The 115,343-nt window shown below is 72.9% G+C and carries 60 protein-coding genes, 1 pseudogene and 1 riboswitch (2 of these 62 only partly in view); of the genes and pseudogenes, 35 read left to right on the forward strand and 26 right to left on the reverse strand.

Going from position 1 to position 115,343, the window contains the following annotated elements; all coding sequences use genetic code 11:
- The 3 genes from K7472_RS14345 to K7472_RS14355 form a co-directional block, all read right to left on the reverse strand.
- Positions 1 to 333 carry the beginning of an ABC-2 membrane transporter-related protein gene (locus K7472_RS14345; RefSeq protein ID WP_222977860.1) on the reverse strand. The gene continues 660 nt to the left of window position 1, outside the view, so the window shows 333 of its 993 coding nt (coding positions 1-333); its start codon is at positions 331 to 333; the stop codon falls past the left edge of the window.
- A complete protein-coding gene (locus K7472_RS14350; protein WP_308013911.1) occupies positions 330 to 1,304 on the reverse strand; it encodes an ABC transporter ATP-binding protein in 975 nt (324 codons plus the stop codon). The genes K7472_RS14345 and K7472_RS14350 overlap by 4 nt, the downstream gene beginning before the upstream one ends.
- 134 nt (positions 1,305 to 1,438) lie before the next feature.
- Entirely contained in the window at positions 1,439 to 2,527 is a 1,089-nt protein-coding gene (locus K7472_RS14355) for a carboxylate-amine ligase (protein WP_222977862.1), read from the reverse strand.
- Between the two features lie 286 nt (positions 2,528 to 2,813).
- Here K7472_RS14355 and K7472_RS14360 point away from each other — a divergent pair, with 286 nt between their 5' ends.
- From K7472_RS14360 to K7472_RS14370, 3 genes are all read left to right on the forward strand, one after another.
- Positions 2,814 to 3,077: a DUF5133 domain-containing protein gene (locus K7472_RS14360; protein ID WP_222978046.1), complete on the forward strand. Its 264-nt coding sequence runs from the start codon at positions 2,814 to 2,816 to the stop codon at positions 3,075 to 3,077.
- Between the two features lie 113 nt (positions 3,078 to 3,190).
- The gene (locus K7472_RS14365; protein ID WP_308013912.1) at positions 3,191 to 3,874 is read left to right on the forward strand and encodes a response regulator transcription factor; all 684 of its coding nucleotides are present in this window, start codon (positions 3,191 to 3,193) and stop codon (positions 3,872 to 3,874) included.
- A 52-nt stretch (positions 3,875 to 3,926) separates the two neighbouring features.
- Positions 3,927 to 5,309 (forward strand): sensor histidine kinase, encoded by a 1,383-nt coding sequence (locus K7472_RS14370; RefSeq protein ID WP_222977870.1) that lies wholly within the window; start codon positions 3,927 to 3,929, stop codon positions 5,307 to 5,309.
- 26 nt (positions 5,310 to 5,335) lie between these two features.
- On the opposite strand, the pseudogene K7472_RS14375 reads toward K7472_RS14370, so the two are convergent.
- The 4 genes and pseudogenes from K7472_RS14375 to rph form a co-directional block, all read right to left on the reverse strand.
- A pseudogene (locus K7472_RS14375) lies at positions 5,336 to 5,464 on the reverse strand (VIT1/CCC1 transporter family protein); the annotation flags it as partial.
- Positions 5,465 to 5,481: 17 nt separating this feature from the next.
- On the reverse strand, positions 5,482 to 5,970 hold the full coding sequence (locus K7472_RS14380; RefSeq protein ID WP_222977872.1) for a hypothetical protein: 489 nt from the start codon (positions 5,968 to 5,970) through the stop codon (positions 5,482 to 5,484).
- A gap of 145 nt (positions 5,971 to 6,115) precedes the next feature.
- Positions 6,116 to 6,244, reverse strand: coding sequence for a hypothetical protein (locus K7472_RS33240; protein WP_289678993.1), 129 nt, complete (start codon positions 6,242 to 6,244; stop codon positions 6,116 to 6,118).
- Positions 6,245 to 6,414: 170 nt separating this feature from the next.
- Complete coding sequence (rph, locus tag K7472_RS14385) at positions 6,415 to 9,081, reverse strand: rifamycin-inactivating phosphotransferase (RefSeq protein ID WP_222977874.1); 2,667 nt, start codon at positions 9,079 to 9,081, stop codon at positions 6,415 to 6,417.
- 500 nt (positions 9,082 to 9,581) lie between these two features.
- On the opposite strand from rph, the gene K7472_RS14390 reads away from it, so the two are divergent.
- The 5 genes from K7472_RS14390 to K7472_RS14410 all read left to right on the forward strand — a co-directional run bounded on the left by K7472_RS14390 (position 9,582) and on the right by K7472_RS14410 (position 13,789).
- Positions 9,582 to 10,145 (forward strand): dihydrofolate reductase family protein, encoded by a 564-nt coding sequence (locus tag K7472_RS14390; protein ID WP_222977875.1) that lies wholly within the window; start codon positions 9,582 to 9,584, stop codon positions 10,143 to 10,145.
- A 133-nt stretch (positions 10,146 to 10,278) separates the two neighbouring features.
- Positions 10,279 to 10,719 (forward strand): MarR family winged helix-turn-helix transcriptional regulator, encoded by a 441-nt coding sequence (locus tag K7472_RS14395; protein WP_222977876.1) that lies wholly within the window; start codon positions 10,279 to 10,281, stop codon positions 10,717 to 10,719.
- A gap of 29 nt (positions 10,720 to 10,748) precedes the next feature.
- A complete protein-coding gene (locus K7472_RS14400) occupies positions 10,749 to 12,506 on the forward strand; it encodes an MFS transporter (protein WP_222977877.1) in 1,758 nt (585 codons plus the stop codon).
- 78 nt (positions 12,507 to 12,584) lie between these two features.
- A complete protein-coding gene (locus K7472_RS14405; protein ID WP_222977878.1) occupies positions 12,585 to 13,151 on the forward strand; it encodes a cysteine hydrolase family protein in 567 nt (188 codons plus the stop codon).
- A complete protein-coding gene (locus tag K7472_RS14410) occupies positions 13,148 to 13,789 on the forward strand; it encodes a YbhB/YbcL family Raf kinase inhibitor-like protein (protein WP_222977879.1) in 642 nt (213 codons plus the stop codon). The genes K7472_RS14405 and K7472_RS14410 overlap by 4 nt, the downstream gene beginning before the upstream one ends.
- 109 nt (positions 13,790 to 13,898) lie before the next feature.
- Here the strand turns inward: K7472_RS14410 and K7472_RS14415 are convergent, their stop codons facing one another.
- The gene (locus K7472_RS14415; protein WP_222977880.1) at positions 13,899 to 14,489 is read right to left on the reverse strand and encodes a TetR/AcrR family transcriptional regulator; all 591 of its coding nucleotides are present in this window, start codon (positions 14,487 to 14,489) and stop codon (positions 13,899 to 13,901) included.
- Positions 14,490 to 14,658: 169 nt separating this feature from the next.
- On the opposite strand from K7472_RS14415, the gene K7472_RS14420 reads away from it, so the two are divergent.
- Positions 14,659 to 15,573, forward strand: coding sequence for an alpha/beta fold hydrolase (locus K7472_RS14420; RefSeq protein WP_222977881.1), 915 nt, complete (start codon positions 14,659 to 14,661; stop codon positions 15,571 to 15,573).
- Positions 15,574 to 15,589: 16 nt separating this feature from the next.
- On the opposite strand, the gene K7472_RS14425 is transcribed toward K7472_RS14420, so the two are convergent.
- From K7472_RS14425 to K7472_RS14445, 5 genes are all read right to left on the reverse strand, one after another.
- Positions 15,590 to 16,729: an FAD-dependent oxidoreductase gene (locus K7472_RS14425; protein ID WP_222977882.1), complete on the reverse strand. Its 1,140-nt coding sequence runs from the start codon at positions 16,727 to 16,729 to the stop codon at positions 15,590 to 15,592.
- A 116-nt stretch (positions 16,730 to 16,845) separates the two neighbouring features.
- Positions 16,846 to 17,541 carry a TetR/AcrR family transcriptional regulator gene (locus K7472_RS14430; protein WP_222977885.1) on the reverse strand — a complete coding sequence of 232 codons (696 nt, stop codon included), beginning with the start codon at positions 17,539 to 17,541 and terminating at the stop codon, positions 16,846 to 16,848.
- A 102-nt stretch (positions 17,542 to 17,643) separates the two neighbouring features.
- A complete protein-coding gene (locus K7472_RS14435) occupies positions 17,644 to 18,261 on the reverse strand; it encodes a helix-turn-helix transcriptional regulator (protein ID WP_222977887.1) in 618 nt (205 codons plus the stop codon).
- Between the two features lie 254 nt (positions 18,262 to 18,515).
- Positions 18,516 to 19,124 carry a helix-turn-helix transcriptional regulator gene (locus K7472_RS14440; RefSeq protein WP_308013913.1) on the reverse strand — a complete coding sequence of 203 codons (609 nt, stop codon included), beginning with the start codon at positions 19,122 to 19,124 and terminating at the stop codon, positions 18,516 to 18,518.
- A 459-nt stretch (positions 19,125 to 19,583) separates the two neighbouring features.
- A complete protein-coding gene (locus K7472_RS14445; RefSeq protein ID WP_222977891.1) occupies positions 19,584 to 22,499 on the reverse strand; it encodes an AAA family ATPase in 2,916 nt (971 codons plus the stop codon).
- 163 nt (positions 22,500 to 22,662) lie between these two features.
- Between K7472_RS14445 and K7472_RS14450 the strand changes: the two genes are divergently transcribed.
- The 15 genes from K7472_RS14450 (at position 22,663) to K7472_RS14520 (ending at position 87,736) form a co-directional block, all read left to right on the forward strand.
- A complete protein-coding gene (locus K7472_RS14450) occupies positions 22,663 to 25,512 on the forward strand; it encodes an AAA family ATPase (RefSeq protein ID WP_308013914.1) in 2,850 nt (949 codons plus the stop codon).
- A 183-nt stretch (positions 25,513 to 25,695) separates the two neighbouring features.
- Positions 25,696 to 29,667: a type VII secretion protein EccCa gene (gene eccCa, locus K7472_RS14455; protein ID WP_222977895.1), complete on the forward strand. Its 3,972-nt coding sequence runs from the start codon at positions 25,696 to 25,698 to the stop codon at positions 29,665 to 29,667.
- 45 nt (positions 29,668 to 29,712) lie between these two features.
- Positions 29,713 to 31,119 (forward strand): type VII secretion integral membrane protein EccD, encoded by a 1,407-nt coding sequence (gene eccD / locus K7472_RS14460; RefSeq protein ID WP_222977897.1) that lies wholly within the window; start codon positions 29,713 to 29,715, stop codon positions 31,117 to 31,119.
- A gap of 10 nt (positions 31,120 to 31,129) precedes the next feature.
- Positions 31,130 to 32,458: a type VII secretion protein EccB gene (gene eccB, locus K7472_RS14465; protein ID WP_222977899.1), complete on the forward strand. Its 1,329-nt coding sequence runs from the start codon at positions 31,130 to 31,132 to the stop codon at positions 32,456 to 32,458.
- Positions 32,455 to 35,283, forward strand: a complete 2,829-nt coding sequence (locus tag K7472_RS14470; protein ID WP_308013915.1) for a hypothetical protein — start codon at positions 32,455 to 32,457, stop codon at positions 35,281 to 35,283. The genes eccB and K7472_RS14470 overlap by 4 nt, the downstream gene beginning before the upstream one ends.
- Positions 35,280 to 38,666 carry a right-handed parallel beta-helix repeat-containing protein gene (locus tag K7472_RS14475; RefSeq protein ID WP_222977901.1) on the forward strand — a complete coding sequence of 1,129 codons (3,387 nt, stop codon included), beginning with the start codon at positions 35,280 to 35,282 and terminating at the stop codon, positions 38,664 to 38,666. Before K7472_RS14470 ends, K7472_RS14475 begins: the two co-directional genes overlap by 4 nt.
- A 77-nt stretch (positions 38,667 to 38,743) precedes the next feature.
- Positions 38,744 to 39,076, forward strand: coding sequence for a WXG100 family type VII secretion target (locus K7472_RS14480; protein WP_222977903.1), 333 nt, complete (start codon positions 38,744 to 38,746; stop codon positions 39,074 to 39,076).
- Between the two features lie 116 nt (positions 39,077 to 39,192).
- Positions 39,193 to 39,483 carry a WXG100 family type VII secretion target gene (locus tag K7472_RS14485; RefSeq protein ID WP_222977906.1) on the forward strand — a complete coding sequence of 97 codons (291 nt, stop codon included), beginning with the start codon at positions 39,193 to 39,195 and terminating at the stop codon, positions 39,481 to 39,483.
- A 6-nt stretch (positions 39,484 to 39,489) separates the two neighbouring features.
- Positions 39,490 to 40,134: a hypothetical protein gene (locus tag K7472_RS14490; RefSeq protein ID WP_222977908.1), complete on the forward strand. Its 645-nt coding sequence runs from the start codon at positions 39,490 to 39,492 to the stop codon at positions 40,132 to 40,134.
- Between the two features lie 247 nt (positions 40,135 to 40,381).
- A complete protein-coding gene (locus K7472_RS14495) occupies positions 40,382 to 41,878 on the forward strand; it encodes a WXG100 family type VII secretion target (RefSeq protein ID WP_222977910.1) in 1,497 nt (498 codons plus the stop codon).
- A 78-nt stretch (positions 41,879 to 41,956) separates the two neighbouring features.
- Complete coding sequence (locus tag K7472_RS14500) at positions 41,957 to 44,878, forward strand: WXG100 family type VII secretion target (RefSeq protein WP_222977912.1); 2,922 nt, start codon at positions 41,957 to 41,959, stop codon at positions 44,876 to 44,878.
- A gap of 158 nt (positions 44,879 to 45,036) precedes the next feature.
- Positions 45,037 to 45,480 (forward strand): YbaB/EbfC family nucleoid-associated protein, encoded by a 444-nt coding sequence (locus K7472_RS14505; RefSeq protein ID WP_222977914.1) that lies wholly within the window; start codon positions 45,037 to 45,039, stop codon positions 45,478 to 45,480.
- Positions 45,473 to 45,850, forward strand: coding sequence for a hypothetical protein (locus K7472_RS14510; RefSeq protein WP_222977915.1), 378 nt, complete (start codon positions 45,473 to 45,475; stop codon positions 45,848 to 45,850). The genes K7472_RS14505 and K7472_RS14510 overlap by 8 nt, the downstream gene beginning before the upstream one ends.
- Before the next feature lie 56 nt (positions 45,851 to 45,906).
- Positions 45,907 to 46,716, forward strand: coding sequence for a type VII secretion system-associated protein (locus K7472_RS14515; RefSeq protein WP_222977916.1), 810 nt, complete (start codon positions 45,907 to 45,909; stop codon positions 46,714 to 46,716).
- Between the two features lie 160 nt (positions 46,717 to 46,876).
- On the forward strand, positions 46,877 to 87,736 hold the full coding sequence (locus tag K7472_RS14520) for a scabin-related ADP-ribosyltransferase (RefSeq protein WP_222977917.1): 40,860 nt from the start codon (positions 46,877 to 46,879) through the stop codon (positions 87,734 to 87,736).
- A gap of 81 nt (positions 87,737 to 87,817) precedes the next feature.
- Here the strand turns inward: K7472_RS14520 and K7472_RS14525 are convergent, their stop codons facing one another.
- Entirely contained in the window at positions 87,818 to 90,136 is a 2,319-nt protein-coding gene (locus tag K7472_RS14525; protein ID WP_222977918.1) for a tetratricopeptide repeat protein, read from the reverse strand.
- 314 nt (positions 90,137 to 90,450) lie between these two features.
- On the opposite strand from K7472_RS14525, the gene K7472_RS33445 reads away from it, so the two are divergent.
- Positions 90,451 to 91,158, forward strand: a complete 708-nt coding sequence (locus K7472_RS33445; protein WP_308013916.1) for a helix-turn-helix transcriptional regulator — start codon at positions 90,451 to 90,453, stop codon at positions 91,156 to 91,158.
- A 519-nt stretch (positions 91,159 to 91,677) separates the two neighbouring features.
- On the opposite strand, the gene K7472_RS14535 is transcribed toward K7472_RS33445, so the two are convergent.
- The 3 genes from K7472_RS14535 to K7472_RS14545 form a co-directional block, all read right to left on the reverse strand.
- On the reverse strand, positions 91,678 to 92,469 hold the full coding sequence (locus tag K7472_RS14535; RefSeq protein ID WP_222977920.1) for an alpha/beta fold hydrolase: 792 nt from the start codon (positions 92,467 to 92,469) through the stop codon (positions 91,678 to 91,680).
- A 90-nt stretch (positions 92,470 to 92,559) separates the two neighbouring features.
- Complete coding sequence (locus K7472_RS14540; protein WP_222977922.1) at positions 92,560 to 93,468, reverse strand: NADP-dependent oxidoreductase; 909 nt, start codon at positions 93,466 to 93,468, stop codon at positions 92,560 to 92,562.
- A 123-nt stretch (positions 93,469 to 93,591) separates the two neighbouring features.
- Positions 93,592 to 94,662 carry an alkene reductase gene (locus K7472_RS14545; protein WP_222977924.1) on the reverse strand — a complete coding sequence of 357 codons (1,071 nt, stop codon included), beginning with the start codon at positions 94,660 to 94,662 and terminating at the stop codon, positions 93,592 to 93,594.
- Positions 94,663 to 94,913: 251 nt separating this feature from the next.
- Here K7472_RS14545 and K7472_RS14550 point away from each other — a divergent pair, with 251 nt between their 5' ends.
- The gene (locus K7472_RS14550) at positions 94,914 to 95,483 is read left to right on the forward strand and encodes a MarR family winged helix-turn-helix transcriptional regulator (protein WP_222977926.1); all 570 of its coding nucleotides are present in this window, start codon (positions 94,914 to 94,916) and stop codon (positions 95,481 to 95,483) included.
- 67 nt (positions 95,484 to 95,550) lie between these two features.
- On the opposite strand, the gene K7472_RS14555 is transcribed toward K7472_RS14550, so the two are convergent.
- Positions 95,551 to 96,552 (reverse strand): GlxA family transcriptional regulator, encoded by a 1,002-nt coding sequence (locus K7472_RS14555; RefSeq protein WP_222977927.1) that lies wholly within the window; start codon positions 96,550 to 96,552, stop codon positions 95,551 to 95,553.
- Positions 96,553 to 96,623: 71 nt separating this feature from the next.
- On the opposite strand from K7472_RS14555, the gene K7472_RS14560 reads away from it, so the two are divergent.
- The 7 genes from K7472_RS14560 to K7472_RS14590 all read left to right on the forward strand — a co-directional run bounded on the left by K7472_RS14560 (position 96,624) and on the right by K7472_RS14590 (position 103,637).
- Entirely contained in the window at positions 96,624 to 97,298 is a 675-nt protein-coding gene (locus K7472_RS14560) for an HD domain-containing protein (RefSeq protein ID WP_222977928.1), read from the forward strand.
- A 78-nt stretch (positions 97,299 to 97,376) separates the two neighbouring features.
- Positions 97,377 to 97,799: a RidA family protein gene (locus tag K7472_RS14565; RefSeq protein ID WP_222977930.1), complete on the forward strand. Its 423-nt coding sequence runs from the start codon at positions 97,377 to 97,379 to the stop codon at positions 97,797 to 97,799.
- A 227-nt stretch (positions 97,800 to 98,026) separates the two neighbouring features.
- Positions 98,027 to 99,028 carry a terpene synthase family protein gene (locus K7472_RS14570; protein WP_222977932.1) on the forward strand — a complete coding sequence of 334 codons (1,002 nt, stop codon included), beginning with the start codon at positions 98,027 to 98,029 and terminating at the stop codon, positions 99,026 to 99,028.
- Complete coding sequence (locus K7472_RS14575) at positions 99,009 to 100,394, forward strand: cytochrome P450 (RefSeq protein ID WP_222977933.1); 1,386 nt, start codon at positions 99,009 to 99,011, stop codon at positions 100,392 to 100,394. Before K7472_RS14570 ends, K7472_RS14575 begins: the two co-directional genes overlap by 20 nt.
- A gap of 119 nt (positions 100,395 to 100,513) precedes the next feature.
- Positions 100,514 to 101,746, forward strand: coding sequence for a WS/DGAT domain-containing protein (locus tag K7472_RS14580; RefSeq protein WP_222977934.1), 1,233 nt, complete (start codon positions 100,514 to 100,516; stop codon positions 101,744 to 101,746).
- A 94-nt stretch (positions 101,747 to 101,840) separates the two neighbouring features.
- A complete protein-coding gene (locus K7472_RS14585; RefSeq protein WP_222977935.1) occupies positions 101,841 to 102,071 on the forward strand; it encodes a hypothetical protein in 231 nt (76 codons plus the stop codon).
- Positions 102,072 to 102,080: 9 nt separating this feature from the next.
- Positions 102,081 to 103,637: an ABC1 kinase family protein gene (locus K7472_RS14590; RefSeq protein WP_222977937.1), complete on the forward strand. Its 1,557-nt coding sequence runs from the start codon at positions 102,081 to 102,083 to the stop codon at positions 103,635 to 103,637.
- A gap of 131 nt (positions 103,638 to 103,768) precedes the next feature.
- Here K7472_RS14590 and K7472_RS14595 read toward each other — a convergent pair whose 3' ends face one another.
- Positions 103,769 to 104,173 (reverse strand): hypothetical protein, encoded by a 405-nt coding sequence (locus tag K7472_RS14595; RefSeq protein ID WP_222977939.1) that lies wholly within the window; start codon positions 104,171 to 104,173, stop codon positions 103,769 to 103,771.
- Positions 104,174 to 104,401: 228 nt separating this feature from the next.
- A riboswitch (Fluoride riboswitch) is annotated at positions 104,402 to 104,480 on the forward strand.
- Between the two features lie 29 nt (positions 104,481 to 104,509).
- Between K7472_RS14595 and K7472_RS14600 the strand changes: the two genes are divergently transcribed.
- Positions 104,510 to 105,001 carry an NUDIX hydrolase gene (locus K7472_RS14600; protein WP_222977940.1) on the forward strand — a complete coding sequence of 164 codons (492 nt, stop codon included), beginning with the start codon at positions 104,510 to 104,512 and terminating at the stop codon, positions 104,999 to 105,001.
- 174 nt (positions 105,002 to 105,175) lie between these two features.
- Positions 105,176 to 105,682 (forward strand): inorganic diphosphatase, encoded by a 507-nt coding sequence (locus K7472_RS14605; protein WP_222977941.1) that lies wholly within the window; start codon positions 105,176 to 105,178, stop codon positions 105,680 to 105,682.
- A gap of 155 nt (positions 105,683 to 105,837) precedes the next feature.
- Here K7472_RS14605 and K7472_RS14610 read toward each other — a convergent pair whose 3' ends face one another.
- From K7472_RS14610 to K7472_RS14640, 7 genes are all read right to left on the reverse strand, one after another.
- On the reverse strand, positions 105,838 to 106,905 hold the full coding sequence (locus tag K7472_RS14610) for a LacI family DNA-binding transcriptional regulator (protein ID WP_222977942.1): 1,068 nt from the start codon (positions 106,903 to 106,905) through the stop codon (positions 105,838 to 105,840).
- 151 nt (positions 106,906 to 107,056) lie between these two features.
- A complete protein-coding gene (locus tag K7472_RS14615; RefSeq protein WP_222977943.1) occupies positions 107,057 to 109,126 on the reverse strand; it encodes a glycoside hydrolase family 2 protein in 2,070 nt (689 codons plus the stop codon).
- Between the two features lie 70 nt (positions 109,127 to 109,196).
- Complete coding sequence (locus K7472_RS14620; RefSeq protein ID WP_222977944.1) at positions 109,197 to 110,111, reverse strand: carbohydrate ABC transporter permease; 915 nt, start codon at positions 110,109 to 110,111, stop codon at positions 109,197 to 109,199.
- Complete coding sequence (locus tag K7472_RS14625) at positions 110,108 to 110,935, reverse strand: carbohydrate ABC transporter permease (protein WP_252395591.1); 828 nt, start codon at positions 110,933 to 110,935, stop codon at positions 110,108 to 110,110. The genes K7472_RS14620 and K7472_RS14625 overlap by 4 nt, the downstream gene beginning before the upstream one ends.
- 268 nt (positions 110,936 to 111,203) lie before the next feature.
- Complete coding sequence (locus tag K7472_RS14630; RefSeq protein ID WP_222977945.1) at positions 111,204 to 112,583, reverse strand: ABC transporter substrate-binding protein; 1,380 nt, start codon at positions 112,581 to 112,583, stop codon at positions 111,204 to 111,206.
- Positions 112,584 to 112,764: 181 nt separating this feature from the next.
- Positions 112,765 to 114,468: a sialidase family protein gene (locus K7472_RS14635; protein ID WP_222977946.1), complete on the reverse strand. Its 1,704-nt coding sequence runs from the start codon at positions 114,466 to 114,468 to the stop codon at positions 112,765 to 112,767.
- A gap of 595 nt (positions 114,469 to 115,063) precedes the next feature.
- Positions 115,064 to 115,343, reverse strand: the 3' portion of a protein-coding gene (locus K7472_RS14640; protein WP_222977948.1) for a hypothetical protein. 119 nt of this gene lie beyond the right edge of the window; the window shows 280 of its 399 coding nt (coding positions 120-399); its start codon lies beyond the right edge, outside the window — the gene reads right to left on this strand; the stop codon is at positions 115,064 to 115,066.

Genomic DNA, 115,343 nt, shown 5'->3' on the forward strand with positions numbered 1-115,343 from the left:
CTCCAGGTCGCCCGCGAGCAGCGGGGCGCCCACGAAGACGCCGAGCAGGATGGGGACCCCGAGGATGACGGACCCGACCTGGTTCAACCTGTCGAGCTGCGGCTGGAACCCCTGGGTCCAGTCGTCCGTCCGCGGATGCGGCCAGCCGAAGCGGTCGAGGTAGTGCATCATCCCGGCCCGCTGGTAGGCGATCCAGGCGACGCACACGACGGTGAGGCCGAGCATCGTCCAGAACGCCGCCCGATGCTGCCGCCACACCAGCCAGGTCAGGCCGCGCAGCCGCAGCAGGCGCGGGGAGCGGGTGGCCGCGGGGGTGCCGCTCAGTGTGGTCACGCCGCCACCGCCGTCGTGTCGTGGGCACCGGGGACCTGGGCGCTGCGGGTCAGCAGGGGCGGGGCCTCGGGGGAGCGCAGATAGGCGAGCACCAGTTCCTCCAGGTTCGGCGAGGCCGCCTCCCAGCCCTCGGCGAGCGGTCCTCCGGGCGCCGTGAGTGTTCCGTGAGGGCGCACGAGCGCCGTCAACCGGTAGCCGTCGGTGTGCGATTCGACGACGGTGTGGCAGCTCAGCTCGGAGCGGGCGGCCTCGTCGTTCCCGGCGACGGTGAGCACGCTGTGCGCCGCCCGCAGCGCGCCGACCTCACCGGCCAGACGCAGCCCGCCGGAGGAGACGACGAAGAGGTAGTCGCAGACGTTCTCCAGCTCGGAGAGGAGATGGGAGGAGATCAGCACGGTCGTGCCGCGTTCCGCGACCTCGGCCATCAGGACGCCCATCAGCTCGCGCCGCACCAGCGGGTCGAGGTCGGACATGGGCTCGTCGAGCAGGAGCAGGTCCGGGCGCTTGCCGAACGCCACCGCGAAGGCGACCCGGGTGCGCTGACCGCCCGACAGGGTGCCCACCTTCGCGGTCAACGGGATGTTCCCGGCCCGCACGATGTCCTCGGCCGCCGCCTGGTCCCACCCCGGGTTCAGCTCGCGGCCCAGGCGCAGCGTCTCCTCGACGGTCAGGCGGCGGAAGAGCGGCTTGTCCTGGGCGAGGAAGGCGGTGCGGTGGTTGGCCTCGGCCGACTCCGGTGGCGCGCCGAAGACGCGCAGCGTGCCGGCGGTCGGCTCCAGCAGGTTGGCCGTGATGCCGAGCAACGTGCTCTTGCCCGCCCCGTTGGGGCCGACCAGCCCGCAGATCCGTCCGGCCGGCAGCCGGAACGAGCAGTTGCGCAGCGCCCAGCCGCGCCGGTACTTCTTCCCCAGGCCGCGCGCCTCCAGCGCGGGCCCGTCGCCCGGGCCCGAGCGGCTCGTGCTGTCGTTCACCTGTACTCCTCTTTCCCCGGAGGCTCCCCGAAACCGGACGCGAGGGATCGGGCGCGCCGATGTCGCACGCCGGTATCGCGGTCCGGGTATTTCACTATAACATTAGTGGAATGAGGGTCAGGGGTCGGGAACGGTCAGCGCTCGCCGGTGCTCAGCAACCCCAGCAGCCCTTCCTTGCCGCCGGATGCCGCGGCTCGCCGCTGCCGCTGTTCCCCGGTGCCGTCGTCCAGCAGCCGTTCCACGCCCGCCGAGACCCGTTCCAGGTCGCCCGTGTCGTCGAGCGTCTTGCGCAGGTGGTCCATGAGCGAGGCGACGACCTCGGCGGCGGGGCGCGGTTCGCACGTGAGCGGATCGACCAGGTGGCCGTTGAGCCCGTGCCGTGCCGCCTGCCAGTTCGCCGCCGCCAGCAGTTCGTCCGGAACGAGCGGGCCCGCCGTCGCCCCGCTCTCCGCCTCGTTCAGCCCGGCCGTCACCAGCGCGCGCACCACACCGGCGAGCATCGCCGCGTCCTCGGGCCTCAACTGCACGTCCATCGCCCGCACTTCGACCGTCGGATAGCGCTCCGACGGGCGCGCCTGCCAGTACACCTGGCCGCGGTCGCGGATCACCCCGACGCGCAGCAACTGCTCGGTGCGGCGTTCGTAATCCTCGGGACCGTCGAACGCGGGCGGCGGACCGCTGACCGGCCACCGCCCGAAGACCACGGTGCGCCAACTGGCGAATCCGGTCTCCGCCCCGTCCCAGTAAGGGGAGTTCCCCGACATGGCCACCAGGACCGGCAGCCACCGCCGGATCCGGTTGAGCACCGCGATCGCCCGCGCGCGGTCCGGCACGCCGACGTGGACGTGCATGCCGTTGATCATCTGCTCGTCCACCAGCAGCGCCGCGTCCGCCAGCATCCTGCGGTACCGCGGCTGGTCCGTCACCGGCGCGGGCCCCAGGAACGGCGCCGCGCCACTGGCCGCCACGCGGCACCCCGTCTCCGCCGCGGCCGCGTGCAGCGCTCCTCGCAGGCGGCGCAGATGCCGCTCGACCTCGTCGAGGGTGTCGCAGACCGGGGTGGCCACCTCCACCTGCGCCTGCAACAGCTCCCGCTCCACCTCGCCGCGGGCGACGGCCCGCTGCCGCGCCGCCGCGGCCCGCACCTCCTCCCACCGCGAGACGGGATATCCGCTGTCCGCGTCCAGCAGCAGGTACTCCTCTTCCACACCGACGCTCACCATGTTCCGCGCGTACCCGCCGACCCGGCACGCCACGCCGCAGCGCGCGGCCGTCGCGGTGACCCCGCACCGCGCGGGCGACACCGACGCGGGAGGCGCGGCGGCCGGAACCACCCGCCACCGCACGTCCCAGGAGAAGCTGTGGCATACACCGGGCCGCGGCGGGCACAAGGACGACGAAGTCACTGCCGTGCCGGGCCACTTCCCCCCACGTACAGCTCGCCGTCACGGACTTCGCGAGACATCATCGGTCGGCCTGCCGACCACGTCCATGGCGGAAGGATCTGTTGTGCTGTTGCCGGCGGAGAAGGAACTGCGCACCGTACTGGCCCGCTTCGCCGAGGCCCGCTTCCGGCACGAGCTGGAGCCCACCGACGAGTCGGGCCGCGTCCTGGAGGACGTGTCCTACACGTTGTGCGTCATGACCGGGGCCCGCGCGGTGGATCAGGCGCTCGCCACGGCCGACGCCCTGCTGGAGCGGTTGCGGGCCGACCGGCACCACGGCACGCGAGCGGGCGAGGGCAAGCGCGCGGGCGAGATCCTGGCCGCCTGAGGCCCGCCGCCCACCGGTTCGCCCAGGGCCTCCGGTCCGTCTCCCCCCCCGGTGGCCCTGGGCTCCAGGCGCGTTTCGAAGACCCGTTCCCTGCTCGTACGTAGGATCGTCGCGTGGTGGATGGGCGGGATCGCAACGCGCTGCGGGTGCTGGTCGTCGAGGACGACGCCGGTATCGCCGACTCCTTGGTGCGTGGTCTCGACGGTGCGGGTTACGAGGCCCGGAGCGTGGGCAGCGGGCGTGCCGCCCTGGCCGCCGCCCCGCAGCCCGATGTCGTCCTGCTGGACCTGGGACTGCCCGACATCGACGGCGTCGAGGTGTGCCGGCTGCTGCGGCGGGGGTCCGATGTGGCGATCATCGTGGTGACGGCACGCGGCGAGGAGGGCGACCGGGTGGTGGCGCTCGACGAGGGGGCCGACGACTACCTGGTCAAGCCGTTCGGCCTGGCGGAACTGCTGGCGCGGGTGCGTGCCGTACTGCGCCGCACCCGGCCGCAGGAACCCGAAGTCCTCGTCCACGGGTCCCTCGCCGTCGACGTGCGGATGCACAAGGTGGAGTTCGGCGGCCGGGAGATCCCGTTGACGCCCAAGGAGTTCGACATCCTCCAGTGCCTCGCCGCCGACCCCGGACGCGTGGTGACCCGGCAGGAGATCCTCGAACGCGCCTGGGACGCCCACTGGTACGGGCCCACCAAGGTGCTCGACGTCCACATGGCGGCACTGCGGCGCAAACTCGGGTCCCCGCGGCTGATCGAGACGGTGTACGGACGCGGATTCCGGCTGGGGCCGGCCGAATGAGCGGCGGGCCCGGAGAGGACGACGGGCCGGGCGTCAGGCGCGTGACGGGTCCATGACCCGTCGCATCACGCTCAGTGTGCTGGCGCTCCTGACCCTGGTGCTGGTCCTCGCCGTGGTCCCGCTGGGAGTGTCGATGGCGCAGCGGGAACGGATGTCCTTCCGCGACGAGGTGGCCGGTGACGCGAGCACGATCTCCGCGGCGGCCGAGGAACACCTCTCCGACCACCACTCCGACGCGGAGGCCGCGCAGTTGGTGCGGGCGGCCGGGCGGCGCGGCGACTGCGCGACGGTGTACGACATCTCCGGGGCGGTGGTCCTCACCACCCGCTGCGCCGACGTGGCCGACGGCGACGGAGCCTCCCTGGTCCGCGCGGTCCTGCGGCATCCGGGCACCCGGGTGGTCGAGGACGACCAGTGGCTCACCACCGCCGTGCCCGTCGGGGAGACCGACGACACCGTGGGCGTCGCCGTCCTCAGCCGCTCCGCGGACCCGCTCGACGACCGCATCGACGACATGTGGCTGCGGCTGGGCCTGATCGCGACCGGAGGACTGGCAGCTGCTGTCGGGGTGTCGCTGCTGCTCGGCCGCTGGGTCGGCCGACCGGTCCACGCCGTCGCGGCGTCCGCCCGCAAGCTTGGCGAGGGCTCACTGGACGCCAGGGCGCCGCAGGTATCGGGGCCGCCCGAGGTCCGGCAGCTCGCGGCGGCCTTCAACACCATGGCCGCGCGCACCGAGGCGCTGGTACACGGCCACCGGGCCGTCGTCGCCGACGTCTCGCACCAGTTGCGCACCCCGCTCGCGGCGCTGCGCCTGCGGCTCGACCTCCTCGCCACCGGTGCCGACCGGGCGACCGCGGAGGAACTGGTCCGCGCGCAGGAGGAGATCGCCCGTCTGTCACGACTGGTCGACGGCCTGCTCGCGGTCGCACGCGCCGAGAACGCCTCCCCGAGGCCGGTACCGGTCAGGGCAGACGAGGTGGCGGCGGAACGAGTGCGGGCCTGGGAACCCGTCGCCCGCGAACGGGGCGTGACCCTCGTCGCGCGATGCGCCCCGCGGCTGTCCGCCTACCTCGGCCCCGGTGACCTGGAACAGGTGCTGGACAACCTGATCGCCAACAGCCTCGACGCCGTGCCGGCCGGGAGCACGGTGAGCGTCGACGGCACGCGCCGGCAGGACCGGGTCGTCCTGCGCGTCGTCGACGACGGGCCGGGCATGAGCGCGCAGGCGCGGGAGAGCGCGTTCCGGCGCTTCGGGAACCCACAGGCGACCGGGACCGGTCTGGGACTCGCCATCGTCCACCGTCTCGTCACCGCGGTCGGCGGCACCGCCGAGCTGCTCCCGACCCCGGGCGGCGGACTCACCGTGCGCCTCACCCTGCCCAGGCCGGACACGTCGTCGGCGAAGACGCGCGACGCGGACGCGGCGGCGCCGTGAGACGGGAGGCGCTTGCGGGCCCGGGGTCAGGCCCCGGCGGCGCCGAGCAGCGTGCCGACCGCGTAGGTCACGGCCATCGCCAGCGCACCGCCGCCCGCGTTGCGCAGGACCGCCTGTGCCACCGGCGCCTCGCCCAGCCGGGCGCTCGGCTCCCCGTGGCCGGGCCCGGGCGCTACTCCGGGCGGTTGAGGCGCTGCTGCTGGTAGGCGTCCCAGTCGCGGGGTGGGTACGTGGCCTCGGGGGCGGCCAGGCACACGTCGATCTCGATCGCCATGTCCCCGTCGAAGAAGTCGGCGACGTCCCGGATCAACTCCAGCGCCCGCACGGTCGCTTCACCCAGCGGGCGCGCCATCCGGTCGACGCCGGACGGGAAGCCCACCGGTTCGAAACGCGCCACCCGCACCGCCTGGTCGGCCCGTTCGTCCAGGCCGAAGGTGACGTACCCGGCGGCCAGGGCGACCCGCTTGAGCTGGTCGCGTACGCCGTCGGCCAGCTGTGCGATCCCGTACAGCGTCTGCACGGGACTTCCGGCGATGTGGTGCTCGTCCTGTGCCGGTTCCCCGTACAGTCGCTGAAGGCGCTTGCGTTCGCCCTCGAGCAGCGCGAGCGCCTCGTTCAGCACCCGGCCGACCTGGCCGAGTTCGGTGAGATCGTGAATCACCCGGTTCCCCTTCCGCCAACTGGCCCGGTTTCAGGATCGATTACGGGCCAATCGGGGTCTACAGCGCATATCCGGCCACTGTAGCCGCGCCTGACGGCCGGGGCACGCCCGTCCCGGGACGGGCCGGGACGGACGCGGGCGGGTCTCACTGATGACGGCTGTGCACCAGGAGGGGGAACGCCATCTCGGCGACCAGCCAGGCGCACGCCAGCGCGGCGACGGCCAGCAGGACCGCCGTGGTGCCCCTGATGCGGCGTCGGGCGAGCTTCCCCATGTTCTTCTCCGTCCCTCGAACCGGCCGAGCCGCGACGCCATGTGCGACGCGCCCGGGGAAGTCGATCACCCCCTCGCCTCCCCACGAGCACTCCGACCATGCCGACCGCCCGCCGGTCCGCCGGCCACGTTCACCCGGAAGCCGCGGGAGAGGGCCTCCGACGCGGTGACTCAGGGCAGGATCTCGACGTACCCGTCGCTCCCGTGCACACGAACGCGCTGCCCGTCCCGGATCAGCCGGGTGGCGCGCTCCACGCCCACGACGGCCGGCAGACCGTACTCACGGGCGATCACCGCGCCGTGGGTCATCAGGCCGCCCACCTCGGTCACCAGGCCCGCGATCCCCACGAACAGCGGCGACCAGCTGGGGTCCGTGAAGGGCGTCACCAGGATGTCGCCCGCCTCCAGGTCGGCGTCGGCCATGTCGAGGACGACGCGGGCCTTGCCCTCGACGGTCCCGGCCGAGACCGCCACGCCGGTCAGGGCGCCGGACGGCACGTCGTCGCGCCGGTACGCCCCCGTGAGGGCCTCACCGTCGGAGGTCAGCACCCGGGGCGGAGTGAGCGCGTGGTACGACCGGAACGCGTCCTTGCGCCGCCGCACGAGCCCGTCGTCCACCCGGCGCGAACGCACGACGTCGTGGAGCTCCTGGAACGTGAGGTAGAAGGCGTCCTCCCGCTCACGGAGCACACCGGCCCGCACGAGGTGCTCGGCCTCCCTCGACAGGGCCTGCTTGTAGACGAAGTAGCGGCTGACGATGCCGTACTTCGGGTACTCCCGGTACCCGATGAAGGTGCGGACCCGGTCGATCATCCGCTTGGTCTCGTCGGCCTTGCGCTCTCCGTCCGGCAGGGTCCGCAGGCGCGACAGCACCTCCTGTTCCTTCTCCCACGCCTTCCGCCGGCCTTCCTCGAACCGCCGCTCGGCGGCGCCCGGTGCGAAGTTCCTGACGTTGTCGAGGATCACCGGCACGAGCGTGGCGGGGCGTTCGCTCCAGCGCGGCCTGGTGACGTCGATCTCGCCGACGCAGCGCATGCCGTACCGCTCGAGGTAGTCCACGACGGCGTCGCGCGCCTCGGCCCCGCCCGGCAGCTTCGGCAGCTCGTCCAGGAAGTCGTCGCCCTCGGAGCCCTCGACACCCTGGAGGAACGCCACCACCTCCGGCCGCGGGCGGATCACGTCCGCCACGTCGAGCAGCGCGAGTCCCATCTCAGACGTGACGTTGCCGGGGGCGGACAGGGTGAGGGTGTCGGCCGCGTTCTTCTCGCCGAGCCACTCCCGCAGCTTGTCGTTGAGCCACCAGGTGGCCTCCATCCCGGCCATGATCGCCTGGATGTTCAGCGGATCACCGAGGACGCGCTTGTGCTCCTCGAAGGCCTCCAGCAGGAAGTCGAACAGCTCCGGTCCGCTCTTCGTCCGGATGTCGCGTTCCAGCGCGGCGACGGAGGCCCGGCTGCGCTCGACCAGCTCGGTGACGACGGCCGGATCGGTCGCGATCGGGGCGGGAGCACCCCCTTCGGACGCGCCCCTGCCGGACGTTCCGCCGCCGCGTGCACCACCTGCGGGTCGGGTGTCTGCGGGTCGCGGGCCGGGATCCGCGTCCGGGAGCGCCGGGACGAAGCCGTCGTGGCGCAGAACGGTCTCCAGGGCGTCCCTGACCAGCGGATCGCCCCGGCCCAGGACGTCCAGGAGGCCGGCGCGGCTCGCGGGCGAGGCCAGGCGCCGAGTGACGTCGACGAACAGCCTCCCGCCCGCCTCGTGCATCGGCACCATCGCCGTCAGCTGCCACATGGAGAGCCCCAACGGCCGCATGGGGTCGGTCATCATCTGCTGATGGCCGACGGAGACGTAGACGTGGTTCTCCTCGTCGTCGCGCTCGGGGACGGGGAAGAGCGTCGTGATCGGGCGGCTCTGGACGATGTGGAAGCCGTCGTCGGCCAGGCACCATTCGATGTCCTGCGGACCGCCGAAGTGCGCCTCGATCCGCCGCCCGAGCTCTACGAGCCGCACGGCCTGTTCATCCGTCAGCGCGGGCTGCTCCTGGCGCCCCGGGGCGATCGCCACTTCGCGGGTACCGCCGGACGGCACCGCGTGGACGGCACGGCGCTTGGCGGCGATCGTCCTGGCGACGACCTCGCCGTGCCGCACCCTGAAGACGTCCGGGTTCACCAGGCCGGAGACCAGGGCCTCGCCGAGCCCGAAGCCGGCGTCCACGGTGGCGACCTTCCGGTCGCCCGTGACGGGGTCCGCCGTGAACAGGACGCCCGCGGCATGGGGGAGGACCATCCGCTGCACGACGACGGCCATGTGGACCGTGCGGTCGTCGATGCCGTTGCGCCTGCGATAGGTCACGGCCCGCTCGGTGAACAGCGAGGCCCAGCACCGGCGGACGTGTTCCAGGACCGCCGTCGGCCCCACGACGTTCAGGTACGTGTCCTGCTGACCGGCGAAGGAGGCCGTCGGCAGGTCCTCCGCCGTGGCGCTGGAGCGTACGGCGCAGGCGGCGCGTTCGCCGAGCCGGGCGAGCGCGCGGGTGACCGCCGCCGCGAGGTCGTCCGGGACGGCGGTCTCCTCGATGGCCCCGCGGATGCGCGCGCTCAGCGTGCGGATCCCCGCGCGGTCGTCCGGGTCCACGCGCGCGAGGCGGTCCAACTGGTCGTCGATCGACGGCACTTCGGCCATGACCCGCCGGAACGCGTGCGTCGTCACGCAGAAGCCCTCCGGCACGCGGACGCCCTCGATCCGCGACAGCCCGCCCAGGTGCGCGCCCTTGCCGCCGACGAGCGCGGCCCGGGTCTCGTCCGCCTGCTGGAGGTCCAGCACGTACTGCTCGGTCACCGGGACGCCTCCGGAGCCGCCGTGGCGGGTCGCGGTGCGGTGGCCGGTCGCGTCACCGGAGCCTCCTGCGCTGTCGGGTCCTGTGCTGTCGAGTCCTGCGTGGTGCGCATTCCTGATCGCTTTCCCTCCGGCGTGTCGGCCCCCGGCCCCGCCCGGTCGGGCGGTGGGCGCTTCCGCGTTTCCGCGACCGCGCTGCCGGTACCGAACTGCCGGTCCCGGCCCTGGTGAGCCGGCCACGCCCCCGTTTGTCGCGGGTTGTGGCATTGAGTCGACGATTGTGCGCCAGCCCCGGGGCCTTGTGGCAAGCCCCCCTGTGCGCTATACGTTGAGAGTGGCAAGGAGAGCGCGTTTCTCCTTGCCTTTGTTCTTGTCGACGCCGCCTTTGTTTTTGGTCCGCTGTTTTTGGTCCGCGCCCAGGAGAGGGTTCCGCGCGTCGCGCCGGGCCCCGGAGGGGTAGGCGGTCGTACGGTCGAATCCCTTCCCCGGGAGGAGGACCTCCGATGCGCAGCGTGACCTGTTCGATGGGTGTCTCGCTCGACGGCTACATCGTCGGGCCGGACGGCGGTTTCAACTGGACGGCGCCCGACGAGGAGGTCTTCCGGTTCGTCACCGACGAGATCCGTGAGGTCGGCGTCCACCTGCTGGGGCGACGGCTGTACGAGACGATGCTGTACTGGGAGACCGCCGACCAGGATCCCTCGCTCGACGACTCCATGCTCGAATGGGCGGCGCTCTGGAAGCCGCTCCCGAAGGTGGTGTTCTCCACCACGCTCTCCACGGTCCGGGGCGCCGCGCGGCTGGCCTCCGGCGGCCTGGCGGAGGAGATCGAGCGGTTGCGGGCCGAGCCGGGGGAGGGCGACATCGCGATCGGCGGCGCGACTCTCGCCGCCGAGGCGGCCGCGGCGGATCTGATCGACGAGTACCGGCCCAGGGTGCACCCGGTGCTGGTCGGCGGCGGCATTCCGTTCTTCCCCCGGAACGAGCGACGGGTGGACCTCGAACTCGTCGAATCCCGCACCTTCGGCTCCGGAGTCGTCCACCTGCGCTACCGCGTGAGGCGCTAGCCAACTCGTCCACCGAGCCGCGCGCCGTCCGCGTTCGTCTCCGGCGCCCCTGGCGCCTCCCGCCCCTGCGGCGACGTGCCGCGGGGGCGGCGGAGGGATGTACTAAGGCAGGTTGATAAAGTAGCCTTAGTATATGAGTGATGATCTGAACGCCGATCGCGTCGCGTCGGCCCTGCTGGCGAGCATCAGCGTGCTGGTGCGCCGGGTGCGCCAAGTGCCGGTCGGTGGCGGGCTGACGATGCCCGAGCGGTCCGCGCTGGCGCTTCTGGAACGGTCGGGTCCCACCACGTCCTCGGCGCTGGCCAAGGAGGCGCAGATCACCGCACAGGCCATGGGGGCGACGCTCGGCGCGCTGCGGGACCGCGGCCTGGTCGAGCGCCACCCCGACCCGGAGGACGGCAGGCGCATGGTGCTCACGGTGACCGGCGCCGGTCACCAGGCGCTGAAGGACAAACGCAACGCGCGCGCCGAACTCGTCGGCCGGGCCCTGACCGACGGCACGTTCACGCCCTCGGAGCTGGAGCGGCTGGCGGAGGCGGCGGCGTTGCTCGACCGGCTCGCCCGGCACATCTGATGCCGGCGCGACCACGAGGAAGCAGGCTGATGACGGATCCCACCGCCTCGCGCGCCCCGCGCCGGTCGCCCGGCGACCGGTACCAGTGGACGGCGCTGACGAACACCACGGCCGCGGTCTTCATGTCCGCGCTCGACGGTTCCATCGTGCTGATCGCCCTCCCGGCGATCTTCCGCGGCGTCCACCTGGACCCGCTGGCGCCGGGCAACATCGCCTACTTGCTGTGGATGATCATGGGATATCGGCTGGTCCAGGCCGTCCTGGTGGTCACGGTGGGGCGGCTGGGCGACATGTACGGCCGGGTGCGGATCTACAACTCCGGATTCGCGGTCTTCACCTTCGCCTCGGTCCTCCTGTCCTTCGATCCCCTCGACGGCGGCCACGGGGCGATGTGGCTGATCGCCTGGCGGCTGGTGCAGGCCGTGGGCGGCTCGATGCTGACGGCGAACTCGGCGGCGATCCTGACCGACGCCTTCCCCAAGGAGCGGCGCGGCTTCGCGCTGGGCATCAACCAGGTCGCCGGTCTGGCCGGCATGTTCATCGGCCTGGTCGCCGGCGGGCTGCTGTCGGCCTGGGACTGGCGTGCCGTGTTCTGGGTGAACGTGCCCGTCGGCGTCTTCTTCACGGTGTGGGCCTACCGCACCCTGCGCGAGACCGGCGGGCGCGGCGGCGGCCGGATCGACTGGTGGGGCAACGTCACCTTCGCCGTGGGCCTCAGCGCGGTCCTGATCGCGGTCACCTTCGGCCTCCAGCCCTACGGCGGGCACACCATGGGCTGGACCGACCCGCTGGTCGACTGGCTGATATCCGGCGGACTCCTGCTGCTGGCGGCGTTCGTCGTCATCGAGAACCGTGTCGCGGCACCGATGATCCAGCTGAGCCTCTTCCGCCTGCGGGCCTTCACCTTCGGCAACCTGGCGGGACTCGCCATATCGATCGGCCGCGGCGGGATGCAGTTCGTGCTGATCATCTGGTTGCAGGGCATCTGGCTTCCGCTGCACGGCTACGACTACGGCGCCACGCCGTTGTGGGCGGGCATCTTCATGCTGCCGCTGACCGCCGGATTCCTCGCCGCGGGCCCGGTCTCCGGCTACCTGTCCGACCGGCTCGGCTCCCGGGGGCTGGCGACCGGCGGCGCGCTGCTGTTCGGCGCGAGCTTCCTGGGCCTGATGCTGCTGCCGATGGACTTCGGTTACGGGACCTTCGCCGTGCTGATCGCGGTCAACGGGATCGCCAGTGGCATGTTCGCCTCGCCCAACTCCTCCTCCATCATGGGCAGTGTGCCGGCGCGGTCGCGCGGTGTCGCCTCCGGTATGCGCGCGACCTTCCAGAACTCCGGCACCGCCGTGTCGATCGGTGTGTTCTTCTCGCTCATGATCGCCGGACTGGCGAGCAGCCTCCCGCACACCCTCGCCGCGGGACTGCGGCAGCAGGGCGTGCCGGCCCACGTCGCCGCCCAGGTCGGCAACCTCCCACCGGTCTCGTCCCTGTTCGCCGCCCAACTCGGCGTCAACCCCGTCCAGCACCTGCTGCGACCCAGTGGTGCCCTGGCTCATCTGACGGCGACTCAGCAACGCACGCTGACCGGGCGCGAGTTCTTCCCGAGCCTGATCGCTGGGCCCTTCCACTCCGGGCTGGTCGTCGTGTTCGCCTTCGGCGCCGCCCTCGCCTTCCTCGCCGCGCTCGCCTCCCTGCTGCGGGGCAACGGGCCCACCAGGACCCGGAAATCCCATGAGGCCGCCACCGGCGATCCCCTCGCGCGACCCGACCGGTCCGCCAACGCCTGAGACCACCTCACCGCGACCGATCCCACCGCCCACCCCCACGTCGTCCACCCCACGCCGTCCACAGGAGCAGTCCCCGGAATGACACTGACAACGATCGATCCCACCCCCGCGCTCGTCGTGATCGACCTCCAGAAGGGCTTCGTCCCGGCCCACGCCGACGGTCCGACCGCCGCCGCCGTCCAGCAGGCGACGCACCTGGCCGCCGCGTTCCGGCGGCACGGCCTGCCCGTGGTGCTGGTCACCGTCACCGGACGCCCGCCGGGCCGCACCGAGGCCCGGCGGACCGCACGCGCCGACGCCTTCCCCGACGGCTGGACCGACCTCGTCGACGAACTCGACGTCCAGCCGACCGACCACCTGATCACCAAGCGGCGGCGCAGCGCCTTCCACGACACCGGACTCGACACCCTCCTGCGGGACCTGGGCGTCACCCAGGTCGTGCTCGCCGGCATCTCGACCAGCTCAGGTGTCGAGTCGACCGCACGCTCGGCGTCCGACCACGGCTACCACGTCGTCGCGGTCACCGACGCCATGAGCGACCCCGACGCGGAATCCCACCGCCACAGCGTGGAACGCGTCTTCCCCAAGCTCGGCGAGACCGCGACCGCCGCACAGGTCACCGACATGGTGGAGGCGACCCGATGACACCGCTGGGCCGACTCCTGAGGAACCGCAGGGCGGGGGACACCCACCTGGCGTGGAACCTGCCCAACTTCCAGTGTGTGCCGTCGAATTCGGGGGTCGGCGTTTCCCACTCGTCCGACTCGGGAGGCGATCCGGCCGGCTCACGGGGGCCCACGTCACTCGGCCTCACCAGCCGCGACTTCGGCGACGGCGACGCCATACCGCTGGCGCATTGCGCGAAGAACATCGGCGGCGACGACACCTCTCCTCATCTTGCCTGGACACCGCCGCCCGGTACAGCCCAACTCCTGCTGGTCGTCGAGGACATCGACGTCCCCCTGCCCAAGCCCGCCGTGCACTGCGCCGCGTTGATCGACCCGGCCACCGCACACCTCGGTCCCGGCGCTCTCGACGCACCGCACCCGGCCAACGGAGTCCGGCTGCTGCGGTCCACCATCGGACGCGGTTACCACGGGCCCGCACCCATCAAGGGCCACGGACCGCACCGTTACGTCTTCCAGCTGTTCGCCCTCGCGGCTCCCGTGAACGATCCCCTCGGCACGACAGCACTGGAGAGGGCACGACCGCGCGTCTTCCTGCCCGCCATCACCGCACCCGTCCTCGCCCGCGCACGGTTGACCGGCGTCTACGAGCGCTGACGCCCACCCTGAGGCCAGGTCCGGTGATCCGAGTCCTGGCCTCGGTGGGGGCACGGTCTCGCGGCGCCACCTCGTAACGCAGGCCCCACGGGCACCGTTCACAAGCGGCCTAGTCGCGCGCGGGCAACGCCTGCGCGAGCGCGTCGACGGCCACGTCCACCACGGTCAGGAGCTGTGCCGGGCTCGCCCCGGCTCGGCTCATGACGGCGAGAGACTGGTTCACGGCCGCCGCGTGCACGGCGAAGGCCTCGGCGTCCTGATCGGCCATCCGGCCGGCCTTCAGCGCGGCGCGCAGGCGCAGGCGCTGGAAGCCGAGCGCCTTCCTGGCCTGCGCCGCGACGGCCGGGCTCAGCACCGGAATCGCCATGACCGACTGGGCGATCAGGCATCCGTCGGGCAGTCCCGGATCGGCGATGCGCCCGAGGGTGACGTCGAAGAACGCGCGGACCGCCGCAAGGGGCTCGGAGGCCGCACACGACAGGGCGGCGTCGTACTTCTCGCCATAGCGCGCGGCATAGCGATCCAGGCAGCGCAGGAACAGCGTGTCCTTGTCGCCGAGCGAGGAGTAGATCGAGCTGCGGTTCAGGCCGGTCGCCCGGGACAAGTCGTCGACCGAGGTGTCGGCGTAGCCGGCGCGCCAGAACTGGATCATCGCGGCGTCGAGCGCCGTGTCCACGTCGAACTGCTTCTTGCCTGCCACGTGGCACTTCCTTGCCGGTGTGTCGGTGTGTCGGTGTGTCGGTGTGTCGGTGTGTCGGTGTGTCGGTGTGTCGTGTGCTGACCATCATCCCATCTTGAACTGGCCGGTTCAAGATGTGTTAGCCTTCGGACGTGATCATGGCCACGCCCCGACCCCGACGGAGGACCCCATGACCGTCTCCGAAAGCAACCCCGTCCGCGACCTGCCCCTGCACGACCTGGCCGGATTCACCCACCGCTGGGTCGACGCGGACGGCATTCGCCTCCATGCCGTCGAAGGCGGCCGACCGACCGGCCCTGCTGTCGTCCTGCTCGCCGGGTTCCCGCAAACCTGGTGGGCCTGGCGGAAGGTCATGCCAGGCCTCGCCGACCGGTTCCGCGTCATCGCGATCGACCTGCCGGGCCAAGGCCACTCCGAGCGCCCGGAGCGCGGCTACGACACCCACACGGTCGCCGCCCACGTCCACGCCGCCGTCAAGGCGCTCGGAGTGCCGTCCTACTGGCTGGCCGCCCACGACATCGGCGCCTGGGTGGCCTTCTCCCTCGCCCTCGACCACGAGGACCACCTGCGCGGGGTCGCCCTGCTCGACGCCGGAATCCCCGGCATCACCCTCCCGGAATCGATTCCCACCGACCCGGCCAAGGCGTGGAAGACCTGGCACTTCGCGTTCCACCTCGTGCCCGACCTGCCCGAGACCCTGCTCACCGGCCGCGAACGGGAGTACGTCGACTGGTTCCTGAAGGCGAAGGCCCTCGCTCCCGGCACCTTCGACGACGCCGACCTCGACCACTACGCGGCGGCCCTCGCCGCCGACGGCGGCCTGCGCGCCTCCCTCGCCTACTACCGCGACGCCGCCGAGTCGGCACGCAGGAACCACCAGGCGCTCGACCGGCGGCACTTGACCGTGCCCGTCCTCGGCATATCCAGCAGCCACGGCTCCATCGTGGACATGGCGGCCTCCCTCAGCCCATGGGCCGACCACACCACCGGAGTCGTCGTGCCCGACGCCGGGCACTTCATCCCCGACGAGCAGCCCGAAGCCGTCGCCGCCGCGCTGGCCGACTTCGTCGCCGGCCGCGACTGACGCCCCTCGGGCCCGCCTAGTGCTCCACGGGCCGGGCCGTGAAGAAGTCGATCATGGTCTCCAGGCCCCGTTCGCCGAACATGTCCCGCAGGCTGTCGGCGGACTCGGCGGCGGACGTCTCGCCGCGCGGGAACAACGCCATCTCGTAGGCGGACAGGGCCGCTTCGGTGTCGCCGGGGTGGGCGGTGATCGCCAGGGCGAGTTCGGCTCCGTCGAACATGGCCGCGTTGGCGCCCTCTCCAGCGAAGGGCGACATCAGGTGGGCGGCGTCGCCCAGCAGCGTCACGCCGGGAACGCGGTCCCAACGGTGGCCGACCGGCAGGGCGTTGACCCGGCGCGGCGTGATCGTCTCCGCGTCGGCGACGAGACCGCGCAGGCCTTCGTCCCACCCCTCGAAGTGGGCGAGCACCGCGGCCTTGGCGGCGGCCCGGTCACCGAAGTCGACCGTGTCGGGCCAGCCCTCGTCGGCCTTGAGCGCGGCGTAGACGTGGAGGCTGCCGTCGGACTCCCGGTGCGCGAGGAGGCCGCGCTCGTGCCCCAGGCAGATGAAGAAGCCCCCGCCGACGAGTGCCGCGCTGCGCGGGTGGCGGCTGTCGGCCTCGAACAGGTCGGTCTCCACCAGGCAGATGCCCGTGTAGGCGGGCCTGGCGTCCGAGACCAGCGGGCGCACACGGGACCAGGCGCCGTCCGCGCCGACGAGCAGGTCGGTGGTGACGACGGAGTCGTCGGCGAAGGTCACCTCGTGGCGACCGTCGCCCAGCGCACGGGCGCCGGTGGCCTTCCTTCCCCAGTGGACCGTGCCGTCCGGCAGGGAGTCCAGCAGCAGGTCGCGCAGGTCCCCGCGGTCGACCTCGGGGCGGCCGCCCGCGCCGTCGTCCTCGTGGGAGACGTGGACCGTCCCGTCCGGGCCGACCAGGCGCATGGCCTGACCGCCCTCATGGACGATCCCGCGGAAGTCGTCGTACAGACCCGCGGCCCGCAGCGCCCGCTGCCCGTTCTCCTCGTGGATGTCGAGCATGCCGCCCTGGGTGCGGACCTCGCGTGACGCCTCCGATTCGAAGACGGCGGCCTCGACGCCGCCCACGCGCAGGACCCGGGCGGCCGTGAGACCGCCGAGACCCGCGCCGATGATCGCGATGGGGTAGTGGGTGCTCATCTGATGCCTCCGGTCCTGAGTGCGGCCTGCTGACCCGACCAGCGTAACGAACATGTTCGTAACGAACAAGTTCGTCATGGGGCATGCTTTGACACCGCCCCGTGTACCCGACCGGATCAGTCCGTGACGCCGGGGACGGGGGTGTGGGTGATGCCGTTCACGAGGACGTCGAAGCTCCACCGCATGCGGTCGGCGGGGGAGCCGCCGATCAGGGCGGGCATGTGGGCCGCGATCGCCGGGTGGGTGGTGGGGTCCGCGGTGCGCAGGGCCCGGACGGTGGCGTTCCACTCGTCCTCGTGGGCGGGGTCGTGCTTCTGCGTGGAGTGCTCGGCGGCGCTCGCCGTCGCGTGCTGAAGCAGTTTGTCGGCACCCCAGGCGACCTGCCCCTCGGCCGCTCCGCTGCGCGCGAGGAGATCCAGGACGCGTTCCACCAGCCGCAGGTAGTTCTCCCCGCTGGGGCGCGCCACGAGGGCCGAGCGGGCGAGCTGGGGGTGCTCGAACAGCACGGAGGTGTACGAGGTGAGCACGGCCAGGAGCCGGTCGCGCCAGCCGTCGCCGCCGCTCTCGCCGGTCAGGTCGACCTCTCCCAGCAGGGCGTCCAGCACGGCGGCGTGCAGTTCGGCGGTGTTGGCGACGTAGACGTAGAGCGAGGCCGGTCCGGTGTCCAGTTCCTGCGCCAGGCGCCGCATGGTCACCTTCTCCAGCCCGTCGGACCGCATGATCCGCACGGCCGTGGCCACGATGCACGAGCGGGACAGGGCGGGTTTCGCCGGCCGCTCCCGGCGGCTGACCGGCTCGGTTCTCGGAGTCATCCCACGATCGTAACGAACGCGTTCGTGGCGCGAGGTGTCTCGCTCGCGGGGTGCGGGACGCGTGGCCCCTGGGTGCCGTGCGGGACGCGTGGCCCTGAGGCGTCAGATGAGGCCGGTGCGTATCGCGTGGGAGACGGCGTGGGCCCGGTTGCGTACGCCGAAGCGTTTCATGACCCCGTACAGCGTGTACTTGATGGTGCGTTCGGAATAGCACAACTCCGCCGCGATCTCGGCGAGTTCACGGCCCTCGCTGATCAGGCGCAGGACGTCCCGCTCCCGCTCGCTGACCTGCGACGGGGGCCGTTCCGCCGCGGCGTGGGCTTCGCACCGGGTGCCCTGTGGGTGTCCGGCGGGATCCTCCTCGATGTCGTGGGGGAACGACGTGTCCCCCCGCGCGACGGCCAGGACCGCCGAGGTGAACCTCGCGGGGGAGAAGTCGCCGTGCCACAGCACCGCGCGTACTCCGTGGCCGATCGCCACCGGGACCTCGATCCGCCACCGCTGTCTGGCGATGACCAGGAACCGCGTGCCGGGGGCGTGGTCGGCGGCCAGGCCGTGCAGCGTCTTCAGCAGGGAGTCGTCCGCCGTCTCCACGGCCACCACGGTCACGTCCACGTCCTGCGGCGCGGCCGTCGCGTCGACCTCCGACAGCCGCTGGTCCTGCCGCAGGCCACTGGTCAGCCCGGCGCGCACCACGGCGTCCGTGGTGTGAATCGCCACCCGGACCGTCCCGGCCCGCGGTGCCCCGGGAACGCGCCGGTCGCGGGGGCACGGGCGAAGCCTTCGGTGGTCGTCGTCGACGTACAAGTCAGCGCTTCCTTCTTCCTGCGCCGGTCGCGGTGTCACGCGCGGGCGGGTGCCGGGGAGGCGTCACGGGACCCAATTTCCTGATTCACTAGATGACTAGTTAATTGGTGTCATGTTCCAGCCATCGTTGTCAAGCGGCGTCCGGGGCCGGCCGGTGGGGGCGGCCCTCAGATCAGGCCCGCGCGGATGGCGTAGGAGACGGCATGTGCCCGGTTCCGCAGTTGCAGGCGCTTCATCAGGCTGTAGAGGGTGTACTTCACCGTTCGTTCCGAGTAGCACAGCGCGGTCGCTATCTCGGACAGCTCCCTGCCCTCGGACACCAGCCGCAGCACGTCCACCTCACGAGGACTGACGCCGGAGGAGGTCAGGCCGTGCGGGCCGAGTACCTCTCGTTGCGTCCACTGGACCTGCTCCATCAACGTCCCCAGGAGGGTGGGCGGGAGACTGCCGCCGCCGTCCGCGACCGTCAGGAGGGTGCGGACGAAGGTCGTCGGCGTGAAGGCGTCGCGCCACAGCACGGCACGCACCCCCCGGTCGATCGCCGCGGAGACGTGGGCCTGCCAGCGCCGTCCAGCGACGACGAGGAAACGTGCGTCGCCCTTGCCGGCCAGGGAGCCCAACTCCTCCAGGGCGGCGGCGTCGACGGTGTCGAAGGCCGTGACGACGGCGTCGGCTTCGTGCAGCCGATCCGCCGGGACCTCTTCCAGACGGCGGTCGTGCTGGAGGAAGCTGACCAGCCCCTCCCGGATGACGGCGTCGGATGAGTGAACCGCCACACACACGGTGTCGGCGAGTGTCGGGTGGGGCATTTCTCCCCCATCGGGAAGTCGTCCTTGAGGTTTCGTGGCGATGATCGTGCCACGCGGACCTCGGCCGACCGGCTTCCCCGACCCCCTCACCGGCTAAGGACAGGGAAACCTGGCACGAATACCGGAGCGGTAATGGCGACGGCTTGTACAAACGGGCAAAGTCACCGCTCGGCGCTTGCCCACCCCGGTTTCGCACCGCAGCATGGACAACCGGGACGCGCGCGGTCGGCGAGCCTCCATCTGCCGCCCGACCAGCGACGGTTGTGCTTTCCGGTGATCCGCGGAAGCCGCGGTGCCCGGCATGAAATCGCTTTCCCGGATTTCTGCCGGGCCCTGCGGCCGCCGTCCTTTCGGCGTTCCGGAAATTCCGCGGACACTCCCGGACCGCGCCGCGCGCCGAAGAACTCGGGCGCGCCGCACGACCGTTCACCGCCCTCCCTCACCGAGCGGGTCGCCGGTGAGCATGGCCGAGACGAATTCGGTACGGGACCGTAGGCCGGTGCGGGCGAAGAGCCGCGTCAGGCGGTTGGCGACGGCGTCCTCGCTCAGCCGCAGCACGGTGGCGATCTGCCGGTTCGTCAGCCCGTCGGTGAGCAGGGCGGCCAGCAACCGCTCGTTCTCCTCGGCCGACTGCTTGCGGCCGGGGACGGCCAGCCCGGCCGCGCGCATCGCGCTCCTGGTGTGGAAGCGGCGCAGCGCGGCACCGGTCTCGCCGAACAGTTCGTACGCCTCGTGGAGCAACTCCGGGCGGTCGGCCCCCCGGGCGGCCGCCGACAACGTGACGGCGGTCTCGAACGGCTGCCCGCGCGAGCGCGCCAACTCCACCGCCTCGTGCAGCATGTCGCGAACGTCGTCGGAGCCGTACCGCCCCGCCAGCCGGGCCGACGCCAGCAGACGCAGCAGCCGGGTCCGTTCGTTGCCGGTGCGCGCGGCGACGTCCTCCAGGCGCCGCAGGCTCGCCGCCGCCTCGCCGGGCCGGCCCGCCGCCACCTGGACCACGGTGAGAGCCGCCGCCAACTCGTCGGTCCCGTGCACGTAGCCGCGCGCGTCGGCCGCCCGCAGCCCGCGCCGCAAGACCTGACCGGCCGCCTCGGGCCGGCCCAGGGCACTGAGCACCGCGCCGTCGGCGAGATCGAGGAACACCTCCAGCGGGCCGTCGCCGTCACCGCGCGCGCGGTCGATCAGACGGGCGGCCGCCGCCGGTCTGCCCTTCGCCACCAGGATGGCCGCTGTCCGCGCCGGAAGCAGATGGTGGTGCGGGGCCGGGGCGAACGTCTGCTCCTTGGCGAACAGCCAACGGGACAGCGCCATCGCCTCGTCGCACCGGCCCTGGAGGTGCAGCAGGAGGAAGCGGCTGTGAGCGGGAAGCGCCTCGGGCGTCAACCCGCGGGCCCGCAGCAGGGACGTCGTCCCGGCCAGGTCGCGGACGCCGAGCAGCAGCTCGCAGTACGCGGCCGTCATCGCGTACACCAGGTCGGGCGGAACGCCGGGGCCCTGCGGTGGTAGCAGGGTGACGGGGAGCGAACCGGGCGTGCCCCGCACCACGTTGCCGACCGCTCGCGCCAGGTCGGGCAGCAGCCTGCCACGCGCACCGGTGGCCCACTGGGCCCGCGTCCGCGAGAGCAGGTCCACGGCCTCCTGCCACCGCTCCGCCAGACACAGGGCCAACGCCTGCGCGGGAACGGCCGCCACGGCGGGCAGCGACAGGGCCTCCCACCACCGGGCCGAGCCCATCCGCGACAGCCGCGGCCAGTCCTTCCCGGCGGCGGTCGCGCCGACCAGGAGGTTGGCGATCTCCTGGAGTTCGGGTCCGCTCAGGGCGTCGGACGGAGCCCGCAGGATCGTCTCGGCCGCACCGCCCGCGGTGCGGTGATCGCCCACCACCCAGGCGCCCTTGGCGCACCGCAGAAGCGCCAGTTCGCGGGCGGCGGGATCCTCGATCAGGCGCAGCGCCGCCCGCAGCCACCGCAGCATGCGGCGGTCCTCGTGGTCCGGGTGGAGGGCGTCCGCCGCGGCGGTCAGCTCCGACACGGCGCGGTCGCGGTCGACGAGACCGCCCGCGTCCACGATCCGTTCGAGCAGGTAGGTCTGCGCTTCGGCCTCATCGACGATCAACGCCGGTCTGTCCGGCCCCACTTCGCCACCGGTGCCGTCCCCCGCGGCCCACAGCGCCTCCACCGCGGCGGCCGACAGCCTCGCGCGCGACAGCGGCCCTGACCGTTCCCTGACGGTGTGCTCCACCAGCGGCGAGCGGAACGTCCAGCCGCGCGCGAAGTGCGCCTCCCGCCACGGCAGTTCGTCGAGGACGCCCACCGCCACGAGACGGCCCGTGCACGCGGCGACCTCCCGCTCGGACAGACCGGTGGACCGCGCCGCCATCGTCGCCGCCGTGCGGCCGAGCGGCCACAGCACGCTCAGCGCCGCCGCCACCGCGGCGCACGGCTCACCGAGCCCGCCCAGTGCCCTCATGAACCGGTCGTCGTCCGGCAGCAACGGTGTCGGCGCGTCCGGGGCCAGGAACGCGTGACCGTCGGCGACCCGTACCGCGTCCCGCCCCGCCCATGCGGACAGCAGCGCGTCGGCCGCCGCGGGGACGCCCCGGGTGAGCGCGAACACCCGCTCCACCAGCGCCGCGTCGGGCACCGCCTGCAGGCGCGGCGCCGTCAGGTCGGCGATCTGACCGGGGGTGAGGCACGGCAGGGCGATCGTGCGCGAGACGCCGTGCCCCGCCGGCGGGCCGACGGCACGGCCCCGGGGACCCGTCGCGACCGGGCCGCCCCCGGGGGTGTGGCGCAGCGACGTCACCACCAGCCGGACGCCCGGCGGGGGCACCCGGGCGGTGACGGTGCCCAGCACGTCGAGGGAGGCCGGGTCCGCGTGCTGGACGTCGTCCACGACCACCGCCACCGGCGCGGCCTGCGTCAACGCCGTCACCAGGGCGTCGGCCACGGCCGTCCGGTCGCCCCTGTCCACGGCGGACACCGCCTCGGCCCGCAGATCCGGCCGTACCCTCCCGGCGGCCGACCGGTGTTCCCACGCGGCCACCACCACCCGCAGCGCCAGCAGGAGCGGATCGCGCTCGTCGCCGTCCCGGCAGGCCAGGGGCAGGACCAGCCGACCGCGTCCCCGCAGCCGTTCGGCGGCGGCGTCCGCGAACGCCGTGCGGCCCGCGCCCCGTTCGCCCTCCACGACCATCACCCGCGGCGCGTCCGGGTCGTCGATCCACGCGTCGAGCTCCGCCAATTCCCGGTCGCGGCCGACCAGTCGCAGGTGTCCGAGGTGCGTCCGGCCAGCCGTGGCCCCGTGCTCCGGCCCGACGTCCTGCGCCCGGTCACCGGCCACGGCACTCCTCGACTACGCGTCGTCACCGGACGGGTACGCCCGGCGCCTGTGGCGCGTCCGGTGCGCCGGTCCCGCCGAAGGCTGCATTATGGCCGCTTCAACGAAGACGTCACGACCGGCGGGGGCCGAGCCGGTCGCCGTAGGCCGAAGGCGGGTCGAGACCGTGGTGGAACGCCGTGCACCCCTCATCGGGCGGGACCGCGAAGTCGCCGTGGTCGCCGAGGCCCTGCGCCCGGCCCCGACGGCGCGCACCGTCCTGGTCACCGGCCCCGCCGGAGCGGGCAAGACCGCCGTCCTGGACGAGGCCCGGCAGACGGCCGCCCGGGAGGGCACCAAGATCCTCAGGATGACGTGGGAGGACACCGCCGAGCCCGCGGGACCGGCGGCGCTGGCCGACGCCGTCAACGCCGTGCTCGCCAAGGTCCACGACGGCCGGCTCCCGGCCCGCGTCACCGCCGTGCGCCGGGCACGGCTGCGCCTCGACGACGACCGGAGCGGCGAACTGCCGCTGCTGTCCGTGCTGGGCGAGACCCTGGCGGACGCGGCGCACCACGTCCCGTTCGCCCTCGTCCTCGACGACGTCGACCGCATACCCGCGCCGACGGCGTCGGCCCTCCGGCTGATGCTGCGCGTGTTCCGCCCGGTGGGCCTGCCCGTGGTGCTGGCCGGCCGCCCGACACGGGCGTGCGCGGCCGACACGCCGGACCTCGCCACGGCCGCCGACCACGTGCTGGACCTGGCACCGCTCCCGCCGGACGACGTCGGCGGCCTGGTCGCCCAGCGCCTCGGCCGCCCTCCCGAGCCGTTGCTCGTGGCGGCGGTACGACGCTGCCTCGGACCGCTGGCCGGACGTCCCGCGGCCGTGCTGTCGGTGCTCACCGCCGCGCGGGAGGACGGCCGACTGCTCGACCTCGACGGCCGCGTCGGCCTGACCGGGGCCGAGGAGGACCTCCGCCTCGGCACGGACGCCGCGTCCCTGTGTCCGGTCACGGCCGACGCGACGGACACCGCCACCGTCCTGGCGCGCCTGCTGCACCGGGCCGACCTGCGGGTGGAGGACCTGCACGCCCTGGCCGGGCCCGGCCGGTCACCCGGCGCCGACCTGGGCCGGGCGGTGGACCGCCTGGTGGAGGAGCGCGTCGTGACGGCGGACGGCGACGGCAGGCTCTCCTTCGCCGTCCCCGCGCTGGCGGCGGCGCTGCGGGCCGGGCCCACCGGCCACGACCCGCGGCCGGTCCACGCCGCCGTCGTCACGGCGGTGACCCGGCGGCTGGCCCCCGCCGACGCCGGGGCCTCCCACCCCTCACTCGCCGACCACGTCGTGGCCGCGGGCACCGCGCTGGACGACACGGTGGCGGTGCCGTTGCTGCTGGCGGCGGCCCGCCGGGACGCCAGGGCCCACCACCCGCGGGCGGCGCGCGCCTACCTGTCCGCACTGGGCCGCCTGTCGCCCGACGACCCCGCGGCACCGCGCGCGCTGTGCGCGGCCGCCAGGCTGGGGCTGGAACGCGGTGATCACCGCGGGGTGCTGGCCCTGGGCGGGCCGCTGCTCGCCGCCCTGCGCCGAACCGCGCCCGAAGCGGCCGACGAACGGCTGGAGTTCGCCACCACCGCCTGGGCCCTGTCCGCGCTGCACGAGCACCGGCCGCCGTGCGAGGCCACCCCCGCGGACGTCCTCGACGAGGCCCTGCGACGGACACCCCGCGCCGCCATGCTCACCGCGCTCGGCGGCCGGTACGGGATCGGACCGCTCGCACCGTGGCCGCCGAACTCCCACCCCGCGGCGACTGGCGGCCGGTCGCGGGAGCCCGGAGGAGGCCCGCTGCCGTCGTACGCGGAGCTGCGGACGCTGGCGGTCGCCACCGGCAGACGCGACGGCCTGGCGAGGGCGCTGCGCGGCCTGCCGGTGGAGGCGGCGTGGGAGGTGGCGGTCGGCCCGCTGCGGGACGCCGCGGCGTACGGGGACCTGGCCGGCGCCCTCGAGGCCGTGCTGGGCGAACGCCACCTGAGCGCGGGTCACAGCCGCGCCGACCGCTACCACACGATGGTGCGCGACTACCTCGCCGGGAACTGGGACGCCGCCCTGACGGCCGCCCGCGACATCGAGGCGCGCGGCCGCGCCGACGAGTCGCCCGTCGGCGGATGGCTGCCCAGAGCGCTGGCAGCCGAGATCCACTGCTTCCGCGGCGATCTGGCACGGGCCCGCGAGTGGCTCGACCGGATCCCCGGGACCGCCGTGCACCCGCTGATCGCCCGCGCCCGCCTCGGGGTGCGGTACTGGTCCGGACAGCAGGAGACGGCGCTGCGGGAGGCGTGGCGCGACGTACGCCGGGCGCGCGAGGGCGGACTGCTCGCCGGACTCGACAGGGTGCTGCTGCGCATCCTCGAGTTCGCCGAGGAGGCCCGGCCCCAGCAGGCGCGCCAGGCCCTGGAGGAACTGGCCGCGCTCCACCAGGAGATGGCCACCGCCACGACGCGCGAGGCGTTGTCCGTCGCCCGCGGCGTGGTGCACCGGGACGCGGGTGCCGCGTACGACGCCCACCGCTCCGCCGAACGCCGCGGCGACCGGCACATGCAGCTGTACTGCTGCCTCGTCCTGTCGGAGGTGGGCGACGACCCCCAGCACTGGCTGGCCGAGGCGGCACGCCACACGCACCGGATGGCACTCGGGCGGCCCGGGCGCCTGCTGCTCAGCCGGTCGGCACGTCGCCACAACGTGCCGATGCCGAGGGGGCGTTCGGCCCGGCAGGGCCTGAACGAGGCGGAGGTGCGACTGATCACCATGGTGAGCGAGGGCGCGACCAACCGGCAGATCGCGGCCCGTCTGGCGTGCAGCGAGAAGACGGTGGAGCAGCGGCTGACGCGGCTCTTCCAGCGCACCGGCCGCCGCTCGCGGGTGGAGTTGGCGGCGGCCTGGCTGGACGGAAGCCTGGCCGGACTCGGCCGGGTGCCGGACCTCCCGCCGGACGGCACGCACACGCCCGGACGGCGCTCCACCGCGTCCGGCGGCTGAACACGCAGGCAGAGTCGGCTGTTCGTACGGACACCCGGCACCGCGCCCGGGCCGTCCGGTGGCCCGCGCGTTCCTAGGGTGGGCGGGCAGCCCTGCTGCGGCCCCTTCGGTCACCGGTCCCGGCGCGAGACGTCGGCGCCGCGTCGTGCCGTGCAAGACCCCACGCCCGCCGGAGTCAGCCCCATGAGCACCATCGTCGTCAAACGCCAGGCCCGCGTGCCCGGGCCCGAGGCCCCCGAGGGCCGGATCGAGCTGGCCGAGCCCCCGGTGCTCGGTGAGCCCGCCGTCGCCGACCTGAGCACGGCCATGGTGTACCTGCCGATGGCGCTGGGAGTCGGCGCGATGGCGATGATGTTCACCGTCGGCGCCCGTTCCCCGTCCACCTACATGATGTCCGGGATGATGGGCGTCGCCATGATGAGCATGGGGCTCGGCCAGCTCGGCAGGCGCGGCGCGGACCGCAGACGCCGGATGCGCGCCGAACGCCGCGACTACCTGCGCTACCTCGCCCAGTTGCGGATCCGCGCCCGGCAGGCGGCGGCCGAGCAGCGTGCCGCGGCCCGCTGGGACAACCCGGCCCCGCAGGACCTGTGGTCGCTCGCCCGCGGCCCGCGGCTGTGGGAACGGCGGGCCGGACACCAGGACTTCGCGCAGGTGCGCATCGGCCTGGGGACCCGGCGCGCCTCCCTGGTCCTGGTGCCACCGGAGACCAAGCCGGTCGAGGACCTCGAACCGCTGTCGGCCGTGTCGCTGCGGCGCTTCACCAAAGCCCACCAGTCCGTCGACCACCTGCCGGTGCCCGTGCCGCTGCGGCGGTTCACCAGCGTGGAGTTCGCCGGCGACGGAGCCTGCGCGCTGGACCTGCTGCGGGCCATGATCGGGCAGCTCGTGGTGCTGCACTCGCCGGACGAACTGCGCGTCGCGCTGCTGACCGACGCCGTGGGCCTGACCGAGTGGGACTGGCTCAAGTGGCTGCCGCACAACGCCCACCCGCGCGAGGAGGACCCCGCCGGGCCGCTGCGCCTGGTGGCGGACGACCACGACACGTTGCTGGACCTGCTCGGTGCCGAGGTCACCGACCGCCCGGACCACGAGCCCGACGCGACGCCGCGGCTGGGGGAGCCGTTCGTCGTGGTCGTGGCGTACCGGACGCACATCCCGGAGACCTCCCGGCTGCTCGGCGCCGGTCTGCGCAACGTCGTCCTGCTGGACGCCACCGGCGCGATGACGGGCGGACCCGAAGTGCTGCGGCTGACCGCGCGGGACGGCGAGGTGGAGTACCCGGCGGGCACCACCCAGGTCACCGCCGCGGCCGACGCCCTGTCACCGGCCGCGGCCGACGCCCTCGGCCGGGTCCTGGCCCCCCTGCGCACCGCCGGCGGCGTGGACCTCGTCGAGGCGCCGCTGGAGACCGACTTCGACCTCACGGCACTGCTCGGGGTGCGCGATCCGCGCTCGTTCGACGTGGCCGCGCTGTGGCGCACCCGCACCCCGCAGAGCGCCCGGCTGCGCGTCCCCATCGGCATCACCGAGGACAACGAGGTGCTGGAGCTGGACCTGAAGGAGTCGGCGCAGGCGGGCATGGGGCCGCACGGGCTGCTGATCGGGGCGACCGGCTCCGGCAAGAGCGAGCTGGTGCGCACCCTCGTCGTGGGGCTCGCCGCCACCCACTCCTCGGACGTGCTGAACTTCGTGCTGGTGGACTTCAAGGGCGGCGCGACGTTCCTCCACATGGACCGGCTGCCGCACACCTCCGCGGTCATCACCAACCTCGCCGACGAACTCCACCTCGTCGACCGGATGCGCGACTCCCTCAACGGCGAGATGATCCGCCGTCAGGAACTGCTGCGGGACAGCGGCTACTCCTCGCTGTACGAGTACGAGAAGGCGCGGCTGGGCGGAGCGGCGCTCGCACCGTTGCCTTCGCTGGTGATCGTCGTCGACGAGTTCTCCGAACTCCTGGCGAACAAACCCGAGTTCGTCGACCTGTTCGTGACCATCGGCCGCCTGGGCCGCTCGCTGGGCGTGCACCTGCTGCTGGCCTCTCAACGGCTCGACGAGGGCCGCATCCACCGGGTCGAGGGCCACCTGTCGTACCGGATCGCCCTGCGCACGTTCTCCTCCATGGAGTCCCGCAGCGTCATCGGCGTGGGCAGCGCCTACGAACTGCCCTCCTCGCCGGGCAACGGCTACCTGAAGATCGACACCACCAACCTGGCGCGCTTCAAGGCCGCCTACGTCTCCGGTCCCTGCCCCGAGCCCAGTGGCGGTTCCCGCGCCGCCCAGCCGCAGGCCGCGGCCGACGACGCCTCGGGCATCGTCGCCTTCGGAACGCAGCAGCGCCGGCCCGCCGCACCCGACGCCCTCGCACCGGCCGAGGAACTCACCGCCCTCACCGGACCGCAACCCGAGCCCGCGCAAGAGGACACGGTCAGCCTGCTGGAGGTCCTCGTGGAGCGGCTGGAGGGCGCGGGCCCGCCCGCGCGCCAGGTGTGGCTGCCGCCCCTCGACTCCTCGCCCAGCCTCGACCACCTGCTGCCCGGCATCGTCCCCGACCCGGTACGCGGCATGAGCGCGAGCGAGCACCCGGCGCTCGGCGGGCTGCGCGTCCCGCTCGGCCTGATCGACCGGCCCTACGAGCAGTTGCGCGAACTGATGGTCGCCGACCTGTCCGGCGCCGACGGCCACGTGGCGCTCGCCGGCGGTCCGCAGACCGGCAAGTCCACGATGCTGCGCACCCTGATGCTGTCGCTCGCCCTCACCCACACACCGGCCGAAGTGCAGTTCTACTGCCTCGACTTCGGCGGTGGCGGCCTGCAGTCCACCGCCGGGCTCCCGCACGTAGGGTCCATCGCCACCCGCCTGGAACGCGACCGGGTGCAGCGCACCGTCGAGGAGCTGACCCAGCTGCTGGAGGCCCGCGAGCAGCGCTTCACCGACCTGGGCCTGGAGTCGATGACGGCCTACCGGCGACTGCGGGGGAGCGGGGAGATCGACGACCCCTACGGCGACGTCTTCCTCGTCGTCGACCACTGGTCCACGCTCCGGCAGGACTTCGAGGACCTGGAACCGCGCATCATCGACCTGGCCGCCCGCGGCCTGTCGTTCGGGCTGCACGTCGTCGCGTCCGCCATGCGCTGGTCCGAGATCCGTCCCGCCGCACGCGACCTGTTCGGCACCAAGTTCGAACTCCGGCTCGGCGACGCCATGGAGTCGGAGATCGGGGCGAAGGCGGCCGGCAGCGTCCCCCACCAGCCCGGTCGAGGCCTGACCCGGACCGCGCACCACTTCCTGTGCGCCCTGCCGCGACTGGACAGCTCCAGCGACACCGGGGACCTGACCACCGCCACCAAGTCCGCGGTCGCCGAGATCGACACGTTCTGGACCGGTCGGCCCGCGCCCGGCGTGCGCCTGCTGCCCGCCAGGCTCCCGCTCGACAGACTCCCCGCCCCCGACGGCGACCTGCGGCTGTGCCTCGGCTGGGACGAGCAGCGGCTGGCCCCGGTGTGGCACGACTTCCGGACCACCCCGCACCTGATGGTGTTCGGCGACAACGAGACCGGCAAGACGAACGTGCTGCGCCTGGCCATCGACGCGATCCTGCGGCGCTACACGCCCCAGGAGGCACGCATCCTGCTCGCCGACACCCGCCGCGACCTGCTCGGCGCCGTACCGGAGGAGTACCGCGTGGGATTCGCCGTCGACGGGGAGGCGCTCACCCGACTCGCGGGCAGCGCCGCGGTGTCGGTGGGCAAGCGCGTCCCCGGACCCGACATCACCCCGGAACGCCTCGCCCGGCGGGACTGGTGGACCGGGCCCAGGCTGTTCCTGGTCGTCGACGACTACGACCTGTACGGCGGCGGACCCGGATCCGGCTCCCCCCTGGCCGACCTGGCCCCGATGCTCGCCCACTCGGCCAACATCGGCCTGCACATGGTGATCTCGCGCTCCACCTCGGGAGCCACCCGCGCCATGCTCGACCCGGTGCTGCGCCGCGTGTGGGAACTGGGCAGCCCGGCGCTCCTGCACTCTTACCCCAAGGAGGAGGGGAAGTTCATCGGCGAGGCCAGGCCGCGCACCCTCCCGCCGGGCCGCGCCCAACTCGTCACCCGGCGCGGCGTGCGGCTGATGCAGGTCGGACACGCCGGCCCCTGACGCGCGCCCCGACCCGGCCCGCGTCCCCCACCCTTCAGGAGCACCATGACGACCGCCCTTCCCGCCCCCCAAGCCCCCGGGGCGGTCAGCCCCGAGGTGTGCCGGCTGACCGTCGCGGGACCGGCCGGACGCGCCGACCTCGCCGTGCCGGTCACCACGACCGTCGCGACCCTGCTGCCCGCGCTCTCCCGCCACCTGCCCGCGCAGCCGGGCCGGCCGACGGGGGCGTGGACGCTGCAACGGCTCGGTGAACCCCCGCTGGACCTCGACGCCACACCGCGCAGCGCGGGTCTGGTCCACGGCGACGTGCTGTACCTGCGCACCGTGGACGACCCGATGCCGGAGCTGACCTTCGACGACATCGCGGACGGCGTCTCGCACGCCGTCGCCGAACGCGCCAACCGATGGCGGCCCGAGCTGACCCGCGGCCTGTTCCTCGCGCTGGCCTGCGTCGTCCTCGCCGTGCTGGCCGTGGCCGTCGGCACGTTGGGCGGGGACACCGCGACACCGGTGCTGTACGCCGTCGCCGCCGTGGCCCTCGGCGCCGGGTGCGCCGCCGACCGGCGCCGTCCCGCGGACCGCACGGCCGCGCTCATCACCGGTGGGGGAGCCGTCGTCTTCGCCGCGCTCGCCGGGCTGACCGCCGTGCACGGCGTCCACGGACTGACCCGCCCCCGGCCCGTCGACCTGATGACGGCCGGAGGCTGCGCCGCGGCCGTCGCGGGCGCCCTGCTGCCCGTGCCACGCCTGCGGTCCGCCGTCTCCGGGACCCTGCTGCTCACCGCGGCGCTCACCCTCGCCACCGGCGCCGCCGCCACCCGGTTCGGCGGCGACATCGGGCACGGCGCGGCCACCGTCGCCGTCGCCGCCTTCCTGCTCGGGCACCTCGCGCCGCGCACCTCGCTGCGGCTCGCCCGCATCCGCGTACCCCAACTGCCGCGCAACGCCGCCGAACTCCAGGAGGACACCGCCCCGCACCCCGAACGGCAGGTCACCCGGCGGGCCATGACCGCCGACAACGTCCTGACCGCGATCAGCGTCTCCACCGCACTGCTGTGCACGACCGCGTTCGCCCTCCTGCTCGGCCGAAACGACTGGATCGGGTGGCTGTTCCCCCTGGTGTTCTCCGCCGCGCTGCTGCTGCGCGCCAAGAACCTCAACGCGACCTGGCAACGCATCCCGGGCACCGTCTGCGGCACGCTCGGCCTGCTGAGCGTGGTGCTGACGTGGGCCGAGGGTTCGTCGACCGGCCCGCGGTGCGCGCTGCTGGCCGGCCTGCTGCTCGCCGCCGGGTTGCTGCTGGCCGGTGCCTGGCGGCTTCCCACCGCCCGGCTCCTGCCGATCTGGGGACACCTGGCCGACATCCTCGAACTCGTCACCGCGCTCGCGCTGTTGCCGCTGCTGCTGCAACTGCTCCACGTCTACGCACACGTCCGCGCAGCGGTCGGCTGAGGAGGACGCCGTGCAAAGCCGCCGTGACCATCTCCAGGCCTACCAGTTCGCCACCGGCCGACTGGCCTCCTCCCTCGTGACGGGCGACCCGGGCACCGGTGAGGCGCCCATGCGCCGCTCCGGGCTCGGCGCCACCTTCGGCATCCTGCTGACCGTCCTGCTGGTCGTCGTCGCCGCTGTCTACGGACTGCTCAAGCCGGTCAGGAGCACCGCGTGGGCGCGCGACGGCGCCCTGATCGTGGAGAAGGAGACCGGCAACCGCTACCTGTACTCCGGCGGGCTGCTGCACCCCACCGCCAACTACGCCTCCGCGCTGCTGGCGGTCGGCAGTGGCGCCGCCGTGGAACAGGTCCCGCGCGCCGCGCTCGCCGACGTGCCGCGCGGCGTGCCGATCGGCATCCCCGGCGCGCCGGACGACGTGGCCGAGCCGACGGCGGTGCTGACCGGGGCGTGGGCGGACTGCCTTCGGCCCGGCAGCACGGGGGGCGAGGCGCTGGACTTCGCCCCGGCGACCGCCCGCCCGGTGCGCCCCGGCACGCGGGTGCTCGTCGCCGCCCCGGACGGCACCCGTTACGTGGTGTGGCACGACACCAGGTACGAAGTGGACGCGCGCTCCTCGCTGATCGCGCTGGGCCTGGACACCGAACAGCCCGTGGAGGCCACCGCGGCGTGGCTCGACGCCCTGCCGAGCGGCACGCCCGTCGCCCCGGCCGCCGTACCCGGCGCCGGTGCCCCCGGGCGCACCGTGGCCGGTTCGCCCGCGAAGGTCGGCCGCCTCTTCCGTACCGAGGTCGGCGGCGTCAGCCACTACTACGTCCTGCGGGCCGACGGCGTCGCGCCGCTCACCGCCACCGAGTCCGCGTTGCTGGCCGGTGAAGCCGGAGAAGGGCAGCCCACGCAGGTGAGTCCCGGCGACATCGCCGCCGTCCAGGCGTCCTCCGACACCTCGCTCATGCACCGCCTCCCCGACCTGCTGAACGCCCCCGACACCACCGCGGACGGCGGCGGCGCGCTGTGCCTGCTGCACCCGGTGGACGGCGGGCACGCCACGGTCGTACGGGAGACCGGCGCGGGCGCTTCACCGTCCGGAGTGCTGGTGCCCCCGGACCACGCCGTCCTGGCCCGGCCACCTGCCGGACCGGCCGACGCGGACACCCCCGACCCGTACCTGATCACCGATCAGGGCGTGAAGTACGAGCTGGTCGGCCAGGCCGCCGAGGCACTCGGCTACGGCGACCTCACCCCGCGCACCCTGCCCGCCGCCGTCCTCGACCGGATACCGACCGGCGTCCGGCTCACCCGCGCCCAGGCCCTCGCCCCCGTCCCGGGACCGAGGTGACCGTGCACCGTCCCGCGCACGAACGGCCGCCCGCACGCGGCGAGTTCACCGACCGCCTGTCCGCCCGCCTCGCCCGCGCCGCGTTGCGCGGCACCGGCCCCGCGCTGGAGTCCCGCAGCATCGGCAACGCCCTGCTGGTGCACCCGCGCGGATTCGTCGACAGCCGCGCGCTGACCTTCGCCGAGCGCCTGGCCGCCGACCCGCAGCACACCCTGGTCGTCCTCGACCTGCCCGCCAGCCCGCAGGACGCGGTGCGCGAGACCCTGGCGAAGGCGCTGGACCGCCGAGGGCGCAGCTTCCGGCTCGTGCCGGGCCGCGGTGATCGCGGGGACGTCAGCCGCACCGCGCAGTGGCTCGCCGACCGGCTGGAGCGCATGGTGCTGGCACCCGACGGCGCTGTGCTGCCCGCGGCGGGCGGCGCGCTGTTCGTCCCGGCGCACCACGGCGCGGGCTGGCTGCGCTACCGGCCGCATGTGCCGACGGTTCCGGACGCCCGGCGCTTCCCCACGCCGCACTGGGAGTTCTCGGTGCCGGACCGGCCTCGCACGACCCCCGGCGGCGGCACGCTCGAACCGCTACCCGGCGGAGTGTGGCTGCGCGGTGAGGGCGACGAGGCGAGCGCCGCAGGACACCGCGGGCGGCTGGTCGACCTGCTGGCCGGACACCCGAGACTGCTCGCCGTCGTGCTCGGCGGACCGTGTGAGTCGATGCTGCCGTTGGAGGAGGTCGCCGCGTTCTGGCGGCAACTGCCGGGCAGCGCACGGCCGTTGGTGCGGTTCGTCCCCTACGGTCCGGTCGCCGTGCCCGAGGGCGCGTCGCTCGGCCAGGCGCTCGCTGACCTGCTCGGGCAGCGCGTCGCCGTGCACCCGGGCCTCCCGGTCGCCGGGCCGCACGGCGAGGGGACCCGGATCCGTACCCTGCCGCACGACGGAGGTCCCGGCTGGCAGCCGTACGCGGAGGAGTTCGGCTTCGCGCCGCGCGCGCAGACCGGCGGCCGCCCGGCGGCTCCGGTCCCGCTGTCGGTGCGGCCACCGGTCGGCGACCTCGCGCCCCTCGGCCCGGGCGTCTACCGGTACGCGTCCGACGCCGTCCTGGAAATCGTGCAGAGCGGCCTGTGGATGCGCCCGCCCGCCGACCCGAGGGACGGCCACACCGTGCGCGCCGCGCCCGCCGACCCGCCGTCCCCGGTCGTCCTGTACGACGAGACCGACCCGGCGGTCACCGACCGCATGCGGGCCCTCGCCCACGAACTGCTGCGACGCCTGGCGCCGTCGTTCGCCCGGGACGCCCGCGTCGTCCCGTCCGGCGAGGCGGGCCGCCCCCTCGTGGACGCGATCGTGCGCACCGCTCCCGGCTCACCGGCCGCCCGGCCCGCGCCGCTGCCCACCGGATCCGGCACGGCCGACGGCTGGCTGGCGGACGGTCCGGCGGCAGGGGGGCGGTCGCCCGCGCCCGCCCCCGGCGAACACGGCACCTGGACCGACGCGCCCGCCGCACCGCCGCCCACCACGTCCGGCCCCGCCCGGCCACGAGAGCCCGAACCACGAGAGCCCGAAGGCCCGCAACAGCCGCCGCACAACGCCCCGTTGGCCGCGCAGCCGCCTGTGCCGGACATCGCGGCCCCGCCGAAGGCCACGCCGGTCCCAGGACCCGACCTGCCCGCGGCGCCGGCCGACGATCCCGCCACCGCCCGTGCGCACAACGGTCCCGCGGCGGTCCCTCCGCCCCCGCAGGACCGCCCGCCGCACGAACCGCCGACTCCCGCCGCACCGCCGCGCCCACCCACCGCACCGCGCATCCGCCTGGAGGCGTCCAGCCCGGGCCCCGCCGCCCCCGCGCCGGGCCCGACACCACGACCGCCCGGCCGTGACGGAACCGGGGCCGCCGACCGCCCGGTCTCCACCACGAGAGCGGACGCGTCACCCAGCCCGCACCTGGACCGGGCGCCCCGAGCGCAGCCCGAGCCCTCACGTGCCGCCGACATCGCGCCGTCCGACCAAGGCCTGGAGCGGGAACGCGACTGGCTGCGACGCGGTCTCGGCGAGCGCTACGACACCGCCACCGGCTTCGTCTCCCGGGTGCTGTCGGAGGCACCGGGCCTGCGCGGCGGCGCGCACCACCCCGGGCCCGACGCGCTCACCGACCTCGCGGCCGTCCACCTGTACCTGGCGGGCGCCACCTCGGCGATCGACACGGCGATCCGCACCGGAACGCCGGGTCCCCACGTCCCGCTGGCCCGATGCGCCGCCAACGGGCTGCGACGCCTGCCGTCCCACCGCGGCGCCACGCTCCTGCGGGCCACGCTCGGCGCCCGGGAGCGCGCCTGGTACGCCGAGGCGGCCGACGCGGGCACACCGGTCGTCGAGCGGTCCTTCCTCTCCGCCGCGACCACCGTCCGCCGCGGCTTGCCCGGCACCACGGACGTGCTGGTCTGGTCGCTGACCGCCCGCCGGACCGCTCTGGTGGCCCCCGACATCCCGGACCGGGTGCTGTTCGCCCCCGGAACCCGGTTCAAGGTGCTGCGCGTGACGGACGGCGACCGCCCCGCGGTACTGCTGCGCGAGATCCACGGATCCGAGGCGGAAAACGGCCGACCGGGCGGCGACCCGGCCGCGGTCGACGACATCGCCACGACCGGACTCGACCGCGTACATGCCCTGTGGCGTGAGATCGAGCAGGATCCCGGCCGTCAGGCGGGCGAACCACTGCCCGACGAACACGCGGATGTCTTCCGCGCCGCTCCCGGGCTCCTCCAGGACGAACCCGGCGGACCGCACGGGCCGGTACGGCCCGCCGCACCGCCGCAGAAAGGAGCGACGTCGTGAACCGGCAGGTTCTGCGGGTCTCCCCGACCCGGTCCGGTGCCTACCGCACCGTCTCCCAGGCCCTGGCGGCCGCCGGTGAGGGCGCGTTGATCGCCGTCGAACCCGGCACCTACGACGAGTCGCTCACCCTCGCCACGGCGGTGACCCTGTCCGCGGAAGGCGACCCCGGCAGCGTCCGCATCGTCGCGCCGGTCGGCAGTGTGGTCGTCGTGGACGCCGACGAGGTCCGGCTCTCCGGCCTGACCCTGTGCGGCTCCGACGCCAACGCCGCGGTCGTGGACGTCCGCCGCGGACAGGCCGCGCTCGACGGCTGCACGGTGACGGGTGACACGGCGTGGGCCGGCCTCGTCGCCTGGCAGTCGGGCCAACTGGCCGCCCGTGACTGCCGGGTGAGCAACCCGGGCGGCGCGGGCATCGTCGTGACCGCGCCCACCGCCAACACCGTGGAGCGCGTCACCGTCACCGACGTGGGCTCCTCGGCCGTCGTCGTCGCCGAGGACGGCCGCCTGGCGATGCGTGAGTGCACCCTGGAACGGGTCCGCGGCAACGGCATCTGCGTCAACGGCCGGGGCGGCGTCACGGTCGAGTCCACCGTGGTCGACGGCAGCGAGAAGCCCGCCGTCGTCGTGGAGGAGCACGCCGCAGCGGAACTCGTCCGCGTCACCGTCACCGGCTCCGCCGGTCTGGACGCCTACCTCACCAGCACCGGTCCGACCACCCTCACCGACTGCGCCCTGACGGGATCGGGCGGGCAGTCCGTGCACGTCAGCGGGGGAGCGGCGCCGGTGCTGCGCGACTGCGTCCTGGCGTCCGCGCGCACCAACGGCTTCCAGGCGACCGGCGGTTCCACGCCCCGGCTGGAGCGGTGCGAGATCGTCGGCGCGCCGCTGGCGGTCCTCGTCGACGACGCCAGCGAGGCCGTGTTCGAGAGCCTGCGGATCACCGGGGCGACGCGCACCGCGATCCAGGTCTGCGGCGGTGCCACCGCCGGATTCAGGGACTTGTCGGTCACGGAGGGCTCCGGGGGCCTGCGGGCCGCCGGGGCCGCGCGCGTCGAGCTGCTGCGGTGCGACCTCGACACCGGCGGTGCCACCGGCGCCGAGGTGACCGAGGGCGCCGGCCTGCGCTGCGAGGACGTGCGGCTGCGCAGCACCGCCGACTGGGCGCTCACCGTCTCCGGCGGCGCCCGCGCCGAACTGGAGTCGTCCACCGTGACCGGGGCCGGTGTCCTGGCGGGCCCCGACGGCGAAGTCGCTCTGCGCGAGGCCGAGTTGGCGGACTCCCACGGCGACGGCGTACGCGTACTCGGAGGCGGCAGCCTCACCGCGACCGGCTGCCGGGTGCACGACGCCAAGGGGCACGGCGTCAACGTGCAGTCCTCGGGTCGCGCCGACCTCGGCGACTGCGCGATCACCGGGAACGGCGGCGACGGGGTGCGCAGCAACTCCGAGGAACCGGTGACCGTGCAGCGGTGCGAGGTGACGGACAACGGCGGGACGGCGGTCCACCGGCTGCGTGACGGGGAGGACCCCGGCAAGCCCTCCCCGGCCCCGCGGCACGACCGCTCCGCGAGCGGGGCCGCCGGGCAGGCCACGAACGCCGTGCGGGACGACCGGCGCGCCGCCCCGGCGGGGGCGGGCACGCTCGCCGAACTCGACGCCCTCGTCGGCCTGGAGAGCGTCAAGCGCGAGGTCACCGGCCTGATCAACCTCAACAAGATGACGCAGCGGCGCGAGGAACTCGGCCTGCCGATGCCGCCGATGAGCCGCCACCTGGTCTTCGCGGGCCCGCCCGGCACCGGCAAGACCACCGTCGCCCGGCTCTACGGCGCCGTCCTGGCCGAACTCGGCATCCTCAGCCAGGGCCACATCGTCGAGGTCTCGCGCTCCGGGCTGGTCGCGCAGATCATCGGCGGCACCGCCATCAAGACGACCGAGGTGTTCAACAAGGCCATCGGCGGCGTGCTGTTCATCGACGAGGCCTACACCCTCACCAACCAGTCCAAGGGCAGCGGCCCCGACTTCGGCCAGGAGGCCGTCGAGACGCTGATGAAGCTCATGGAGGACCACCGCGACGAGATCGTCGTCATCGTCGCCGGATACTCCGAGCAGATGGGCCAGTTCCTGGAGTCCAACCCCGGGATGGCCTCGCGCTTCTCGCGCACCGTGGAGTTCCCCAACTACGAGGTCCCCGAACTCGTCACCATCGTCCAGGGTCTGTGCGCCAAGCACTACTACGAACTGGACGACTCGGCCCTCGACGCGCTCACCCGCTATTTCGAGACCATCCCGAAGGGACCCACCTTCGGCAACGGCCGCGTCGCCCGCTCGGTGTTCGAGACCATGATCAGCAACCAGGCCTCGCGGTTCGCCGCCGAACCACCCCACGACACCGCTGCCCTCAACCGCCTGCAAGCGGGTGACATCGGCCCCCTCCCGGAACCGGCGAGGTCCGACGACGCGGGGCGGGCACCCGGCGGCACGGACGGACGGCAGGAGGAGACACCGGCCTCCCGGCGGCCCGAACCCCCGCCCGCCGAACCCCCGCCCGCCATGCGCCGGTTGGCGGCCCTGAGCGGCCTGGGCGACGTGCGCACCGCCGTGCTCGCACGCGTCAACGACCTCGTCGCCGCCACCCGCGCCGGCGAGCCGCTCGGTCCGGCCGCGAACCTCGTACTCGCCGGTGAACCGGGCAGCGGACGCCGCGCGGTGACCACGCTGTACGCCAAGTGCCTCGCGGAGACCGGGATCCTGCCCCACGGAGCGGTGCACCACGCCGCCCTCTCGCAGATCCCCACCCGCTGGCCCGAGGAGGCGGGCGCCTTCACCGCCGACCTGTTCGCCGAAGCCCGGGGCGGGGTGCTGCGACTCGACCTCGACGCCGCCTTCACCGACCGGACCGATCAGGAGCGCACCGCCGTGTGGAACGCCCTGGCCGCAACCGCCCCGCACGCCCCGGACACCGCGCTCGTCCTGCACGGCGGCCACCAGGAACTGCGGGAGGCGTTGCGCGGGCGCGACGAGGTGACGCGCTGCTTCGCCCAGTACCTGAGGTTCCCGCCGTACACCGCCGAGGAACTGACCGCCCTGGTCTGCCGCAGGCTCGTCGCGCGCGGCTACCGGATCGACGACGCCTCCCGGGCCATCCTCGCCGCGCGGCTCGCCGCCCAGCCGCCGACCGACGGCGCCTGGGGCGCGCACCGACTGGCCGACCGCATGGCGCAGCGGGTGACCTCGCCGACGCTGCGGCTGCGCGCGCCCCGCGACCGCTCCGGCGATCCAGGACCTGCGACCCCGTCGAACACACAGGCACAGCCGCCTGTACCGGAAGGCAACGAAGCCCGCGCCGCGTTCCTCGCGGGCGCGACGCCGGGAAACGATTGACCGGCACCTGACCTGCCGTGCGTTCACGGTGCTTGAACCTGCCGTGCGTTCACGGTTCCCGAACGAGAGGATCAGCGATGGCCACCCAGTCGACCAATGTGGACATCGCGGGAATGAAGGCGGCGCAGCCGCACTTCGAGACCGCGCTCAGCGAGACCAGCCGCGTCTACAGCAGCATGCAGGACCAGGCCCAGACCCTGGAGGCCAGCTGGACCGGTGACTCCGCGCAGACCTTCGTCGGCGCGCTCAACCAGTGGCTGGAGAACTGCAACGTCGTCAAGCAGCAGCTCCAGGTCGTCACCCAGAAGCTGGAGGCGAACACCGGCAACTACCAGCGCGTCCACACCGACGCCAGCGACCAGAGCAGCGCGCTGCGGCAGGCCGTCAGCGCCGGACTGCCCGGCTTCTGACCCGGCCGCGGTACGGCCGGCCGGAGCCCCGGCACCCGTTCCCGCACCGTTCGCACAAGCCCACCGCGCTCAGCGTTTGACCGCTTTCACCGCTTTCAACGTGTAAGGAAGCCAGCATGACCACGTATTCGGTCAGCCACCAGCAGATGCAGTACGTCGGCGGCGAGATGGAGACCATCACCCGCAACATCCAGTCCACGCTGACGAACCTGGACGACGCCGCCAAGCAGAACCTCGCCCAGTGGTCGAGCGACGCCCGGGACGCGTACAACGTCGCCAAGGCGAAGTGGGACGCCGCCGCCGCGCAGATGCAGCACCAGGCCCAGACGGCGACCCAGGCGCTGGGCACCATCGACGGCTACTACACCAGCGGCGAGAAGTACGGCGTCAGCCTCTGGGAGCAGTGACCGACCGTGGTAACCGGGCCGAACGTCTACGGCCGGCAGACTCCGGTGCACACCGCCACCCAGAGCCAGCCCCAGGCGTACAACGGCAGCCCTTACAGCGACAGTACGGGGCACGTCAGCCCCGGCACGATCCCGGCGGCCCCCGTGGTCCCGCCGACGCCGGGCCCCGCGGGCCCCACGTCGGTGGACACCTCGTCGCTCAGGAAGTTCGCCGACAACCTGGACACCCTCGCCGACATGCTGGGCACCGCCCGGGACCGGGTGGGGCAGATCCCGGATCTGGCGGCCGGCGCCTTCAAGGAGGCGAAGGACCTCCAGAGCGCGGTCACCGGCGGTGAGCCGGCCTCGGCGCCCAGCAGCTCGGGTTCGAGCAGCTCGGCTTCGAGTGGCTCCGGATCGGGCTCGACTCCGAGTCCGCCCCCGGCCTCGACCGACGATTCCGTCGACGGCCGTGGCGGCCTCAGGGGCAACTACCACAAGGCGCTGCACGACCTGCGGCAGGTGCTGATGGACACCGCGCAGAACGTGCGGACCCTGGCCTCGAAGTACGCGAACATCGAGGACATCAACCAGAAGGCGGGCAAGGACCTCAACCAGCTGATCACCACAGCGCAGAAGGACTTGCAGCCCCTCATGAACGACCAGTTCTGACCGTGGCCGTTCCCCGGCCCCCGAACGAGCCCGGCGTACGCGGCGGCCCGATCGGGGGCTGCGGGCGGGTGCCCGGTCCGGCATCCCGGGCCGGGCACCCGCCCAGGGGGGACACGGTCGTCGTACAGGAGGACCACGGGTCGTCCGGCCGTCGCGCCGGGGGCCCGGACGAGCATGTTGGCGGCGCGGCGCCGGTGACCCGGGCGGCGTGCCTCGCGAGTGGCGGGCGAACGGGAGCGCGGACGGCATGGCCGACGGGAACGACCAGACCTACAGTGACGACAACTCCGACGGTTTCACGACCGATTCGGACGGTACGTGGGCGACCGACGACGGCGACACCACGGGTGACTACAGCGACTGGGACTGGCGCAAGATCATGGCGGCGATCTGCGGCGGCTCCGCCTACACCGGCGACACCGCGAACACCCGGCGCGCACAGCAGTACTCCGACCCGCAGACCCTCCAGACGGCAGCCGACACCCTCGCCTACGTGGAGGGGGTGCTCCAGGAGGTGGCCCGGGCGATCTCCGAGCAGACGGACGCCTTGACGGGTGAGCACGGCCCCTGGCAGGGAGCGGCGGCCACGGCGCTGAACGGGGCGATGACCGGTGTGGCCCGGCAGACCCAGCAGATGGCCGACGTACTGTCCGGCGGTGTGACCGGCGACCAGAACGTCCCGCAGCAGCTCGCGAACGACGCCCAGAACCTGCGCGACGCGATAGCCAAGGTCAACGACATCGACACCTGGTACGCCCGGCAGGCCGTCGAGGTGCGACCGGACCTCCAGATGGACAACGGGCTGGTCATGGTCAGCAAGGACCAGCAGATCGTCACCATGATGAGCAACGACATGCGCAAGGTCCTCCAGACACTGGCCCAGCACTACACCCTGAGCAAGGACTCCGTCTCCCAGCCGAGTTCGCCGTCCAACCCCAACAGTCCTGGCTCTCCCGGCTCTTCCGGGTCCCCGGTCACTTCGGACTACGGCGCCGACTCCGGCTATGGCTCCGGTCAGTACGGGGCCGTGGGGGATGGTTCGGGGTACGGGTACGGGTACGGGTACGGCCAGGACGACGACGGGGACGACTTCGGGTACGGGTCGGACGGGGCGCCGGACGGTGGAGGCGACTTCGCGGACGGCCAGGACTCAGGGGGCGTTCTCGGACCGGGCGGTTCCCAGGACGACGAGTACTACGGCGGCGCGGACCAGGATCCGTACGGCGACGTGGGCCCGGGGGAGGACTACGGCGACTACGGCTCGTCCCAGGTGGCGCCGGGCCCGCGGGTGGTCGTCGCACAACAGCCCGCACCGGCCGAGCAGGATCAGACGGGCGCCGCGTATCCCACACCGCGCTTGGTGTCGGTGGAAGCGCTGCCGCGCACGGGAGTCGTGGGATCGGCTGCCGGGGCAGATCAGTTGACGCCGGTGGAGGGGACGCCGCGTATGGGGGTCGTGGGATCGGGTTCCGGGACGGATCAGTTGACGCCGGTCCAGGAGACGCCGCGTATGGGAGTCGTGGGATCGGCCTCCGGGTCGGACCATTTGACGCCGGAGGAAGGGGTGGCGCGCACGAGTCCGGTGGCAACGACCCCGGTGGCACACCAGTTGACGCCCGAGGAAGGGGTGCGGCGCCCGAGCCCGGTCCAGTCCTTTTCCGACGGCCCGCAGCTGGAGCCGGTGAGCGGCCGGCCGAGGACGGACGACCGGCAGCCCGAACCGGCCGGGCTGCCCGGCTTCTAGGCAGCACCGCAGGACACCGCGCCGTACGGCCGGCGCGGCGGCGACGATCACTCATCGGGGCATGGGAGCGCGGACGGCATGGCTGACCCCAAGTACAGCGACGACAACACGGATGGCTTCAGCAGCAGTTCCGGCGGTGTCATCGCGGACGGCACGGGTGACACGACGGGGGACTACAGCGACTGGGACTGGAAGAAGATCATGGCGGCCATCACCGGCGGCGCCGCCTACAGCGACCCCACCCTCGTCGCCCACCCGTCCGACCCGCAGACCCTCCAGACGGCAGCCGACACCCTCTCCTACGTGGAAGGGGTGTTGCAGGAGGTGGCCCGGGGGATCGCGACGCAGACGAACGCGTTGACCGGTGAGCACGGCCCCTGGCAGGGGGCGGCCGCCAGGGCGTTGAACGGGGCGATGTCCAGCGTCGCCCAGCAGACCCAGCAGATGGCCGACGCCCTGTCCGGCGGCGTCACGGGGGACGAGAACGTCCCCCAGCAGCTCGCGAACAACGCGCAGAACCTGCGCATGGCGATCGACAAGATCAATGACATCAACACCTGGTACGCGAACCAGGCGTTGAAGATCAACCCGCATCTGAAGATGCCGAACGGGCTCGTCGAGGTCCACAAGATCCCGCAGATCGTCACCATGATGAGCAACGACATGCGGCAGGTCCTCACCACTCTCTCGAACCACTACACGGTCTCGAAGGACTCGGTGGCCCAGCCGAGTTCACCGAACAACCCGAACAACGCGCGGCCGAACGTCTCCGACTTCGGCATCGGCGATCCGAACGCGGGCGCCGTCCCGTTCCCGGGCCCGGGGGCCTTCCCCAACCTCGCGGACTTCAACGACCCGAACGTCCAGAGCCCGGACCTCCAGAACGACGGGCCCGGTACGGGGAACGTCCCGGACTTCGGCGGCGTGGACTCCGGCCCGGGCGCCGTCGCTCCCGGCCTCGGCGTGAACGCCCCCGACTTCGGCGACGACACCCCCGGCGCCGACGAGAAGGTGCCCGACTTCGGCACCGGCCTCCCCGGGGGGCCGGGCACCGGCGCGCCGGACGACGGGGCGGGCGCCGCGCCCGACGCCTCGTCGGACGCGGCGGACGTGGGGAGCCCGGCCCCGTTCCCCGGCGACACCTCCCTGGAGAACGGGGGGCCGGACCTTCCCACCACCGGGCAGCTCGATCCCGCCATGGACGCGGCGCTCAATCCGCCCGCCGTCGTCCCCGCTCCCGGACTGGGGCTCGGGGACGACACTCCGGCGGGCTCCGTGAAAAGCCCCAAGGTGACCGCCCCCGCAGTGTCGCCGTTCCCCGGGGACACCGGCCTGGACACCCCCGGCGGCGCGGCGGACCCGGCCGGGGCGGCGGGTGCGAGTGTGGCACCGTTCCCGGGCGCCGACACGCCGGACCTGGACACCTCCGGCACCGGCGCGCCCGGCCTCGGCTCCCTGGCGGGCGGCGTCCCTGATACCGGACTGGGCGGCGGGTTGGGAAGTGGGCTGGGCAGCGGGCCCGGCGCCGGGGCGGGCAGCCCGCCGGCGAATGGCACCGTGCAGGGATTCCCCGGCGATACGAAGCTGTCCGACGCGGGTGCGCTCGGCTCTGAGCCGGGGATGCCGATGATGCCGATGGGTGGGGGTTCTGCGGGTCTGGGTGGTGCCGGGGGTGAGGTGGGTGCGCCGGACGCGGCGGGTCTGCTGGGGGGTGACGCGGAGCCGTGGGATGGCTCGGCGGCGTTGCCGGATGGTGTGTCGGGTGGCGCGGAGCAAGGCGGTCCCGGGCTGAGCCTGCCCGGGGACCAGGCCGCCGCGGGCGGGCCGGGTCTGAGCATGCCCGGCGACGGAGCAGCAGGTGACGTACCGTCAAATTCCGCGACGCCAGGCGAGAGTCCGGCAGCCGGGGGCCCCGCGGACGGCATGCCGATGATGCCCATGGGCGGTCTGGGCCAGCCCGGCGGCGGTGACCGGGAGCACGAACGCTCCGAAGCGTCCGGCCTGTTGTCCGGTACGGCGGAGCCCTGGGCGAGCTTCTTCGAGGGCGGTGGCGATCCCATGGGTTCGCCGCACGGCACGCCGCGTGACGAGGGCGGCCTGACGATGCCGGACGAAGACGGCCTGGCCGCCGACCTCTTCTCCGGGCAACCGGCCGCGGCCTCCTCCGCCGACAGTCCGGGCGGGCACCTGGACACCGAGGAGTTCCTGGCGGGAACGGCGGAGTGGCTGCCGTACCTCGCGGCGGGTGCGGCAGCGACGAACACCGGGGACCACGTCAACGAGACGCGGTACACCTCCCGCTTGCCCGGGGACCCCGCCGCGCCTGTGTGGGGAGAAGCGGAAGCCGAACACGAGCAGGCGCCGTGGGCGGTCGCCGGTGCGCCGGAGGCCGCTGCCGTCCCGGAGGCCGCCGCCCCGGAACCGGAGCGCGAGGCCCGGGAGCACCAACAGGCCCCACGGGACGAAGCTTCGCACCCCGATGCCATCGGCGCCGACGACGCCCCCGTGACCGCCGACACCCCGGTTGCCGTCGCCACCCCCGTGGCCCTCGACACCCCCATGGCCGACGACGCCCCTTCGGCTGACGATCCCGCCGCCTGGGACGCGGCGGCGGCCTCCCTCCTGCCTCTGCTCGCCCGTGGCCACGGCGCCGTGACGAGCGGTGAGGAGGCCGGGGCGGAGGGCGACCGGCAGGACGCGGCCGCGGCCACGGCGGTCGCCGCGGGCGCGTACACCATCGCCCGGTCCACGACCGCGGACGCCTCACCCGCCGCGCCGGAGCGGGTGGCGTGGCGACCGAAGGCGACCGGGCCCCAACTGGTCGAGCTGACCTGCTCGTTCGACGACCCGCCCGAGGAGCCGCAGGCGTCCGCTCACGACGTGGCCGAGGTGGGGCGGGGCACCGGAGCGAAGGTCGTGCGCCGGGAGCGGGAACGCGACGGGGAGGGCGGGAACAGCGTGGCCGACCTGCTGCGGCAGGGTGAGGAGGTCTGGGGCTGAGCCGGGGTGCGTGCCGTCCCCCGTCGCGCGTTGAACGCGCAGGCAGAAGCGACTGTACGCACGGCCCGACTCGTCGCCGTCCGGTGTGCGGGGGCGGGGGAGACGGGTTGACTGAGGGCATCTGCCGCATGATCGAACACGGCGTTGGGAGAACCGGGATGTCGTCCCCGTACGACGAGCAGGTCGAGAACCTGCTCGCGCGGTACCGCGAGGCCCGCGAGCAGGCCGCCGACACCCGGCGGCACATCAACGAGACCGAGGCGACGGTGACGGCGCCGCGCAAGGTCGTCAAGGTGACCGTCGGGGCCCAGGGCCAAGTCACGGCGCTGGACTTTCCCACCGCCGCGTACCGCACGATGACTCCGAAGGACCTGTCGAGGACGGTCCTGACCGCCCTCGAACAGGCCCGCTCCCAGGCCCTGTCGAAGGTGGCCGAGGTCGCGCTGAGCGGAATGCTCGGCGGCGTGCCGACCGCCGACCTGCTGCGCGGGGACGTCGACGCCCGGTCCTTCCTGCCCGAGGACCTGGAACTGCCGGAGGCCGTGCGCGCCTACGTGGACCACGGCCTGGGCGTGCCGGAGGAGGGGGACCGTCGTGGCTGACGGCTCGCAGGCGTCGAACGGCGACTTCACCGTCGACACCGACAAGTTGAAGCCCGCCGTCGCCAAACTCCAGACTCTCGCCACCCAGTTGAAGTCCGCGGGCAAGCAGCTGGACGACGTGTGCCAGTCCTACGGGCAGCCCTGGGGCGACGACTCCACGGGCAAGAAGTTCTACGACAAGTACGAGGACCCGCACAGCCAGATGATCACCGCCGCGTACCGGAGCAGCGCCACGCTGGAGGACTCGGCGGGCCAGATGGGCGACATGGTGACCTCCTTCGAGAAGGTCGAGGAGACGGCAGGGGACGAGGGACGGCGTCTGCGGGTGTCCGCCGACGACCCCCACGGCGACCAGGGCGCCGCCTCGTAACGGTCCGGGACGAGGGCAGCGAGCGAATTCGGTACGAGTGGATCTGGGAGAGCACGATGAGCGGGACGCCGGACGGCGGCAGGCCGGAACGGGAGCCGGTGGCGCAGCCGGGTCCGCGGGCGGGCGAGACGGCCGAAGCGGAGGAACCCCGTCCTCCTGTGGGGCCCGGGTCGCAGGACCTGGCGGAGTCGCCGCCCGTTCCGGACCACATCCGTGAGGCGGCCCGCCGGGCACCCGACCACTGGTTCGGAATGGTCGACCCCACCTGGTCGGGCGAGGGCGCTCCGCCGGACTGGGCTGTGGTCGGCCAGTGGCGTTCCGACTCGGCCGGCGAGATCGTCGAGTGGCGTGACAACGAGGAGTACCAGCCCTCCCCGAAGGCGCTGGAGTGGGACGACCCGACCGACCCGGTGGACGCCGCCGTACAGCTCGCCGCGACCGGCTACGGACCGGCCGAGGCCGTGACGCGCGCGCTGGCCGACGCGGAGGTCGCGGTCTTCCTCGCCCCGGGCGGCGGCCTTCTGTCCGCCGTCGCGCCGGACGACTCGACACCGGTCGTGCCGGTGTTCACCTCGCCGGCCCACCTGCACGCGGCGGGCAGGCTGTCGTTCGTCACCATGAAGGCCGTCGACCTGCTCGACCGGCTCCCCGAAGGCCATCTGGTCTATCTGAACCCCTCAGGATCGGTGAGCATGGCGGTGGATTCGACGCCCTTGCGTGAGGCGTTGACCACCGGTGGCGAGCCGGACGGCGGGAGCGCCTGGTCCGGTGACCTGGACGAGATCCTGCCGCTTCAGCCCGCCGAGGAAGGCGGGGACGCCACGGGTGGCGCCATGGCCCACCCCCTGGACGGTGAACATCCCTGATCCCAGCCGCCGTCGTCCACGAGCGCGCGGAACGCCGCTCGTGGCCCCCTGAACGTCCGACCGTGGCCGCCGGTCCCATGACCGGTCGCCCACGGGTATTCCGCTCGCTGTGCGCCGGCCCTTCCGGCCCTGTGCCGTGTCGAATTGGTGGTCGCCGTCCATGAGCATCATGATGCCCCCGGGGTTGCAGTGGGTCGCCGATCTGCTCGGGGCACCGTGGCCGACGGCGGACGAGGACGCCCTGTGGAACCTCCAGAAGGCCCATCAGACCTTCGCCGCGGACGTGCGGGCCGTCGCCACGGGCATGGGCGAGGTGACCGCGGACGTGAAGGCGGGGGTCTCGGGCTCGGCCGCCGAACAGTTCGAGCAGTACCTGACGCAGTTCCAGTCGAACCTCGAACAGGTCGCCACCGGCGCCGACGAGGTCGCCAACCTGTGCGACAAGACGGCTCTCCAGGTGCAGTACGCCAAGATCATGATCCTGGAGATGATGGTCTGGACGGCGGGCGAGATCGCCTGGCTGGCCTGGTGGGCGCCGGAGGCGGCGGCCGCCGCCGTGGCGTCGGCCCGTGCCGTGGTGGCGCTGATCGTCCGGCGGCTGTTGATGGCCGTGGGTATCAACGTGCTGGGCGCCGGCCTCATGGACGCGCTGGACCAGGCGATCCAGTTCCGCCTGCACCGCCGCCACTCCTGGGACTGGGGCAACACGGAGATGGCGCTGGGCGCCGGTGCCATCAACGGGGCCATCGGCGGCCTGGCGTTCGGGGCGGGAGGCGTGGTCGCCCCGAAGATCGTCGGCTCGTTCCTGGGCAGCGTGGCGCTCGGCGCCGGGGTCGGCGCGGCCGGCGCGGCGGCCACGGACGCGGCCTTCGGCGTCGACGGCGACCCCGGTCTCGGCGCGCTGGCCGGGGCGTTCGGCGGCGCCGTGGGCCACATCGCCGCGGGGATGCGCGGCGGCAAGGGGGACGGCGGGGACGGGGAGATCGAGATCCCGGAGGTGCCGACGTTTCCGGGTCTTCTCGACGAACCCGGCCTGGACAAAGGCGCTGGTGGCGCCGACACGTCACCCGGGTCACTTGGCAGTGACACCGGTGACGGCTCCGGTGAGGACTTCGGTCAGGGCTCCGGCGCACCCCTGGAGGTGCCGTTGGAGGGCAGGGGTCCCGGGCCGGGTGAGGAAGGCGCCGGGCCGGGCCTGTCCGGCATCACCGTTGAGGGAGACGGCCCCGCGCCCTGGGGAGAGGACAGCGGGGGCGCGTCGTACCAGTCGCTCGTGGACCCCGGCGACGAGGGCCGGGTCTCCTTGTCGCACGACGGGGACAGCGTGTCCGGGGGCCGGGTTTCCTCGCGTGGCGAGGAAGACGGCGTTTCCCTGGCCTCCGGCGGTGAGGGGGCCGGGGAAGAGGACGCGAGGGGCTTGGCGGGACCTGGCGGTGTGGCGCGTCAGCCGGCTCCGGGGGCAGGGCAGTCCTTGGAGTTGTCGCAGAGGCTGCCGCTGCCCGAGCCGTTGAAGCACAGCCCTGTCGGCGCAGGCGCCGAGACCGCCCCCGAGCACCTCGGCGGCGTGGACGGACCGCGCGGATCGCAGGCCGCGTCGCCGGCCGTTCTGCCAGGCTTCGAGACCGATCACCCCGCTGCCGGGAACGCCGTGGCGCAGCCGCCGCGCGACTCCCTCACCGCGGCCTCCGACGGCGTCACGGGGGCCCGCTTGCCTGAGGTCCCGCAGCAGGGCCAGGAAACCGGGGGACAGGTCTCACCCCCGCACCCGGCGGAGAGTCGCGGCGACGGCACCTCCGGGGCTCCCGCCGAGTCGGTCGGGCAGACGGAGGCCGCCCAGCCGTCCGCCGAGGCGGTCGGGCAGACGGGGATCATCCGGTCGTCGGCCGGGCCGGTCCAGCATCCGGCCGCGTCGGCTCCGGCACTGGGCAGGCCGGAAGGTCCGTCCTCGGCCGAGTCGTCGCCGTCAGCGTCCGCGTCCTCCGGATCGGCGGCTGCCCGGACTTCCCCGCCGGAGCCGTCGAAGACGGTGACCCTTACGCGGGACCCGAACGACACGACCGGTCCCGCCGGTTCCCTGGAAGGGGCGCAGCAGGGTACGGACGTCGCGAGGGACTCCGCGGAACCTTCATCCGTCGAACGGGTGTCCGCGCCGGTGTCGTCGTCCCTGACGCGGGATCCGGAGCCGCCAGCGGCTCAGCAGCCGGCGGCGCACGCGACGGAACTGGACGCCGGCCAGGGCGGAACCGGTGCGGTCCGGCAACGATCGCAGTCCTACGCACCGGATTCGGACGCCAGCGGGATCGGCACCGGACCCGCTCGGCCGTCTCCTCCCGAGGTCGCACAGGCGGTGGAGGGCCCCGGTCCGGAGTCGCCGCAGCCGTCGTCGCCGTTGACGACGCCGCCGCAGCGCCACGGCGTCGAACTCCCCCCGCACGCGCACGCCCTCCCCGCCGGCGGTCCCGGCCGCGTCGCGCCGCACGACCACGCGGAGTCGCCGCGAACGCCCCACCTCGACGACGGCCCCCCGCCTCCGCGGCCGCCCGTCCCGTCCTACGTCTTCCACGCCTCGGATCGGACACGTGCCCGCGAGTGGGGCGGCACCCAGGACCGCATCGTCCGCTCCTACGAGGACAGGTTCGGCAGGGAGGAGGAGAAGTTCTGGCAGCAGCAGAGGGCGGACGCGGCAGTGGGGGACGCCCATGGCGCCCACCTGCAACGGAACACCCACGGCGTACCCGCACCCCGCCCCGGGGACGACCCGGCGGACTGGGCTCGCCACATCGGCGTGCCGGAGGAGTTCACCGACTCCGTGGCCCAGGCCTACCGGCAGGCGTGGGCCACCGGTCTGCCGACCCACGAGGAACCGGCCGCGCGGGCCCCGGGCGTCGGCACGGGCGGGACGTCCGAGTCGGAACCGGGGGAGGGCGAGGGCAGGGGAGCGCCGGACCGGGGGGAGTTGGCCGACCGTCTCGCCGGAATCGAGGGCCTCGGGGAGCACTGGGACCCCGTGAACCTGGCCCACCGGATGCTCGGGGAACACGCCCGCGCGGAGCAGGGGTGGCCGGACTGGCAAGAGCGCGTCCAGAAGAGGTTCGACACCGCCTGGCGCGACGAACTGGCGAGGTACCAGGGCGGTGCCATCTCCAGGGGGCAGTTCGACACGACGTTCCGGAACCTCTCCGCGGCGCTCCCGGACGACTTCGAGGCGTCGGCCTGGGCCGACGCCGCACGGACGGCGGCCGAGCGGACCTTCGACCACCACGACGACCGCCCCGTCGGCATGTCCGTCGACGACGAGGCGCGAAGCCGTGCCCGGTTCACCAACGCGGTCGGCGACGAGGTGGAGCGGGCGTACCGGGAGGTCCGCGGCGTCCATGACGTGGACCGCCCCTTGGGGCCCGGCCCCGGGGAATCGCGGAACGAGGGGCCGCAGCCCCGCGGCGGTCGCGGCGGACCCGCTCGTTCCGGCAGACCGCGGACATCGCCTCCCCCACCGGACTCCCGCCTCCATCCCGCCGCCTGGGAGAACGTGGAGCGCGTGGCCACCAGGGGCATCGACGAGCTGCACCGCGGGCTGCGCACCCGCATGGAACTCGACGCCGCCGCCGAGGACATCCTCAAGCGGGCCGGCCGGGCCGCGGGAGCGACCGAACCTCAGCTGAAAGGGCTGCGTGAGGAGTTCACCCAGGACTTCGAGCAGACCACCCGGCACCTCCCCGATGGCGTCGTCGCCGGTCGGCGGGTCCCCGGCGTCGAGATCCGCAGGCTGCCGTACGAGGAGTGGGTGGCCCGGCGCCACACGATCGAGCCTGCGGTGGACGAGCTGGCCGCCCGCTGGGACGCCCGGCTGAGGACCAAGGTCGCCGAGGACCAACTGCTCGCGGACAGCAGGCAGTTCATCGACGACCACAGCTTCGACTGGTGGGCGCGGTCGGGCCGCGGCGGGGTGGACTTCGAGGCCGTGGACCCGGCCGAGGTGGCACGCCAGTACCACGAGGACCTCCTGGAGCAGGCCGCGCGGCAGGCAGGGACCGTGCGGACGGGCCGCAGCATGTCCGCGGGGGAGCAGAACGCCTACCTCAAGGCCCTGCACGACGCGCACGAGGCGATGAGGGGCCAGCTGGCGGCCCGGTTCGAGTACCACCTCGGTCTGGGGGAGGCGCTGCGCAACGCGGACACCTCGATGGACGAGGCGCTGGGCCGGGGCACGCTACCCCGCGTCCGGGAAGACGTGCACAAGGAACTCACCCAGGGCTACCGCGAGGTGGTCGGCTGGCCCGGCAGCAAGGTCTGGTCCCCGGAGGAACTGGCCGCGCGCGAAAGCCACTTCCGGGAGAACGTGTTCGATCCGGCGCTGCGTTCCCTGCCGCACCGCGTGGCCTTCGAAGGCGCCGCGACGGAGGCGCTACGGGAGGGCGGCGGCCGGTTCCACGCCATGACCGCCGATGTCAGCGACCTGTTCGGCGGCCGGGCCGTGAGGCGGTTCAGCGTCGGCGAGGAGACGTTCGACAGCGTCCAGGAGGACTTCCGCCGCGACTGGGCGACGCGCCACCACGAGATCTACGGCCCCCGGCAGCGGGATGTGCGGGCCTGGCTGGCCGAGGAGAAGAAGGAGGACGACACCTTCGCCAAGGAACTCGCCGACCGGTGGCAGGACTTCGAAGGGCGGACACCGTACGCCGAGCGGACGCGGGCGGCGGCCGCCGCCGAGCGTTCGGCGTCCAACCAGCAGGTCGTGGCGGCCTTCCAGGGGATGCTGGGCAAGTCGTCGACCCTGGAGGACATCTCCGCCGCGGCCGGGCTGGATCCCCACACGCTGAGTTCACCGCACGCGCGCGCTTCGTACGCGCAGGGTGCGGCCGCCCTGCGCGACGCGTTCTCCCGTGACTGGGACGCGGCCCGCGAGAACGGCCCCGACGGCGTGGACACGGCTCGGGCGGCGCTGGCGCAGCGGACGCGAGAGCGCTGGGAGGCGCTGCGGGACGAGGCCGAGGCGCAGGAGAACGCGTACGCCGAGTGGCGTGGCAAGCCGACGTGGACGCTGCGGACATCACGACTCGCGGTCGACCGCGACCCGTTCCGCTCACCGGCCGGGCAGGAACCCGGCCCGGCCGGGCAGCACCAGACCATGGCCCAACTGCCCGCACGGGAGGACCGGTACGGCGATCCCCGGCGGGCGGCGGGCAGTCCGCCGCAGGCGGCACCGACGACGCGGTCCGGGCCGGACGACCAGGCGGTGCGGCACGTCGCCGCGCAGCTGGACCGGGTACGGAACGCCGCCGCGGCCCGTGACACCTCCTACCAGCGGTTCGACGCGCGGGTGGAGGCGTTCCCGGGGCTGCGAGCCTTCGAGGCGTCCACAACGGTCACGCGGGCCAGGGAGTGGTACGCGGACGCCCGTGACGCGGCCCGGGACGCCGATCACGCCCGGCTCGACGAGGAGCTCACCGAGCGGCTGCGGCAGATCGACGACGAGGCGACGGCCCGCGCGGCCACCCGCCGGCTGTTCGAGCGGCAGGTGGCCTCCGCACGGCCTTTCGCGGGGTTCTCGCAGTTCCGCGCCTCGCCGCCGTACACGCGGATGGTGGACGACTTCCACCACGCGGTGACGGGCGCGGCGGCTGACCGCGCGGCGCTGTCGGACGAGGACTTCCCCGTGCCGCCCGAGGTGGTCGGCAGGTTCCGGGCCCAGTACACCCAGGAGCACGACGCGTTGGCGCGGGCGGGCGCGAGGTTCGACTCGACCGTGTTCCGGACGCAGGGCGACAGCTGGGCACCGGCCACCTTCGACGGCGGCACACGCGCGTGGTACGAGAACCAACTCGCCACTCTGCGGGAGCAGTACACCACCGACGCGTCGGCGGCCGCCCGGTCCGAGGACGCGGCGGACGAGACGGAGGCCCTCGACGACCAACTCCGTTCGGCGGTGCGACGGCTCCAGGCCCGGGCCCCTCACGCCGCCGCCCTTGAGAACGGGTTCCGGCAGCACATCCGGACGATCGGGGCGCCCGACTCCCAGTGGGACGCTTCGACGACCGCTTGGTACGAGAGGGAGCGCGAGGCCCTCGCCCGACCGCTGTCGCGACGGCTGACCGACCAGGGACCCGAGGCGTGGAACGGCGTTCGCGACGAGTTCGACCGGCGCCTGGCCGGGCTCGCCCAGGTCGCGCGGTCCCGGCACGCGATGCGCCAGGACTTCCGCGACCAGGCCGCAGGCCGGGCCGACCAGGGGATCGCCCTGTCGTCGCCTCACACGGCCGACTGGGCCCGGCAGCGGATGGAGGAGGCCCAGCAGAGCTACGTCCAGGCACGTGAGGCCGCGGCGGCGCGGGCCTTCGTACCGGCGCCCTCCCACGTCACACCGGATGACTGGCGGATTCCGCTGTGGGCCCAGCGGCAGGAACGACTCCACGCCCAGTACGCCCAGCGCCTCGAGGAGGCGACGGCGGGCCGGCCGGATGCCCAGGCGTCCGGCGAAGCGACCGGCTCCGCCGGTGGCACCGACACCGACACCGGCACGGACACCGACACCGGCACGGACACCGACACCGGCACCGGCACGGACACCGCGACCGTGGCCGCGACCGGCACGGACACCGGCACCGACACGGACACCGGCACCGGCACCGGCTCCGGGACCGACACGGCCGGCGCCTCCGGAACCGGCGCACGCGACGCTGTCGACTCCGCACGTCTGTCCGCGGTGGAGAGGGGCCTCGAAGCGTTCGCCGACGCCGCCGGAGCCTGGCGGAGCGGGCGGGCCGCGGGATCCGGGACGGTTGCTCCCTTCGAAGTGACCCCCGAGCTTGCCGAGTCGGTCCTCGACCACGGGAAGGACGGCTTCTTCCAGGCGCTGCGCGAGGCGGTCGACGTCCTCTTCCCCGAGGGCACCGACCCCGGCGAACTGAGGACGAGGAAGCGCGAGTTCGCCAGTCGGCTGGGGGAGTTGACCAGGGGGCTGCCGGCCCGGTTCGACCTGCGCGCCGTGCACGAGTTCCAGCGGACGCGGGTGGAGCAGGAAGTCGAGTGGCTGGCGGGCTCCCTCCACAAGAACCTGGACCACCACAGCCGGGCGCTGCTCCAGGCGTTCGGGGTACCGGAAGCGAAGGTGTCCCGCCGCGGGCTCGGCATCGTGCTGAGCCAGGCGTACCGGGAGCTGGACGACGCGTTCGAGGACCTCTTCGGGACGGGGAACACCTCTCAGCCCGCGTGGGGTGATGACGCGGAGCTGCTGAGCCGATGGAGCCCGCGCTTCGACAAGGTGGTCCAGGCACTTCCCGCGAGGCTGGCGGTGCTGGTGCGCCGACAGGCCCGTGACCGTGCCCTGGACGCGGCGAACCAGGTCTTCGAGGAGCGGCTCGCCGCATGGAAGGAGGCCGACCCCGCGGCGAGGTTGTCCGGACCGGACACCGAGCGGGCCAGGTCCGGATGGAACCAGCGGGTGCTCTCCGGCTTCGACGCGCTCTTCGCCGGGGAGGCCGGGACACCGGCGGAACTCACCCGCCGCAGGCGGGAGTGGGACGCCCTCCTCGCCGAGCGGACGCGACAGCTCCCGGCGCACTTCGCCTTCGAGGCCGGCGTCGCCCAGGCGCTGAAGGGCGCGACGGACTCCTTCGACGCCCTCAGCGCGGACCACCGCGGTGACGACGACGGCACGATCGACCAGGCCGCCGACGACTTCCGCCACGACTTCATCGACGCGTACCGGGACCTGTGGGCGCCGGAGTCCCTCCCGCCGACCTGGGCGGACCACGCGGCGCTCCACCACCCCACGGTCACCGCCACCGGCAGCGGCACCTCTGCCGTCTCCGGCACCCCGGCCGCCACCTCCACGTCCGTGGGCGGGTCCGACGCGGCGTCCACGGCCCGGCCGGGCCGCCCGGCGCCGACGGCCGACGACGCCGCGCCGTATCTCGCCGGCCAGGCGTCGCGCTACTCCCTGCGCGGACGTCTGCGGGAGATCGCCAAGGACTACGAGAACGCTCTCGGCGTCCGGCTCTCCGGCGACCCGGAGTCGACGCACGCCATGCGTCAGTACGTCGACGCGGTCGTCAGGGACGGTCGGTACGAGATCACCACCGACCCCGGAAGGCCGGGGATCTCCCTGGCCGAACTGGCCGACGTCGCCTGGGCCGCCGCGGCGGACGCCTACCCGCAGGACGCCCACCGGACCGGCACCGACGGGACCACGCGGCGACAACCGCTCGTCGGCCACGCCATCCACCCGCACCAGGACAACGTCCGCGGCACCGAGGCGATGTACCGGCACTACCGCGGGCTGGGGCTGCCCGATCAGCGCTTCCCCGCCTTCGTCAAGGCGGTGTTCGGCTGGGGGCTCACCCGGGGCACCCCCCTGAGCGCACTCCTCCTCCAGCTGTCCCGGTCCGGGACGAGCGTCGGCACCCCCTTGATCACGGCGGCACTGGCAGGCGGGGGGGTGCATCAGTACGGTCTGGTGGACGCCGTCTTCGCTCCGCGCCACGGCCTGCCCCCCGGCCCCCTCGCCGATCGCCTGCGCCTGCCGCACTGGCGGGCACACACCCGGAGCATGGCGTATCTCGCCGACGATCACGACGGCGTCGAGGTGCCGGACGGGCTGATACGGGCGGTGCGGTCGCCTTCGCCGCTGGACCGACTGGACCCGGCCCACGTCATCGAGTTGTACCTGCTCACCCATGAGCCGAGCCGTCCGTTCCTGCTGTCGGGGGCGGACGAACTTCCCTTCGCCCAGGGCGCCGCGCTGCTCAAGCCTCTGGTGGACGACGCGATCAACGACGCCATGGACCTCGCGGGCCCCGGCGGCGACCTGCGACTCCCGCTGCTGCTGAGGCACCCGCTGCACTGGGCACCGGAGGCGGTCGGGAACGCGACCAGGAGCGACGACTTCGAGGCCGTCCGGCAGCGGCTGCTCGACCTCGCCCCCCGGCTGGCCGGCATGCTCCGCGTCCAGATCCCCGTCCGCCTGGGGCTCGCCGTGGAGGGGCTCGCCCAACTGCCGCCGGTCGACCGGACGGTGTACTACGCGACCACCGCGCTCGCCCCTGAAGCGGCAGCGGGTGCGCGCGTGCCCGACGTGCCGCGGTTCCAACGGGTCGCGTACACCCCCGACGAGGCCCTCGCCCGGCTCGCGGACGTCCCGGTCGGCACACCCCGGACCCTCGTCGAGGTGCGGAACTCCTCGGCCCGTGACCACACCGCGCTGGCGCACGACCCGGGTGAGCGCCACGTGCGGTACGCCCGGCCGACCGAACTGTTCGTCATGGGGACCAGCACGTTCACGACGGGTGGCGGTGCGGTCGTCGGCAGGGTGGAGGTCGTCGAGGCACCTGCAACCGGTCACGCGGGAGAGCCGGAGCCCATCAGGGCCGTCACCACACTCACGCCGCGCGCCCACGCCGCCGGTGACGTCCGCCCACTCGACGGGAATGCCTCGGACGACACGGACGCCATCACGCCACTGCCGCCGCAGGCGTCGCACGATGCCGGTTCGGTGGCGGACGACCCGTTGGGGAGCGACCCGGAGCTGGTCCGCGAGGTCAACCGCATCCTGAAGGACTGGCGTTGGGCCGACGGCGAAGTGGATCACGACAAGGTCGCGCGGACACACCGCCAGTTGCCGGCGGCCTGGCGGAACGTCCCGGTGCCGCGCCTGACGAGGGAACGGGCGGAGGCCGTCGCGGGGATCCTGGCCAAGCGCCGGGAGCTGCCGTCCGGGCTGAAGGGCGGCGCGCCGGGGACGGACAGCGGCATGCCGGGGGCGACGGCGTCGGGCCGGCAGGTCGTGCCGCCCGGAAGCGGAGCGACGCAGACCTCCCCCAGCGTGCACGTCCCACGGTTCCCGGGGCTGTTCACCGGACCGTCGCGGCCGGGATACCTGCACCGGTCGGGCGAGTACGGGCAGGCGGCCGCCGCGGCCCTGAGCCGCGACCCGCTGATGCTGTGGCAAGTCCGTGCGGCACTCACGTGGATGGCGGAGAACTCGGCGACGGTGGCCGGCGCCGGGCTCGACCCCTTCGCCGATCTCCTGTTCGGCAGGTCCGCACCGATCGGAGTCGGGCCCGACGCCCTCGTGCAGATCCTGGTCGACAGCGACCAGCGACCGGCGTTCCCGGTGGTGATGGAAGCCCTGGAACGGGTCGCGCCGTACTACGCGCGGAAACTGGGCCTGCCCGGCCCGACCGGCATCCTGCCGCGCGGCGACGCGTGGGACGCGGAGATGCGCGGGCGTGGCTACCACGGATCGGCCGACCTGTCGGACAGCCAACGGCAACAGGCCCGGCAGATCGAGACCATGCTGCGACTGTACGAGCGTGTCTCGGAACCGTGGCACGACGTGATGTACTTCCGGGACGCGCTGGCGGGCTGGTACCTGTCGCGTCCGGGCGGGCTGCCATGGGAGTGGTTCCTCGACGTCTCCCACCGGGCCGGGGTCCGCGACGCGCAGGTGGAACCCGAACCCTGGCTGACGGACATCTCCCGGGTGCACGGGTGGATCCACGGCATCGTCGATCCGCTCGGCAGGCCGGCGGACGCCTCGCAGACCCCGGCGCAGCCGTCGGACGCGTTGCGCGTCCCGCCGCACGTGGTGATGTACGCCGAACAGACCAGGCCCCTCATGAGTGGTGCCGTCACCGGGCTGGGCGACTGGACTGATCCCCTTGAGCTTCTGGACAGGGGTTTGAAGAACGACCCCGTCTCAGGCGGCGCCGCGAACGCGCTGCGGACGGAGCGTCGGCAGGCGCTGCGCGAACTGTCGCGTGACCCCGCCGCGGTGGAGGGCCTGCGGCTGCTGTCGACCGGTCACTCCCTGGCGCTGACGCTGGCCGCCGGTCCCGACGCCGACCTCCTCGACCCGGCACTCCATGCCGACGGGCCGGGTGCGTTGGAGCTGCTGCGCGAGAAGATCCGTCACATCGGCGGGCAGGCGGACCCGCGCGACAGGCTGACCTGGCCGCTGCTGTTGCTGCGGGACCCCGGCCTCGGCGCCGCCCTCGACCGGCAGGCTCCGCCGGTCGAGGTAGCGGCGGCTGTCGACGCCATCGCGCGCGCCGCGGACGAACGGTTGCTCGCCGAGATCCGCGGCCACCTGTCGATGGCGGCGGAAGCCCTGGACATCCTGCCGGCGACGCCTGCGGGCGGCGGCTCCGTGCTGTACGGCGCGGTGGTCCAGGGGCCGCTGTTCGGCGACGCGAAGCCCTACGCGGCCGTGGGCGGAGAATTGACGTTCGCCCCGTTCCGCGGCGGGACGACGGACCGGGCCGTCGCGGTGGACGAACTGTCGCGCCAGGCCGGGCCGTACCCGCCCGGGGCCTCCGCGGCCGGGCATCCCGTGCTGATCGAGGTCGTACGGTCTTCGTCGGTCCGTGAGATCTCGCTCTTCGCCCTGGCACCGTCGCGGCGCCGGGTGGCCTCTCCCCATGAGACGGCCCTGCGGGTCCAGGACTTCGGCTACGCGAAGGACGAACGGACCGGCCTGTGGTACGCGCACCTGCGCGTCGTCGAGAAGCCGCGGCCCGTATCGCCGATCGACTGGGACAACGACGTCCTGGTGCGGGATCTGTACGTCCAGGGAGCGTGGTTCGGGTACTCGAGCCTGACCGCGCGCGACTTCATCGGCCGCCGCTCGGGGTACGCGGACCTGTGGAACATGACGGAGTCCCACGTCTGGGACGCCCTCAGCGGACAGAGCATCCATCGCGAGCCCTGGGCGCTGGGGCCGGGAACGAGCGGGCCGACCGGTACGCCGGGTTTCGTCTTCAGCGCCTCGCACGCCTCGCGTCATCTCGTCTTCGCCATAGGGCGGCACGGGCCCAAGGCCCTGAGCGGTGGACAGCACGGGGCCGAGTCCAACCGGCGCATGGTGGCGGCGGGAGTGGCCGACACCACCCGCTATGTGATGTGGCACTGCAGTATCGGCGCCACACGGCAGGTGCTGCCGACCGTGGCGCAGCAGGCGGCGGAGGAACACCCTCCGGGCCGTCGGCTCCACGCCGCCAACGTCCCGGTCGGCACTGCCGGCACGGGCGCGTTCGCACTTGCCGTGGGGTGGGGATCCACGCCCCGACCGGCGTTCGCGGAGGTCCAGCGGCAGGTCCTGCCCGTGCCGGAGCCGGACGCGGCCGAGCCCTACCTCGCCGGCCAGGCGTCGCGCTACTCCGCGACCGCCCAGACGTCGGGACTGGGCGCCGGCGACTACGAATCCGCCCTGGGCGAGCGGCTCTCCGGTGATGTGCGAACCGCGCACCTCATGCGGTCGTTCGTCGCGGCGGCCGCCCGGAGCGGCCGCCACGGGGTGACCATCGATCCCGACGCGCCGGGGCTCTCCCTGACCGATCTGGGCGACGCGGCGTGGGCCGCCGCGGCGACCGCCTACCCCGATCAAGCGCATATGGCAGGTGTCGGCGTCTCCGAACAGACCCGGCTCCTCACCAGCCGCGGCATCCGCGTCCCAGAGGACCAGGTGCGGAGCAGCCGGGCGATGTACTGGTCGTACCGGGAACTCGGCCTGCCCGCCGAACAGTTCCCCCTCTTCGTCAAGGCGGTGCTCGGCTGGGGACTGACACGGGGGATCCCTCTCAGCGTGCTCCTCGTCGACCTGTCCCTGTCGGAGATGAGCGGCAACCCCGCGGTGCTCGACGCGGCGCTCGCCGGGGACGGCGCTCATCTGTACGGTCTGGTGGACGCTGTCTTCGCGCCGCGCGACGGCCTGCCCCCCGGCCCTCTCGCGGACCGTCTGCGCCTGCCGCACTGGCAGGCGCACACGCAAGGCATGACGTTCCCCGCGAGCGACGGCATCCAGGTACCGTACGGCCTGATCCGGGCGGTACGGACGCTGTCGGCCACCGCGAGCCTTCCACCGGTCCCGCACGGCGAGGCACGGGAAGTGGGCGCGGACAGCTGGGCGGCCCGGCACGCCGTGGCCCACGCATGGGGCGCGGGCGCCCAGGATTCGCCGCTGGACCGGCTGGACCCGGCTCACGTCATCGGGTTGTACCTGCTCAGCCACGAGGCGAGCCGCCCGTTCCTCGTGCCGGGAGCCGACCTGACGGCTGCGGTGAGCCAGGCGATCAACGATGCCATGGACCAGGCGGGACCCGGCGGCCGACTGCGGCTGCCGCTGCTGTTGACGCCCCGGCTGGGGTGGGCCGTGGAGCACGTCGAGCACACGTCGGGAAGCGCCGCATTCGGGGATCTGCGACGGCGGATGCTCGACGAGGCCCCTCGACTGGCCGACGTCCTGCGCGCCTTGATCCCGGTCCACCTGGGATTGGCGGCGGAGGGACTGGCGCAACTGCCTCCGGTCGGCAGGCCCGTGTACTACGCGACGACCGCTCCGGTCGCCGAGGTCGCGACAGGTCTGCGCCGGCTCAGCCTGCCACGGTTCCACCGGGTCGCGTTCACCCCCGACGAGGCGCTGGCGCGGCTGGGAGCCACCCATCCCGGCATGCCGCGGATCCTGGTCGAGGTGGCGCATTCGTCAGCCCGAGACCACACGGCGCTGGCGCACGACCCGCGCGAGCGCCACGTGCGGTACGCCCGACCGGCAGAGCTGTTCGTCAGCGACGTCGTCAAGGTCACGGCGGGCGACGGTTCCGTCCACGACATGGTGCGGGTCGTCGAGGCTCCGTCCGCCGATCCCGGGATGGTGCTGGAAGCGGTCAGAGCTGTCGTCAGCGTGGCGGAGCCCGACATCGCCCTGCCCGGCGGTGCCTCCATGGCCCACCACCTCACTCCGGCCGAGCCGCCTTCCGCCGCGCCCGTCGCCGCACCGGACGCGTCCGACGTGTCTCCCCCCTCCGCCGCACCGGACACCTCGGCTCAGCGAAGCTTCGACGTCACCGGGCCGATGCCGTCGACGTTCTACGAAGAGGACAGGACGCTCTGGAACCGCGACGCGCGCAATTTTGAGAGGTCCCTCGGCCGGGTCCTGACGGCCGACCCGCAGGCGAGCCTGCGGCACGGTGTCAAAGCGTTGGTCGACACCCTTCCCCCGCAGGTCGCGCACCGGCACTTGTTCGGGCCCCAGCCGGACACCTTCGACCACGAGGCCGCCTTGCGCGGCATGCTGGACCCGAGCAACCCACCACGGCCGGAGGTGCTGCTGAGGGCGCTCGCGTCAGCCGCGGAGGCCTACGCGGAGCACCAGCAGCTGCCGGTACCCACCTACCAGCCGGACGTGGACGGCAAGCTGGCCGAGCTGGGGCACCCCGTCGCCCAGAGCACCGAGAGCAGGGCCCTGGTGCTGGGGGCGGAGACGACACTCCGCGCCCTGCGGGAGGTGGAGGACGAGGACGCGGCGCTGCGTTTCCGCGACACCATCTTCGGCTTGTCGCTGGTGAGCAAGAACGCGCCCGGTCTGGCGCAGCTCATGGGCGCCGCACAGCGTGCCGGGGTGGCGGACAGGGACGGCACGGTTTCGCTGGAACCCGACTTCACGACCACGGCGTCCGCCGACGCCTCGCAGCTGTACGGGCTGGTGCCTCTCCTGTTCGATCCCCAGCACCGAACCGGCGACGCGCGGCTCCTCCAGTTCCTGACGTCGCCGCCGCACGAGCTCCACTACTACCGCCGGGCGAAGCACCTGTTCGCCCCGGGGCTCGGCAGCGGAACAGCCCCCGACGAACTCGGCCGGGCCCTGACGGAGGGCATCGGCCCGTCCGTCGTCTCGCACCAGGGAACCGAAGCCTGGCGCAGGCGGCAGGACGCCTTCCGGGAGTGGATGGGTGCGCACCGCGGCATCGGGGCGACCCTCAACGGCGCCCACCGCGCCGCGCTGTTCCTGTTGGGTGGGCCGGACGCCGGGCTGATGGACGAACGGATACTCGCGGGCGGGGCGCAGGGTCGTGAACTCCTGCGTCAGCGGATTCTGGGCGGACTCAGGGCCATGGCCCAGGGAGCCGGACCAGCCGCCCTCCCCCTGGTGGTGCTGGGCGATCCGGTGGTGCGCGGGCTCGTCGACCATCCGCAGGAGCGTTCGCCGGAGAACCTCGAGCGGGCGGCCGCGGATCTGGCGACCGACCAGCGGATATCGGAGCTGGGCGCGCACGCGGAGATGGCCGTCAGGTCGGCGACGCTTCTGCCGGAGACCGGCGGGTCGGTGTACTGGGCCGTGTGGGAACCGCGTCCGGTGCACGGCACGCGTCCTTACGCGGCAAAGGGGCGCAGGTTCGGCCTGCCCCGGCTCTTCCAGGCCAAGTCGAGTCCGGAGGCCGCCGTCCGTGCCGCACTGCCGGAGGCCGACCGGCACCCGGGAGGTCATCTGGTTGTCTACACGGTGAACAAGCCGGAAGCGGCCTACGAGTTCGGGCCGATGGCACGTTTCCCGGACCACCAGGTGGTGTTCACCCGCGCCCAGGAACTCGGCGTCAGGAGCCACGAGGTCGTCAGTCACCTCGCCCTCGCCCCGCAGGGCACGGCAGCCGCCCTGGAGTACGCGCTCGTCACACTCGACCAGGTCGCGGTTCCCGCCACCCGGCCCTGGCAGGAGCCCGTCATCACCCGCCAGATGCGCACCGATCACGGCACCTGGTTCGGCGAGGCCAGTTTCACCGGCCCCGACTGGTCCTACCGCGGCCGAAAGAAGAGCTACGCCGGCATGCCCGACAGGATGCACGTCACCGACGCGCCGGCGGGCGTGACTCTGCGGTTCCCCCTGCCGACCGGTCGGCGGCAGGACGGAACGCCGCCCTTCACGTTGTGGGCCTCGCACGGCGACTCCGGCCGGGTCCACGTCCTGACACCCTCGGGCCACAAGGCCGCCGGCGGGACGATGGTCGGCACCCGCGGGACGCGGTTCGTGAGGCGACAGGGCCTTGCCGGGGACACACCGCAGTTCGTGCTCTCCTGCTTCGCCGCCACGCGTGCCGAGGACGGGGCGGCTGTGGCACAGGCGGCCGCCGACGAGCGGACCGGCGTCGCCGTCGGAGCGACGTTCGTCGTCTCGACGAGACTGACCGGATCCCCGGACCCGGTCACGATGATCACCGTCCATGCCGACAAGGAGGGAAGGCCAGGCCGCTTGACGGAGTTCCGGGGCCGCCGGGCGGTGACCGCGGAAGAGCGGACTGCCGCGCTGCCGCTGTCCGGTCAGGGGGCACGGTATCGGCGGATGTACGGGACACCGGAGTACGAGCGGGCGGCCCGGGAGCACGAGAGCGCGGTCGGCCAGGCGTTGAACGGCTCGGACGACGTCCGCGACTACGTGGAGGACTTCGCCTTCGCACTGAACGAGTGGCCGCAGTACGAGGTGGATTTCCCATCTGTCCCGTACTCGGTGGCGGACCTGATGGAGGCGATCTACTCAACAGTCGAGCAGGTGCACCCGGACTGGTCGCACACCATCGCCGAAACCGACGCCGAGGCGGACGAACTGCTGGCCGTACGCGGCCTGCTGGTGGGCACGGGCGACTACGGCGACCTGGCCCCGCTGTTCGACGCGCACCGGGCCATCACGTTCCATGGCGCGGACGAGGGCCTCTTGGCGGCGGTCCTCGGCTGGCGGCTGTCGAAGGGGGAAGCCACCCTCGCGGAGGTCCTGGACCTCTACAGCGAATGGCGAGTCGGCCGGGGCGACAACCGGTTGGACGTCGGGCCCCTGCGGGACGCCCTGCTGGGTGATGCGGCGGACCTGTACGGATGGGCACGCGAGCACCTGTCGCACTTCGCGCATGACGCCGCGCACGGGACAGCTGACGAGACATGGACGCTGCCGCACCACCGGCTGTACATGCCCGAAGTCCCCCCGCGGCTGCACCCGTACTCCGACGAGACGCCGGGCGAACCGCCGACCGCGCATCGGACCGCTCTGTTCCTGGCCACCCATGACCCGGACCGGCGCCTGCTGCGCAGTGGGCTCGCGGCACAGCTGGGCGCGGCGGAGCAGGGCGGAAGCCCACTGGAGGGCGAGATACGCGACATCATCACCGTGGCCATGGCGGCGGACCCGGTCGACTTCCCGTTGCTGCTGGAGAGCCACGCGGAATTCGGCGCGCTGGCCGCCGAAGCCAGAGCCATCGCCGACCGCGCGGATCACCGGTTCGACGAGATCGCCCAGCAGATGCGGGGCCTGGTGCCGGATCTGGCCCGGCAGGTGGGCGAGAGCCTGGACCAGCACCGGGGCATGCTGGCCGAGGCCCTGGCGTCGCTGCCCGGAGCCGATGCGCCGGTGTACATCGGCTATCTGGCCCCCGGAGAGCCGGCCGGCCACCCGGTCGGCGCGCTGACCGCACTGACCGTGCCCCAGTTCCATCCGGGTACCTTCGACGGCCGAGCTGTGCTGGGTGAGCTGGGCGAGCCTCCGGCCGGAACGCGCCGAGTCGTGGTGCGGATCGGCGGTTCACCGGTCCGCGACGTGTCCTTCGCGTCCACCGACCCGGAGTCCCGGCAGGCCATGTTCCCCTGGCGTACGGATCTCCACGTCACCTCTCGTGTTGTGCTGCACGACGAGCGGCACACGCCGTACGAGATGGTGTGGGCCGAGGCCGGGCAGCGTCCGGAGACCACCGCCCTCGACGAGGTCGGTTCCTCCGGTGTCTCGTCCGTCGACGACCTGGAGATCAGTTCCGTGGCGCCGTTGGGGGGCGCGGAGGTGGTGGAGGACGATCCGCTGGGGGAGAGTGCGGATCTGGTGGCGGAGGTGAACCGGGTTCTGACGCTGCGGGGTTGGGGTTCGGGCGGGGTGGGCGCGGACCGGGTCGCGGAACTGCATCGGCGGTTGCCGTCGCACTGGCGGAAGGTGGCGGTGCCGTACACCGTCCGGGCCCGTGCCGCCGGCGTGGCGGACCTGGTCATGGGCCGCGAGCTGTCACCGGGCCTGAAGGGCGGAGTGCCCGGGACGGACAGCGCGTGGCCGACGCAGGCGGCGGCCTCGTCCGGGGCCGGGACAGGTGTCGCGGCCGCGTCCGCGGGGGACGGCACGGGCGCGCTCGATTCCGCCGCCCCTTCGCAGGCCTCGGCCCGGCGCGGCTTCGACGTCACCGCCACCATGCCGGACGTGCTGTACAACGACGACCGGGCTCGATGGAACGCCGTCGCGAGCGGGTTCGAGAGAGCCGTCGCCGGGACCCTGCTGGTGGACACGCATTGGCACGGGTCGGCGGGGCGCCAGGTCAAGCTCCTGTTCGAGCGCGCCTCCACCGAGGACCTGCTGTTCGGCACCATCGGCGACGAGGACGCGAGCAAGTGGTTCTTCGCGCCTCCGGACCCGTACACCTTCGACTACGACGCCGCGATGCGGAGGCTGCTGGACGAGCAACAGCCCCCATCTGCCGAGGAGTTCGCGAAGGCGTTCTGGCTGGCCGTGCCGCGATACGTAGCGCACCGGATGTCCGAACCGGACGTCGATCCGGAGCTGGACGGCAGGCTGGCGGAGCTGGGACACCCGGTCGGCCGCACCCCGCGAAGCCAGGAGAAGCTGCGGCAGGTCGAGATGGTGCTCCGCCTGTGGAGGGAGCTGGACAACGAGCCGATGAACGCGCTGAGCTTCCGCAACGCCGTGTTCGGCGCGACATTGCCGCTACAGGAGTCGCCGGGCCTGGCGCAGCTGATGGGCGCCGCGCAGCGGGCCGGCGTGGCCGAGAAGGACGGCGGGCATTGGCTGGAGCCGGACTTCAGGACCGTGTCATCGGTGGAAGCCGATGCCTCGCAGCTCTACGGGATGGTGCCGTTCCTCTTCGCGCCCGCGGACCGGGCAGTCGACGCGGCACTCCGGCAGGCCGTGGCGAGGCTGCCGCATGAGATCCGGTACCACGAGTGGGCCGGGGGCCTGTTCGCCCCCCGGTTCACCGGCGGCGTGACCGCTGGTGAACTCGGTGCTCAACTCAAGGAGGGCATGGGCTCGGCGGGCATCGCGGGGCAGGACCCCCAGGCCTGGCGGTCGCGTCAGGACGCCTTCCGGCGGTGGATGCTGGCGAACCGCGGCATGAGCACGGGCTTGAGGGACGGCTACCGCGTGGCGTTGTTCCTGCTGGGCGGGGCGGACGGCGGGCTGCTGGACGAGCGGATCCTCACCGGCGGCACTTCGGGCCGTGAGGTGCTCCGTCAGCGGATTCGGGGCGGCCTCACGGCCTTGGTCCAGGGGGCCGGGGTGTCCGCGGTGCCGTTGCTGGTGTCGCGCGACGGGGAGGTGCGCGGGCTCGCCGACGATCCGCAAAGCGGCTCCGCGGACGTGGTGGAGCGGGTGGCGGACAGGCTGGCGACGGACCGGTTGGTGGCGGAGCTGGGCGTGCACGCGGAGATGGCCGTCCGGGCCCTGACGCTTCTGCCGGAGTTCGGGGGACCGGTGTACTGGGCACAGTGGGTGGCGGACGCGCCGCACGGCGCCCGCCCCTACGCCGTCGAAGGCCGGGTGGTCGGCCTGCCCCGGCTCTTCCAGGCCAGGTCGACTCTGGAGGCCGCTGTCCGGGAGGCGCTTGCACAGGCGGACCGGCCCGCGGACCGTCATCTGGTCGTCTACACCGTGCCGAAGCCGGACGCGGCCTACGAGTCGGCGCCGTTCGCGCGTGTCCCGGACCATCAGGTCGCCTTCTCCCGCGCCCAGGAGTTCGGTGTCAGGGACCACGAGGTGGTCAGGCATCTCGCTGCGGCTCCGCTGGGCCGGGCGGCGGCACCGTTGGAGTACTCGCTGGTCACCCTGGACCAGCTCGTACGCCCTGCCGCGCTGCGCTGGCGGGAACCCGTGATCACGCGTGAGGTGCGCACCGCCGATGGCGTCCTGTTCGGCGAGGCCAGTCTGCACAGTCCGGACTGGATCGCCAACCGTGGCAGGAGAATCCGCACGCTGCTCGACACGCTGGAGGGCGTCAGCTCGCCGTCGTGGACGCCGTTGCCGGTCCCGGTGCCGACCGGCCGACGGCATGATGGCAAACCGGCGTTCACCATGTGGGCCTCGCACGGTCTGCCCGGCATCATCCAAGTCCTGACGCCCGAAGGCGCGAAGACCACGGGTGGGAGGCTGGCCGGCCTGCGGGGGGCGCGGCTGATGGCCCACCTGGGCCTCGGCAGCGGCACACGTCAGCTGGTGTTCACCTGCTTCGGTGCGAAGGGCACCGCCGCCAGGGCGTCCGCGGCTCAGACGGCCGCCGACGCGCACGCCGACGGCGTCCGGACTGTCGGGGGGACCGCTGTCGTCGGAATGACGGGCGGCCTGGACCGGGACGTGAAGGTCTACGTCGCGTTCGAGCAGGACGGCGGACCCGGGAAGTGGGAGACGTTCCGGCGCCGCCCCGCGCTGAGCCCCGGGGCCCGGACAGCGGTGCTGCCGCTCGCCGGTCAGGGCCCGCGGTATCGGCGCATGTACGGGACGCCGGGGTACGAGTCGGCCGCCCGGGAACACGAGGCGGCCGTCGGGCAGATACTGGACGACGCGGACCATGTCCGTGAGTACGCCGCGGACTTCGCCGACAAGCTGAACGCGTCGGGGAGGTACCAGGTGAGCCTGCCGCCTCCGCCGTCCCCGGTGGCCGCGTTGATGGCGGCGATCGACACGGCGGTCAGGCAGGTGCACCCCGACGAGCCGTTCACTCTCGCCGAGGACGACGAGCGGGCGAACGAACTGCGGCGTATGCGTGGCCTGTTGGTGCGCTCGGGCCCGTATCCCAGCATGAAGCCACTGTTCGATGCCCACGAGGCCATCCAGTTCGAGGGCAGACACGACGAACTCCTGGCAGCCGTCCTCGGCTGGCGGTTGTCGACGAGGACCGGCACCGTCGCGGAGATCACGGGTGAGTACCTCGCCCGGTACACGGGCCGGGAGGGCAACGACCTGGACGTCGAGAAGCTGCGGGACGCGTCGCTGGGTGACGCGGCGGATCTGTACGAATGGACGCACTCCACGCTGACGGCGTACGAGGTCGACGACGACGTCTCGGACGCGGGAGCGAGCGAGGCCCCGGAGCTGCCGCACCACCGGGTGTACCTGGCCGGTGTCGCCTCCCGGGTGAGGGGTGACGTCGAGCTGCCGAGCGGACTGACCGAGGCGGTGCGGCTGCTGGCGGCGTCCGAGGAACTGCCGGAGCTGCCCCCGGACGCGCGGACACGGCTCGGGGAATCCAGCTGGGCCGCACGGCACGCCGCCCTGCGCGAGTGGGGCGAGCACTACCCCGGTTCACGGCTGGACAGTCTGCTGCCGGCGCACCTGACCGCGCTGTTCCTCGCGACTCACGGCCCCGACCAGCGGCTGCTGGGCTCCGGGCTCGCCGCACAGCTGGGCGGGACAGGGCAGAACGAGGAGCAGTTGGAGGGAGAGATCCGCGATCTCGTCGACGAAGCGATGACGACGACGTCGCCCGACTTCCCGTTCCTGCTCGAGAACCACCCCCGGTTCGGCCAGCTGGCCGACGAAGCCCGTGGGATCACCGACCACGACGCGGAGCGGTTCGGTGGGATCCGCGAGGAGATGAGGGACCTGGTCCCGGATCTCGCCGGCCGGCTGAGCGAGGAACTGGATCAGCATCGGGGCATGGTGGCCGAGGCGTTGTCGTCGTTGCCGTGGTCCGCCGTGCCGGTGTACATCGGATACCTGGCTCCCGGCGATCCGGCGGGACCCGTGCCCGGCATGTCGTCCATGATGACGGTGCCTCAGTTCCACCCGGGATCCTCCGATTCCGGCGTTGTGCTGGACGGGCTGGGAACGCCTCCCGCCGGCATGCGCCGTGTCGTGGTGAGGATCGACGGTTCACCGGCCCGCGACGTGTCCTTCGCCGCGCCGGACCCGGAGTCGCGGCAGGTGATGTTCCCCTGGCACACGGATCTTCACATCACCGGCAGCGGCATCGCACACGACGCCGATGGCGCACCGTACGAGCTGGTGACGGCCGAAGTCGTTCAGCAGCCGGAGCCGATGGACCTGGATGAGGACGACTCCTCCGACTCCGACGCTTCTTCCGACACCTCCACGGCGTCGACATCGCCGGAGTCGATGGACCTCGACGAGGACGCTTCGCTGTCCGGCACCCCGTCGGCCGACGGCCTGGAGATCGACGCCATCACACCGTCGCAGGGCGGTGCGCCGGTGACGGATGACGACCCGCTGGGGCGGAGCGCGGATCTGGTCGTCGAGGTGAACCGGGTTCTGGCGGGCCGGAGTTGGGACGACGGGCCGGTGAGTGCGCGGAAGGTGGCCGAGCTTCACCGGCGGTTGCCGTCGCACTGGCGGAAGGTGGCGGTGCCGTACACGCTTCGGGCCCGGGCCGAGGGAGTGGCGGACCTGGTCATGGGGCGGGAGTCGTCACCGGGGCTGAAGGGTGGTGCGCCCGGGGCACGTGGTTCCCTCGCCACGCGGGAGACGCGATCGGCGACGGAGGGCTCCGGATCCGATGAGCGGGCGGACCTGTACCAGCTGCTCCTTGGGGAGCTGGCGTCGACGGACACGCTCTACCGCGAATTCGCGGGAACCGCGATACCGGTCAAGGTCGACCTCTTCACGCGCAGGGTGCTGGGACTGCCCCTGGACGAACGCGTCACGGTTCAGGATCGGCGTCGCGCGGTCGAGAGGGTGATGTCGAGCGACGAGCCGGCGGACGCTGAGCTGGGCGACTCGAACGTCGAGAATCCGGACGACGAGACGCTGCACGGGTCGATTCTGCGCGAGGCCGTCACTGATACCCTCGCCGACCTTCACTTCCTCGGCGCGTCCGACGCCGCCCAGGTCCACGAGTACTTCGTCGGCGGTTGGGCCGAGCGTGACCGTGCGGCGGACCTGTCGGGCCCGGTCGAGCGGGAGGAGCCCGAAGCGGACCCGCGGGGCGAGGCCTCCGGAGACGCCCCGGATGGGTACGCCGAGGCGGACCTGGAGTTCCTGAGGTCGCAGGCCGCCGCCACCCACAGCGCTCGCAGGAGACACGGGGATTCGGCCCGCGAGACCCGGGCCCGGCAGCGTGCCCGTACCGCCCGGGCCGGGCAGGAGCCCGAGGGACCGACCGTGCGGGAACGACTGGCACACCGGTGGCCGAACCCGGAGATCACGACCGACTACCAGGTGTTCGACGAGCGCCCCGGAGCCCGGCCGATGTTCACGGTCCCGGCCGACTACCGTGTCCTCGACCCCGGGGAGACCGCCGGGGACGACCTGCCGCTGGTCACCACCGGCCTGCGGGTCCACGAGATCCCGGACACCGAGCGTCGTCCGCTCCGGTTGTCCCGGGACCGCAGCCTCGCGACCCTCGGGGACGGCAAGGCACAGCAGTTCTTCGCCACCATCCCCGCCGTCGAGCGGTCCAACGTCCGGATGGCCAGGTACGACAGCCCTGTACGGTTCGTCGTCGACCGTCAGGCCGGAATCGCACTGGGCCCATCGACCGGCGCGGGCCGCACCCTGTACCACGTCACCGCGGTCTTCACCGAGGAGTCCATGGGCAACAAGCGGGAGAGCGACAGTTCACGCGACACCGCGCGGGCTGTCGTCGGCACCAGGGGAGGCGGCACGGCGCAGGAATCGCATGTCGTCTTCCGGCCTGCGGATGGCAGGGACGTGCCGTTCGCCACCGCGAGGATAGAGTCGGAGTCCCTGGAACCCATCTTCAACCCGCTGGCGGCCGCACTGGTCGCCACCACCCAGGGCGTGCGGACCGAGGGGGACGTGAGCCCCCGGTGGGCCGTGGAGCGCCTCGGGCTCACCAAGGCCGCGAAGCGGGCCGACCCACGGCCCGGTCGCGAGTACGGCGCCACCCTGGCCCTGTCGGACGGCCCCACCCTGACGTCGGCCGCGCTCTCGGACGCGGCGGCCGGGATCGGCGTGAACGAACACGCCTGGGCCCGGGTGGGCGAGGTCTACCTGACCCTGGCCGTGCTCTCCCGCGACGAGGAGGGCAACGGGACACTGCTGCCCAACTACGCCGCGCGGAACAAGGAAGAGGCAGCCACCGCCTACCCTTATCACTTCGCCGCGGTCGTCCTGGAGAGCGAGGACGGCGCGAACCAGCTGACCCTGGAGAACATCTCACGGTACGAGGGGGCACGCGCCGCGGCCGTCGAGGCGATCGAGGCGAACCTCGCCCGGTTCACCCAGGACGACATCGAGCGGTACGCGGACCGACTGGACTCCCGCAAGGCGGGCGACCCGGATCACCGGACCGACGACCTGCTCACCCTCGTCCGGGGGATGGCGACCCTCAAAAAGGCCCGGACACATCTCGAATCGCTCAGTCCCGAGGACCCGGCGTACCAGCGCGCCCAGAGGGCGTCGGCCGATCTGCTCGGATCGGCCGTGCACCGGATGATGAAGGTCGAAGCCGGTACGAAGAGCAAGGACGCCTGGTACTTCACGATGCTGGGCCGCGGTCCGGGCGAGAGCGCGCACGACCAGCACGGAGCCTTCCTCACCGATGACCCCGCCCTGGTGCCGAACCCGCTGACCGTCGTCGTCGTCCACAACCCGCTGCCGGAGACTTCGTCGTTCTTCTCCGGCGAGGACGAGAAATTCGTCTCCGGGAGAGTCACCGCTCTCGCGAGCTCCCTCGCCACGGCCGGCCTGTGGAGCCAGGCCGCCCGAAGGCCCTTCCCGAAGATGGTCGTCCGTGCCCTGATCGACGGGGCGCCCAGCGCGTTCAAGGACGCCCTCCCCGGCTTCGTACCCGAGTTCTCCGACGCGCTGAGGGCGGCGCGCGATCTGAGGAAGAAGCTCGCCGACGAGCTCTCTCGCATCCTGGGTGAGCGCCAGAGCGGCGGTGCCGACGAGCCGGTGACCACCGGCGCCTACCAGATCGACATCAGGGCGGGCCGTCAGAAGCTGTTGGAGGGCAAGTCCTGGCAGGTCGACATCGAGATCACGGACCCGCGTTCAGGGCTGGACTCCCAGCCCGGCGCGGGCCGGTCCCGCGCCTTCGGCCGGCGGTTCCGCTCGGGCAGCACGTCATCCACCGCGCACGCCGCCGGCGGTACGGCGTCCGGTGGCGCCCTCGTACCGCCACAGGCGCCCTCCGCACTGGAGGCGTTCGGCGGTGGCGCGGTGAATGCCGGAATCGCCCCGGTGCTCGACTCGGTCCTCGCCGAGATCGTCCGGACCGGCTCGACGCCGCCCGAGGGCGCCGCGACCGCCCTGGCCCGCCGCGTGCTGCATCTGAGCCCCGACGAGCCGGCGGGCGCACAGGAGCGGCGTGTGCTGCTGACGCTGGTCGAGGAGGCGGCCGCAGAGGACCGCGCCGGTCGCGTGGCCGAACTCGGCGCGTTCCACCTGGAGCACGGACTGGACGCGTTGCGGCCCGAGACCCTGATGCGGCGCCCGGGCGGGTCCGTCGCCGGACGCAACTGGACCGGCTCACCGGTGGAGTTGGCGACGCACGAGGTCCTCGTGGTCGACGAGGCGGACGGCGACGTCCGGTCCGCACGCCCGGCGCCGTGGCAGGGCGACCCGTACGTCCTGCTGGCCGGCGGTGACGCGGACCTGGTGGCGCTGGTGCTCCCCGGCGTCCCGGTCCGGTCGGTGCCGTGGGAGGACGTCGCCGAACTCGTCCGGCGCGATCTGACCCGGCAGGGGCTGATGGACTCCGGCGTGTCGTCCCGGACACCGGTGCTCGCGGTCCCGGGCGTGGGGGGCGGCCTGATGGACGAGCCGCGGCGGATGGCCCGGAGCGTCGGCACGCGCGTCTGGTCCAGCGACGGGTGGGTCACCACCGCTCCCGGGAGCGACGGGGTCGCCCGCCTCGCGATCGTCAAGCCCTCCGACAGCGAGGTACGTACAGGGGACTGGCTGCCCGGCGACCCCGAGTTGTGGGCGCGCGCCCTGGAGGGCTCGGTCCGCACCCTGGACGGGCGGGAGATCCCGGACAGCCGGATCCACACCGTCTCCGAGGCCGACTCGGACCGTCAGCGCCTGCTCGGCCGGACCTCCGTGCCCGAGGACGAGGTGAGCGACCTCGCCGAGACGCACTACGCGCGACTGTCGCAGGCCCAGGGCTTCACCTTCGCCGTTCCGGACCCCGATTCCGACCAGGACGCGAAGGAGAGCCGGCTCCAGCCGCTTCCCTGGCCCGAGGACGTCCGCTATCTGGGCTTCCACGGGATCAGGCCCACCGCGTCGCGCGAGGGCGTCGCCAAGCTGGCGCTGCGCGACCAGGGAAGCGTCGAGGTCGCCCCCGACGAGGCGGCGGCCTTCTTCGGACGCCGGGCCAGCATGCGGGCGCTCGCCTCGGACGTGCCCGTCGTGATCAACGGCTGCTTCGCCGGCGCCAATCCCCTGGACGACCGGCTCGTCATGCCGCGGGCCGCCCAGCTGTTCGCCAACGTCCTGCGGCGCGAGGTGTGGGCCACCGACGCGGAGGTCCTGTTCGTCGACGGTCACGGCGGCCCGCCCCGGTTCGTCCTGAAGACCGACGACCTCGACGACCCCGGTGTCTCCTGGTCCTCGTTCCGCCCCGAGCCCGGCGCGTCCGAACTCGCCGAGCTGCCGCGCGCCGTCCGGCCCGACGCGACGCACGACGCGGCGGACGCGGCGGAGCGGGCGCTGCGGTGGGTGCGGGCCCTGCGGGAAGCCTTCGGACCCGACGTGGCGGATCGTTCGGACTACCCGGACCGGCTGCGCGCACTGGCAGTCCTCGATGCGCTGAGAGCCGCCGACGGCGACACCGGGCCGCTGACATGGATCACTCTCACGCGGGTCGTCCACGACTACTTCTGGGGCCACGGGCTTGACCCCAGGCCCTTCCCGGAGGCCCTGGACACGGTCCTGGAGGCCGCCGGGGCGCACAGCACCCTCGGCACCGGCCAGGGGCTGGCCGAGTTCTCCGGTCTCACGTTCGACGAACCGGCCGCCGTCGCCGGGACGCCGACCGGGCCGAGCGTCCAGGACCGCGCGGACCAGCTCACCCGCCGGGCCAGCGACGCCGGAGTGCCGGACGAGGAGGCCCGCCGGGCCAGCAGCGAGCTCGTGCGGGACCTGGGCAGCGGTGACAGCGAGAAGGTGCTGGCCGCGAACCTCGCCTTCGGCGACCTCGTCACCCGAGCGAAACGTCAGGACGACGGCGACAGCGTGGAACCGGACTCCGGCTCCACGGTCCGGTCGCCGGTCGTGCCGGGCCCGCGGCTGCGTGTGGACCGCGACTTCACCTGGGACGACCTCGACTCCGAGGCGGACACCGATGCCGACGCCGCCGACCTCGACGCGGCCGGGGAGCCGGTCTCCCTGCCGGCGGCCACCGTTCCCGTCGATGTCCCGCGGATCGTCCCGCCGCCGGTGTGGTACGGGTGGCGCCCCGCGTTCCGGGCGGACGATCGCGGGCCCGAGGTGCTGTTCTCTGAGGGCGCGCGACCGCGCGGCGACATCCTGGACCTGGAGGAATACGTTCGTCTCGGCCTCGGGGAGAGCGCGGCCTACGGGTTCGTGGCATCGTCGGCGAGCCGGGAGTGGGCCGCGGGCTGGGCCCACGAGGGCGGGTACGTGTACGAGTTCGACGCCCCCGGCGGGATCGACGTCGTCGAGACGTTGGCGGCGCACGACCTGCCGCTCACCACGATGGACGAGGACGAGGTCGCCTTCCCCGGCGGAGTGGCGTCCCGGTTCATCAAGGGCGCGTGGCGGGTCGTCACCCCTGAGGGGCGGCCCGAGGAGAACACGCTCGGGGAATGGATCCCCAACCCCGGCTACCGCCCGCACGACGGAGCACCGGCGGACGGCCTCGGCGGCGCCGGGCCGGTTCCGCTGCCGGAGACACCCGCTCCGGCGCACCCGGACGGCGTCTCCCTCGTGGAACTGCCGGACACCACAGGTGGGTCCCACGACCTCGACCCGTTGACGCTGGTGTTCGCCCCGGACTCGGCCGACCTGGCAGAACCGGGCCGGCGTGAGCTCTTCATGTACGCGGAGGAGCTCTCCGTCAGCCTGCGCGAGCACGGGGGGCCGGGGTCACGCCCCCTGCGGATCGCCGCGGTCACCGGGGACTCGGGCACCCGGCCGGGCCTCGCGGCGGAGCGTGCCGGGCACGTCGCCGACGCACTGCGTACGGCTCTGGACACCGTCCTCGACGAGGTCTTCCAGGGCCGGCGGCGAGTCGACGTCGACTCCGTGCTGACCGTGTCCACGCACGTGCTGCCCCAGGCCGGTCAACGCACCCTCGATTCCGGCCCGTTGACGCAGAGCGTGGTGTCGGGACAACCGGTGAGGGCACAGGCCCCGGCGGTACCGCCGCACCTGGTCGCGGCGGACGGCCCGCGGACACCGGCGAACGCGGACAGCGTGTCGATCGTGGTGCGCTCCGATGCCGGGGACGCGTTCGCCACGAAGCCGCTGACGCTGACGTTCGAGCCGGGCAGCCCTGAACCGGACCGGGCGGCCCACCGGGAACTGAGCGCCTACGCCGAGGCGCTCGCGGAGACGTTGCGCGCCCGCCACGACGCGGGGCAAGCCCCCGCGGAGCTGACCGTCGTCGCCCACAGGGAGCCGACTCCCGGGCTGCCGGGGCTGTCCCGTCAGCGGGTCGACATCGTCGCCCACCGGCTGGCCGCCGTCCTCGACTCCCTTCTCAGCAGCACCTTCTACCACGACGAACCCCTCGACGTCGGCAGGGTGCTGAACCTCAGCACGGCCGTGGTGTCGCCGACGGGAAGCGTCAGCCAGGCGGCTGTGCCTCTCGGCGGGGAGATCCCGCACGAGACCCGCGGGAACAGGCCGTCGTTCCACCGGGTTTCCTCAGGCCGTCCGACGCTCGGCGAGGTGGACGAGGAGACCCGCCTCAGCGTCTCCTCGCAGGCCCGGTTCACCGAGGTCACCCCGCAGGCGGTCGAAGAGATCTTCGGGATGCCGCGCGAGAACCAGGAGAAGTTCCAGGAGACCGCGGACACCTACGGGGTCATCATCGACGTGCGCGCCACCAACCCCGGCGCGGTGCGGCGTATGCGCGAGGGCGACCTGCCCAAGCCGGAGTACCTCAAGGCGAAGACGATCAGCCCCGTCGACCTGGCGCTGGGCGCGAATCCCGACGGCATCGCACGGACCGGGTACTTCCGGCCGAAGCTCCCCGACCGTGCCGGGTTCGGCTCCGACCCGGGCCGTTGGGCGGCCGTCGAGGCACGGTACGCGCAGCGCCTCGACGAGTACACCGCACTGAAGCGCGACATGGACGGACTGATCGCCTCCGGCCGGGTCCTGGTGGTGAACGGTGTCGTGCACGGCAGGAACCCTGCCGGGAAGTGGAGGCCGTTCACCGGCGACCACGACCTGGGCGACCTCCGTGAGCCGGACGGCTCCCGACTGGACTCGCACCGCTACCACATCACGCTCCGCGACATGCTCGGCCGCAAGATGGGCGTGCAGCACGGTGCCCACATGTTCTGGGTCCCGAAGGACGAGTTCGAGTGGCAGGTCTTCGACGCCATCGTGCGCAGCCTGCGCGGCGCGGGCGGCGAGTCGCTGCTGCGTTTCGCTCCCGGACTGACGCGGCCGATCCTCGCCCGCCTCGAGGAATCGGCGACGTCCCCGGGTTCGGCGCTGTACCCACGACGCCCGTCGCAGGACCTCCTGGGCAGTTCCCTGCTCGGCATGGTGACCGAGGAACTCCCGGAGGACGCGGCCGCGGCCTCCCCGGCGCACCCCCGTGGCGTCGTCCGCGGCGACGGGGCTTCGGCGCGCTGGATCGGGGACCCGGGGCCGGGCGGCCGGACGGCGGACGTCACGGCACTGCCCCACGTCCCCGAGGACGACTCGTACTTCACGCTCGCCGTCCACTCCGACCCGCTGGGGGTCCCCACCGCCGACGGCGAGCGGATCCCGCCGTCACGCGTCGCCGACGACCTGGTGCTGCTGTACGCGAAGGGCGAGTGGAGCCCGAGCACGCCGCTGCGCTGGCTGGACTCCGGCGAAGGCGGCACGGTGTCCACCCGGTTCGTGGCCGAGGTGCTCAAATCGCTGTGGGCGCGGGGCCTGTCCGACGCCACCGCGGTGGTCGCCGACGGACCGGTGTGGTGGGTCCCGGACGAGGTGGGGGGCGCGGCCGCCGGACACCTGGTGGCCGCACCGCGGGTCGGCTTCAACGCCTACGGACTGCCGGCGATCGTCTCCGGCGGCCACTGGGTCCGGCTCGGCCCTCCCGCGGAAGGCCGCAGCAACCCGACGACCGAGCGACTGGGACCCTTCCACGGCGGGTTCGACACCATCGCCGCGTCCGCCCCTGCCGGAAGCACGCTGCCCTCCGGCTACGTCACCGCACGGCCCGGGGACGACCTCACCCCGCACCCGGGCGCGGTACGGATCAGGATCGCGCAGGCGCACGGAAAGCCCGGACGCGCCGGCGCCGCCGTGTCCGGCGCGGAGGAGGACGTCGACGCGATCACGCCACTGCCACCACGGACCGGCCCGCGGGTGGAGGCCGATCCCCTGGGGCGTGACCCGGAACTCGTCCGTGAGGTGAACCGCGCCCTGCGGACCATGGGCTGGACCGGCGAACCGGTGGACGAGGAGACGGTCGCCGGACGGCACAGCGCGTTGCCGAGGTACTGGCGCCACCCGGTGCCACGCCCCCTCAGGGACCGGGCCGAGCGCGTCGCGCGCGGCGTCATGTCCCGGGAAGAACCCGGCCTGACAGGCGGCGCACCCGGCGAGGGCACCGACGACCAGGCCTCGGCCGGACTCATGCCGAGGATGCCGTCCGTGCTGTTCACCGACGATCCCGGGCGCTGGAAGGAGATCGCGGGACGCTTCGAGAAGGCGGTCGGCGGCGTTCTGGAAGCCCAGGAGCACTGGCTCCCGGCCTTGCGGAAGGGCATCCACCACCTCCTGTTCTCGCTGTCCGACAAGAGCCTCTTCTTCGACCCGTCCGAGGACCCGGACGTCGACCACGAGACCGGAATGGCCGAACTGCTCGACGAGGACGAGCCGCCTTCGCTGACCGCCGCCATGAGGGCCTTCGCGCTGGCCGCCCCGGTCCACGCCGCGCGGGAAGGACTTCCGGAACCTCTTGCCGAGGAGGACCTGGAAGAGCTCGACACCAAGCTGGCGACGCTCGGACATCCGGTGAACACGAGCGCCGAGAGCACCGGTCTCGTGCACCAGGCCGAAACGCTCATCCGCGTCTACCGGGAACTCATCCCCGCCGAGGCCCCGTGCCTGAGATTCCGTCACCTCGTATTCGGCATGATGCTGTCGCGGGACGACGCACCCGCGCTCGCGCAGCTGATGGGCGCCGCCCAGCGGGCCGGAGTGTCCGAGGCGGACGGCCCGCGTTCGCTGGAACCGGACTTCAGGACCGCGTCCTCAGCGGACACCGACGCGTACCAGCTGTACGGACTGGTGCCGTTCCTGTTCGACCCCGCGGGTCTCGCGGACGACAAGACGCTCAAGAAGGCCGTGCGACGCCTGCCGCACGAAGTCCGGTACCACGAAAAGGCGCAGAGCCTGCTCGACCCGGACGTCACCGGCGGGATGACACTCGGCGGCCTCGCCGCCCAGCTGACGGAGGGCATACCGTCGGCCGCCGTCTCCTTCGAGGGCAGGACCGGCTGGCGCTCGCGCCAGGACGCCTTCCGGCGGTGGGCGCTCACGAACCGCCGCACCTTCAAGAACGTCAGGAAGCTCGCGGACGGCTATCGGGTGGCGCTCTTCCTCCTGGGCGGACCGGACGCACAACTGATGGACCACCGGATCCTCGGGGGAGGAGCGCCGGGCCGCGAACTGCTCGAGGAGCGGATCCTCGGCCTGCTGGGGAGCCTGAACGATCTGGACCGGGAAGCCGCAAGGTCCCGTCTGCCGGTGGTGATACTGCGCGATCCGGCGGTGCGCCGGCTCGTCGACCACCCTGAGGCACGGTCGGACGAGGCCCTGGAACGGGTGGCCGCGCACCTGGCGACCGACGACCTGATCGCGGAACTCGGCGTGCACGCGCGGATGGCCGCCAGCGCGGCCACGCGGCTGACGGAGTCCCGCGGCCCGGTGTACTGGGCCGAGTGGTCCAAGCCGGGCGCGCAAGGCCACCCCGCCGCGGTCGGGAAGACGTTCAGCAGGCCCGCGCTCTTCCAGGCGAAGTCGACCATCGAGGCCGCCATCGACGACGCGGCGTCGCGGACCGGCCGCCCCACGGCCGGTCACCGACTCGTCGTCCACGTGGTGCGCACGCCCGGCGCGGCCTACGACTACGCGTCGTTCGCACGCTTCCCGGACCATCAGGTCGTCTTCCCCGCCGCACAGGAGTACGTCGTCAAGGGCCACCAGGTGGTCCGGAGCCTCGAGCCCCTTCCGGGAAGCACGACCACGGGTCAGGAATACACACTCGTCGTCGTGGACCGGACCGACCAGCCGGCCGAGCTCTGGCAGAGGCCGGTGATCACCCGTTCGGTGCGCTCACCCGAGGGGGTGCGCTTCGGCCTGGCCAGTCACAGCGGTCCGGACTGGACCAGCAGGTCCACCCGTTACCCCGGGCTGCTCGACATGACCGGGGGCACCCTCGAGCGGCCCGGTCGGCCGAGCGAGCCCGCGCCGGTCCCGGTGAGCACCGTTCCGCGCGCGGACGGCAGACCCGGGTACACGATCTGGGGTTCGCACGGCGTACGCGGTGCCCTCTCGGTCCTGACGCCCGAGGGCAGGAAGCGCGCCCTAGGCTGGTGGGTCGGCCGACTGGGCGCGGAGTTCCTTCGCACCGAGGGACTCGCCCCCTCCACCCAGCAGTTGCTGTTCGAGTGCCACGCCGGCTGGGGCACCCAGGGCATGGCGGCCGTCGCCCAGTCGGCGGCGGACGAGCACGCCGACGGCGCCGAGACCGTCGGTCCGACCGGTTCGGTCACAGCCGGGCGACGCACCGATTCCTACCTGAACTCGACCACGTGGGTCCGGGTCACGCAGCGCGCCGGAGAACGCGAAGGCAGCTGGCTGACCTTCCGGCGTCGTCCCCCGAAGGCAGCGGGGGAGCACACCGCCGCCCTGCCGCTCGCCGGACAGAGTGCGTTGTACCGCGGCACGTACCGCAAGCCGGAGTGGGAGGAGGCGGCCAAGGCCCACGAGAAGGCCATCGGGCGGGCCCTCAGCGCGGTACCCCACGTCAGGAAGTACGCCAGGGAGTTCGCCGAAGCGCTCAACGAGTCCGGGCACTACGCGGTCGACACCGTCGGCCTTGAGGACACCACGACGTCCGCCGCGGCCCTCATGAAGGCGATCCACCGGGCGATCCGCCCGAAGCACCCGGACACGTGGTTCACCCTCGCCGCGGACGACACGGTGAAGGACGAACTGCGCACGGAGCGCGGTCTCCTCCTGCGCTCGGGCCCGTACGCGGGCATCGCGCCACTGTTCCAGGCCCACAGGGCCATCGCGTTCGACGGCGGGCACGACGGCCTCCTGCGGGCCGTGCTCGCCTGGCGCCTGTCGACGGGCAGCCGCACCCTCGCGGAGATCCTCGGCGAGTACGGGACCCTCGCCGAGGACGACAAGGGCGTGGACGTCGACCGGCTCAAGGACGTGTTGCTCGGCGACGCGGCGGACCTGTACGGCTGGGTGCACTCGGACCTGTGGCAGTTCCCGGGGAGCGTCGAACGGCTGCACAAGACGTTCGACCTTGCATGGCAGCTTCCGCACCACCAGGTGTACCTGCGCGACATCCGCTCGCGGGCCCTGGGCGAGAGGAGCCTCGTCAAGGGTGTGCTGCCGGCGCACGTGGCCGCCCTGTCCCTGGTGGCCCACGGCCCGGATCTACGGCTGCTGGGCGCACGCCTCGCCAAGGAACGCGGCGGCGGGGACGACCGCTGGCAGGCCGGGATCCGTGACACGATCGTCGAGGCCATGGCGAGCGACTCGCTCGACTTCCCGTATCTGCTGGAGGACAACCGGCGCTTCAGGGCGCTGGCCGACGAGGCGAGGAGCATCACCGACCGCGCGGACGCCAGGTTCGGCGCCGTCCGCGAGGCGATGACGGACCTCGTGCCCGATCTGTCGCGCAGGGTGGGCAAGCACTTCGGTGAACACCTGGGAGTGGCCGCCGAAGCTCTCGCGTCGCTTCCCGGCATCGACACGCCGGTGTATCTCGGGTACCTGGCCCCCGGAAAGCCCGACGGCCAACCGCTGGGCGCGGTCGACGCGTTGAGGGTCCCGCAGTTCCAGCCGGCGGCTCTCGACCTCGATGACGCCCTGGCCGGGCAGTCCGCGCCCGCCGACGGCCACCGGGTGATCGTGGCGGTCGCGGGTTCGCAGTCCCGTGACGTGTCGTTCGCCGCGCGGTCGCGGCAGGCGATGTTCCCCTGGGCGACGGACCTCCACGTCATCGAACGCCACGTGAGGTACGACCACGACGGCAGCCCGTACGAACTCGTGGTGGCCGAGGCGGGGCAGAGCCCGAAGCCCGGGACGGCGGACGAGGACTTCGACGGCGGCATCCCGATGGAGGTGGACGACGCGCCGTCCGCGATAGAGGTGGACCACGCACCGGCACCGTCCGCATACGACGCCGGCTCCGAGTATCCCGACGACCGTTTCCGCAACGCCCCCGGCACCACGGCGCCTCGGACGGTGGGGTCCTCGACGTCACCCGCCGCCTCGGCGGGACCCGCCCCGCGCGTCCTCGCCGAGTTCCGGCTGCCCCGGTACCTGGAGCGGATGAAGGCCGCCGGGGTGGCACCCCTGCACGGCCTGGACACCGTGGGCTGGGTGGCCGAGCGCGTCCGCACGCAGACGGGCGCCGATCCTGCGGCGATCGTCGACGAACTTGGGTCGAAGGCCGCCTCCTTCGTCGGCGCCGGTGTCCCGTTCCACATCCGGGGCAAGGACGGCTGGTACGACGTCACCGTCTCCCTGGGCCGTGACGAGGACGAGGAACGGCCGCTGATCGCCATGGTGGACCGGGAGAAGAGCGACGGGCCTGACGTGGCGAAGGTGCGCTCGACAGGTGCCACGACCACCCGGTCGTCGAGCTCCACCAGCGGCTGGGCGATCAAGGTGGCGCTGACCGGCCTCCTGCCGACGCCCGTCCCCGGCGTGCTCGCGGGCCCAACGGCCGCGGCGAACCTGGCCTTTGGCCAGACCTCCCACGGGTCGACCCACCAGACAGGCGTGTCGCGGTATCGCAAGCTGACGAGCGACGGCGGCACGGTGGACGTCCCGCGCGGGGTCGTCACCACCGTGCGGGTGGCACCGGCGGGACGGGCGCAGCCGCGGGTCTTCCGGACCCAGGGCTCGGTGACCGCCAGAGTGCCGGTGCGCCACCTCGTCCCCGCGCAAGAGCGGCGCCGGGTCGCCGGATTCGTGCCGCTGTCCGGGGACGATGAGCGTGCCCTGCGGTTCGCCGAGTCGCTGGACGTGCTGGACGTCATCGACGCCGGCGGCCAGTTCGAAGGCGGGGGCGGGCTGTTCGACGCTCTGCGGGCGGCCATGCATCCCGCGCTCACCGCACCCGGCGCCCCCGGCCGGTCCGCCGCGTTCGCGGCAGGCACGAGGGACCGGCTCACCGAGGACCTGCACGCCTACCTGGAAGGATGGACGGACTCCGAGGAATTCGCCGACGCCGGAGGCACCGTGCGCGGGGGCTACCGCGCACGGGCCCGGATCGTCGCGATCGCGCCCGAGCGCGCCATCGGTCCGTCGTCCTCCCGGCATCACGGGCAGTCCGACCGGTCGCGTTCGCACGCCGCGCACCACGCGGTGGGCGGGGAATTCGGGTTCGGAGCGGCTGTCGGCCTGGGACTGCTTCCCGGCGGTCCCCAGTTCCGGCTGGCCGTCCGGCCGGCGCTGCTGTCCGGCAGCAGCCGCTCGATCGCCTCCAGTTCCGCGGTCCGCAACGCGCACGGCGCGCGCTTCACCGGAGACCGCGTCCTGTACCGGGCCCAGGCGCGTATCCGGGTGGAGGGCACGGGCGCCCGGTCCAGCGCCATGCGGGCGGGACTGCGGGGCGGGCCGCAGGACAAGGACGTCACCGTCCTGCTGACCTTGCGCCCCGGCGAGGCGGTCTCGTTGGGACTGCCCCTGCCCGGCGGGCTGACGTCGATCCCGCCGTCGCTGTCGCACCCGGGGCACGAACGGATCCTGCCGTTCGGCCCGTTCAGCCCGAGCGTGGCCATGTCCAAGGCCGACACCTCGCAACTCCTCGCCGCGATAGAGGAGTTGTTCGCGGCGGACTCGCGGCTGGCCGGGCTGCTGCCCGGATACGGCGACGCCGCCGCAACCGCCGGTTTCCTCACGACGACGGAAGACCACGGCCGGATGCGGAGGAACCACCGTGCCCTGACCTCGTCGCTGTCCCCGACCGGCCTGGCCGCCCGCAAGGGACGCCTGTTCAGCACGGGCGTCACCGTGCGGCTCCACCGTCAGGGAGTGGGCAGCGACCACTACGTCCTGGTCCGGGTCATGGGACGGCTGGTGACCGAACCGCGGTACCAGGGCGACATCCCGGACTGGAGGACGCGCCGCACCGACCGGCTGGCGGAGGGGGCGCAGAGCGGGGCGAGCGGGCAGCACGGCGTCTCGGTGACCGGGACGTTCTCGGCCAAGCCGATTCCCGGCCACGCCTACCTCACGCTCGCCGCGGTCCTGTCCGCCTCCCGGTCCCGCTCCGGCGAGTCCGGCCCGAGCGTGGAGACGCGCTGGCTGACCGCCGGTTCGCCCGGCAGCAGCGCGTACGACGCGCGGCTGGCGTTCGACGTGGAGGTCACCCACGTCGAGCGTCCTCGTGACCGGTGGCGCAGGCTGACCCCGGGGCTGCCCGGGCGGCAGGAGCCCAAGGTCACCACGATCGCCCGCACCGGCGCGCGCACGGGTGCGCGGGACGGCGTGCGCCCGCTGGAGACCGACGCGGTCCCCGTGCGGCTGACCGTCCCGACCGCGCTCACCTTCGGCGCCGACCAGCGGTGGCTGCCGCACATCGCGGCCGGGGCGGTATCCGTCCAGGTGCCGAAGCTGAGCGGAATCGGCGGAATGCACGACCCCGCGTGGGCCGCGCTGCCGCCGGACCGGCAAGCGGTACGGAAGTGGCTCGCGATGGAGATCGTGGGCGACGGCGAGGAGATCCGCGAGCTGGCCCGCACGCTGCTGACCGAAGCGGCCGGCGGCGACGCGGCGTTCTCCGTGCCGGGCCTGGACCCGGCCGAGTGGATCGAGGACCGGTTCGGCGTGGACACCCTTCCGTCGGGCCTGGCCCGCGCCACCAAGAGCGCCTGGGTCGCCGACGGGCTGCGCTACGAGCGCCGGTTGGGCACGCTGGCCGGCAGCGTGGGAAGCCGGGTCGACCTCGTCGCGCCCTCCGTGGTGGAAGTCCTCGACGGGCCCGCCACCGAGCGGTGGCTGACCGGCGGCCACCAGGCCGCCGGTGCCAAGGAGACCGCCAGGGGGCTGAACGGCTCGGTGACGTTCAGCGGCGCCGGTGACCCCTCGAAGGCGACGTTCCTGCTGGGCGGGCTCGGCGCCGGTGGCGGCCGGGGATCGTCACACCGTTCGTCGCTGGCCTCCTCGGCCTCCGTCGACCGCATCACCCACACCGCGGACGGCGATCGACTCGTGCTGGTCCAGGCCGACTTGCGGGTGCTCATGGCGGCCGAGGTCAAGGTGGGCGTCCTGCCGACCAGGCTCCGCACCGGGGGCCGACTGCTCTCCCGCGGCATCGCCGCCCTGGTCACCGAGGAACAGGCGCGCGAGATGGGACTCGGCGACCAGGTGGACGCCCGCCTGAGAGCCCATGGGATCACTCCGCCCACGACCGCTGAGGCCGCGGCGCCGCCGGCTGGTCCTGCCACCGTTCAGGCGTCGATGCCGTCCGTCGTCCCCGCCACCGAGCCGCGCCTGCCGGCCGATCAGGGCCTGGGCCTCGGCGGGGTGGAGCACGCACCGGACCTCGGACGACTGCTGGCCGCGCTGGGCGACGGCCTGCGGGCCAGAAAGGGGAGGCTCACCAAGGACCGTGTCCCGGTCGACCTGCTTCCGCACCTGCTGCTGGGCGACCGCCGGCGCAACACCCAGCGGCTCGCGGCGATCCTCGACGGCGCCGCGGGCCAGCTCGACGACCTCCTGGACGACGGCGTGTGGATGGAGCTCTTCCACCAGGACAGCGGACGGCGGGCCTACTGGATACGGCTGGTGATGCGCCGTCAGGACGGTGTTTTCGACAGCCGCCCCCACACCGGCAGCAAGGTCGAGCACGGCACGACGGCGACACGGGAAGCCGGAGTGGCCAGGACCGCCGTCCGGCAACTGGGCCTCGACCTCCCCACGATCCTGGAGGACGCCTCCTCCGGCACCGGGGCCGGCATGGTGGACGCGCCGACCGGCGGTACCGCCGTCCAGCGCTCCGGCACCGACACCGGGCGCACGTCCCGCACCGCCACGGTCACCGTGGGCATCCCGCGCGAGGCGAGCATGGTCAACCTGAGGATCCCGGTGTCCGCGCGGCTGGAGTTGTACGGGCCGGGGCCGCGCGGCTCCGCCCCACCGCTGGCCTGGGTGGACCTGGCGGCGCCCGCCGCGACGGACGCGTCCCCCGCCGAGGACGACCGCTACCTGCTGTTCCGCGTCCCGGAGTCCGACCTGCGGGCGCTGGCCCTCCTGCGCCCACCGCGCGTACCGGCCCCGGTGGGCATGGACGCGCCCCCATCCCTGCCGCTGGAGCGGTGGCGCGCCTCCGGCGCGCGGCTTCCGTGGGAGGCACAGGTCAACGGCTTCCTGGGGGCCCGTCAGGTGCGCGACGCCCTGACCGCGTTCGCCGGCACGCTCCGGGCGTCGTCGGACTTCGACACCGTCGGCCAGGCGGCGGCGCACGCCCTGCGGTCGGTGAGCACGGTCTGGCTGAAGTCGGCGCTGCCGACCCTCGCCACGAGCGGGATGGCGCTGCCGTCCGCGTTCGTCAAGAAGGCCTTCGGAGCCGAGGACCTCGAGGTCGTGATGCACGCGCGGTTCACCGACGGCGAGGTCATCGGCGCCGGTGAGACAGCGGAGTTCGAGGGGACGGCGCCCGACGACCGGAACGGCATGGTCCTGTCGGACCTGGTACGCGACAGCTCGCAGGCGCGGGGCGCGGCCACCTCGCAACAGGGCGCGCCCACGCCGGGATGGATGAGCTCCGGCGCGGACTTCTCCCACGACTACGAGCCGACACCGGCCCACTCGTCCGGCCACGCCGAAACCGGGAGCGGCGCCCGCACCAGCAGCGACCTCCCCCTGCTGTCGTACACCGGTCCGTCCGCGCTGGTGCAGTTCACCGTCGACCTGCGGCTGTCCGCCCGCCTGCACAAGGCACCCGCCTTGTGGCGCGAGGACGCCACGGCCGAACTGGACGTTCCCCTGGCACACCCGGTGGCGGTCCGCATGACGCGTGAGTCGGCCGCGCGGATGCTCACGGCGGGTTCCCTCACCGATCCCCGTCAGCATGTGCTGCGCTCCCAGGTGGTGGTCGAGAAGCTCCGCGACGCCCAGGGCCGCACCACCGCCCTGATCTCGTTCGACTCCGGCGACGCGGCGCTGCGCCGGGACGCCTACCGGCAGGCGGCCGGCCTGCGGCACTACACCCAGTGGCGGCGCATCGACGACGGCAGGTTCGTCACGAGGCGGCGCCGACTGCCGATCGCGCCGGACGCGAAGGTCGTGGTCTGGGGATCGCACGGCTCCGGTGACGGGCGGTTCAGGGGCGCCACGCAGGACGACGGGCACGTCCACTTCGGCACCGAGGGACTGCTGGCCCTGTTCAAGGACGAGTTGCCGACCGACGCCACGGACATCCTGCTCACGCCCTGCTTCTCCGGGGCGACCCCCGAGCAGCGGGCCGCCGTGGCCAGGCACGTCCAGGAGGCCACCGGGCTCGCGGTGCACCTGCCCGAAGGGGACGTCTCCGTCACCCCGGCCACGGGCGACGAGCCGCTGCGGCTGCACACCCACGAAGGACCCGACGGCCGCCCCACGCGGTTCGTCTCCTCCTGGCCCGCGCACCGCGCACCGGTCCCGCAGGGCGTCGTACCGGGTCCGCGCCCCGCCCTTCCGGCATCGGCCTACCGGAACGCCGACAGGTCCGAGACCGAGGTGCCGGGCTCCCGGTCGGTCGTCCGGACGCTCCGGGACGCCCAGGGCCGCACCACCGGCCTGATCGCGTTCGACTCCGGCGACTCCGCGCCGCGCCGGAACGCCTACCGACTGCCGGCGGGCCTGCGGCAGTACACCCAGTGGCGGCGAACGGGCGACGGCCGGTCGGTCGGCGTGCAGCGTCCCTTGCCGATCGCGCCCGACGCGAGCGTGGTGGTCTGGGGGTCGCACGGCTCCGGCGATGGAGGGTTCGGGAGCGCGACGGGGGAGGGCGAGCCGGCCGGCCTGGGAACCGACGGCCTGGCGGCCCTGTCGAAGGACGAGTTGCCGGCCGACGTCACGGACATCGTGCTCACGTCGCGCTTCTCCGGGTCGACTCCCGAGCAGCGGGCCGACACGGCCCGACGCGTCCAGGAAACCACCGGCCTCGGGGTGCACCTGGCCGAGGGAGGCCTCTCCGTCACCCGGGCCACGAGCGGTGAACCGCTGCGGCTGCACACCCACGAAGGACCAGACGGCCGCCCGACGGGCTTCGTCTCCTCCCTGCCCGCGCACCGCGTGCCCGCTCCGCAGGGGCCCGTGCGGGGGTGGCGTTCCGCCGACACGGGGGACCTGCCGTACCACCAGAGCCTGCGGGGCCTGCACACGCTCATCCACGAGGGCATGCGGTCGCGGGAGGCCCGGGACGCGGCGTGGACCGTCGTGGCGAACGTCGACCCCGGCGCGTCCTGGGCGAGCCGCAGCTTCTACCAGGGGGAGGTGGGCCACGTCTGGCTCGGGATCATGTCCCCCCTCGGCTCCTCGGAGACGTTCGGCTTCTTCCCGAGTGCGCCGGTCCCGGTCGGCGGCAGCGTGCCCGGAACGATCCACTGCCCGGACGACCACGGTGCCAAGCGGGAGGAGAAGACGGCCACGGTCAGGTTCGAGGACGTCCTGCGCGGCTACCGTGCCGCTCTCGCCCGCGTGGACGCCGAGTACAACGCCGCCCTGTACAACTGCGCGAGCTTCGCGTCGGAGATCTGGCAGGCCATGACCGGGGAGCCGCTGCCGAACGGTTGGCTCATTCCCAACCCCGCCTCCGTGGCCGAGGAGATCAGGACCGAGCGCGGTCTCGGCTGGTAGGGCGCGTCCCCACCGGCTCACGCGAAAGCGGCCACCCCGGCCGGCCGGGCCCCGATGCCGGGCCCCGGTCGGTCTGTCACCTCACGGACTCGCCTGATCCGCGACAAACGCTCCGTCGATCGCGCGCAGTTCGGCCTCCGCCTCTTCTCGCCGGGGGTTGTTGAGTTCGGTGAGTGTCCGCCGGGCGGCACGCAGGGCCGCGCGGGCTTCGTCGAGACGGCCGAGCCGGCGCAGGGCGATGCCGAGTTCGAGGCGGACCGGTTCGCTCCAGGCCGGCACGTTGGCCGACTCGAAGACGGTGAGGGCCTGCCGGAGCCGGGGCTCCGCCTCGGTCCACCGGTCGAGTGCCGCGAGGTCGTTGCCGAGGTGCCGCAGGACGGTGGCGCGGTAAGAGGTCATCAGGCCGGGCGACTGGCCCGGGATTCCCTCGTGGCAGATGGCCTCGCTGCGGTGGTGGATGGACAGGGCCTCGTCGGCGCGGCCGACATCCCGCAGCATGCAGCCGAGTGTGTTCAGGGTCGACAGTTCGCCGAGGCGGCTCTGCGGGGAGCGATCCCCACGGAGGCACGCGGCGGAGCCCTCCAGCCAGGTGATGGCCTGATCGACGTCGCCGAGGTTTTGCAGGGCGCAGGCTCCGTAGTTCAGTGCCCAGCCCATCTGGAGAGAGTCGTCGCACTCGCGGGCCGCGTCGAGAGCCGCGCCCGCGACGTCGAGAGCGGTCTGGTGATCGTAGACGCATACGTCGTAGGCCCAGGAGAGGTAGTTGAGGTGGACGGCCTCGTGCCGCCGGCTGCCCAGAGCACGGGAGGCGTCGACAGCGCACTGGAACGCCTCGACCCAGTGCTCCGCCCAGTGCTGCGTGTGGTCGGAGTACCAGTGCATCGCCTCGGCTGTGTCGATGACCTGCTGATGGTGCCCCCGGACCAGGTAGTGGCGCAGGGCCCAGAGCCACTGGACCCGTTCGGTTTCCAGCCACGCGCGGGCCCGCTGAAGTCCGACGGGGGCGGTGGCCGGGTCGGGGTCGCCGCCAGGGGCCCCGTGGTGTTCCGCGTCGAAGTGCAGCGCGGCGGCGCGGGCCCGGGCCAGCATCCACCGGGCGGTGCGGTCCTGGGCGGCGTCCCGGGCCGTGGTGTCGTCGTAGGAGAGCTGCTCGGTGGCGTAGAGCTTCAGGAGGTCGTGGAACCGGTAGCGCTCGGATGACGGGTCGGGCTGGATGAGCCCCCGGTCAGCCAGTTCCCGTGTGCACAGCTCGGCCTCCCGGAGCGTCGTGCCGGCCAGCAGGGCCGCGGTCTCGGGGCTGAAGTCGGGGCCGGCGGCGAGAGCGGCACGTCGGAGCACGGTTCGGGAGATCGGGGTCAGCTGCCGGTAGGACAGGGCGAAGGCGGCACGCACCTGCAGGCTGCCGGCCTGAAGGGTGTCCAGCCGCCGTTCCTCCCGGGCGAGTTCGGTGACGAGTTTCCCGACGCGCTCCTGCGGGCGAACGGCGAGGCGCTGTCCGGCGATCCGCACGGCGAGAGGCAGGTGTCCGCACAGGTCCGTGAGGTCGCGGACGGCCTGAGCCTCCTCGGCGACGCGCTCGGCGCCGATGATCCGGGTCATGAGCTCGACCGATTCCTCGCGCCGCAGAAGGTCGAGTTCGATCCGGTGCACGGCTTCCAGACCGGCGAGGGCATGCCGGCTGGTCACGATCGTCAGTGAGGTGCCGCTGCTGGGCAACAGCGGGCGGACCTGGTCCTCGTCCACCGCGTTGTCCAGCAGCAGGAGGAGCCGACGGGTGGCGGCGATCGAGCGGAACAAGCCCGAGCGGTCCTGGAGGTCACGCGGGATGGCGCTGTCGGCCACGCCCACGGCGCGCAGCAGACGGGCCAGCGTGTCCTGCGGATCGGCCGGCTGGGTGTCCATGCCGCGCAGGTCGACGGCGAACTGCCCGTCGGTGAAGTGCGGTGCCAGGGCGTGAGCGGCGTGGACGGCGAACGAGGTCTTTCCCAGGCCCGGCTGACCCGAGACGACGACCACCGGTGGATGGGCGGCGTCCACGCTCCGGGCCAGGGCGAGGGTGCGGGCGAGGGCCGGGCCCCGCGCGGTGAAGTCGCTGATGTCGCGCGGCAGCGGCAGGATGCTCGGCGATGCCGGGTCGACGGCGGGGCGCGGGCGGGGCCTGCCGGTGTCGGCGACCCGCTCCAGGTACTCGCTGTCGGCGCTGTTCAACTCCAGCGCCTGAGCCAGGGCTTGGACCGTGCGGCGCTGCGGACCGCGGGTACGGCCTCGTTCCATGTCGGTCAGCGCGCGGACACTCACCCCCGCCGTCTGCGCGAGCTGCTCCTGGCTGAGCCGGGCGCGGGTTCGCAGATCGCGCAAGAACCGCCCGAACTCGCCGGCGGAAGGCGTTGTGGTGCTCATAGTGCGGTCCTCGTGTCCACAGCGCCGGGTCGGGGCGCGTGCTGCCTGGCGGAAGTATGCCCTCAGGCCAGTTCTGCCGGTAAGACTTCCTGGCGGCTGACAGGCCGGTGGTGGTGGACTCGGATGAGGATCTCCTGCGAGTCCGGAGGGACGACCTTCCGGGGTGTGGGGGTGGTCCTGTCCGTGCTGCGGTCGGCGGTGTGCTCTGGAGAAAGAGTAATCCGGTGCGCAAAAGGTTCCTTCTCGCGTCCGGGCCGACGACACACGGAATGCCACCGCCCGCGGGGGACCGCACGTGGAGCTGGGAGAGGGACGTGCCCGTGTCCGAATGCACCGGTGAACACGAACGGGAACGCTCCGGGCGCGGCGGCCAAGGGATCGAGCCCCGGGTGGTGTCGGCACCGGTCGTCCGTGCGGCCGTGTACGCCGGGGACACGGTCGTACGCGTCGGACTGCTCAGCTTTCTGCGGCGGCATCGGCGACTGACGGGAATCGACACCGCGACCAGCGTCGAGGAGGCGGACGTCGCGGTGGTCGCCGTGGAGGCCGCGGACGGTGCCGCCCTGCGGATGCTGCGGGAGCTGCGTGCGGCCTCCGACTGCCACGTCCTCCTCGTCGTCAAAGGGGAGTGGACGATCGAGGTCTCGGACGCGCTCGACCACGGAGTGCGGGCGATGCTGTGGCACTCGGACTTCTCGCCCGCGGAGTTCACCGCGAGGATCCTGTCCGCCGCGCGCGGTGGCGACTGCCCCCACGCGCCCGAGAGCCACCTGACAAGCCAGATCGGGCGGCACGACCGCGAGGCCGGTGCCCCGACGGACCTGCCCGCCCCCGGGGCCACCGACCGGGAGAAGGACGTCCTGCGCCTGCTCGCCGAGGGCCGCGAGCTCGCCGAGATCGCGGCGGAGCTGTGCTACTCGGAACGCACCATCAAGTACGTCCTCCACAAGGTCATGAAACGCGCGGGACTCCGCAACCGGGCGCACGCCGTCTCGTACGCGATACGTAACGGCCTCATCTGAGGGGTCGTCAGTCGAGAGGGCAGGGGGTGCCGCTCCGCCAGGTACCGGGCCAGATCCTCGGCCACTGGGCGAGCGCCGGTCCGGGACCGGGTCGTCGGCGTGGGTCGTCCGACCGCACGTCGACGGTGACCGTGGTCACGGTGGCGTTGCCCACGGGGGTGCGGGGCACGGACTGGCCCTGGCGCTGATCGGCGGTCGTGACGGCCATCCGCACCGGGCCGCCGTGCGTGGTCGGTCGCCAGGACCTCCACCGCGGTGCGCGACAGCGCGGCCCACCCAGGTAGGCGTGGTGAACGCCAACGGGTCGTCCACGACGAGTGCCATGCGGCCGTGCTCCGATGAAACGCACTTGGGGCGCGCGATGCGGCTGGGCCGCTCCAAGGCCGCGTTCCACACGGTCGCGATCCACACGGCCGGCATTCCGAAGGCGGACACCCCGAAAACCGGAACTGTCGGGCCGGAAGCACCGGGTCGGACCGCGGAGGGGGTCCGCGGTCCGACCCGATTGGTGAGTAGGCGTCAGGAGCCGTGCTCGGCAAGGAAATCGGTGATGAGCCGCTGCCACTCCTCGGGCCGCTCCACCATCGGCAGGTGGCCGGTGCGGATCTCCACGAGTTCGGCGCCGGGTATGCCGTCGGCGAGCTGGTGGTGCAGGCGGGTGGAGGTGAACCAGTCCTGGGTGGTGGAGATGACCAGGGTGGGTGCCTTGACGTGGGCGAGGTCGTCGCGGACGTCGGCGCGGGGCGCGAGTTCGGCGTGCTCGGGGGTGCCCTCGACGATGCCGGCGGCGGTGAAGCCGATGGCCTGCCGCACCTGCTCGTCCGGCATGGACTCCAGCGCGTCGGCGCCCATGGCCATCATCGTCAGGTACTCGGCCAGCAGATCGCGGTCGGTCTCGGCCAGCCGGGCCCAGATCGAGGTGGCCAGGGCGAGGCGGTTGTCGCGGTAGGGGAAGGTGGCGGTCAGCACCAGAGCGGTGACCCGCTCGGGGTGGCGGGCGGCGGCGCGGATCGCCACAGGACCGCCGAGGGAGTAGCCGGACAGGGCGAAGGTCTCCAGGCCCTCGGCGACGGCCGCGGCGACGAGCTGGTCGGCCAGGCCGTCCAGCGACAGCGCGGTCGTGGAGCGCGGGGTGTCGCCGCTGCCCGGGTAGTCGACGCCGACGACGGTGTGGTGGGCGGCGAGCCCTTCCAGGATCGGGCCGTAGGTGCCGTCGACGCTGCTGCCGGCGCCGTGGGCCAGAGCCAGGCCGGGGCCGGAGCCGAGCACCGTGCGGGCGAAGGCCGCCTCGGGGAGAGTGCGCGCGGGCATGAGTGATCATTCCTTCCGGAGGGTGTGGGTCAAGGAGCGGGGGCCGGGCTCACGTCCGCCGCCATGGGCGGACGGAGCCGTCGGGACCCCTCAGGGCAGGAGGACGACCTTGCCCCGGGTGCGGCCGGCTTCGATGTCCGCGTGGGCGCGGGCGGCCTCGGCCAGCGGGTACGTGGCACCGATCGGCAGGTCCAGCTTTCCGGCGGCCGCCAGCGCGGCCAGTTCCGGCAGGGCCTGCGGCATGCGGCCGCCCGGGCCACCGGCGCTGAACCGCACGCCGTGCTGGGCGGCGGCCATGTCGGCGATGGTGATCACCCGGTCCGCGTCCCCGGTCAGGTCGACGGACTCCGCCAGCACGCCCGCGCCCGAGGTGTCGAAGACCCGGTCCACGCCCTGCGGGGCGGCTGCCTTCACCCGCTCCGGCCAGCCCTCGCCGTAACGGACGGCGGTGGCGCCGAGAGCGGTCAGCCGCTGGAGGTCGTACTCGCCTGCGGTGGCGACGACCGTGATCCCACGGGCGACGGCGAGCTGGACCGCGATGGTGCCGACGCTGCCACCCGCACCGTGGATCAACAGGGTCTCGCCCTCCGCCGCGCCCAGCTGGTGCAGGACGCGGTAGGCGGTCTCGCCGACGGTCACCAGAGCCGCGGCGGTGGCGAAGGAGACGCCCTCGGGCTTGGCGACGGGCTGCTCCAGCAGCGCGTACTCGCTGTAGCCGCCGTCCAGGGCGCCGCCGAAGACCTCGTCGCCGACCGCGGCGGCGGCGCCCTCGCCCGCCTCGTCGACGACACCGGCGACATCCAGGCCGGGCCGCACCGGGAACTCCACCGGCCGCACGGCGTCCATCGCCCCGGTGCGGATCTTCAGGTCGAGGGGGTTGACGGAGGCGGCCGAGACCCGGATGCGGACCTGGCCGGGACCCGGCCGCGGGGCGTCGACCTCGGTCAGGACGAGTACGTCGGGCCCGCCGTAGTTCGCATAGGTGATCGCGTTGGGCATCGGAAACTCCAAAGGGGAGGTGGTACGGATGGGAAGTGACCCACGTCACCAGCATGGGGTGACGTCACGGGTGGTGCCCGATGGCAGGTCGTGGGACCGGCCCGGGCGGCGGTCTGGCGGTGGTCAGGCGGTGAGGGCGGGATAGTCGGTGTAGCCGCGGTGGTCGCCGCCGTAGAACGTGGACGCGTCCGGGACGTTGAACGGGCCGCCCGCGGCGAGACGGACCGGCAGGTCGGGGTTGGCGAGGAACAGCGCACCGTAGGCGACCATGTCGGCGGCCCCCTCCTCGACCAGCCGCAGCGCCTCGGGGCCGGTGGTGTCGGGGTAGGTGAAGGGGTTGAGGACGAACGTGCCGGACCACGCCTTGCGCAGCCGGGCGGTCAGTCCGCGGTCCGGTCCCTCCATCAGGTGGAGGTAGGCCAGGTCCGCACCGGCGAGCCGCGCCAGCAGCGCTTCGTAGACCTCGGCGGGGTCGTCCTCGGCGATGTCGTTGTACGGGTTGCCGGGCGAGATCCGCAGCCCCACCCGGTCGCCGCCGATCGCGTCGGCCACGGCCGTGACGACCTCGACGGCGAAACGGATCCGGCCTTCGACGTCGCCGCCCCAGGCGTCGGTACGGAGGTTGGTGTTCGGCGCGAGGAACTGGTGGACGAGGTAGCCGTTGGCACCGTGGATCTCGACGCCGTCGAAGCCCGCCTCGATCGCGCCGCGCGCCGCGGCGGCGAAGTCGGCGATCGTCCGCCGGATCTCCGCCTCGTCCAGTTCCTTCGGCGTCACGAACTCCTTCGGCCCCTCGTGGGTGAACACCTGCCCCTTGGCCCGCACCGCCGAAGGCGCGACCGGGACCAGCCCGTCGGGCAGCAGGCTGGGGTGCCCGATCCGGCCGGTGTGCATCAGCTGCGCGAAGATCACGCCGCCTTCGCGGTGCACGGCGCCGGTCACCTGCCGCCACGCCGCGATCTGCTCCGGCGAGTGCAGCCCGGGGGTGTCGGGGTAGCCCTGGCCGACCGGTGACGGCTGGACGCCCTCGGTGATGATCAGCCCGGCACCGGCGCGCTGGCCGTAGTAGGCCGCCATCAGCTCCGTCGGGCTCGCCCCGGCCCCGTAGGCGCGGCTGCGGGTCATCGGCGCCATCGCGATGCGGTTGGCCAGGCGCTTGCCGCCCAGGTCGATCGGGTCGAACGCAGTAGTCATCTCTTCAGCCCTCCAGAGGCGGTGGTGACGGGGCCCTCGGTGTGGCCCCTTCTTCGGATTACCTGTTCGAACAGTAAAACGGCCCGGACTATTTCGCAAACAGCCTCCTGCGGCCTTCGCGAAGTCGTAGGAGGCGCGGAAGTGCGGCCGTCAAGAGGCCGAGCAGTGGGCGGGCAGTCAGCGATGCGCCGCCGGAAAATCAGGTATCCTGTCCGAGCAGTGACAGTAAAACAGGCGGGAGGATGCGGACCATGGCGGAGCCGACGACCGGCAGTGGCGACGGTGTCGAGAGTGTCGGCAGCGCCGAAAGTGTCGGCGGTGCTCACGGTGAGGGGCGCTGTCCGGCTCCGGCGGGCGGGGCCATCCCCCTGCCCGCGGCCGCCCGAGGGGGACCGATCAGTCACGCGATCTTCCGGGTCGCCCGCACCCACCGCCTGATCGCCGGGCAGCTTCTGCGGCGGGTGGGCCTGCATCCGGGGCAGGAACTGGTGATGATGCAGCTGTGGGAACTCGGACCGCAGCGGCAGGCCGACCTCGTCCGTCTGCTCGACTCCGACGCCGCCACCATGACCCGCACCATCCGCCGCCTCGAACACGCCGGATTCGTCCGCCGTTCCCCGTGCGCCGACGACAGGCGTGCCTCCCTCATCGAGGCCACCACCGCCAGCCACGCACTGCGCAAGGAGGTCGAGCAGTTGTGGCGTCAGCTTGAGGACATCACGGTCGGTGACACCGGCGACGACGAACAGGCCGCCGTCCTGCGGGCGTTGGGCGACATCGAGAAGCGACTCAACCGCGCCGCCGCCCAGTTGGGGGGGTGACGGCGCGTGCGATGTGCGGAGTCGTACGCCCGCGTCGTACCGGGCGACTCCCCGCCTGCGAAGCCCTTCAGCGGCGTGGTGGCCGTTCCCGGTCGGAGCGCGGGTCGGCCGGTGGACGCGCCGGGCCGCGCGACGCCGAGCGGGTGAAGGCGCGGCGGTAGGCGGTGGGCGTGGTGTCGAGTGCGCGCCGGAAGTGCAGCCGCAGGTTGGCCGCCGTACCCAGCCCGCAGTCCCGCGCCACCTGATCCACCGAGCGGTCCGTGGACTCCAGCAGTTCCCGTGCCCTGCCGAGGCGGGCGCCCAGCAACCACCGCAGTGGGGTGGTGCCCGTCTCCTCGCCGAACCGGCGCATGAAGGTGCGCTGCGAGAGGCCCGCGTGCCGGGCGAGCACGCGCAGGGTGAGCGCCTCGTCGAGCCGGTGCAGAGCCCATTCCCGGGTGGCGGAGAGCGACGCCTCACCGGCCACCGCGACGGGAGCCGGCACGAACTGGGCCTGCCCGCCGTCCCGGTGCGGGGCCGCGACCAGACCGCGGGCGATCTCGTTGGCCACCTCCGCGCCCAGATCGCGGCGCACGATGTGCAGGCACAGGTCGATCCCACAGCACACCCCCGCCGAGGTCAGCACGTCGCCCTCGTCGACGTACAGCACGTCGCGGTCGACCGTTACGGCCGGGAAGCCCCGCTCCAGCTCGTCGACGTGCCTCCAGTGGGTCGTGGCGTGCAGTCCGTTCAGTACGCCCGCCGCGGCCAGCGCGAACGCGCCCGTGCAGATCGACACGACGCGCCTGCCCCGGTCACGGGCCTCGGCCAGGGCACCCAGCACGGCGTCCGGCAACGGGAGCAGCGGCTCGAATCCCGGCACGACCACGGTGTCGGCGGTGCGCACCTGCTCCAGGCCCCCGTCGGCGACCAGGGCGAACCCCGCGGTGGTGGCCACCTTCGCGTCCAGCGCGCACAGGGTCATCTCGTAGCGGGTCTCCGGCCGGGCGGTGAAGATCTGCGCCGGGATCGCCAGGTCGAGCGGGGTGACCCCGTCCAGCGCCAGGACCGCGACTCGATGCACTGTCATGGCAAGATCCTAGCGAACTAGGGGAGTTTTGCCTCTCGCCAGGTCAGGGCCTACGCGGCCAGGCTGAAGGCATGACCGGACCCGCCCAGGAGACGACCACCGACCCGATCACGTTGCCCGGCACACCGCTTGCCGAGGCCGTCATGAACCTCATCCGGCCGGTGGAGACGCCGTCCGTCCTCAACCACAGCATCCGCAGCTACCTGTTCGCCCGGCTGATCGCCGACTGCCGTGGCCTGGCCGCCGGCCACGACTACGACGACGACCTGTTGTTCGCCGCGTGCGCGATGCACGACCTCGGCGTGGCGTCGGACGGCCCGCACCGCCAGCGCTTCGAGGTCGAAGGCGCCGACCGCGCGGCCGAGTTGCTCGTCCATCACGGGGTGCCCGCCCCCGACGCCGACGAGGTCTGGCAGGCCATCGCCCTGCACACCTCCCCGGGCATCGCGGAACGCCGCGGCACGTTGTGCCTGCTCGTACGAGAAGGCGTCGCCCTCGACTTCGGCGGGCCGCTGGGCCCGGACCAGGTCGACGCGGTCACCGACGAGCAGGCCGACGCCGTGCACGCCGCCTACCCGCGGCTGGACATGGTCCGTTCGCTCACCGACGCGATCGTCGCGCAGGCCGCGAAGGAGCCGAGGAACGCGCCCCGGTACTCGACCCCCGGCGAACTCCTGCGGGAACGCGAGGCTTTCGGCCGGACCCGGCTGGAACACGCCTGCCGTTCGTCCCGCTGGCCCGACTGATCCCACGACTCCGTCACCGAGTACCCGTCATCACATCCGTCACCAAGTACCCGTCATCACAGAAGAGGAAGTGCCGCAATGACCATCCGCACCGTCGAGATCCCCGAGGACAACGCGGTCTTCGGGCAGACCACCAGCGCCTTCGCCAACTTCGGCTATTCCGCCGCGGTCCGCGCACACGGCCTGCTGTTCATCGCCGGAACGATCGGTCGCCGTGCCGACGGCACCATTCCGGACACCATCGAGGAGCAGACCGAGATCGCCCTCCGCAAGATCGAGGAGATCCTGCGACTGGAGGACCTCGACATGTCCGCCCTCGTCGACGTCACCAGCTACCACGTCGACATCCGCCAGCACCTGCCCGGCTTCGTCGCGGCCAAGCAGCGCCTCGTCAAGGCGCCCTACCCGACCTGGACGATCATCGGGGTCAGCGGCCTCGCCAGCCCGGGGCTCCTCGTCGAGATCCGCGCGACCGCCGCGTACCCCGACGCGCCCCGGTAGCCGCCGCTCCCGGGCCCGTTCCCCAGCCCGTCCCGGGCCCGTTACCCGGCCCGCCCCCGGGCTCCGGCCCGGCCGGGCCGCTGATCGCCGTTCGTGGTGTCCGTACGCCGGTGGTACGCGCGCGCCCCAAGGCCGGTGGTGCGCGACCGGAAGGGCGGGTAAGGCTTCCATCAGCCATCCGTTGGGCCGACCGCGGCCCGGGGAGATGGGGCGACGAGGAGGCCGTCGTGCGTCCGCGCTTCGAGATTCCGACAGGCACGGGGGTCAACGCCCACCGGGACGAGGCCGAACAGGCCGCGCTGGCGTGGCTGCGGGACTACGGCCTGCTCAAGTCCCGGGCAGCCGTGGAGCGTTACCGGTCATGGCGGCTGGCGGACCTGGCCGCCCGGTGCTGGCCGTCGGCCGGGCTCGCCGACCTGACCCTGGCCGCCGAACTCAAGTCGTTCTACTTCCTTTTCGACGACCAGTTCGACCGGCCGGGGATCTCGGAGGCGAGCGGGCGGGTCCGCGCGGTGTGCGACACGTTGTGCGCCATCGCTCACGGGCGGACCGGGACGGGCGTCGAGACCACGCTGATCGCGGCCTTCGCGGACCTGTGGCGACGGGCCCGGCACGGGATGACGCCGGCATGGCGGGCCCGCGCCGCCCACGACTGGGAACGCTATTTCTGCGCCCAGGCGTACGAGGCGCTCACGCACGACGCGTATCCCGAGCCGACGCTCGAGTCGTACTACGCGGTCCGTGGCGGGACGGCGGCGACGGAGTCGGTCCTCGACATGGTCGAGCGTCTCGTGCACGCGGAACCTCCCGGTCTGCTGTGGCACGGCCCGCACCTGCGGCTGATGCGCGAGACGGCCGCACGCGTGCCGTTCGTGGCCAACGACGTCTACTCCTACCCGAAGGAAGCCGCCCGCGGCGACGCCTACAACCTCGTCGCCGTACTGCACCGCACCGGTGGCCGCCCGCTGCCGGACGCCGCCGCGGAAGTGGAGGCGCTGGTCAGGGAGAGCGTCCGCCGCTTCTTCCGCCTGTACGCCGAACTGCCGTCCGTGTGCGAGCAGTTGGCGCTGCCCCGGCCCCAGACCGACGCGGCCCTCTCCTACGGGGAGGGGCTCGCCGACTGGCTGCGAGGACACAACGACTGGATGACGACGACGCCACGCTACGCGGCCGACGCCACCCGCTCCGCCACCGAGCCGGGCTACGACGATGACCTCCTCACCTCGTGACCCCGGCCCCGCCGTCGCGGCGCCGGGCGGGCTGCCCGGGCTGGGGCACCTGCCCGCTCTGGCCGCCGACCCGCTCGGCTGCCTGCGGAGGCTGCGCGGGTACGGCGGCCTCGTGGTCATCCGCGTCGGAACCGTGCCCGTGCACGTGCTCAACGCGCCGGAGCTGGTGTACCAGGTCCTGGTCGCCCAGGCGGACGGGTTCGACAAGGGCAGGCTCTTCGAACGGGCGCGGCCCGTCCTGGGCGACGGGCTGCTCGCGTCCGGCGGGGAACTCCACCGGCGCCAGCGGCGACTCCTGCAGCCCGCCTTCCACCGGCGGTGCGTCCCTTCCTGGGCACGGGTGACCCAGGCGGAGACCCGCGCGATGTGCGCCGCCTGGCGCCCCGGTGACACGGTCGACCTGGTGGCCTGGACCCGCACCCTGGCCACCCGGGTCGTGCTGCGCGCCCTGTTCACCTCCGAGCCGGACGAGCGGATCGTCGCGCGGGTGGACCGTGCCCTGCCGGTGCTGCTGCGCGGATTCGTCCCCCGGCTGCTGCGGCCCGGCGGTCCGGTCGGCCGGGTACCGACCCCCGGCAGCGTGCGTTTCGACCGGGCGGCACGAGGCCTGCGCGCCGCGATCGACGACATCATCCGCTCCTACCGCGCGCACTCGCCCACGACACCCGCCCACGACGGCTGCGGCACCGCGAACACGGCAGGACGCGGTGGCCTTCTGGCGCTGCTGTGCGGATCGGGCGGCGAACACGATGACATGACGGCACGTCAGGTGAGGGACGAGGCGGTCACCATGCTCTTGGCGGGAGTCGAGACCACCGGCGCCTCCCTGGCGTGGCTCCTGCACGAACTCCACCGGGACCCGGCGATCCTCGCGCGGGTGCGAGGGGAGACCGACGCGTGCGGGGGCGAGGTGGCCGGTACGCGGGAGTCGGCGCCGTACCTGCACGAAGTGCTCCGCGAGAACCTCCGCCTGCACACGCCGACCTGGGTGCTCACCCGCCGCACGACGCGTCCCTTCCGCTGCGGCGACGCGCGGATCCCCACCGGTGCGGAAATCCTCTTCAGCCCGCTGGCCATGCACACGGACCCACGGTGGTACCCGCGACCGCGGGTCTTCGACCCCGGCCGCTGGACGCGCGGGACCGCACCGCCCCGGGGCGCCTTCACACCGTTCGGGGCGGGGGTGCACAAGTGCATCGGTGAGAACTTCGCGTGGACCGAGACGGCGGTCGCCTGCGCGGTGATCTGCTCCTCGTGGGATCTGAGGGCGACCGGTGGCGCCGCACCGAGGCCCGGCAAGTACCTCGGCACCCACCAGCCGCGACGGCTGCTGATGACCGTCGAGCCCAGACAGCGGCAGACATGACGCCCACGAGACCGGTTACGGCGCAACCCGGTCCACCCGGCCGACCGGCCCTGGTGGACGGGGGCCCCGTGTCCACAGGCCCCCGGAAGGCCACTGGCCGCACCTGAGAGGGAGGACACATGGACGGTCGGGCGGAACCCGTGCGGCCCACGGTCATGGCCCCGTTGGACGCCATGCTGTGGCGACTACAGCGGCAAGCGCCGCACCGTACCGGCATCGCGGGGTTCGCCCATCTCGACGGCGTCGTCGAACGCGAGGACATGCTCGCGTACCACCGCGACCTGGTGCGACGGCACCCCCGGCTGACCTGCCGCGCCACCGGCCACCGACGCCCTCGGTGGCAACCCGACCCGGCCTTCTCCCTCGACCGCCACACCACCTCCATCACCCTCTCCCGTGACGCCCCTCCACACCAACTGGCTTCCCTGACCGCCCACTTGATCGGCACCCCGCTGCCCACCGACGCTCCGCCATGGCACGCCTACGTCATCAATCAGTCAGGGGAAGGGGCGGGCCGGGCGGTCTATCTGTTCAAGACCGCGCACGCGCTCGCGGACGGCCTGCGGCTGATCGAACTCGTCCAGGGCCGCCGCCCGGAGCCCGGGGGCACCGCCTCGTCCTGGCAACCCGCACCGGCCCCCGTCGGCCCGCGCGTCAGGGCTGAACTGTGGGCCCGCACGGCCCTCCAGGCCCTCCGGGCACCCGGCAACGGCACCCCCTCCAGCGGCTCGCGCCACCACGCGTTCTTCACGTTCCCCAAGGAACGCATCGCGTCGGCGGCCGCCACCGCGGGCTGTTCGGGCAACCACGTCCTGCTGTGCTCGGTCGCCCGGGGCGTGGCACGGCTCGACCCGCACGGCCCGCACCAGGTCAGAGGGCTCACCGTGGTGGGAGACCCCCATCTCCCGGACGCGCGGGCCGGCAACGGGGTCACCTTCGCCAGCGTCACCCTCCCCGGCGCCGACCAAGAGCCGCGGGCCGCGCTTCGTGCCACCCGTGCGGCCGTCGAGGCCTCCGGCGGACGGCGCCCGCCCGATGTCGCCGCGCTGGCGGCCACGTTGGCCGGCGCCCTGCCCACCCGTGCCGTCTCCGCAGGACTCGACTTCTTCGTCGGCCGACACGCCTTCATGGCCTCCAACGTGCCCGCCGGACGGGCCCCGTTCACCGTCGCCGGACGCACGGTGCTGCAACTGTTCGGCGTAGCACCGCTGTTCGGCGGCGCCCTCATGGTGACGATGGTCTCGTACCGCGACACCTGCCACTTCTCACTCGCCGCCGACCCGGCGCACGTGGCCGACGTCGACGAACTCGCCGAGGGCGTCCGCGACGCCCTGTCCGAGATCTGCGCCTGACCGGTACCTCACACCGGTGCTCCATCCCGTTCCATCCCATCGCTCATCGCCCAGGAAAGACATCGCCCAGGAAGACATGGCCCAGGAGGAAGACATGGCCCAGCCCCGCCACGACTGGTGGCTCTCCCGCATCGTGGACACCGTCATCGACGAGACCCGCGTGGTCGTCGACGAAACCCTCGACCGCGTCCGCGACGCCGAGCACGACATCCGCCGCGGGCTGACCCGGCTGGTGGAGGGCGAACGGCACCACCACCCCGGCCACCCCGACTCGTCGGCGTCGCAGGCCACTTCGCCCACCGACGACCAGCAGCCCACGGGCTGACGGAAGAAGGTGACCCGCCGCACCCACCCCGAAGGCACCCCCCGCACACCCTCGCCCCGCCTGCGCGCCGCGATCCGCACTCTGGTGGCCGTCCTGGCGCCGGGCGGAGGCGCTTCGGACGTGGAGGGGAGCGCTCCGGAGCGGGGCGGAGGCGGCGCGGACGACAGCGGAGGCGTCCGGGCGGCGCGCGAGCAGCGGCGTGCCCGCGCGCTCAGAGAAGGACTGGAGTCACTCGGCCCGTTCTGGATCAAGGTCGGCCAGATGCTGGCCACCCGTCCCGACCTGGTGTCGGAACCCGTGACGCGCGAACTGCGGCGGCTGCACGACCACGCCGCGCCCCAGCCCTTCGCCACCTACAGCGGGGTCCTGCGGGAGGAACTGGGAACACGCTGGGAGCGGATGTTCCGCTCCGTCGATCCCGAGCCGCTGGGCACCGCGTCCCTCGCCCAGGCGCACGCGGCGGTGCTGCGCGACGGGCGCCCGGCCGTCGTCAAGATCCAGCGACCCGGCGTCGACGTGCTGATGACGCACGACATGCGGCTCCTGCGGCGCGCCGCCTCCCTCACCACCACGGCGGTGCCGGCCCTGGGGCGCGTGGTGGACCTGCGCGCCACGCTCGACGTCCTGTTCGACGCGATGGTGCCCGAACTGGACTTCACCCGTGAGGCCGCCAACATGGAGGCCGCCCGCCCCACGCTGAGCCGCTTCCCCTGCTTGCGCGTGCCGGACGTCTATCACGCCTCCCGCCGCGTCCTCGTCCAGAGCACGGCACCCGGCACCGCCGTCCTCGACCTGCCCGAGGCCACCCTCACCCAGCGTCAACGTACCGCCATCGGCGCGGACTTGATCGCCTGGATGCACCGCGGCTACTTCGTCGACCACTTCTTCCACGCCGACCCCCACCCCGGCAACATCCTCGTCCACACCGACGGCACCGCCACCGTCATCGACTGGGGCATGGTCGGCCGCGTCGACCGCCGCACCGGCACCGCCATCCTGCTCGTCCTGCTCAACCTCGCGCTCAACGACGGCCAAGGCGTGGCGCGTGCCTGGCTGGAGACCTGCCGGCTCACCCCGCGCTCCGACGTCCCGGGCTTCACGGCCGACGTGACCGCGATGGTGCCCCGGCTCGCCGCCGCGTCCCTGGCCGAACTGGACTTCGGCCAGGCCCTGACCCAGGTCATGCGGCGCACCGCCCGGCGGCACATCCAGGTCAACCCGGCCGTCGCGGTGCTCGGCAAGTCCTTCGCCAACATCGACGGCTCCGTACGGGCCATCGCACCGGGACTCCACGTCGACGACGTCGTCCGGGACAACCTCGCGGCCGTCCTCGCCGACCTGGCGCGGCAACGACTCGACCCCGTGCACATCGGCCGGGCGGCCCTGACGTCCCTGCTCGCCCTCGACGACCTCATGCCGGAATCCCACGCCCTCCTGCACGGCCGACCGGTCACCACACCACCAGAGCCCACCCGTGAAGCCGCCCCGAACCAGGCGCTGCGCCGCGTGGCCGCCGTCGCCGTCGCCGCGTACCTCCTGCGCAGACGCCGCGACCGCCCGACGTGACCCCGGGGCCACGGTGGGAACGAGGCGGTCATCGGCGGCTCACGGCCGTGTCAGGCAGGAGCCCCCGCGTGGCCTCGTGGAGTGCCGAGCATCTGAATCCGCCGCAGGCACCGGTGCGTTGGAGAAGTCGGTCAGCGTCGGCCGTGGTGTTCGTGGTGTTCGTGGTGTCGGTGTGGTGGACGGTGTGGCACGGGGTAGCGGGGTTGTTCCAGGGTGTGGAGCAGGGCGGGCAGGCAGGTGACGAGGACGTGCTCGGCTTTGGAGTACGAGGTGGATCCGACCCATAGCCGCCATGTCTCGGGGCGGTCCGGTCCCTCGGGCAGGAGGGGGCGTACGGGGCGGGGCGCGTGTGCGGCGTGTGCGGGGACGCGTGCGGCGGCCATGAGGTCCAGGAGGGGATCGACGACGCGTACGTCGACGTCGGCGATGGGGGCCCAGGAGGGCGCCGTCAGGCCGTTGCCGTGGCCGGTGGGCGGCAGCCAGGCGGGGGCGAACGCGGTGCTCGCGGTGGATCGGGAGGGGGACGTCGCGGCCATGACCGGCCTCCTTCGCATCAGGAGCAGGAGCCATTGGCCGGTCGGCGAGTTCGTCACCCGGGCGGGGTGATCGCGGCGGGGTCCAGCGCCGCGCGGCGACAGGTACCGCGTCTCCAGCGTAAGCCCGTCGGCACGGCAAGGCACCGGTCGGTCCGGGGGCGGCGCGCCCTCATTTCCGCCGGATGGTGCGCTCACGCTTGCCCCACACCCCGCGAGCCCGGGAGAATGGGATTCCGTGGCGATGAGGCTCGCCCGAACCGCGGTGGTGTGCTCGTCGCCATTCGCCGCTGATGGCCTCTACCGGCAGTCCCGCACGTGATCACGCGAGGAGTCGGCATGAGGATGCATGAGGACGTCGAGCTGCGCTGTTCCACGATTCTGTTCCATGAACGCACGGTGTTGCTGGTGCACCGCACCGTGCGAGGTCTCGACGACTGGGTGCTGCCGGGCGGCACACCCCGGCCGGGTGAGTCCATGGCGTCCTGCGCCCGCCGGGAGACCAGGGAGGAGACCGGCCTGGCGGTCGAGCCGACGCGGGTGGCCTTCGTCCTGGAGGCGACCGATCCGGACAGCGGACGGCGGACCGTCGACCTGGTCTTCGACACCGACAGCACCGCGCGCGGCCAGGTGGCGCGGTGCCTCGAGCCTGGCATGGAGCCGCGGTTCGTGCCGTTCACCGAGTTGCGCGAGCTGCGGTTGCGGCCACCGCTCGCGGGACACCTTCCGGGGTTCTTCACCCGCAGGCTCGACCGGTACGCCCCCTACCTGGGCAACCTGTGGCGTCCGCCCGACGACTCCCCGGACGCCTTCGCCGGGGCACCGCTCTGACTCACCGACCGGCCACCGGCGCCGGTCCCGGAGGTGGGCGCTCGGACGAACCCCCGTGCGGCGGCTGATAGCGTACGGCTGCGCGAGTCTCGCGTACCCGGTGATGGGGCTCACCGCGAACCGCGGCAATCCGCCGCTGACGGTCCCTGGTGTGAACGACGGCCAGGAGGAGACGTGTCAGAACTGTTCGACGTGGTGGTGGAGATCCCGCAGGGTTCCCGCAACAAGTACGAGATGGACCACGAGACAGGGCGCATTCGGCTGGACCGGCTGTTGTTCACCTCGACCAAGTACCCGTCCGACTACGGTTTCGTCGACGGCGCCCTGGGGCGCGACGGAGACCCGCTGGACGCCCTGGTGCTGGTGGGCGAACCCACCTTCCCCGGCTGTGTGATCCTCTGCCGCGCGGTGGCGATGTTCTGCATGACGGACGAACACGGGCCGGACGACAAGGTGTTGTGCGTCCCGGCGCACGACCCGCGCTACGCAGAGATCCGGGACATCGGCGACATCTCCCGGTTCGACCAGCTGGAGATCACCCACTTCTTCGAGGTCTACAAGGACCTGGAACCCGGCAAGTCCGTGGAGGGATCGCACTGGGAGGGCCGCGACAGCGCCTACCGGGAGATCGAGGCGTCCCGCGAACGCGCCCGGCGCGACGCGGCACACCACCACGCCTAGATGCGGACAGGCGTCAGGTCGGACGGCAGGCCGGATGCCAGGTCGCACGCCGGTGGCGTCAACCCTGAGCGCGCGGTGTCCGGGCGGGCGGGGCACGACTCGCCCGCCGCTCGTCGTCACCGTGGGCCGAAGGCTCCTGGGCACGTCCCGCTCGGTCAGTGACCGGCCTGGCCCGGGCGTGCCGCCACGTCTGTCGGGCGGAGGGCCGGACCTGTGGTGCTTTCGCGCGGCACGAGCCGGTGCGGTGCCCACAGTTCGGCCGGTGGCTCGTCCGGACGATCGCCCAGCCGGGCGATGAGCCGGTCGACGGCCAGTCGGGCGATCGTGGCCTTGTCCGGTGAGACCGTGGTCAGCGTCGGCGTGTGGTAGCGCCCGGCTTCGATGTCGTCGAACCCGGCGACCGCGATGTCGTCCGGCACCCGGACGCCGCGCGACAACAGGGTCCGCAGAGCGCCGAGCGCGAGCAGGTCGTTGTAACAGAACACGGCGTCCGGCGGGCCGTCCGGGTGGTCGAGCAGCGCGGCCATGGCCCGGGCGCCGTCCGCGTGGTGGAAACGCCGGGTGCCGACGATCAGCGACTCGTCCACCTCCCTTCCGTGGTCGGCGTGCGCCTGACGGTAGCCGCGGGTGCGCAGTTGGGCGGTCTCACCGGTCTCGTACGGTTGGTCGCCCACCGCGGCGACCCGGGTGCGGCCGAGGCCGAGCAGGTGGCCGGTCGCCTCACGGGCTGCCGTGACGTTGTCGATCGCCACGTGGTCGTAGCGGCTGTCGGCGATCCGCTCGCCGAGCAGGACCAGCGGTGCGGACGCGTCGCGGTCGGCCAGGTCGGCGGGGGAGAGGGCCAGGGGGCTGAGGATCACCCCGTCGAAGAGGGCGGCGCTCGCGCCACGCGTGATCAGTTCCCGTTCGCGGTCCGGTTCGCCGTCGGTCTGGTCGATCACCACCGTGTATCCGTGGTGTCGGGCCGTGGTGACGACGGCGCGGGCGAGTTCGGAGAAGTACGGCACGTCGAGTTCGGGCACGACCAGTGCGAGCATCCCGGTGCGGCCCTGCTTGAGGTTGCGTGCGAGGAGGTTGGGCCGGTAGTCGAGTTCGGCCACCGCCTTCTCGACCCGCGAACGGGTCTCGTCCGACACGGGCGCGTACCCGTTCACGACGTTCGACACGGTGCGGATGGACACACCCGCCCGGGCCGCCACGTCACGCAGCCGCGAGGTGGCCATGGACCTTCTTCCCTCCGAGGGCGGAGACGCCGGAACGGTTCGGCGTCCGGTGATTCAGCGTATTGCAACGATGCACAGGCGGCAACGCGCCCCGGATGCCGCGGCGCGGCGGGACCCCGCCGAAGCGGGACCGCCGCACCGGCGGCACACGTCAGGCGATCCGTACGTCCACGCAGGAGCGGCCGGCCACCTCGCCGCCGGACACCACCAGCAGGTGCAACCGCGCAGCTGTCGCACCGTCAGGAACGCGACCTGTCACGGAGATCGGCTCACTGAGGCGGAAGGGCTCCACCCGGGTCGTGTGAAGCGCCACCGCGTCCACCGCTGCCCGCCGGGCGAGGTCGGTGTCCAGGTCGCCGAGCGACGGACCCCACACGGGCACCACCGCGGCGTCGATCACGGCGGCGCCGTGGTGGGAGACGCGCACCGTGAAGTCCACCGTGCGGTCCGGCCCCGCGGTCAGGTCGTGGCCCGGGGCGAACGGCTCGACATCGGGAACGAGGACGGTGGCCGCGTTGATCGTGTGCGGCGGGTTGCCACCGTCGTCCTTGCGGCCTCGGTCGAAGGCGTGGACGCCCGCCATCTCGTGCTCCACGTCGTACAGTTCGGTCCACACATAGCCGGACAGGCTGTCGTGTCGGCGCAGTTCGAGGGTCTGCCAGCGCATGTTCCACCCGCGCTCGACGCTCGTCTTCCCGCCGCCGAACTCGCTGTTGAGGTTGGGGACCTCGGGAGCCGGACCGCCGTCGGCCATCACCAGCTTCTCCACCACCCGGCCGGGACCGAGACCGACGGGGAAGCTCTTGGCTCCGTCGGCCAGCAGCGCGCGGACCTTGACCGACCAGCCCGCGGGCGTCTCGTCGTAGACGTGCCAGTCCACCAGGTCGGTGGTCACGTGCGCCCAACCGGAGTTGTCCACCACCGGCCGCGTCCGGTCCAGCGAGGTGAGCCGGTCGTAGGCGCGGTGGACCGCGTCCTGCTTGTCGGGGTCGCCGGGCACGTCCCAGTCCAGTCCCCACTCCTCGTTGTACAGGCCCCAGATGACGACGCTCGGATGGTTGCCGTCCCGGTGGACCATCGGCTCGATCTGCGCCTCGAAGCGGGCCGCCGCCTCGGCGCTGAAGCGTCCGGTGCTCGCAGGTTCCGCCCACACCAGCATGCCCACGCGGTCGGCGTGGTGCAGGAAGCGCGGGTCCTCCAGCTTCAGGTGCTTGCGGACCAGGTTGAACCCGGCGTCGCGGGCCAGCGCCAGGTCCGTCACGAACGCCTCGTCGTCCGGCGCGGTCATTCCGGTACGCGGCCAGTACCCCTGGTCCAACACGCCCCGGACGTAGAGGGGTTCGCCGTTGAGGAGCAACCGGGTGCCGTCCGCCTCGATCCGGCGCAGGCCGGTCGACGTGCCCACCCGGTCGGTGCCGTCCGCCGACTCCAGCGTGACGCCCACCTCGTACAGATACGGGTCGTCGGGGTGCCACAGGCGCGGTTCCCGTACCGGCAGCCGAAGCGTGACGGTCCCTTCGGCGTCCTCCACCACGGCGGTGACCGGTGGCTCGCCGGGTGTCGTCACCGTCAGCCGCGAGCCCGTGGCGGACGGCCCGGCGACGGTGACGGCGACCGTGATGCCGTCGAGCGTGTCGTCGGGCGTCAGGGCGACCCGGGTCAGATGGGTGGCGGGCCGGGCCTCCAGCCACACTGGCTGCCAGATGCCGCTGGTGGGAGTGAACGCGCAGTCGTCGTAGTCGTCCCGCGGGATGCTGCGCTGCTTGCCGTGGACGATCTCGCGCTTGTCGACCGGCGCCCACACGCGCACCAGCAACGACGCGGTGGCGCGGCCGCCGAGCGCCTCGGTGATGTCGAACTCGAAGGGGATGTACCCGCCTTCGTGTGCGCCGACCGCGGTGCCGTCCACCCAGACCTCGGCCCGGTGGTGCACGGCGCCGAAGTGCAGCACGACGCGCTGTCCGTGCCACTGCGCCGGGACCGTGATGGTGCGGTGGTACCAGCCGTGTTCCAGCCAGTGGGCGCCGACGCCGGACGCCTCGGTCTCCCAGGCGAACGGCACGGTGATGTGGTCGGGCCACGTCCGGTCCGCGTCGGCCGGCTGCCGGGCGGTGGTCGTCCCGGCCGGGTCTCCGGCGAAATCCCACGTCCCGTTGAGGCTCAGCCAGGTGTGCGAGCGGTCGAAATGGGGTCGGGGGTACTCGGAACGGAACACTGTCACGTGGGTCTCCAAAGGGGTGATCGGTTCGGCCGGCGTGCGGTCCGGGGCGGTGGACGTGGTGCGGTCCGGCTCAGCCGGTGGTGCTGCCCTGCAGGACGCCGCCGCGGAAGTACCGCTCCAGCAGCAGGAACAGGGCGATGAGCGGCAGGACGGTCACCAGACCTCCGGTGATGAGCACCGGGACGAGATCGGCCTGGGTGCCGGTCTCCGCCGCCTGGGAGAGCGTGGACAGGCCGACGGTGAGCGGGTAGAGGCTGCTGCGGCTGAAGATGACCAGCGGCAGGAAGTAGTTGTTCCAGACCGCGACGAGGGTGAGCAGCAGCACGGTGACGAGACCGGGGACCGTCAGGGGGAGGGCGATGCGCAGGAAGATCCGCAGTTCCCCGGCTCCGTCGATGCGCGCGGCCTCGATCAGGTCACGCGGCACCGAGGCGTCGATGTAGGTCCGCATCAGGTAGATGCCGACCGGGGAGACCACGCTCGGCAGGATCATGCCCCACACCGAGTTGACCAGGCCCACCTTCGCGTAGACGAGGAACAACGGCAACGACAGGGCGGTGATCGGCACCAGCAGGGTGGACATCACCAGGCGGAAGAGGGTGCCCGCGCCGCGGAACCGGTAGCGCGAGAAGCCGTAGCCGGCCATCGCGGACAGGACGGTCGATCCCACGGCGGAGACGACGGCGTACAGCAGGGTGTTCCCCAGCCACTCCAGGTAGATCCCGGCGCCGCTGACGTCGTGGCCGAGCGCGGCGAGGTTCTGCCACAGCCGGAACGGCCGGGCGAACCAGAAGCCGGCCGTGCCGTAGACGTTCGCCTGCGTCTTGGTCGCGTTGATCGCCAGCCAGACGAGCGGCGCCAGGACGAACGCGGCGAACAGCGCGCTCACCGCGGTCAGCAGGCCCGTCGTGCCGCGGCGCAGCCCGTAGAGCCGGATCGGAACGCCGTCGGCCGGCCGGCGTGGCGTGCGCCGCCGGGGGCTCACCGGAACTCCCCGTTGCGTCGGCGCACCGCGAAGGCGGCGAGCGACAGCACCCCGATGACCAGGGCGAGCACCACGGCCGCCGCGGCGCCGAGGTTGAAGTCGCTGGTGCCCACCGCGGTGTTGTAGACGTACAGCGTGGGCGTGAAGCCGAAGGAGACGGCCTGCGGCTGGAAGGCGGACATGATGGAGGGTTCGGTGAACAACTGCAACGCTCCGACGGTGTTGATGAAGGCCAGCATGGTGATCGTCGGAGCCACCATGGGAAGTTTCATGCGCAAGATGACCGTGCGCAGTCCCGCGCCGTCCATGACCGCCGCCTCGATCACCTCACGGGGCACCGCCTTCAACGAGGTGTACAGGACGGTCATGTTGTAGCCGGTCCACTCCCACACGACGATGACCACGACGGTGGGCACGATCAGCCGCGAGGAGAAGAAGTCGACGTTTCCCAGACCGAGGTCCTTCAGCAGCTTGGGGAACGGTCCGAGACCGGGCAGCAGCAGGAAGGACCACATCACCGACGCGACGACTCCCGGCACCGCGAACGGCATGAAGAACACGGTGCGGAAGAACCGGCCGAACCTCACGAGGCCCGTCTCGAAGATCACCGCGAAGAAGAAGGCGATGCCGATCGTCAACGGCACCTGGACGGCGGCGAACAGCAGCACCCGCCACACACCGCTCCAGAACGCCCCGGAGTGCAGCACGGTGCGGTAGTTGGCGAGTCCCGAGAAGCGGGTGCCGCCCACCAGGAGGGTGCGGTGCAGGCTCTCCCAGACGGCGTACACCGTCGGCACGACCATGAACAACGCGAGGGCCAGCATGTGCGGGGCGATGAAGGCGCCTCCTGCCCACCGGTTGCGGCGCGAGGTGCCAGTTGGTCGGAACCGGCGCGATGGACTCCGTCCGGCCATGGGCGTCCGGAGGGCGGGCGCGCGGGGGATGGTGTTCTGGTTCACTTCCTCGTCCTGTTCGGGAGTCTGCCTGGCGGTGGCGTCCGGAAACCGGTCGCGGCGCCCGGGGGGCTGGACGTGGCGTCCGAGGGCCGGACGTGGTGTCCGGGGAAGGACGGCTCACGGGATCCGGCGGAGTTCAGTCCTCCGTGACCGTGAAGCCCTGGTCCCTGGCATAGGCGACCATCTGTTTCTGGAAGGCGGCGAAGGCCTGCGCCAGCGTGCCGGTGCCCTTGCTCACCGCGGCGAAGGTCGAGGTCCACTGGGTGAGTGCCGCGGTCATGATCGGCGGCCACTGCGCCGCGGTCATGTGCTGCGCGGCCTGCGCGAAGACCTCGTTGGGATGGGAACCGGCGGAGATCGGCAGCGTACCGCCGCGGAACGCGGGGGAGTCGAGCAGCGGCAGGTACCCGGGGAAGGCGCCGGCCACCTTGCCGCTGAGGATCTTCCACGCGTCGGCTGAAGCCCCGAACCACTTGACGAATTCGGCCGCCTGCCGGGCGTGCCGGGTGCCCTTGACCACCGCGAGGGCGGAGCCGCCCCAGTTGCCGGACTGCTCCTGCCCGGCCTCGGCCTGCGGCATCGGCGCGGCCCGCCAGTCCCCGACGGTCTTGGTGATGCTCTGCTGCATCCCCACCGGTCCCCAGGCCGGGCTGAGGCGCGCGACGGTCGCGCCGGTGTCGAGATCGCTCCACTGCGCGGGGGAGAAGTCGGTGGCGGTGGTGACCTCGTGGGCGTCGATCAGCTTCTGCCAGTACGCGGCGAACGCCATCTGCCGCTTCCCGGTGAAGTCGACACCGAGGGTGTCACCGCCGTCGTAGTGGAACGGGAACGCGCCGTCCTGCTGCATCAGGGCGAGGACGTCCTGCGGGCTCTCCGCGTCGAAGTTGGTCAGCGCGGCCTTCGGGTCCTCGGTGTGCAACGTCGCGGCCGCGGCGGCGAACTGCGACCAGGTGGCCGGCACCGGGATGTGGTGGGCGGTCAGTTCCCGGGAGTTGTAGTACAGCGCCAGCGGTCCGAGGTCCACCGGCATGGCGTACTGCGCCGCTCCCCGGGTGACCTGCGCCCAGGCGGCCGGAGCGATCCGGTCGCGGACCGATCCCACACCGTAGGGCGCCAGGTCCACCAGACTGTGGGTGATCTCGAAGGAGGGGAGTTCGAAGTACTCGATGGTCGCCACGTCGGGCGCGCCGCTGCCCGCCTTGAGCGCGTTGTTGAGTTTGACGTACTCGGCGGTGGTGGCCCCGGCGTTCTCCAGCTGGACGCAGATGTCCGGGTGCGTGCGGTTGAACTCCTCGACGGCCAGGTCGTAGCCCGCCGGCCACCCCCAGAAGGTCAGCCGGGTGGCCCCGGCGCCGCAGGAGGCGGTCGTCGTCGAGCCGTCGTCGGTGGCGCCGCACGCGGCGAGCAGGGCCATGGCGAGGAGCGCCGCGCCCAGCGCGATCAGCCGTCGCGGCCCCCTCGGCCGTCCTGGCCGCGTCGGGGCGCCGGGAGGCCCGGCGGTGTGACCTTGAGACATTGCGATGTCACCTCGGAAGTGTGGTGCGCTTGCCAGGGAGGCCGGAAGGGGCCGCGGATCGCCGGGAGGGCTCCGGACCGGCCGCCCGCGGCTCAGGCAACGGACGCCTCGGCCCTCACCGCGCGGCCCGGCCGGTCGCCCGCCCGGACGGCGCGATGCCGTCCGGGCGGGCGTCGTGCGGTCAGGCGATGTTCCACTGCTGGGTGAACAGCCCGTTGCAGTCGTAGATCTGGAGCTGCGTGCCGTCCCCGGTCTGTGCCTGGGGGTCGTCGAGGCAGCGGCCGGACTGCGGGTTGAGCAGTGAGCCGTTCGACTGCGGGACCCACTGTTGTCCGCCCGAGCCGTCGCAGGTGCGCAGTTCGACCTTGGTGAAGTTCGCCGTGCCATTGCCGACGACGTTCAGGCACTTGCCGAAGGACCTGACGGTGTGGTCGGAGTCGATGGACCACTGCTGTCCGGGCACCCCGTTGCAGGTCCACAGCTGAACGGCGTTGCCGTCGCCGGCGGTGTTGGTGTTGACGTCCACGCACTTGCCGGTGGTGCCGGGGCCGGTGATCGGACCGGTCGCCCCCGGGTTCACATCCGTGCCGAACTGCACCTCGCACTTGCCGTTGCCCAGATGCGTGCCGGCCATGTACAGCAGGGACGTACCGTCGGCGGAGGGCAGGATCGGCGAACTGTAACCGGGGCAGGAGGTCTCGCCGCTGTCGTAGCCGCCGGTGGGGTTCACCACGACGGGGGCGGTGGTCTCCGTCCAACTCCCTGAACCGAGGTTGGTGTTGGCGAACAGCACGCTGCCCGATTCCTTCTGCACGGTGATGGAGCCGTCGTTGCCGGACACTACGCGCTGGCCCGACAGCAGCAGGGTGCCGTTGGCGCCGCCCGCCGGGCTCCAGGCGAGTTGCGGGGTGTGCAGGAGATGCCGGCCGTCACTGGTCTGGGCGAGGGTGCCGAGCCCGGAGACCGGTGACCAGTTGAGCCCGTCCGGCGAGGTCTTGACGTACACCGAGCAGGCGGTGTCCGGGTCGTAGCCGGCCTTGCAGTCCTCGTAGGCCATCGCGTACTGGCCGTTCGGCAGCTTGACCACGCTCGCCATGCCGGGGCGTTGGACGCCGTCCTGCACGGCGACGTCGTACACCTCACTGCTCCAGGTGGCTCCGCCGTCGGTGCTGGTGACGTGTGCGAGAACCTGCGGATAGCGGTTGGTGGAGGGGCGTTCGTCGGAGAAGTAGCAGACCAGGCTGCCGTCGCCCGCCACCGTGAACTCCGGCTCCCAGATGCCGTGGCCCTGGGTGTTCGCCATACCGGACTCCGACGTGCAGGAGCTGCGGTAGTTCCAGGTGACGCCGTGGTCGGTGCTGTAGAAGACCTCGACCGCCTGCTGCGTGTATTCGTTCCGGTTCCACGCCGTGCCCGCCGCCAGCAGGGTACCGGCCGGCAACGAGCCTTCCGCCTGCGGGAGTTCGTAGAGCGTCGGTCCGTCGAGGTCCCAGCCGTGCACGGTGTCGGTGACGGTGCCGATGGGGGAGGAGGACCAGGTCGTTCCGCCGTCGGTGGACCGGTAGACAGGGAAACTCGCCTTGTTGGAGCCGACCCCGGAGTGGGAGAAGGTCGCGAGGAGTTGTCCGTTGGCCGACCCGCTGTGTGCGAGGCGGATGACCCGCGGGTAGCTGGCGTCCTCGTTCGGGTTGGCCGTGGTGTTCGGCGAGTACAGCACGCCCGTCGTGGGCGCGGCGGCGGCGGTCTGGGCGCCGGTGGTGAAGCCGGCGACCACCATCGCCAGCGAGGCGGCGAACGCACCGGCCGCGGTGGCGAGCCGCCGGACCGAGCCGTGCCGTCGCGGCCCGCCGGGTACCTGCCCGGACCTGGGTGTTCTCCTGGGCATCAGGGGCTCCTTCGGAGGAAGAGAGATGCGGAGAGACGGTTTGCAACGTTGCAGAGGCGAATCGGGGGCCGGACCTCTGCAACGTTGCAAGATTTCGTGCAGGCTACTCCCTCGTTACCTCTTCAACAACCGTTGTGTTCGCCCCGGCCGGTTTTTCGGGCTTCGGGGGGTGTCGGGAGGGGGTCCTGCCGGCCGGGGAGGTCGGCGTCACTGTGGGTTGCCGGGCCCGCGTCTGCTGCGCGGTCAGCGCTGGGACGTCGGCACCGCACGAAGGCGAGCCGGCATCCTGCTGCCCTCCGGGATCTCACGGATGCGTGGGGCCCGTGAGGTGCCGGAGGACAGCAGGATGCCGGCAGGGGAGCAGCAGGACGCGGCGCGGTCAGCGTTGCGGCGATGGCGATGTCGGCGACGGATCCGGTGGCGAGGGATCCCGCCTCACGCGGCGGTCGCGGTCGCAGGTACCGCGAGGACGAATACGGCAAGAGCTGCGCTGACGGCAAGGGCCTTCATGGTGCGGACCGGATTCATCGGACTCCGGCTCCTTAGTGACAAGTGATGGCCTGTCGCAGTCTCCATGACTCAGCTCGGTATGGCGTCAGTTGTAGGACACCGGGTTGGTGCCGTATTCGACTCCGTTGGTTGAGAACAGCGCCGCAAGCGACACTTTGTAGCTGGATTGGATCGCGTACGACTGACAGGTGCCGGCGTTCAGGCTTACGACGGGGTTCGAGCCTGCGTCCCAGTTTCCTGGGATGGTCTTCAGGTCGGCGTTGGAACCGGACCCGAAGTCGAAGACCCGCAGCCTGAACGAGTTCCAGTTCGACTGCTGGTTGCAGATGGTCACCACCCGGTAGCCTGGGTTGTTGTACAGATCC

Source organism: Streptantibioticus parmotrematis (assembly GCF_019890615.1).
Classification (GTDB): domain Bacteria; phylum Actinomycetota; class Actinomycetes; order Streptomycetales; family Streptomycetaceae; genus Streptantibioticus_D; species Streptantibioticus_D parmotrematis.

What these genes read in the sequence shown, in the direction of transcription:
- K7472_RS14355 (WP_222977862.1), bottom strand. Translation starts at nt 2,527, where the DNA reads ATGGTGAGCGTCGGTGTGGAAGAGGAGTACCTGCTGCTGGACGCGGAC.
- K7472_RS14370 (WP_222977870.1), top strand. Translation starts at nt 3,927, where the DNA reads ATGACCCGTCGCATCACGCTCAGTGTGCTGGCGCTCCTGACCCTGGTG.
- K7472_RS33240 (WP_289678993.1), bottom strand. Translation starts at nt 6,244, where the DNA reads ATGGGGAAGCTCGCCCGACGCCGCATCAGGGGCACCACGGCGGTCCTG.
- K7472_RS14390 (WP_222977875.1), top strand. Translation starts at nt 9,582, where the DNA reads ATGCGCAGCGTGACCTGTTCGATGGGTGTCTCGCTCGACGGCTACATC.
- K7472_RS14395 (WP_222977876.1), top strand. Translation starts at nt 10,279, where the DNA reads ATGAGTGATGATCTGAACGCCGATCGCGTCGCGTCGGCCCTGCTGGCG.
- K7472_RS14400 (WP_222977877.1), top strand. Translation starts at nt 10,749, where the DNA reads ATGACGGATCCCACCGCCTCGCGCGCCCCGCGCCGGTCGCCCGGCGAC.
- K7472_RS14405 (WP_222977878.1), top strand. Translation starts at nt 12,585, where the DNA reads ATGACACTGACAACGATCGATCCCACCCCCGCGCTCGTCGTGATCGAC.
- K7472_RS14410 (WP_222977879.1), top strand. Translation starts at nt 13,148, where the DNA reads ATGACACCGCTGGGCCGACTCCTGAGGAACCGCAGGGCGGGGGACACC.
- K7472_RS14420 (WP_222977881.1), top strand. Translation starts at nt 14,659, where the DNA reads ATGACCGTCTCCGAAAGCAACCCCGTCCGCGACCTGCCCCTGCACGAC.
- K7472_RS14425 (WP_222977882.1), bottom strand. Translation starts at nt 16,729, where the DNA reads ATGAGCACCCACTACCCCATCGCGATCATCGGCGCGGGTCTCGGCGGT.
- K7472_RS14430 (WP_222977885.1), bottom strand. Translation starts at nt 17,541, where the DNA reads ATGACTCCGAGAACCGAGCCGGTCAGCCGCCGGGAGCGGCCGGCGAAA.
- eccCa (WP_222977895.1), top strand. Translation starts at nt 25,696, where the DNA reads ATGAGCACCATCGTCGTCAAACGCCAGGCCCGCGTGCCCGGGCCCGAG.
- eccD (WP_222977897.1), top strand. Translation starts at nt 29,713, where the DNA reads ATGACGACCGCCCTTCCCGCCCCCCAAGCCCCCGGGGCGGTCAGCCCC.
- K7472_RS14480 (WP_222977903.1), top strand. Translation starts at nt 38,744, where the DNA reads ATGGCCACCCAGTCGACCAATGTGGACATCGCGGGAATGAAGGCGGCG.
- K7472_RS14485 (WP_222977906.1), top strand. Translation starts at nt 39,193, where the DNA reads ATGACCACGTATTCGGTCAGCCACCAGCAGATGCAGTACGTCGGCGGC.
- K7472_RS14495 (WP_222977910.1), top strand. Translation starts at nt 40,382, where the DNA reads ATGGCCGACGGGAACGACCAGACCTACAGTGACGACAACTCCGACGGT.
- K7472_RS14500 (WP_222977912.1), top strand. Translation starts at nt 41,957, where the DNA reads ATGGCTGACCCCAAGTACAGCGACGACAACACGGATGGCTTCAGCAGC.
- K7472_RS14505 (WP_222977914.1), top strand. Translation starts at nt 45,037, where the DNA reads ATGTCGTCCCCGTACGACGAGCAGGTCGAGAACCTGCTCGCGCGGTAC.
- K7472_RS14515 (WP_222977916.1), top strand. Translation starts at nt 45,907, where the DNA reads ATGAGCGGGACGCCGGACGGCGGCAGGCCGGAACGGGAGCCGGTGGCG.
- K7472_RS14520 (WP_222977917.1), top strand. Translation starts at nt 46,877, where the DNA reads ATGAGCATCATGATGCCCCCGGGGTTGCAGTGGGTCGCCGATCTGCTC.
- K7472_RS14525 (WP_222977918.1), bottom strand. Translation starts at nt 90,136, where the DNA reads ATGAGCACCACAACGCCTTCCGCCGGCGAGTTCGGGCGGTTCTTGCGC.
- K7472_RS14535 (WP_222977920.1), bottom strand. Translation starts at nt 92,469, where the DNA reads ATGCCCGCGCGCACTCTCCCCGAGGCGGCCTTCGCCCGCACGGTGCTC.
- K7472_RS14540 (WP_222977922.1), bottom strand. Translation starts at nt 93,468, where the DNA reads ATGCCCAACGCGATCACCTATGCGAACTACGGCGGGCCCGACGTACTC.
- K7472_RS14545 (WP_222977924.1), bottom strand. Translation starts at nt 94,662, where the DNA reads ATGACTACTGCGTTCGACCCGATCGACCTGGGCGGCAAGCGCCTGGCC.
- K7472_RS14550 (WP_222977926.1), top strand. Translation starts at nt 94,914, where the DNA reads ATGGCGGAGCCGACGACCGGCAGTGGCGACGGTGTCGAGAGTGTCGGC.
- K7472_RS14555 (WP_222977927.1), bottom strand. Translation starts at nt 96,552, where the DNA reads ATGACAGTGCATCGAGTCGCGGTCCTGGCGCTGGACGGGGTCACCCCG.
- K7472_RS14560 (WP_222977928.1), top strand. Translation starts at nt 96,624, where the DNA reads ATGACCGGACCCGCCCAGGAGACGACCACCGACCCGATCACGTTGCCC.
- K7472_RS14565 (WP_222977930.1), top strand. Translation starts at nt 97,377, where the DNA reads ATGACCATCCGCACCGTCGAGATCCCCGAGGACAACGCGGTCTTCGGG.
- K7472_RS14575 (WP_222977933.1), top strand. Translation starts at nt 99,009, where the DNA reads ATGACCTCCTCACCTCGTGACCCCGGCCCCGCCGTCGCGGCGCCGGGC.
- K7472_RS14580 (WP_222977934.1), top strand. Translation starts at nt 100,514, where the DNA reads ATGGACGGTCGGGCGGAACCCGTGCGGCCCACGGTCATGGCCCCGTTG.
- K7472_RS14585 (WP_222977935.1), top strand. Translation starts at nt 101,841, where the DNA reads ATGGCCCAGCCCCGCCACGACTGGTGGCTCTCCCGCATCGTGGACACC.
- K7472_RS14595 (WP_222977939.1), bottom strand. Translation starts at nt 104,173, where the DNA reads ATGGCCGCGACGTCCCCCTCCCGATCCACCGCGAGCACCGCGTTCGCC.
- K7472_RS14600 (WP_222977940.1), top strand. Translation starts at nt 104,510, where the DNA reads ATGAGGATGCATGAGGACGTCGAGCTGCGCTGTTCCACGATTCTGTTC.
- K7472_RS14610 (WP_222977942.1), bottom strand. Translation starts at nt 106,905, where the DNA reads ATGGCCACCTCGCGGCTGCGTGACGTGGCGGCCCGGGCGGGTGTGTCC.
- K7472_RS14625 (WP_252395591.1), bottom strand. Translation starts at nt 110,935, where the DNA reads ATGCTGGCCCTCGCGTTGTTCATGGTCGTGCCGACGGTGTACGCCGTC.
- K7472_RS14630 (WP_222977945.1), bottom strand. Translation starts at nt 112,583, where the DNA reads ATGTCTCAAGGTCACACCGCCGGGCCTCCCGGCGCCCCGACGCGGCCA.
- K7472_RS14635 (WP_222977946.1), bottom strand. Translation starts at nt 114,468, where the DNA reads ATGCCCAGGAGAACACCCAGGTCCGGGCAGGTACCCGGCGGGCCGCGA.